Source organism: Pseudarthrobacter sp. TAF60_1 (assembly GCF_052113505.1).
Lineage (GTDB): Bacteria > Actinomycetota > Actinomycetes > Actinomycetales > Micrococcaceae > Arthrobacter.
This window is the reverse complement of sequence record NZ_JBFRDI010000006.1, coordinates 114078-229420: the sequence shown is the minus strand read 5'-3', so window position 1 is coordinate 229420 and position 115343 is coordinate 114078. Positions and strand designations below refer to the sequence as shown.

Here is a 115343-nt window from a genome sequence, read left to right as displayed (position 1 = left end):
GCGTCAACATGCAGGACTTCGACGCCTGCGAACGCTGCCAGCCCGGCATGGCCTCGAAGACCTATGCCAAGGGGGGCGTGCTGGTTCCGAGCGAGCACCACATCGCGTCATTCCACGACTGGGTTCAGGAAAGGGTGGGTGACGTTACCCCGTCGGGTGACGTGCGGATGGGCCTCACCGCCGATACCCCGCCTCTGGAGGAACGGGCTGAAACCCTTGAACGGTACGAGTCGTTGGCCAGGCGCGCCTCCTGAGGGTTCGCAAACGGCGGCAACTGCACAAATAAGCACCCGCGGACTTCTGTCCGGGGTGCTTTTTTGTGTTCTGGCGCCGCGTGAAGCTACCGCCGGGTGTAGCCCATTTTGGCACTGACCTGGAGGCCCGCGTCCTTGATTCCCTCGATGAGTCCCGGCTCCTCTTCGGGGTCAAAGCGGAAGACGGGGCCGGAGATGCTGATGGCGCCGATGACCGTTCCCAAGTGGTTGTACACCGGCACGGACATGGAGTTGATGCCGATCTCGAATTCCTCCAGCGTGACGCCGTAGCCGTTCCGGGCAATCTTGATCAGTTCATTCTCCAGTTTTGCCCGGTTGGTGATGGTCCGCGGAGTCCGGGCGGCAAGTCCCGTCTCCTTCAGGATCCGGTCCCGCTCATCCGCTGACAGCGCCGCCAGCAGGACCTTTCCGCTCGAGGTTGCGTGAAGCGGGGTCAGGCTCCCCACCCAGTCATAGGTTGCGAGCGTGGAAGGTCCCATTGCCTGGTCCACATTGACCGCGAAGTTGGAGCGCAGCACGGCGAGGTTTACCGTCTCTTTGAATTCGTCGGCCAGGCTTTCCAAAATGGGGCGGGCCTCCCGCACCAGGCTCAACCGGCCGGGGATGGAGCTGGCCAGCCGCAGGATACCGAAGCCGAGCTGGTACTTTCCGCGCTCAGTGTTCTGGTGGACCATCTCTCTGCTCACCAGTGAACCCAACAGCCGGGAGACCGTGGATTTGTGGATCCCCATCTCCTCGGCGATGTCGCTCACGCCGGCGTGACCGTCCCGTGCCAGGATTTCCAGGACCGCGAGGGCCCGGTCCACGGACTGGACGCCGCCGTGCTGGCCCGCCTCCGCATCGACGTCGGGTTCACGTTCATTGTTCGCAGCCATGATCCATACTCTCAAGTAGGTTGCCGGTGGTGAAATCCGGGCGCGGGTTCTAGAGCACCTTGCGGATGGTTTCCTCAAAGCTCGTCACATGGTGCAGGGCCAGCTCGCCGGCCTTATCGGCATCACCCTCTGCCACAGCCCTGAGCAAGTCCACATGCTCGGTGATGTGGCCGCTGACGGACGGCAACTTGTCCAGCACCAGGCACCAGATGCGGGTTGCCAGGTTGTCGTAGCGGATCAGGGTGTCTTCGAGGTGCGGATTCGCAGCCGCCTTGTAGATCAGCCGGTGCACTGTCAGGTCATACCGCATCAACTCGCGCGACTCCGCCGGGTCGGGCTCGAGCTCAGCGATGGTGTCAGCGACTTTCAGTAGTTCACGGCGCATGGCTGCATTGGCACGGGTGGCAGCACTGCGCGCAGCAAGCGGCTCCAGCAACTCGCGGACTTCTGAAACATCCGCCAGTTCCGTGAAGTCCACGCTGGTGGCAAAGGTGCCGCGGCGCGGATAAGAAATGACCAGATGATCCACCTCAAGCCGCTTGATCGCCTCGCGTACGGGAGTCCTCCCGAAACCGAGCTCCGCCGCCAACTGCCCGTCATTGATCGGCTCCCCCGGGCGGATCTCAAGCATGATCAGCTTGTCCCGAAGCTGCCGATACGCTGCCTCGGCCTGGGACAGTACCCCGTCCTCCGCTTGGGGCAGGGCAAGAATTGCATTCACGGCGCCGCTCCGTTCTTTGATACCCGCTGAACCCGAACTCGTCGCTTCACGCCGGTTTCGGTCCAGCTATTGACTCTTATGTGATCCCAATCATACCATTGACCTCACACTGATATATCAGTCATAACAACAGTGGTATTTCAAAAGGAGCATCCGTGGTTGAGCAGTTGAACGACCGACTTTCCATAGTCGATCCCGAGGTCCAGCAGGCCATCGCCAATGAACTGGGCCGTCAGCAGTCCACCCTGGAAATGATCGCGTCGGAGAACTTTGCCCCGTCCGCCGTCATGGAGGCGCAGGGCTCTGTGCTGACAAACAAATACGCCGAGGGCTACCCCGGCAAGCGCTACTACGGCGGCTGCGAGCACGTTGACGTGATCGAACAGCTGGCCATCGACCGTGTCAAGGCCCTCTTCGGCGCGGAATTCGCCAACGTCCAGCCGCACTCCGGCGCCCAGGCCAACGCTGCCGCCATGTTCGCCCTGCTGAACCCGGGCGACACCATCATGGGCCTGAGCCTGGCCCATGGCGGCCACCTCACCCACGGCATGAAGATCAACTTCTCCGGCAAGCTCTACAACGTGGTTCCTTACAACGTGCGCGAATCCGACCTCCGGATCGACATGGCCGAGGTCGAAGCACTGGCCCTGGAACACCGCCCGAAGCTCATCGTCGCCGGCTGGTCGGCGTACTCCCGCCAGCTGGACTTCGCCGAGTTCCGCCGCATCGCGGACCTGGTGGGCGCCTATCTCATGGTGGACATGGCGCACTTCGCCGGCCTGGTGGCCGCAGGGCTGCACCCCAACCCGGTGCCGTACGCCGACGTCGTCACCACCACCACCCACAAGACCCTGGGCGGCCCGCGCGGCGGAGTTATCCTCGCCAAGGAGCAGTACGCCAAGAAGATCAACAGCGCAGTTTTCCCCGGCCAGCAGGGCGGCCCCCTGGAGCACGTCATTGCAGCCAAGGCCGTGGCCTTCAAGCTCGCCGGCACCCCCGAATTCAAGGAACGCCAGGAACGCGTCCTGCAAGGCTCCAAGCTCCTGGCCGAACGGCTCCTCCGCGACGATGTTGCCGCGGCAGGAATCTCCGTGGTCAACGGCGGCACCGACGTGCACCTGGTCCTGGTGGACCTCCGCAACTCCGAACTGGACGGTCAGCAGGCCGAAGATGCCCTGCACCGCATCGGCATCACGGTCAACCGCAACGCCGTCCCCTTCGATCCCCGCCCGCCCATGGTCTCCTCCGGCCTCCGGATCGGCACCCCGGCCCTCGCCACCCGCGGCTTCGGCGCCGTGGAGTTCACCGAAGTTGCGGACATCATTGCGACGGCGTTGATCGCCGCCGCTGCCACCGGCGCCATTGGCGATGAGACCGTCGTCGAACTCCGCGCACGCGTCACCGCGCTGGCAGAGCAGTTCCCCCTTTACGCCCACCTCAATGACGGCACCGCCGTCTTCGAATCAGACCTGATTGGAGCAGCCCAGTGAGTGCAGACCTCCTCCCCGAGCACCCGGATTTCCTCTGGCGCAACCCGGAGCCCAAGTCCTCCTACGACGCCGTGATTGTGGGCGGTGGCGGCCACGGCCTGGCCACGGCGTACTTCCTGGCCAAGAACCACGGGATGACCAACATCGCCGTCCTGGAAAAGGGCTGGCTGGCCGGCGGCAACATGGCCCGCAACACCACCATCATCCGTTCCAACTACCTCTGGGACGAGAGCGCGGCCATCTACGAGCACGCCCTCAAGCTCTGGGAAATCCTGCCCGAGGAACTCGAATACGACTTCCTCTTCAGCCAGCGCGGCGTCATGAACCTCGCTCACACCCTCGGTGACGTCCGCGAGAGCATGCGCCGCGTCGGAGCCAACAAGCTCAACGGCGTGGACGCTGAGTGGCTGGACCCCAAGCAGGTCAAGGAACTCTGCCCCATCCTGAACATCAGCGACAACATCCGCTACCCCGTCATGGGCGCCACCTACCAGCCGCGCGCAGGCATCGCCAAGCACGACCATGTTGCGTGGGCCTTCGCCCGCAAGTGCGACGAGATGGGCGTGGACATCATCCAGAACTGTGAAGTCACCGGCTTCATCAAGGACGGAAACCGGGTCACCGGCGTCAAGACCAACCGCGGCACCATCAACACCGAAAAGGTTGGCCTCGCCGCCGCCGGCCACAGCTCGGTCCTGGCCGAAATGGCTGGCTTCGAGCTTCCCATCCAGTCCCACCCGCTCCAGGCACTGGTCTCCGAACTGCACGAACCGGTCCACCCCACGGTGGTCATGTCCAACCATGTGCACGTGTACGTCTCACAGGCCCACAAGGGCGAACTGGTGATGGGCGCCGGCGTGGACTCCTACAACGGCTACGGCCAGCGCGGTTCGTTCCACGTGATCGAGCACCAGATGGCAGCCGCCGTCGAGCTCTTCCCCATCTTTGCCAGGGCGCACGTGCTCCGGACCTGGGGCGGCATCGTGGACACCACCCTGGACGCCTCCCCCATCGTGGGTAACACCCCGGTGGAGAACATGTTCGTGAACTGCGGCTGGGGCACCGGTGGCTTTAAGGCCACCCCGGCCGCCGGCATGACGTTCGCCCATAACATCGCCACGGGCACGCCGCACCAGCTGAACAAGCCCTTCGCGCTCGAACGCTTCGAAACCGGCGCCCTGATCGACGAACACGGCGCAGCCGCCGTCGCCCACTAGCAGCCCTCCCCCAGAAAGAAGACGCACATGCTGCTCATCTCCTGCCCCAACTGCGGCTCGCGCGACGAGACCGAATTCCACTACGGTGGCCAGGCCCACGTGGCCTACCCGGAAAACCCGAACGAACTAACCGATAAGGAATGGGCCCATTTCCTGTTCTACCGGGAGAACACCAAAGGCATTTTCGCGGAGCGCTGGCTGCACAGCACCGGCTGCCGCCAGTGGTTCAACATGCTCCGCGACACCGTCACGTATGACATCCAGGCGGTTTACCCGATGGGCACGCCCCGGCCTGATGCCGGCGGGACGCTGACCGCGGAATCCGGCACTGCCAGCACCGCCGCTGACAGCACCACCACCGGAAGCGCAGCTCCCAGCACCTCCACCACCAGCATCACCAGCACCACCGCCCCGGAAGGAGCAACCAAGTGACTTCCCACAACGCCCGCCTCGCCTCCGGCGGACGCATTGACCGCACCATCTCCTGGCGCTTCACCGTGGACGGCGAGGAATTCACGGGCCACCTCGGCGACACCCTCGCCTCGGCCCTGATTGCCAACGGCCGCATCGCCGCAGGCAACTCGCTCTACGAGGACCGCGCCCGTGGAATCATGTCCGCCGGCGTGGAGGAATCCAACGCGATGGTCAAGATCTCCCCGCGCTTCCCCGGCGACGTTGCCGAGTCCATGCTCCCCGCCACCACCGTCACCCTGGTGGACGGCCTGAAGGCGGAACTCCTCAACGGCCTTGGCAAGCTGGACCCGGAAGAAGACCGGGCGGAATACGACAAGAAGTACGTCCACACCGACGTGCTGGTCATCGGCGGCGGCCCCGCCGGCCTCGCCGCGGCCCGCGAAGCCGTCCGAACCGGCGCCCGTGTCATCCTCATGGACGACCAGCCCGAGCTGGGCGGATCGCTCCTCTCGGGCTCCACTGCTCCCGAGCTGGCTGAAACCATCGAGGGCAAGCCGGCCCTGGAATGGGTGGCCGACGTCGAAGCCGAACTGGTTTCCGGCGCCGAGTCCACGGTCCTGAACCGCACCACGGCTTTCGGCGCCTACGACGCCAACTACGTCATCGCCGTCCAGAACCGCACCGACCACCTGTCCAGCCCGGCCGCCCCCGGCGTCTCACGCCAGCGGATTTGGCACGTGCGTGCTAATCAGGTGATCCTGGCTCCGGGCGCGCACGAGCGTCCGCTGGTCTTCGAGAACAACGACCGCCCGGGCATCATGCTCGCCTCCGCCGTCCGCAGCTACCTGAACCGCTACGCCGTGGCAGCCGGGCAGCGCGTGGTCATCAGCACCACCAACGACAGCGCCTACGCCCTGGCCGCGGACCTCCGCACCGCCGGGGTCAAGGTTGCCGCCGTTGTCGACGCCCGCCCGCAGCTCACCGCGGTGGCGAGCGCCGCAGTCGAGGCCGGCACCCGGGTGCTGATCGGAAGTGCAGTGGCAGACACCGCTTCGACAGCTGCCGACGGCCGCGTTGAAGGCGTCACCGTCCGCAGCATCAACGACGACGGCGAACTCACCTCCGGCGTCGAGCAAATCGCCTGCGATCTCCTGGCAGTTTCCGGCGGCTGGAGCCCGCTGGTGCACCTGCACTCCCAGCGCCAGGGCAAGCTGCGTTGGGACGACGAGCTGGCAGCTTTTGTGCCGAGCACCGTGGTCCCGAACCAGCAGACCATCGGCTCCGGCCGCGGCAGCTTCGAACTCGCGGACGTACTGGCCGAGGGCATTTCCGCCGGCGCTTCTGCCGCCATCGCGGCGGGCTTCGCTTCGGAAACCCAGCCGACCCCGCTCGGCGAGCCGAAGGCCTCCGCCCCGACGCGGCAGCTGTGGCTGGTCCCGGGCCAGGCAGGCACGCCGGATGACTGGCACCGCCACTACGTGGACTTCCAGCGCGACCAGTCCGTAGCAGACGTACTCCGCTCCACCGGAGCCGGCATGCGCTCGGTGGAACACATCAAGCGCTACACCTCCATCAGCACCGCCAACGACCAGGGCAAGACCTCCGGCGTCAACGCGATCGGCGTCATCGCCGCCGCCCTGCGCGCCGCGGGCGAAGCGTCCCGGGGCATCGGCGACATCGGAACCACCACCTACCGCGCACCGTTCACCCCTGTGGCGTTCGCTGCACTGGCTGGCCGACAGCGCGGCGAACTGTTCGATCCCGCCCGCAAGACCTCCATCCACCCGTGGCACGAGGCGAAGGGCGCCCTGTTCGAGGACGTCGGCCAGTGGAAGCGCCCCTGGTACTACCCCCAGGCCGGCGAAGACATGGATGCTGCCGTGCTGCGCGAGTGCGCCGCCGTCCGCGACTCCGTGGGCTTCATGGACGCCACCACCCTGGGCAAGATCGAAATCCGCGGCAAGGACGCCGGCGAGTTCCTCAACCGGATCTACACCAACGCGTTCAAGAAGCTGGCGCCGGGCTCTGCCCGCTACGGCGTCATGTGCATGGCGGACGGCATGATATTCGACGACGGCGTGACCCTGCGCCTGGACGATGACCGGTACTTCATGACCACCACCACCGGCGGCGCCGCAAAGGTGCTGGACTGGCTGGAAGAATGGCTCCAGACCGAATGGCCCGAACTCGACGTACGCTGCACCTCGGTGACCGAACAGTGGAGCACGATTGCCGTCGTCGGGCCTAAATCCCGCGCGGTGCTCGCCAAGCTGGCGCCGGAACTGGCCGCCGACGGCGGACTGGAAGCCGAAGCTTTCCCGTTCATGACCTTCCGCGAAACCACCCTCGCCTCCGGCGTGCGGGCCCGGATCTGCCGGATCTCGTTCTCCGGCGAGCTGGCCTACGAAATCAACGTGCCGTCCTGGTACGGGCTGAACACCTGGGAAGCCGTGGCCGCCGCCGGGGCCGAATTCAACATCACCCCCTACGGCACCGAAACCATGCACGTGCTCCGCGCCGAAAAGGGCTACCCGATCGTCGGGCAGGACACCGACGGCACCGTCACTCCGCAGGACGCGGGCATGGAATGGATCGTCTCCAAGGCTAAGGAATTCATCGGCAAGCGCTCCTACGCCCGGGCCGACGCCAGCCGTGAGGACCGGAAGCACCTGGTCAGCGTCCTGCCGGTGGACGGCTCCATCCGGCTGCCAGAAGGAACCCAGCTGGTGGAGCAGGGCATCAGCACCAGCCCCGCCTACGGCCCGGTCCCGATGCAGGGCTTCGTGACCTCGAGCTACCACAGCGCCGCCCTCGGCCGTTCGTTTGGCCTGGCACTGATCAAGAATGGCCGCAACCGCATCGGCGAGAGTCTGGTGGCCGTCGCCGGCGACCAGCTGGTCGATGTTGTTGTCGCAGAAACCGTACTGTTTGACCCCGAAGGGACCCGCAAAGATGGCTAATTCAGCAGCACTCGAAGGCATCAATGGACTCCGGGAAATCCGCCGCAGCCCCGCCTCCCACCTGGCGTCAGCACTGGAGGCAGGCTCCGTCCAGGGCAAGGTCGTCCTCGCCGAAGGCCCCTTCCAGACCATGGCCGGGGTCCGTGTGGATCCCAAGTCCGAAGTGGGGGCGCGGATCGCAGCCGTTACCGGCGGCCTGCCTGCACGGTGCGGCGAAGTGACCGGAACCGACGGCGTCAGCGTCCTGTGGCTGGGCCCATCGGAATTCCTGGTGGTGGCACCGGAGGAGGCCCACGATTCCCTGGGCGGCAGCCTCATCGGTTCCCTCACTGAAGCCCTCGGCGACGCCCCGGGCCAGGTAGTGGACCTGTCCGCCAACCGCACCACGTTCGAGCTGTCCGGCCCACGCGCCCGGGCCGTCCTGGAAAAGGGCTGCGCCCTTGACCTGCACCCGCGCAGCTTCACCCCGGGAACGGCACTGAACACCGAGGTTGGCAACATCCCGGTGGTCCTGCAGAAGACCGGGGAGGAAAGCTTCCGGCTGTTCCCGCGGGCCTCCTTCGCGGACTTCCTGGGCCGCTGGCTCCTCGATGCAATGCGCGAGTACGCCTCGCCCGAGGTTCCCTAAATGGCGCTCAGCGTCCTGGACCTGTTTTCTGTCGGCATCGGGCCCTCGTCGTCACACACGGTGGGCCCGATGCGGGCAGCAAAGCAGTTCGCCGACGGACTCAAGGGCGGCGGGCTCCTGAGCTCCACCACCCGGGTCCAGGCTGAACTGTTCGGTTCGCTCGGTGCCACCGGCCGGGGCCACGGCTCCGACAAAGCCGTGGTGCTGGGCCTGCAGGGCCTGGACCCGGAAACCGTGGACACTTTCACGGCCGACGACCAGGTGGCGGCCGCCGCGCTCAACGCCGAACTCCTGGTGGGCGGCGACCATCGGGTGGACTTCAACTGGGACGAGGACGTGGTCCTGCACCGCCGCAAGTCCCTGCCCGCGCACCCCAACGGCATGACCTTCAGGGCGCTGGACCACACCGGTGCCGTCCTCAACGAACGCAGTTTCTACTCGATCGGCGGCGGCTTTGTGGTGGACGGCGACGCCGCCGGCGAGGACCGGGTGGTGGCTGACGACACTCCCCTGCCATATCCGTTCACCTCCGCCGACGAACTCCTGGCCATCTGCAAGCGCGAAGGAATGTCCATCTCTGACGTCATGCTCGCCAACGAGCTCACGTGGCGCAGCGAAGCGGAACTCCGCGAGAAACTGCTGGCGCTCTGGGCGGTCATGCGCGAATGTGTGGACAACGGCTGCGCCGCGGAAGGGATCCTTCCCGGCGGCTTGAACGTCAAGCGGCGGGCGCCGTCGTTATTCCAGACCCTGACCGCGGACACGGGGGTCACCGATCCGCTGCGGGCGATGGAATGGGTGAACCTGTTCGCCCTCGCGGTCAACGAGGAGAACGCCGCGGGCGGGCGCATCGTCACCGCCCCCACCAACGGCGCGGCGGGAATTGTCCCCGCCGTCCTGCACTACTACGTCAAGTTTGTTCCCGGCGCCGACGACGACGGTGTGGTCCGGTTCCTCCTGGCGGCGGCCGCCGTCGGAATCCTGTTCAAGATCAACGCCTCCATCTCCGGTGCGGAGGTGGGCTGCCAGGGCGAGGTGGGGTCCGCCTGCTCGATGGCCGCCGCCGGGCTCTGCGAAGTGCTGGGCGGAACGCCCGAACAGGTGGAGAACGCCGCGGAGGTGGGGATCGAACACAACCTGGGCCTGACCTGCGATCCCGTGGGCGGGCTGGTGCAGATCCCCTGCATCGAACGCAACGCCATCGCCAGTGTGAAGGCGATCAACGCCGCGCGACTGTCCCTCCACGGGGACGGCAGCCACAAAGTTTCCCTCGACAAAGCCATCAAAACCATGCGCGAGACAGGAGCGGACATGAAAACCAAGTACAAGGAGACCTCCCGCGGGGGTCTCGCCGTCAACGTGATCGAGTGCTGAGCCATGACTGCCGTACAGACTGAAACCTCACTTCCCGGCCAGCCCGCGACCACGGTGGAGCACGTCCTCACCCTCGATTGCGCGGAAACCCCCGGCATCGTCCACGCCGTCTCCGGGTTCCTGCTGGAACACGGCTGCGACATCCTGGACAGCAAGCAGTTCGGCGAGCGCGCCGAGCGGCACTTCTTTATGCGCGTGCATTTCGAGTCCGACGGCGATGCCTCCACCGCGGACACGCTGCGGGCCGGTTTCGGTCCCGTGGCCGAGCGGTTCGGGATGCGCTGGCGCCTGGAGCCGCGCGGTGCCAAACGCCGCGTGCTGATCATGGTGTCCAAGTTCGGGCACTGCCTCAACGACCTGCTGTTCCGTGCACGCACCGGTGAACTGCCGGTGGAGATCGCGGCCGTGGTCTCCAACCACACTGACCACCAGGGCCTGGTGGAATGGCACGGCATCCCGTTCTTCCACGTGCCGGTCACCGCCGCCACCAAACCTCTCGCGGAGGCACGGCTGCTGGAACTGGTGGACGAATACAATGTGGAACTGGTGATCCTGGCCCGCTACATGCAGGTCCTCAGCGATGAGCTCACCCGGCGGCTGGACGGCCGGGCCATCAACATCCACCACTCGTTCCTGCCCAGCTTCAAGGGTGCCAAGCCGTACCATCAGGCCTACGCCCGTGGCGTTAAGACCGTGGGTGCCACCGCGCACTACGTCAACGCCGAGCTGGACGAGGGTCCGATCATCTCCCAGCAGACCGTGGAAGTGGACCACACCTACGGCCCGGAGGACCTGGTTGCGGCCGGCCGGGATACCGAATGCAAGGCCCTGTCCAACGCGGTGCGCTGGCACTGCGAGGGCCGGGTCATCCTGCAGGGGAACAGGACGGTAGTGCTGCGCTAGCCCAGGCCCTCCCCCACCACCCCATCCCCCACCCCCACCCCCACCCCCGGACGCTCTCTCACTTAATGTGCGTTTTCGGGCGATCCTCTCTCACTTAATGTGGGTTTTTGCGTGACGCTCTCTCACCATCGCGTGCGGGAGCGTCACGGCTTTAAGGGCGCGCTTGCGCCGCACGTTCTGGGCCTGTCAGTCACTGGCGAACCCGGACGCCTGGGGGTGGTCAAGCCAGCCGTTGCGGACTGCCCGTTTGATCTTCACGACTGCACGCTGAAAATCGTCAGCAAGATCCTCCTTGCCGAAAACAAGGACCGTCCAGCCGGCTGACTCGAAGGCCTTATCCCGCCTCCTGTCACTGAAGATCTGCGCATCACTGAGGTGATGTCCGCCGTCGTACTGAATGGCGATCCGGCGATGACGGTAGCCGAGATCGGCCGACGGCGACCGCGCGTCTCCGGCGCGCAACGGCACCTGGAGTTCGGGCTCGGGCAGCCCGGAGTCGACGATAGCCAACCGAAGCAGCGACTCGGGGGCAGAATCGGCACCCACCCGCATCAGATCCAACGCTTCACGGGCCCGGACGATGCCCTGCAGATTGGGGTGTCGGCCCGCCAGCACACGCAGACCGGCCAACGTGTCGTAGGGCTGCGTCCTTCCCTCGAAGTCCACCCGCGGGATGCGGATCAGTTCATCACCCATGGCCACCAGGTCTTTGAGCGGCAGGTTCCGGGCCAGGTCAAGCCAAGTCCGGGACCGTGTGCTCAGGCGGATGCCGTCGACAAGTTCGATCTCGTCGTCCAGCGTCAGGACGGTATGGCCAAACACGCCCTTCCGGCGGACCGATGGCAGCGAACGCGGTTTGCTCAAATGCAGCTCTGCGGAGTCGGCAAGCCAGGGAGGCAGCAGTTGGCACCGAAGCCGGGCAGCGGTGACGTGCGAGATCCAGGCTCCGGGCGACGCAGCGGACAGCGCCCTGGCCGCACCTTCCAGATCAAAGTCCCAGTCCGCAGGGCGGTAGAGGCCGCGTCCCACATTGACCATGTCCTTCCGCCGAAGCCGGTTCAGGGTGACCCCTGAGGCCACGGCGGAACCGAAGGTGAACGGAGCTGCCGCTAAAGGAGCGGGCAGAAAATCTTGCTTTCGCATGCTGGCATTGTGACCCGAAACGGCATAACGCTGCAGAAGTTATCCACAGGCAGCTGTTCGGCCTTCCGAGGTGCGAGAGGGTTGCCGGCCCAAAAACCCACATTAAGTGAGAGAGGATCGGCCGGAAACCCACATTAAGAACCCACATTAAGTGAGAGAGCGTCGCAGGGGGCGGGCGGCAGCAGGGCGGGGCGGCGGGTTAGAGCGCCGCGAGGCGGGTGGCCAGGTGCAGCGCTGCGAGCCGGCCCGTGCCACGGGGGTCGCCGCCGCTGAGCGAGAAGATGCGCTGCAGGCGCTGGTGCATCGACTGCCGCTCCAGGTGTAGCTCCCGCGCCGCCTGCGCAGTGTTGCAGCCTGAGTCAAGCCACACCCGCAGGGTTTCCACCAGGGCCGAATGCCGCTGCTGGTCGTGCTCAAGGAGGGCCCCGAGTTGCTGACGGACAAAATCCGCCCGCTGCACCTCAGCCAGGGAATGGGAGGCAAGCCGTTCCAGGGCGAAGGCCTCGGCGTCGAGCACTGTAGCGAAACCCCGTTGCCCGGCGGGGTGCAACCCGTCGCCCGCCCCCACGTCCAGCGTCAACCTTGCCTCTGTCAGCGACCACGGCGCGGCCGAGATCCCGGACGCCACCGGACCCACAGCACTGATGCTCCCCTCCGGCAGTTCGAGCGTACGCAGCCCGGCCAGAATCTCGTTCCTGTCCTCCTGGGTCTTGCCGGTCCGCAATACAGCGAGTGCCAAGAGCTGCTCATTGTCCGCGTAGCTTGCGCTGTGCCGTCCGGCCCGGTCCAGCAGCTGTTCCACTGCCGTGCGGAGCTGCCGGGAGCCCGGCGACCGGATCACAATGGCCACCAGCTGCGCAGCCGGGGGGATCCCGGCGGCCGGCGCGAGCTGTTGGAGCCGCCAGTTGGTGGTGCCGGAATCGACGGCCCGGATCAGCGCGGCGCCCGCCATCTCCTTCAGGCCGGGCGGCATGCGCTGCAGCAGGGCCAGGGCCAGAATGTCCACCGAGCGGTTCCCGGCAATCCTCGCCAGGTTCACATCTCCGCCCTCCAAGGTGTGGAGGCTCAGTCGCGCTGAAGGAATGCCCCGCACAGAAACGTCGATATGGGTGGTGCGTGCCCGGTCCTGCTCGCCGTCAGCAGCCGGCCCAGGACCGTCCGCCGACGCAAATTCAGCAGGCAGTGCGCTTGCCAGGGGAGCTCCCGCATTGGATGTCAGGACAACTTCCGCGCCGGTGGCGTCGGCGAGGACGGCCAGGATCCGGTCAAGGCTGCCGCCGTGGGCGAGTTCCACGGCCATGGCATGGCTTGCCCGGTCAGCCTGCTGCAGCTGGGCGGCTGACTCGCTCACCAGCAGGGAGTTGATGGCTTCCATCACGCCAACAAACGGCACCACTTTGCGGAGCTCTATCAGGGGAAGCCCGGCGGCTTCAGCTGCTCCCACCATGGAGGAGGGAATGGACGGCAGAGCGGTGCCCGTCTCGATGGCCAGCGCGGCCACTCCACGTTCCGCCAGTTCCCAGATGTAGCCGATACGCCGCTTATCCGTTGCCGCGACCAGGGCCTGGCCGCCGGTGAGCAGCAGCTCACCGCCGCCAAGTAACGGGGCGATGTCCAAGACCTCACTGGAATGGATCCAGCGGAGCTGTGTCTGGGCCGCGATGGCCGCCGCTGCGCGGATCACAGGGTCCGCGGGGGTGAGGGTGGAATGTTTCAAAACATCCGTTAATCGTATGGGCATGACACTCCGTCGCATGGAAGGCACATCTTCATGACACATTGTATGTGGTGGTTGTGGCCTGAGCCACATAATCTGGATCTATCCCTTTTACTCATGGAGGCTCCCCCCATGCACAACAATCTCTCGACTCCGCAGCAGGACTCGGCAATGATGCCGACCGAAGACTGCGAAGCCTGGCTCCAGCCCATCCCCGAATCGCAGCGCACGCACAAGGTCTCAGGCCAGTTCTGGATCTGGGCCGGCGCCAACCTTGCTCCCATCAACTGGGTGCTCGGTGCACTCGGCATTCAGTTGGGGCTGGGTTTCGCTGACACCGTGACCGTCCTGGTTTTGGGGAACCTGATCGGCATGCTGCTGTTCGGCCTCTTCGTCCTTCTGGGCCAGAAGACCGGCGCCACCGGCATGGTCCTGGCCCGCGCCGCCTTCGGCCGCCGCGGCAACTATCTCCCGGCAGCCATCCAGGCCCTCCTGGTGATCGGCTGGTGCGCGGTGAACACCTGGATCATCCTGGACCTGGTCATGGCCCTCTTCGGCACACTCGGCTGGGTTGATCCCGAAGCCCACAACTACGGGTGGAAGATCGGCATCGCCACGTTCATCATGGCGGTACAGGTGGCCATTGCATGGTTCGGCTACAAGGCCATCGCAGCTTTCGAAAAGTGGACCGTTCCGCCCACCATTCTCATCCTTGCCGTGATGTCCGCAGTGGCCTGGTTCGGTATGAAGATCGACTGGGGCTACGCGGGCCCGGCCGGCCACATCCTCGAAGGTTCTGACAGGATCGCGGCCATGAGTGCCGTGATGACCGCCATCGGCATCGGCTGGGGCATCACCTGGTTCACCTACGCGGCAGACTACTCCCGTTTTGTCAGCACCAAGGTCCCCAAGCGCAAGGTTTACCTGGCGTCGGTCCTGGGCCAGTTCATCCCCGTCGTGTGGCTCGGCGTCCTCGGTGCCAGCCTCGCCACCAACACGGGCGAAATTGATCCCGGAAAACTGATCGTCCAGAACTTCGGAGCCCTCGCACTGCCCGTACTGCTGATGGTGCTCCACGGCCCCATCGCCACGAACATCCTGAACATCTACACCTTCTCGGTGGCAACCCAGGCGCTGGATATCACCATCAGCCGCCGCAAACTGAACCTCTTTGTCGGCGTCTTCTCCCTCGCCGCCGTCGTCTTCTTCATCTTCCAGGAGGACTTCGCCGCAGTCCTCGACGCCTGGCTGATCGGGCTCGTAGCCTGGGTCGCCGCCTGGGGCGGGGTCATGCTGGTTCACTACTTCTGGCTCGACAAGCGCTGGCCGGGCAACCCGGAGAGGCTCTTCGACGCGGTGGGCACCAAGCGGCTCCCCGTGGTCAACTGGGCCGGCGTGGTATCCCTTCTGGTAGGCATCTTCGCAACGTGGCTGTTTATGTACGGACTCGTTCCCGCCATGCAGGGCCCCATCGCGGTGGCCCTGGGCGGCTGGGACCTCTCCTGGCTCGCAGGCGGCCTGGCCAGTGCCGGCTGCTACGCCCTCCTGGGTCCGGTTTACCACCGCAGGCACCTGGACTCAGCCCTGCCGGCCGAAACCGTAGCCCAGGCTACCGCCGACCTGAAGTTCGCCACCCAGCCGGCCGCACCGGCCGGGCACTAACGAACTAACCACACACAAAAGAAGCGCCCGACGGCGGCAGGAGACTGCCGCCGTCGGGCGCTTCTTTTGTGCACCGTCAAGACCGTCAGGCGGCGCCCGCGGCGAGCACGCGCTTGACGTCGCCCTCGTCCGGATAGGCGGCCTGGGTGCCCTTGCGGGTGGTGGCAAGCGCGGCTGCGATGGAGGCGAAGGCGGCGGCGTCAGCCAGTGACGCACCGGCCGCAAGGCGCGCGGCCACGGCACCCGTGAAGGCGTCGCCGGCGCCGGTGGTGTCCACCGCGTTGACCTTGACCGGTGCGATCTGGACAAGCTGCTGGCCGGCGTCGGCCAGCGAATCCAGCACCACGGAGCCTTTCGCCCCGAGCGTGACGAGGACCCGCTGGAGCCCGCGCCCGGCGAAGCGCAGCCGGACCGCGTCCCAGTCGCCGGCGTCACCGTCGCTGCCGGGAATCTCGGCGGAGCCCAGGAACTGCGACGCCTCGTGGGCGTTGACCAGCAGGACGTCCGTCAGGTCCGCCAGCTGCTGCGGGATGTCCGCATACGGCGAGAGATTGAGCACAACTGTTGCGCCGGCGTCGTGCCCTGCCTGCGCGGCGGCGAGCACTGTCTCCATGCTGACTTCGAGGCAGAGGCAGACGACGGCGGCACCCTTGATGACGTCCGCTGCCGCGGCGACGTCCTCGGGCGACAGGGTGCCGTTGGCCCCTGCCGAGATGATGATGTTGTTCTCGCCCACGGCATCCACGGCGATGACGGCAACGCCCGTCTCTGCCGGCGCGGTCCGGACATGCCCCACGTCGACTCCCGCGCCGGAGGCTGAGGAGAGCAGCATCTGCCCGTTGGAATCGTCGCCCACGGCACCGACAAGGCGGACGTCAGCACCTAGCCTGCTCGCGGCAACGGCCTGGTTGGCGCTCTTGCCGCCGGGATTGACGGCGAAACCGTTGCCGTGCACCGTCTCGCCCGGCAGGGGCAGCCGCTCGCAATAGATAGTGAGGTCAGCGTTCAGGGAGCCGACGACGACGATCCCTCCTTTGGACGCAGCCGTTGCGGCGGTCATTCGGTCACCTCAGCCTCGACGGGCTTGGGGATCAGGAGCGAGGCCGCGAAAGCCGCAACGGTGATGATCAGGCCGGTGAGCACCACCGTCAGGTAGGACGCCTTGGCATCGCCCATGGCGGACGTGGCAACGAGCACCGCGGGCAGCACCAGGAAGCTCAGGCCGGCGCCAAGGTTGAAGGCGCCCGCGTTCATGCCGGGCAGGAACCCGGGGTTTCCGGCGGGTGAGAGGACAACTCCGAGTCCGTTCAGCATGATGTTGACCGTACCGGCGTACATGATGCCCAGCAAGACCGTTCCGACGATCATCATGGGCAGGCTGCTGAGGCCGAAGAACGCGATGATGGCCAGGGCGGCGATGCTGCCCAGCATGCCGATGCGCAGGACCTTGGTGTAGCCGAGGAGGGGAGCGAGACGGCCGCTGATGGGACCGATGAGCCAGCCAAGCAGGGCGTACGGGGTGAGGATAATCAGGGACATTTCGGTGGGGCCGATGCCGAATCCGGGTGCAGCGGCCTGGACGTAAGCGGGGACGATCCCGTTGATGACGGCGAAGATGCCGGTCATGGTCAGGGTGGTGGTCAGCAACGGCGCCCAGGTGGAGCGCTGGCGCAGGTGGACGGTCTCCACCATCGGCTGCTTGGCGCGCTTTTCCACGGTCCAGAAGGCGTAGAACGCGGCAACGGCAACCACAACGAGTCCAATGGCCAGCATCAGCGTTCCGGACTCGAAGGCGCCGACCAGTTTGGCGCCTTCGTTGAGGGCCGTGAGGAGGGCGCCCACCGCCACCACAATGAAGAACACGCCAAGCCAGTCCATGGTGGTTCCGGCGGCGGGCTTGCTTTCGCCGGCGAGGAACACGATCAGTGCCGTGGCGACGATGGCCAGGACCACCATGAGCCAGAAGATGCTGCGGAAGCCGTAATGCTCGGCGAAGTAGCCGCCCACGAAGGAGTCCACTCCGGCCACGCCGCCGTTGACGGCGGTGATCAGGCCCATCAGGGTGCCGTACTTCTTGGGGCTGCTGACGGCGGAGCGAAGCATGATGAGGCAGAGCGGAACCGTGGGGCCGCTGACGCCCTGGATGATGCGGCCCACGAAGAGCCAGGTGACGTCCGGGGCCAGGGCGGCGATCACGGAGCCGACGGCCATGAGGACCATCATGCCCACCAGGATCTTCTTGCGGCCGATGATGTCGCTCAGGCGGGGAAGGAAGAGGGAGAAGAGCGCGGCCGCGGTGAAGAACCACGTCTGGGACAGCCCGATGGTGGCCTGGTCAGTGTTGAGCTCCTCGCCCATGGTGACCAGTGCGGGGCTGAGCATGGAAGCGTTGAGTTGGAAGGCGACGCAGGCGGCGAGCAGGGCCACCATGAGGGCGGTGACGTTGCCGGTCTTTGTGGTTGTGACAGAGGTGCTCATTACTTGGACCCCGCCGTTGCTTCGAGGGCTGCGGGAGCCCCGCCTGAGGGCTCGCCGATCCGCACGAGGGCGTCCGTGACAAGGTCCCAGAACTTCTTGTGGTCCAGGTCAACGGCCACGGAGGTGTTGCAGTCCTCGGGTGCGGGGGCCCGGAAGTCGGCCACGGTCATGCCGAGCGTCAGTTTGCCCTGCAGTTCGATGTCCACGGGAACCTTGCGGGTGCTGACGATGCTGGGATCGATCACGTAGGCCACGGCGCACGGATCGTGGACCGGCGGGTAGTCGAAGCCCTGGGCGTCCTTGTAGGTCTTGGTGAAGAACTCCATCAGTTCCAGCACGAACTTGGCCGGTCCGGTGCCCACAGCGGCGATGTTTTCCACCACCTCGGGGGTGGCCAGGGCCTGATGCGTGAGGTCCAGGCCCACCATCACCACGGGCCACTTCTCGTTGAACACAATGTGCGCGGCTTCGGGATCGATGATGATGTTGAATTCAGCCACGGCGCTCCAGTTGCCCACGTGGTAGCCGCCGCCCATCAGGACAACTTCCTTCACTCGTTCCACGATGCGCGGTTCCTTGCGGGCCGCAAGCGCGATGTTGGTGAGGCCGCCGGTGGGGACCAGGGTGACTGTGCCGGGTTCGTGCGCCATGACGGTGTCAATGATGAGGTCGACGGCGTGGCGCGGGTCCAGTTCGATGGCCGACTCGGGCTGGGCGGGGCCGTCCATGCCCGACTCGCCGTGGATGTCCGGGGCGTTTTCGATGGTGCGGACCAGGGGGCGCGCGCAGCCTGCGGCGAACGGAACACCGGTGATGCCGGCGATGGTCCCGACGGACAGGGCGTTTTTGGTGACCTTTGCGAGGGTCTGATTGCCCACCACCGTGGTGACGGCAAGCAACTCGATGTTCGGGTTCCCGTGTGCAAGCAGCAGTGCGACGGCGTCATCATGCCCGGGGTCGCAGTCGAGGATGATCTTCCTGGGGGCGGGTTTCGTCGGTTCGGATTCCACGTTTATTCTCCACGTCATTGGGGCCTGCACGAGCAGCGGGCGCGCGCACTTATCAGAGCGATCATGACACCAGCGCGGGCTTTACGTCAAACGCTTAACGTAGTCCCACATCAAGCGCTTGACCCTATGCGCTGCCTGGCCGCCTCGCCTGCGTGGCCGCGAAGTCGGGGACGCGGGGCGCGGGGGCAAACGAAAGCGGCGGCCGGTTCCATTACAGAACCGGCCGCCGCCGAAAGAGTCTGACCGAGGGTCAGGCGTTGGTTTTTCGTTTCAGCCAGCCCCAGACGGCCGTGGCGACGAAGAGCACCAGGCCGATAATGGCCAGCCACAGCAGCCCCTTCACCACGAAGCCGAGGATCGAGAGTACAAGCCAAATGATAAGTAGTGCGATTATTAGTCCCATACCCGGAATCCTATGCCACCGGGCCCCGGGTGTGGTGGTAGCCACCTGGTACGTGCGTTGACCGCGCTCCCCCGCCTACTACGATCAAAGGATGGAATCCGCGCAACAGCAGCAGCAGCAGCCCCTGCGTTCGCGAAGGATCACTGCAGCCATGGTCGCCGCCCGCGCGGGCGTTTCGACGGCGACCGTATCCCTGGTGGCGAACGGCAAGACTGCCGGCCGGGTGTCGGAGGAGAACATTCGCCGGGTACGGGAAGCGATCTCCGAGCTCGGCTATGTGGTGGACAGCGTGGGCAGTTCACTGGCCAAAGGCGTCAGCTCGATCGTTATCCTGGTCGCCCCGGACATCTCCAACCCGTTCTTCGCCAAGGTGATCGCCGGTGTGCGCGAGTCGCTTGGCGCCGATTACCAACTGCTGCTGTCCGTTACCGATGCCGGGGAGTTTCCGCAGGCGGACGACGTGCGGAAGCTGATGGCGCTGCGACCGGCAGGGTTGCTCGTGGATGCTCCGAACGCCGGCTTCCTTGAAGATCTTGCCGTCTCCGGGCCGCTTGTCCTGCTCGATGCCCCCGGGCTGGAGGCCTATGCGCCGTCGGTGAATCTGGACGTTGCCCACGGGGCCCGGGAACTGGCGGCGCACCTGGCAGCTGCAGGGCACCGAAAGGTTGCCTACGTGGACAGCGTCACCGGGACGGCGACGTTCGCCCTTCGCCGCGAAGCCTTCCTGGCCGAGGCCGCGCACCGCGGGATGACGGTGGACTCGGATCACATCATCGGCACCACCATCGACGTCGGCGCGGCAGCGGCTGCCTTCGCCGCGGCATGGCCGGAGTGGCAGCGCGCGGGCGTCACCGCCGTCGTCTGCGGTACCGACACGCACGCCTACGGCGTGCTGCAGGAAGCACGCGTGGCCGGCGTGCACATCCCGGGCCAGTTGGCCATCGCAGGCTTCGATGATTTGCCGTACTCCGCCACGAGCAATCCCAGCCTGACCAGCGTGCACCTGCCCGCTACCCCCCTGGGCCTGAAGGCCGGCGAGCAGCTGCGGAGCCTGATGGAAGGCCGCGAGCTGGAACAGCCGCAGCTCACGCTCGAAAGCTCCCTGGTGGTCCGCAACTCCACGTCACCCCCACCCCCGACGCCGCCCGCCGCCACCGCCTCCCGCACCTCCCCACCCCTAGGACGCTCTCTCACTTAATGTGGCTTTTGAGGCGACGCTCTCGCACTTTTTTGAAGAAAGTGAGAGAGCGTTGCCGTTTTTCCCGCATTAAGTGATAGAGCGTCCTGATGGGGGACGTGTCGGAGGGCCGCCGTAAGCTGGGTGCATGCCGAGTAACTGGGACAGCCTGGACGTCAGCCTCCGCGAATCCGTGCAGGAGAACGTGGAGATCTACGAGCGCGTCCGCCCTGCCCTGAAGCTGGTCACTCATGATGTCCTGGTTATCCTGCGTGACATGCTGAAGGACACCGAAGTCACGCCGCTGTTCGTCACCGGGCGCACCAAAACGGTGGAATCCTTCCGCGAAAAGATCTCCCGGATCGAGGAACCGCTGGAGCCGGGCGGGCCTCCGGTGCTGAAGTTCCCGGACCCGTTCCGGACGCTCAATGACATGGTGGGCGTCCGCGTCATCACCAAGCTTCCCGCCGAGAATGCGGTGGCGGCCAACATCATCAAGCGCCAGCGCCAGGTGTTTGACTGCCGCGGGGACCGGGAAAAGGACATCGGCTCCATCGAGTCCGGCACGTACGGCTACTCCAGCCGCCACCTCATCCTGCGCACCATCCAGAACGAGGCGGTCAAGGAGTACCAGCAGGTCTTCAACCCGGATGTCCCTCCCAATGGCAGCTACTTTTTCGAGTGCCAGATCCGCACGGTCTTCGCGCACGCCTGGAGCGAGATTGAGCACGACATCCGCTTCAAAGCCGAGGATCCGCGGGCCTGGACCCCGCATTTCGACCGCCAGTTCACCGCCACGGCGGCCATGCTGGAGACCGTGGAGAGCGCCTTCGCTGACCTGCACGAGCGGTACGAAGAGGTCCGCAGCTACTGGGACATGGATGGTGAGGGCGCCGCGCAGCTCACCCCCAACCGGATCCGCGATGTCTGGCGCACCCTGCTGCCGCACGTGGACCGCAAGGTGGATGACGACTGGGGCTGGGCGGCGGAACTGATGGCGGCCCACGGACTGAACCAGACCGTCCAGCTGGCCGGCCTGCTCAGCGCCCAGCGGATCACCGAGGTCCGCAAAGCCCTGGACCACCGCTACTCCCCCGGACCGGACCGCCTGCTGGATGATCTCCTGCTGTGGCAGTACGGCACCAAACACATTGACCTCACCGCGGAAGCGCACGACGCCGTCCCGCACCCGCGGCGGGACAGCCTCCTGCGGCGGCTGAAACAGATTGAGCGCTACCGCCACACGAAGGCGACGTAACCTTTTCGCGCTGTAAAGGCGACGGGTGCGGGGTCGCAGGATTATTGGCCACCACCGGCAGTCAACTACCCTTGACTGTTGGGGGCGGCTGTCATAAACGGGCCCCCGATGCTTCCGGTTCCCGCCCAGCGGCACGATCCGGCGCCCGTTTTGCCCCTCTCTGACAAGGATTCCGCCATTTCCACGGACGCATTCTTCGCCTCGCTCACCCGGGTCCGCAACGTCATCCTGCCGCCGGCCGTCCGGTCCTGGCTGAACACTTCCCGCGGACTGCTCACCGGCTTCGTCCTGGTGCATCTCGGTTTCCTGATCTTCGGTGCCCTGCTCTCCCTCCGCGGGGAGGCGTTCAGCGACACCTTTATTTACCGCGACTGGGCTGCGGCAGGTTTCAACGAGGCGAACCTCAGCGGCGGCCCCAGCCCGTGGGTGTACCCCATCCTCGCGCTGATACCCATGGCGATCGCAGGGCTGGCCGGCCCCGGGCCGTTCTTCTTCCTCTGGGTGCTGATGACAACGCTTCTTAACTTCTGGGGCCTGGCAAAGCTCACCGACCGCGGCCGCAACCAGGACGCCATCCCCGCCGGCTGGTGGTGGCTGATCTTCACGCTGCTGATGGGCTGGCTTGGCTTCGCCCGCGTGGACGGTCTCACCGCACCCATCGTGCTGGTTGCCCTGGCCTACGGGGTACGCAGGCCGTTCATCGCCTCGGTCATCCTGGCCGCCGCCACCTGGGTGAAGGTCTGGCCGGCCGCCGTGATGCTGGCCCTCTTCACGGTCGTGAAGAACCGGATGGTGGTGGTGCTGGCAGGCGTGGCGACTTCCGCGGTGGTTGTCGCCCTGGCGGCGGCGGTGGGCAGTGTGCCAAAGCTGCTGAACTTCCTGACCCAGCAGGGCGACAGGGGAATGCAGCTCGAGGCAACCTTCACCACCCCGTGGCTGTGGCTGTCCGTGCTGAACATTGGTGATTCCCGGATGTACATGAACACCGACATCAACTCGATGCAGGTGGACGGCCCCGGCACCGCCGTCATGTCCGTCCTGATGCAGCCGCTGCTGATCCTGGCGGCTCTGCTCGTGGCCGGCCTAACGTTTTGGGCGCTGCACAACGGCAAGATCAACGGCGGCCCCGACGGCGGTGTGGACCGCACCGAACTGCTGCTCGCCGGAGCCCTGACCCTCACCACGGCCTTCGTGGTCTTCAACAAGGTGGGCTCGCCCCAGTTCATGGTGTGGCTGGCCCCCGCCGTGGCAGTGGGCCTGGCGCACAGCTGGCGTGAATGGCGGGTGCCGGCGGCCATGCTGATCGCCATTGCCGTGGCCACGTTTTTCATCTACCCGCTGTTCTACGATGCGCTGAGCCACAACAACCCGCTTATGGCCGGCGTGCTGACCATCCGCAACGTCCTCCTGGTGGTCCTGTTCCTGTGGTCCGTCCGGCGCCTGTACTTGCTGGGCAAGAAGACTCCCGCGTCCGTCCCCGCGCTCAAGGAGTCCTGAGATTTCCACAAAGTTCTTCGACCGGCTCGTCAGCGTCCGCAGCAGGCTACTGCCCGCCCGCGTAGTGGACTGGTTCGCCCGCCCCTCCAGCGTCTGGTGGGGTTTTGCTGTCATCCACCTGTACTTCCTGGGCTGGATGGCGTCGTTCTTCCTGAGCGGCGACACCTTCAGCGACACCGAGCAGTACCGCCAGTGGGCCATGGACGGCTACAACCCGGACAGCCTGGACGGGAAGATCAGCCCCTGGGTGTACCCGGTGTTGGCGCAGATCCCGATCTTCCTCGCGAACATTGCCGGACCCAGCCTCTACCTGCTCTGCTGGTTCCTGATCATCACAGCCCTCAACGCCGTCGGCCTCGTGTACCTGACCCGCGGCCCGCGGAAGGTGCGCGGTATTGCCCCGTCCTGGTGGTGGCTGTTTTTCACCGTCTTTATGGGGTACCTCAGCTTCGCCCGGGTGGAGGGCATCACCGCCCCCATCGTGCTGATCGCCCTGCTCTATGCGGCCGAACGGCCTGTGGTGGCGGGCGTGCTGCTGAGCGTCGCCACCTGGATCAAGGTGTGGCCGGCGGCCGTCCTGGTGCCGATTGTCATTGCCAGCCGTAAGCGGATCCAGGTGCTGGCCTCCGGGGTCGCAGTCACCGCCGTGGTGGGCCTGGGCACGTACCTTTCCGGCGGCCTCCCGCACATCATGGACTTCCTCACGAACCAGGGCGAGCGGGGCATGCAGCTTGAAGCCACGTTCTCCACGCCGTGGGTGTGGCTGAGCGTGTTCCACATCGCGGGCTCCAAGATGGCTGACAACACGGCCATCAACTCCACGGAGGTCTACGGTCCGGGCGCGTCGGTGGCCGCGTTCCTGATGCAGCCGCTGCTCATTGTCGCCGCGGTGGTGGCGGCCATCCTGCTGGTCCGGGCCCTGAAGCGCGGCGCCGAGCGGGAGGAGTTGTTTATGGAGGGCGCCCTGATGATGGTCACGGCGTTCATCGTGTTCAATAAAGTGGGGTCGCCGCAGTTCATCATCTGGCTGGCGCCGGTGATCGTTGCGGGCCTGACCCACGACTGGGAACGCTGGAAGGTCCCGGCAGCCCTGCTAATGGGGATCGCCATGACCACGTTCGTGATCTACCCGCTGTTCTACACCCCGCTCATCCACGCGCACCCCGTTATGGCTGCCATCCTCACCACCCGCAACGTGCTCCTGGTGGTGCTGCTGTGGTGGTCGGTGAAGCGGACCGCGGAGCTCGGACGGAAGCCGGCGGCGGTGCCGCAGGCGGCCTAACGGGCCTGATCTAGCCCTATGGGGAGCCTTGCGGGGAGCCCTGCGGCCGGTGCACAGCAATCAGCCCGGCAGCCATTTTCCGGGCCCGGCGGGCAGCCAGCTTGTCGCCCTCAGCGGCGGCGATTATGGAGCCCTTCATGAGGATGTGCCAGGAGAGGGCGAACGCCTCGGAGTCCGCCAGGCCGGCTTCATCGGCCAGGATCCGGACCTGCTGGCGGATCCTGGCCAGGTACTCGATGCTCGCCTTGCCCAGCGGATGGGCCGCCCCCATTTCCAGCAGCACTTTAACGAATGAGCATGCTTCGAAATCATCGTCCTGGAACCACTCGTCGTAAACGTCGAAGATGGCCAGCAACTGGTCTTCGGGGTTCTCTGCCCTGCGTCTGGCTTCCGGGACGACGGATCCCATCATCCACAGCTCGTCGCGCCGCTTCAAAAAGGCCAGCACCAGATGGTTCTTCGACGGGAAGTGCCGGTAGAACGTTGCCTTGGCGACGCCGGACGCGCGGATCAGCTCGTCGACCCCGACATCCCGGATCCCCCGGCGGGAAAACAGGCCGTAGGCCGCAACCACGATGCGGGTATGGACATCATCAGGAGCTTCAAGGTCGTCGGCGAGTGTCCTCATGCCAGCGAAGTCTACCTTCGCCCGACGAAATTACTCCTTCATAAAGAAGCGGATAGCGGGGGCCGCGGCCACTCGGGCGGGGCCCGAACCCAGCCTCAGCGCCTGGCCGCCCGCTGTTCCTGCACCCAGCCCCACGCCCGCCGCGCCCAGTCCAGCGGCTTGCCCTCGATCAGCAGCTTCCGGGTGTGGATGTCCAGGACCAGCAGGTAGAACGTGAACAGCAGCGCCGTCACGAATGCCAGCGAGGACGCGTTGATCGGCAGTTCCACGAAGGACCAGACCGAGAGCTGGTCCTGCGCACCGAACACCACAAAGAACGTCACACCCACGTAGAGGCATCGGATCTGCCAGTCATTCCGGATGCCGGTGACGGCCAGGAACGGCAGGAACCAGAGGATGTACCATGGCTGGATGATGGGCGAAAGCATCACGACGGCGGTGAACGCCAGGGCGAGGCGGCGCACCGCCCGCGAATAGTCACCGCGGAACATCAGCAGCAGGACCAGGCCGATGGCCGCCCATTTCATCCCGGTCCGCAGCAGGTCCGCGAACGTGCCGCCCGGCAGCCCCAGCACGTTGCCGAGGAACTCAACCTGCTGCCCCAGGAACCCCGACGGCGAATAGCCGGTGTACCCCGGCGTCGGATCCATGATCGCCCAAACCCAGCCCAGGCCAAGGTTGTACGGAATTCCGCTGAGCGCCAGCACACCAAAGCTGATTCCCGCCGTCGCGCCCCAAATCAGGAACTTGCGGGTCCACGATGCGGCAGGCCCGGCCCACATGACCCCGATGAACGGGAGCAGCAGGACGGTGATCGGCTTGATCCCGATGGACGCCGTGACCAGAAGTATGCCTGTGAGGTAATGCTTCGTCGCGGCGAAATAAACACCGGCGACGGCGAGGCCCACCATGAGTGCGTCGTTGTGGGCGCTGGCCACGAAGCTGATGAGGAACAGCGGGTTGGCCACGGCGATCCAGAGCGCGCGGGCGCCGTTGATGCCGTGCAGTTCGGCGAGTTTGGGCACGTAGATGATGCAAAGGACCACCCCGACGCCGGCCAGCAGCCGGAACAGAAACACGGAAATGTCAGGCTGGGCCCCGGTCAGGCCCACCACACCGCGGGCGAGCCACAGGAAGTAAGGCCCGTAAGGCGTCCTGTTCTCGGCCCAGGCGGGGTCTGCACCAAGGGAAAACCAGTTACTGAGGGTGGAGATGCCCACCTGGTAAGGGTTTTGGCCTTCCATGACCAGCCGGCCCTGGCCGGTGTAGGCGTAGACGTCGCGGGAGAAGATGGGGACGGCGATCAGAAGCGGGGCGGACCATGCGGAGATGGCGATCACCACCGACCGCAGGGAATGCTCGCCCCAGTCGCCCAGCCGCTGGCCGAGCCGCAGCCAGGAGCGCATCAGCAGCATGGCCCCCACCGTGAGGAGGACGGTGGACAGCGTGACGCCCCAGCCCTCGGTCCGAAGGGCGATGACCACGGGCTGGCGGATCATGGGTGAACCGTTGGCAATCCAGCCGGTGCCGATGGAACCCACGAACATCATCAGGGCACCGAGGAACCCCTGCCAGATGGCGATGTACGCCCGGCGCTTGGACGGCGGCGTGGCGGCGGGCGCGGCGGACTTCGGAAGCACCGTCCCGGCCGGGGTCTTTTTCGACGGGCCCGGGAAAGTCTCCGAAGTGCTGAGGTGCGAACCGCCTGCCGTCATGTCCTATGTGGTCCCCTACTTACGTTACGGCGCTGGCCGGACCAGCTATAGGCCGGTCTACAACCACGCCATTTTAGCAGTTGGGACGCGGCGTACCCCAGACTGGTAGGGGCGGACGCGCACCCTCCTATCGCGACGAAGCGGCGCGCGCCCCATCATTCCCCGAAGGCAGAAGCAGCCAAAGCGCGCTTCACCAGCACGATTGGACCCGCAATGGCTGTACGAAGCGTCCCGGACGCCAGGACCAGCACGCCCCAGCAGCTTCGGTCGGTCCGCGCCACATTACGTTCGCCGCGGCGGCTCAAGACCGAGGCACTCGCCGGACTGGTGGTGGCGCTGGCCCTGATTCCGGAGGCCATCGCGTTCTCCGTCATCGCGGGCGTGGACCCGCGGATCGGCCTGTTCGCGTCCTTCACGATGGCTGTCACCATCTCGTTTGTGGGCGGCCGGCCGGCCATGATCTCCGCTGCCACCGGCGCCGTTGCGCTGGTGATCGCACCGCTGATGCGCAGCTATGGGCTGGACCACCTCATTGCCGCCGTGATCCTCGCGGGCGTCTTCCAGATCCTGCTGGCGGTCCTGGGGGTAACCCGGCTGATGCGCTTCATCCCGCGTTCGGTGATGGTGGGTTTCGTGAACGCGCTGGCCCTCCTGGTGTTCATGGCCCAGCTCCCCGAGCTGATCGGCGTCCCGTGGATGGTGTATCCGCTCGTGGCGGTGGGCTTGGTCATTGTGGTGGGGCTGCCCAGAATCACGACGGCGGTGCCCTCGCCTTTGGTGGCCATCGTGGTGCTCACCCTGTTCGCCGTCCTCGCCGGCGTGGATGTTCCCACAGTCCATGACAAGGGCGAACTGCCGGAGAGCCTGCCGTCCCTGTTCATCCCCAACGTTCCCCTGACGTGGGAGACGTTCCAGGTGATTGCGCCGTTCTCGCTCTCGATGGCCCTGGTGGGGCTGCTGGAATCGCTGATGACCGCCAAGCTGGTGGACGACATCACGGACACTCGCTCCAACAAGACCCGCGAGTCCTGGGGCCAGGGCGTGGCGAACATCGTCACCGGCTTCTTCGGCGGCATGGGCGGCTGCGCGGTGATCGGCCAGACCATGATCAATGTCAAGGGCTCGGCCGCGCGAAGCCGGGTGTCCACGTTCCTCGCCGGCGTCTTCCTGCTGGTCCTCATGGTGACGCTCGGCGACGTTGTGGGCATGATCCCCATGGCCGCGCTGGTGGCCGTGATGATCTTCGTTTCTGCCATCACCTTCGACTGGCACTCCATCGCACCGCGGACCCTGCGCCGGATGCCCAAGTCGGAGACCGCCGTCATGGTGATCACCGTCGCGGTGGTTTCCGCGACGCACAACCTGGCCATCGGGGTCGGCGCCGGCGTCCTGGCCGCCATGGCCCTCTTCGCCCGGCGGGTGGCGCATTTCGCCACGGTGGAGCGGACCGTCGTCGAACTTAACGGCGAAAACGTGGCCACCTACACCGTGGACGGCGAGCTGTTCTTCGCCTCCTCGAACGACCTCTACACCCAGTTTGAGTACGCCCTGGACGCCGGACCGGACATCTCCCGGGTGATCGTGGACCTGCACGCCTCGCACCTCTGGGATGCGTCCACCATCGCGGTGCTGGACGCTGTCACGGAGAAGTACCGCCGGCATGGCCGCGATGTGGAGCTGATCGGCCTGAACGAGGCGAGCGTCCACATGCGCGAACGGCTGGCGGGGAAGCTGAACTGAACGGGCTCAGCACACCACCACCGAGGCTCAGGCACGCACCTGCAGGTAGTTTTCCACGAGGTAATCGGCGATTGCCATGCTGGACGTGGCCGCCGGCGAAGGCGCGTTGCGAAGCAGCGTCACCGGCCCCACCTGCTCCACCGCGAAGTCATCCAGCAGCGCACCGTCCCGGCCCCACGCCTGCGCGCGCACGCCGGAGGACGTTTTGGCCGTCAGGTCGGACATTTCCAGCTCGGGGATGAAGCGCCGGGCCTTGCGGAAGTAGATGGCCTTGACCAGCGAAGCGCTGATCTCGTCCACACCCATCCGCCAGTGCTTCTTCGCCAACGCGCCTGCACCGGGCCACCGCAATGATTCCCAGGTGTCCTTCGCCGAGACCGACAACCAGCCGTAGCCCTCGCGCGCCAGTGCGGGAACAGCGTTCGGCCCCACGTGGACGTCGTCGTAGACCCCGCGGGTGAAGTGCACCCCGAGGAAGGGGAAACGCGGGTCCGGGACAGGGTAGATCATCCCGTTCACCAGACTGTTCCGCTTCGGGTTCAACGACCAGTACTCGCCCCGGAAGGGCAGGATCTTCGGTGCCGGATCGGCGCCCAGCAGGCGCGCCACGACGTCGGACTGCAAACCGGCGCAGGCGATGAGCCGATCGAAAACGTGCTCGGACATGGCCGTCCGGACGCGCACTTTGCCGCCGTCCACCGCAATCCCCACTACCTCCTGCCCGAGCAGGATGGTGCCGCCCGCCGTCCGAACGTCCTGCGCCATCGCTTCGGTGATCGCCGCAAAATCGACGACGGCGGTGTGCGGCGAGTGGACCGCCGCTACGCCTGCCGCATGTGGTTCGATTTCCCGCAGCCGGGCGGCATTGTCGATGCGGTTGAGGTCCGGCACGCCGTTCGCCCTGGCGCGCTTCTCGATGTCAGCCAGCGCCGGCAGCTCGGAGTCATCCACGGCCACCACCAGTTTGCCCACTTCCCGGTAGGGCAGGTTCTTCTCCTGGCAATAATCCCTGAGTGCAGCACGTCCGGAAACGCACAGCCGGGCCTTCAGTGATCCCGCCGCGTAGTACAGGCCGGCGTGCACAACGCCCGAATTGTGGCCGGTCTGATGTGCGGCCAGCCGGTGCTCCTTCTCGAAGAGCGTTACCTCGCCCAGCCCGCGTTGCAGGAGGGACCGTGCCACGGCGATGCCCACAATGCCCCCACCGATGATTCCAATGCGTTCATCCACGTCAACGTGTCCTTATCCTCGCGGCCTGACCCGAGTATAGGAGCTTGGCCGGCTTAGCGGCGCCGGTCGCTGTGGACTGTACGGTTCCGGCCCAGGGACTTGGCCATATAGAGGGCTTCATCCGCTGCGGCGATGAGGTCTTCCACATCGGAGGTCCCGGCGTCGTACAGTGCAACGCCGTAGCTGACGGTGGGCATCTCAAGTCCGTCGGAGGTGGGGACCTGGGCGAGCCGGCGGCTGACTTCCTCCGCGATGTGCTCGGCGCGGACGGCTGACCCGCCCGGAATCAGGAGCACGAATTCTTCGCCGCCGTACCTGCCCACAAGGTCTGTGGACCGCACGGTGTCCTGGCACGCCCCGGCGAAAGCCTGCAGGGCGAGGTCGCCTGCAGCATGGCCGTGCGTGTCATTGACTTCCTTGAAGTGGTCCAGATCCGCGAGGATCAGGGCACCTGTCCCCTGCGTGACGGCGTGGTCCTTCAACAGCCCTGCCGCCCGATCGAGGAAGGCTTTGCGGTTGAGCAGCCCGGTGAGGTCATCGCGGGTTGCCACCATACGCAGGGCACGTGTCTGCTGTTCGGTGCTGAGCGAAGACATGCTGAACGACACCACAACCAACAGCACCATGGTCAGCATGGTGGTGATCGCGGACCCAAAGACCGATTCGAAGATTGATCCTCCCGGCCTATCGGTGAGAAACGCCACGAGACGCCCCGCATAGAAGACGGTAACCAACCCCACTGATGCTGTCATGGGGACGCGGACACGGGTGTAACCGGGCGACGTCGGCCGCATCTCCCTTGTGGCCAAGCCAAACATCAGCGCCATCGAAGCGAGGAATACGGAACCGCCTGCCCAGGTATTCGTGGCCGGGCTGTCAGCAACTGAGGCGGCCAGGGTCGCGGCGGGCGCGGCAGCCAGCACCCATGGCCGGGGAAACGCGCCCCGCAGTGAACAGGCACTGGTCCAGACGCTCACCGCGCCCGACACCAAGAGAACATTTCCCAGAGGATTCGCCCACTGTTGATGGGGCGTCCCATCGAGCAGGAATGCAAGGGCTCCACCAAGGAAAAAGGCCAAGGCCACGCACCACCAGCCGGAGTACGGTGCGCGGGTAGGGCGGTACGCGAAGAAGTAGAACAGCAACTCCAACATCACGGCCATCACGCCGAAGGCGATCCTGAGTGTTGTCGTATCAAGAACCATTTCCGAAGCTCCCCCAACGTCCGCTGTGATGCAACCCTCAGTATCGCACCGCCCTCGGACAATTCTGCCCGCCCAGACACCGGACGCCCGCCGGTGACGAGCACCACTGGAAACAGTATTTACAGAAATAGTTTTCGCAGATATAGTTGTATCTTGAAGCGTTGCGGAGGATCTTCCGCTCAGTGATCCATTAGAGGAGTAATTCATGACTAAGATCGCCATCGTCACCGGCAGCACCCGTCCCGGCCGCAACAACACCGGTGTGGCCGAGTGGGTTCTCGCGCAGGCCCAGCAGCGCACCGACGCTGAGTTCGAGCTTGTCGACATTGCCGACTACAACCTTCCCCTGCTGGATGAGGCCTACCCCGCCGCGTACCAGAACTACCAGAACGCCCACACCATCGCCTGGGCCGCCAAGATCGCCGAGTTCGACGGCTATGTCTTCGTCACCCCCGAGTACAACCACTCCGTGGCCCCGGCCCTGGCCAACGCCCTGTCCTACCTGAACGCCGAGTTCGCGAACAAGGCAGCCGGCATCGTCTCCTACGGCTCCGCCTTCGGCGTCCGCGCCGTTGAGCACCTGCGTGGCATCCTGTCCGAGCTGCAGGTTGCCCACGTCCAGAAGACCGGCATGTTCTCCCTCTTCACCGACTTCGAGAACTTCTCCGTCTTCAAGCCCACTGAGCTGCAGGCCGAGTCCCTCGCGCCGGTCCTGGACCAGCTCATCCCGTGGACCAAGGCCCTCGAAGCCGTCCGCGCCGAAGCATCTGTCAGCGCGTAACCCACGCACACCCGAGCGCCGGTGCTTCCGGCGGGCCAAGCGCCCGCCGAAAGCACCGGCTTTCGTTGTTAACGGGAGGCTCTACCGGCCGTCCTGACGTTAAAGACTTACGAGGAAGACATGTACGTGGAGCGTAGTATGGCCGTGGAAAGGGACTCCATGCCGGCCACCCAGAACCACACTCCCACCACCGGGGATCTTGATGTGATCTCGCAATGGGGGCTGGTCATCGAGGGCTTCCAAAACACCAACAAGAAGGTCCACGCGGAAGTCTCTTCTGCCTTCTCCCTGGAACCGGCAGAAGCTGATACACTCCTGCGGCTGGTGCGCACGCCCGGTGCGCGGATGCCGATGGCCAAGCTCGCCAGGGAAGTGGCGTTCAGCAACGGCGGGTTCACCAAGATCGCCGACAGGCTGGCAAAACGGTCCCTGGTCCAGCGGAGCCCCTGCGCCGAAGACCGCCGGGTGGTCTACCTCGAACTCAGCACCCAAGGTACGGAAACCGCCAACGCACTGGCCTGCTTCGTCGCGGGGCTGGTCCATGCCAACTTTGTCGAAGTCCTTGGCAAAGAACGGGCGCAGATCGTCGCCGAGGCCATGGCCGAACTGCGGGACGCCCACCCGGCACTTTGACGGGTGCCGCCGTCGTACTTGGATGCGGTACGCCAAACAACGCGGGGTCACTTAATGCCGTCCACAAGCCTGCGGAAGGGCAATACGTGACCCCGCGTTGCGGGTTTATGGAGATGGGCTGGCCTGGAGGCCGCTGACTACTGCGTCACCCGTTCTGCAGGAGTCTTCGCAGGCTCCTTTGCCGGGGTGGGGGCTTCCGCGGCCGGCGATTTGCCGGTTCCGAAGCTGAACCATTTAGCTTTGCCGCCGGAGCCTCCGCCGCGATTCTTGTTGAAGATGTCGAAGCCGACGGCGAGCAGGAGCACCAGGCCCTTGATGAGCTGCTGGTAGTCGGTGCCCAAGCCCAGGATGGACATGCCGTTGTTGAGGACACCCATGATGAGGCCGCCGATCATTGCGCCCGCCACGGTGCCGATGCCTCCGGTGACCGCGGCGCCCCCGATGAAGGCCGCGGCGATGGAGTCCAGCTCGAAGCCCGTGCCGCCTGCGGGCTGCGCCGAGTTCAGGCGCGCGGTGAAGACCAGGCCGGCGAGCGCCGCGAGGACACCCATGTTGACGAAGAGCCGGAAGGTCACGGCCTTGGTCTTGATGCCGGACAGTTCAGCTGCGTGCAGGTTGCCGCCGATGGCGTAGGTGTGCCGGCCGAAGATGCTGTTGTTCATCAGCGCCGAGTAGACGATCACCAGGACGGCGAGCACGATCAGGACAATAGGCGTTCCCCGGTAGCTGGCCAGCAGAAAAGTGATGATCAGCATCAGGACCGCGATGAAAGTTGTCTTGGTGGCAAACCAGGCCATGGGCTCGTTTTCGAGGTCAAACTTGCGCCGGATGCGGCGTTCCTTGAGGGCCTGGAAAAGGATGGCAGCGGTTCCGCCGACGCCGAGGATGACCGTCAGCCACTCCAGGGCAGAGGCGCCGCCGGAAATATCCGGGAGGAAACCGCCGCCGAGCGCGCGCAGCTCGTTGGGGAACGGGGTGATCTGCTGGTTCTTGAGGGTGATCAGGGTCAGGCCGCGGAAGATCAGCATGCCGGCCAGCGTCACGATGAACGCGGGGATGCCAATGTAGGCGATCCAGTACCCCTGCCACGCGCCAACCAGCGCACCGACAAGGAGGCAGGCCGGGATGGCGATCCACCAGGCCCAGCCCCAGTGCACGATCATCACGCCCGATACCGCGCCGATGAAACCGGCAACGGAACCGACCGAGAGGTCAATGTGGCCCGCGATAATCACCATGACCATGCCGATGGCCAGGATCAAGATGTAGCTGTTCTGGACCACCAGGTTGGTGACGTTCTGCGGCTCAAGAAGGATGCCGTCGGTCAGGACCTGGAAGAGTATGACGATCAGGATCAGGGCGACGAAGATGCCGACCTGGCGGAGTCGGCTTGCCAGGAAGCCGAGGGATTCTCGTAGGGCAGACATGGTTCGTTATTCCTTTTCTTGGGTCATGTAGTGCATCAGGGTTTCCTGCGAGGCCTCACTGATGGGAACCTCACCGGTCACGTGCCCTGCAGAGAGCGTGTAAATCCGGTCGCAGATACCCAGGAGTTCCGGCAATTCGGAGGAGATCACGATGACGGCTTTCCCCTCGGCTGCGAGCTGGGCGATGATCGTGTAGATCTCGAACTTGGCGCCGACGTCGATGCCCCGGGTTGGCTCGTCCAGGATCAGCACGTCGGGGTCCGAGAACATCCACTTGCTCAGGACCACTTTCTGCTGGTTGCCACCGGAGAGCTTCCCCGTGATGGCGGCGACAGAAGGCGCCTTGATGTTCATGCTCTTCCGGTAGCGGTTGGCCACCGTGGTTTCCTTGTTGCTGTCCACCCAGCCGCGTTTGGCGATCTTGCCCAGGGCGGCCATGGAGATGTTGCGCTGGATATCTTCGATCAGGTTCAAGCCGTAGTGCTTGCGGTCCTCCGTGGCGTAGGCAATGCCGTGGCGGATGGCGTCCGGAACCGTGGAAGTGTTGATCTCTTCCCCGTACTTGAATACCTTGCCCGAGATGGCGCGTCCGTAGGTCTGGCCGAACACGCTCATGGCGAGTTCGGTCCGGCCGGCCCCCATCAGCCCGGCCAGGCCCACCACTTCGCCCTTCCGGACGTTGAGGCTGGCGTTGTTGACCACCATGCGGGAGTGGTCCTGCGGGTGCTGGACGGTCCAGTCCTCGATGCGCAGGACTTCCTCGCCGATGGCGGGGGTGCGGACTGGGTACAGGCTTTCGAGGTCGCGGCCCACCATTCCGCGGATAATGCGCTCCTGGGTGATCTGGCCTTCGTCGAGGCGCAGGGTCTCGATGGATTTTCCATCCCGGATGATGGTGACGGCATCCGCCACCTTGCGGATTTCGTTGAGCTTGTGGCTAATGATGATGCTGGTGACGCCCTGGCCTTTCAAGTGCAGGATGAGGTCCAGCAGGTGGTCGGAGTCCTCATCGTTCAGGGCCGCCGTCGGCTCGTCCAGAATGAGGAGTTTCACCTGCTTCGACAACGCCTTGGCAATCTCCACGAGCTGCTGCTTGCCAACACTGATGTGCTGGATCGGGGTCACCGGGTTTTCGCTGAGCCCTACCCGGGCGAGCAGCTTTGCTGCCTCGAGGTTGGTCTTGCGCCAGTCCACCCAGCCGCGGGAGGCAAGCTCGTTGCCGAGGAAGATGTTCTCGGCAATCGACAGGTAAGGGCTCAGCGCCAGTTCCTGGTGGATGATGACGATCCCGCGCTTTTCGCTGTCGCTGATGGTGGAGAACTCACAGGGTTCGTTCTCGAACAGAATGTCCCCGTCGAAGGTGTTATGCGCATAGACACCGGACAGCACTTTCATCAGGGTGGACTTGCCGGCCCCGTTTTCGCCGCAGATGGCGTGGACTTCGCCCCGGTTGACGTCCAAAGTTACATCTTGGAGGGCTTTGACGCCGGGGAAGGTCTTGGTGATTCCCCGCATTTGGAGGATGGGTACGTTCATTGGTCATTCCCGCTGACTGGTTGGAGCTGGGCACCTGCGGATGCAGGGCCCCGGGAAGGGTGCGGACAAACCAACGGCGTGCCCGCACCCTTCGCGGTTGCCTACTTGACGTCGGCTTCGGTGTAGTAGCCCGAGTCGATGAGCTCCTTCTTGTAGTTGTCCTTGGTGATGATGACGGACTGCAGCAGGAAGGCCGGAACAACTTTCACCTTGTTGTTGTACGTTTTGGTGTCGTTCGTTTCAGGCTCCTGGCCCTTGAGGACGGCATCGACCATTTTGACGGCCTGCTCGCCGAGCTTGCGGGTGTCCTTGAAGATGGTGGAGTACTGCTCGCCGGCGATGATGGATTTCACGGAGCCCTTCTCGGCATCCTGCCCGGTGACAACCGGCAGGGTGCCCTTGGAGTAACCGCCGGTGCTGGTCAGCGCCGAGATGATGCCGATGGAAAGGCCGTCATACGGCGACAGGACGCCGTTGAGCTTGGTGCCGGAGCTGTACGCGGCGGTGAGGATGTCCTCCATCCGCTTCTGGGCCACGGGGGCCTGCCAGCGCAGGATTGCTGCCTGTTCGAACTTGGTCTGGCCGCTGGGGACCTTGAGGGTGCCGGCATCCATGAACGGCTTGAGGGTGTCCATCGCTCCGGTCCAGAAGAAGTTGGCGTTGTTGTCGTCCGGACTGCCGGCGAACAGCTCAACGTTGAACGGACCCTTGCCGGTGACGGCCTTGCCGCTGCCGTCCACGAGGCCGAGGCCGGTCAGCAGCGATGTCGCCTGCTGGACGCCCACGGTGTAGTTGTCGAAGGTGGTGTAGTAGTCCACGTTGGGTGTGCCGTTGATGAGGCGGTCGTAGGCGATGACCTTAACGTTCTGCTCCTTGGCCTTGGCCAGGACGTCGGTCAGCGTGGTGCCGTCAATGGCGGCGATGATCAGGGCCTTGGCGCCCTTGGTCAGCATGTTTTCAATCTGGGAGACCTGCGTGGGAATGTCATCATTAGCGAACTGCAGGTCAGTCTTGTAGCCGAGGCCCTTCAGGGACTTCTCAACATTGCCGCCATCGGCAATCCACCGTTCTGATGTCTGGGTGGGCATGGAGATTCCCACCAGGGAATCACTGGGGTTGGCGGTGGTGCCTGCGCCGCCGCCGCTTGCGCCTCCCCGGGCACCGCAGCCCGTGGCGCCCACAATAAGCGCCAGGGCGAGGGCCAAAACGGCCCAGAGTTTCTTGATCTTCACAGCTGTCCTCTCGTTGGGCAGAACCTTTTTCTGCCAGCGATGCTCGTCGGCCATCCCAGGGACAGGCCGCTTGGTTCTAGTCGAGGCGGGGTCTTCAGCGAGCCCGCCCACTTCGTTGTCCTAGCTCCCGAAACTCCGTTATCATTGGAATGAGAACGCTAACAACAGGACCAGCGTAGGGTCTGCGGGATGAGTCGTCAAGAGAAATTGGCAAGATCCGGCAACGCTGTCGAAACAGAGCAAGCAGTATTCTTGGGAAAACAAATGTTGTAAATTCAAGCGTCGTTGTCTGGCCATAAGCGACGGTTGTTGCCCTGCCCCTGCAACCCCGGAAAAGTAGGCAGCACATGTCAGGTCAGTCGCACACGAGGGCACCCGTCATGAAGGACGTGGCGAAGCTCGCCGGCGTCTCCCACCAGACCGTGTCGCGGGTCCTCAACGGTCATCCCAATGTGAGCGCGAAAGCCCGCGAGCGCGTCGAGGCAGCGATTTCGGAGCTCGGCTACCGCCGTAATTCCATCGCGCGGACGCTTGTCACCAGACGTTCGCAGACCATCGGCGTGCTGGCCTCTGACCTCTCCCAGTACGGCCCTGCCCGCACCCTCCTGGGGCTGGAGCAGGCGGCCCGCGCCGCCGGCTATTTTGTCAGCATCGCCACGCTGCGGGAGATCACCGTCGACTCCGTCTCGGATGCTCTGGAGCACTTCCGTGACCAGGGTGTGGACGGCATCATCGTCATCGTGCCGCATCCCGGCATCCTCGAGGCGCTGGATGCCCTCCAGCCCGGCGTCCCGGTGGTGGCGGCCACGTCGGACTCCCGGCGGCACAGCCCGGGTGCCGCGGTCAACCAGCGCATGGGTGCGCGGATGGCAGTGCAGCACCTGATTGACCTGGGGCACACCAGGATCGGCCATGTTTCGGGTCCGATGGAGTGGTTCGACGCGGCCGAGCGCGTGGAGGGCTGGCGCGAGGCACTGGCCGACGCCGGCTTGGCCCCCGGTCTGCTCCTGCATGGTGACTGGAGCGCGGACAGCGGGTATCTGGCCGGCAGCTCGCTGGGGCCCACGCCCGAGGTCACAGCCATGTTTGTGGCCAATGACCAGATGGCCCTCGGGCTGCTGCGGGCGCTCCACGAGCAGCAACTGGTCATCCCCCGGGACGTCAGCGTGGTGGGCTATGACGACCAGCCCGAAGCCGGCCACTTTTACCCGCCGCTGACTACCGTCAGGCAGGACTTTGAGGAACTGGGCCGCCAGTGCATCAGCGCCCTGCTGACCTCCCTGGAGGAGGGCGTGGAGGGCGGCAAGCGCCTCGTCGAGCCGCAGCTGGTGCTGCGCGCGACGACGGCGCCGCCGGCTTCCGCTGCAGGATAAGCCTCAGAGGGCGAAGATAGTCCAGGCGGCCAGGTGTGAGCCGCCCGGCTCCAGGCTGACAAGGCTTTGCCCGCTGTTGAAAGCGTCCGGCGGGCAGGTCATGGGTTCCACAGCCAGGCCCAGCCGGCTGGGTGCCGGAGGCTGTTTGTCAGCGGTGTGGATCTGCAGCCATTCGCACGCCGTGTCCCATTCCATGCCGACGCCGGTTCCGCCCGGGTCGCGGACCAGGAGCCGAGCCCGGCCGCTATCACCGAAGTTGAGCCCGGTGAAGGCGTGGTCGATCTCCGTGGCGCCGATGACCTTTGCCGTCCGGAAATCGAAGGCGTGCCCGGTCACCGTCCGCACGGACACAGGCAACAGCCGGTCCGGTGTCACCTCCAGGAACTCATCCGCCGGCACTTCCAGGGTCCACTCGTTCAACGGAGCCGGCCCGGCGACCAGGTAGGGGTGCGGGCAGACGCCGTATGGGGCCGTGCTGCCGCCGATGTTGGTGGCGGTGACGGCTGACTGCAGGCCGTCCCCGTCCACGCGGTAGCTGGCGACGAGGCGTAGGACAAACGGATAGCCGGGCGCCGGACCCACGGTGCACGCCATGGTTACGGAGGCGGGCGTGCTCTCTTCGAGGGACCAGTCCAGCGGGAACGCCAATCCGTGCAGCGCACAGTCCCGTTCGACTTCATTGATGGACAGCACATGGTCTATGCCCTCAAAGGCATACTTTCCATCGGCGATGCGGTTAGGCCAGGGCGCTGCAATGATGCCCCGATAATCGGGGATCGGCCCGCCCTCCGGGAACGGGACCACGAGGTCCCGTCCCCCGAACTGCAGCATTCGGAGAGCCGCGGCCCGTGCCGTGATGACGGCTGTGTACTCCCCCCACCGGATGCGGTATTCGGTCACAACCCGCCGGCCAGCTTGTAGTACGCCGCGTTCCAGTTCAGTTCCTTTTTGAACTGCCTGATGGTGGTGCCGTCGTCGATGGCCAGGAGTTCGGTCTGGGCAATCTCGGCGAAGTCCTCGAAGACGTCCATTCCCACCTGGGTGGAGAGGACCGTGTGGTGTGCGGCTCCAGCTGTCAGCCAGGCCGCGGCGGACGTGGCGAAGTCGGGCTTGGGCTGCCACAGGGCGCGCGCGACGGGCAGGTTGGGCAGGGGTTCGTCGAGGTCCACGACGTCCACGGCGTTGGCCACGAGCCGGAAGCGGTCGCGCATGTCGGAGAGTGCGACGACGACTCCCGGGCCGGCGTCGGTATCGAACACCATGCGCACGGGGTCTTCTTTGCCGCCGATTCCCAACGGGTGGATCTCCACGCGCGGTTTCTTTGCGGTCAGGGACGGGCAGACTTCCAGCATGTGTGCGCCGAGGATCTTCTCGGCGCCGGGGGCGAGGTGGTAGGTGTAGTCCTCCATGAGCGAGGCGCCGCCGGGCAGCCCTGCGCCCATCACCTTGGCGGCGCGGACCAGGATGGCGGTTTTCCAGTCGCCTTCGGCGCCGAAGCCGTAGCCGTCGGCCATCAGCCGCTGCACCGCCATACCGGGGAGCTGGCGCAGGGCGCCAAGGTCCTCGAAGGAGGTGGTGAACGCGGCTGAGCCGTTGGCCTCAAGGAAGCTGCGCAAACCCAGTTCGATCCGGGCGCTGTAGCGCAGGGAGTCGTGCCGGGCGCCGCCGGCGCGGAGCTCCGGAACCACCTCGTAAAGCCGCTCGTACTCGGCCACGAGGGTGTCGACGTCGGACTCTGCGGCGCCGTGCACGGCGTCGGCGAGCTCGTTCACGGACCAGGTGTTAACCGAGACGCCGAAGCGGAGCTCGGCTTCGGTCTTGTCGCCTTCGGTGACGGCTACGTTGCGCATGTTGTCCCCGAAACGGGTCAGCTTCAGGGTCCGCACGGCAGCCCAGCCGGCCGAGGCGCGCTGCCACACGCCCACCTGGCGGGCCACATCGGGGTTGGAGACGTGCCCCACCACGGTCTTGCGCGGAATGCCGAGGCGGGACTGGATGTACCCGAATTCGCGGTCGCCGTGGGCGGCCTGGTTCAGGTTCATGAAGTCGAAGTCGATGTCCGCCCAAGGCAGGTCCACGTTCGCCTGCGTGTGCAGGTGCAGGAGGGGCTTGCGGAGCAGGTCCAGGCCCTGGATCCACATCTTGGCGGGCGAGAACGTGTGCATCCACGCGGTGACACCGATGACGGAATCATCCGAGTTGGCTTCGAGGGCGGTGCGGCGGATGGCGTCCGAATCGGTCAGGACCGGCTTCCAGACCACCTTCACCGGCACGTCCGAAGACTCGTTGAGCGCGGCGGCGATCTCCTGCGACTGCGCAGCGACCTGCTTCAGGACGTCCTCACCGTAGAGGTGCTGGCTGCCGGTGAGGAACCAGACCGTGTACTGCTCAAGCGACGTAATGTTGGCGGAGGTGTTGGTGGCATTGCTCATAGGGTTCTCCTGAGAAAAGGGGTGGGCTGCGGCGTCACTGGCCGTAGACGTTCTGGTAGCGGGCGTAGAGGGATTCGATGCTGGCCTGGTCGATGGGCAGGGGTTCGCCCAGCTGGCGGGAGATATGCACGGTGCGGGCCACTTCCTCGCACATCACGGCAGCCTTCACGGCGGCCCGGGCGTCCTTGCCGATGGTGAAGGGGCCATGGTTCTGCATCAGCACTGCGGGCGAGTGGGAGTTCTTCAGGGTTTCCACGATGCCCTGGCCGATGGAGTCGTCACCGATCAGCGCGAACGGTCCCACCGGGATGGGCCCGCCGAACTCGTCGCTCATCATGGTCAGCACGCACGGGATGTCCTCGCCGCGCGCCGCCCACGCAGTGGCGTAGGTGGAATGGGTATGCACCACACCGCCCACCTCCGGGATATGCCGGTAGACGTATGCATGCGCTGCGGTGTCGGACGACGGCGACAGGTCCGGGTTGCCCCAGTCCAGCGTGCCGCCGCTGCCGATGTTCATGCCCCTCACCGGGATTCCGTATAGGTCCGTGACCACCATCTGGTCTGGTGTCAGGTCCTCATAGGCAACGCCCGATGGTTTGATGACCATCAGCTCGTGGCCCGGCACCCGGGCGGAGACGTTGCCGGCGGTCCACACCACCAGTTCGTACCGCGTGAGTTCGGCATGCAGGCCACAGACCTCGCGGCGGAGGGCGGCGATGGTTTCCAGCAGCCCGCTCATGCCCGTTCCCCCGCCAGGACAGCCGACCCGCCGGGACGGATTCCGGCGCCGGCACTGTTGCCGGCATGGCGTTCCGCCTGGACGCGGCGTTGGATGGCTTTGAGCCGGTGCATCACGCTGTTGGTGCCGCGGCCGAAGTAGTCGTGCAGGGTGCGGTATTCCTGGAAGAGTTCCTCATAGGCGGCAACATTTTCCGGGATCGGCGTGTAGACGGCGCCGGGTTCCGAGCCCATGGCGGCGGCAGCGGCGCGGATGTCCGGGTATGTGCCGGCAGCCACCGCGGCATGGATGGCCGAACCGAGCGCCGGCCCCTGGGTGGAGCCGATGGTGGACAGCGGCAACCCTGTGATGTCCGCATAGATCTGCATCAGCAGTTTGTTTTTCAGCAGGCCGCCGGCCACGATGAACTCCTTCACCGGCACCCCGGAATCTCTGAAGGCGTCCACGATGGTGCGGGTGCCAAAGGCCGTGGCCTCGAGCAATGCCCGGTACGTATCCTCGGGCTTGGTGGCGAGGGTCTGGCCCACCACCACACCGGACAGTTCGTGGTCCACCAACACGGAGCGGTTGCCGGAGTGCCAGTCAAGGGCGATCAGTCCATGCTCCCCGATGCCCTGCCGGGAGGCGAGTTCGGTGAGGTACTCGTGGATGCCCAGCCCGGCCGCGGCGGCGGCCTGGTGGTACTCGGGCGGGACGCCGTTGTTGGTGAACCAGCCGAAAATGTCCCCCACCCCGGACTGGCCTGCCTCGTAACCCCACAGTCCTTCCACGATGCCGCCGTCCACCACTCCGCACATCCCGGGCACTTCATGCAGGGCGTCGCCGTTCATGACGTGGCAGGTGGACGTTCCCATGATGGCCACCAGCTGGCCCGGTTCCACGGCCCGCGCCGCGGGTGCGGACACGTGCGCGTCCACGTTGCCCACCGCCACGGCGATCCCCTCCGGCAGCCCGGTCCACGCGGCGGCTTCGGCAGTGAGGTAGCCTGCCGCGTCACCCAGCCGGCCGATGGCGTGCTCAAGCTTGGAACTGACGAAATCAGCAAAGGCCGGGTTCAGGGCGGCCAGGAAGTCCTCGGACGGGTAGCGGCCGTCCTGGTAAATGCCCTTGTAGCCGGCGGTGCAGGCGTTGCGGACATAGTTACCGCAGAGCTGCCAAACGATCCAATCGGCCGCCTCCACCCAGTGGTCCATTTCCGCGTAGGCTTCCGGGTCCTCCTCCAGAAGCTGCAGGCCCTTGGCGAACTCCCACTCGGAGGAGATGAGGCCGCCATAACGCGGCAGCCAGGCTTCCCCACGCTCCTCGGCGAGCTGATTTATCCGGTCAGCCTGCGGCTGCGCGGCATGGTGGCGCCACAACTTCACATAGGCGTGCGGCCGGTTCGCGAACCCCGCCACCTCGTTCAGCGGGGTGCCGTCAGCCTTCACGGGCACCATGGTGCACGCCGTAAAGTCAGTAGCAATCCCGACGACGGCGGCCGGGTCTATCCCCGCGTCCGCGATCGCGGCCGGCACAGCGTGCCGCAGGACATCGCGGTAATCGTTGGGCACCTGAAGCGCCCACTCCCCGGGAAGCCGGGCCGGGTTCCCGGAAACGCCCGCCGCATCCGCCGGAAGGGCGCCGGTCACAACGGCATGCGGATAGTCGAAAACCCCGCTGCCCACTTCCTTGCCGTCCCTGACCCGGACCACCACGGCCCGCCCCGAAAGGGTGCCGTAATCAACGCCAATGACAAACTGATCGCTCCGCGACGAGTGGTCTAACATGCCTGTCTCCTCATTGGGCCAAGCGCCCTTAGAATCTTTCCCCCTCAAAGTGTGAACGCTAACAGTTCTGCCGTCAACCTCTATTTTGAGGGTTGGCGACTATGTTTCGGTCCCTGGGCGGGACTACTGGCCGGGCGTGCGGATGATCCGGCGCTGCGCTGCCAGGGCGATGGCGGACGTGCGATTGTCCACGCCGAGCTTGCCGTAGATGTGCACCAGGTGGGTCTTGACGGTGGCCTCGGAAATGAAGAGCTGCCGGGCGATGGCGCGATTGGTCAGGCCGGTGGCCAGCAGTTCCAGCAACTGCACCTCGCGCGGCGTCAGGGCGGTTTCCGGACTGCTGATCCGCGCCATCAGCAACGCCGCAACCTTCGGCGCCAACGCCGTTTCCCCGGCCGCCGCGGACAGGACCGCCTGGCGGATCTGCTCCGGCGGCGCGTCCTTGAGCATGTAGCCGCTGGCGCCTGCCTCCACCGCGGCCAGGATGTCAGCCTCGGTGTCGTAGGTGGTGAGGATCAGGACCGGCGGCGGGGAATCCAGTTTCCGGATCGCAGCCGTGGCAGTGACGCCGTCCATTCCGGCGCCCATCTGCAGGTCCATCAGCACCACATCCACGCGTTCCCCCAGCGTTCGGAGCCGGGCGAGTTCCCGCAGCGCGGCGTCCCCGTCGGCAGCCTCGGCAGCCACAGTGAAGTCCTTAAATTCGGTGAGCATGGCTCGCAGACCGGCACGGACCACGGGGTGGTCGTCCACCAACAGAATGTGTAAGGTTCCCATCAGCGCGGCTCCCCCGCCGGGCCGGGAACCCCGGTGAGCGGCAGCCGGACTGCGACGACGGTCCCCTCCCCCGGTGCCGATTCAACCTCCAGCGAACCGTCCAGTTCCGCCACCCGGCCCGCCAGCGAGCGCAGCCCGAAACCGCTCCCGTCCGCGCGGCCAGCCACGCCGGGACCCGACACTTCGGGCGTAAAGCCCGTGCCGTCGTCGTACACGTCCAGAGTGACCTCGTCCCCGAGGAATGCCAGGGTCACGACGGCGGTACGCGCCTTCGCATGCTGCCGGACGTTCGCGAGGCTTGCCTGAGCGGCGCGGAGCAGTGTGACGCTGCAGTGCGCCGGCAGTTCGGCGGCGTCCCCCACCAGCTCGAACCGGCAGCGGAGCGTCTCGCCGCGGGCGGCGGCCAGCGCTTCGGTTTCGCCGCAGAGCCTTTTGAGGGTTTCGGGCAGCGACGACTCTTGGAGCCGGGGCGCCGTGAGGCCCCGGACAAAACTGCGGGCCTCGGACAGGTTTTCCGACGCCGTCTGCTGGACCAGCGCGAACCGTTCAGCGGCGGTGGCAAGATCGCCGCCGGCCAGCGACTTCTCCGCAGCACGGGCCACCAGGACAATGCTGGACAGGCCCTGGGCCAGGGTGTCGTGGATTTCGCGGGCCAGGCGTTCGCGCTCGGCGGCGACTCCGGCCTCGCGCTGGGTCCTCGCCAGCTCGGCCCGGGTGCGCCTTAACTCATCGGCGGCCAGCCGCTGCGCCTGCCCTTCGAGGTAAAGCGCACGATAGGCGAGCCCGGTGACAACGGCGAACCCCGCACCCAGGACCGGTCCCAGCACCATCGGCAAGCTGGGCGACGGCAGTCCGCTGGCCGCCCACTGTGAAGCCACCACGGCCGCCGTCATGACGGCAATCGTGACGAGCGCGATGCGGCGGGGCAGCACGTGCAGGTGCAAGAAGAACAGCGGAAAGGCGACCCAGGAGAACTCGGCACTCCCGGCGAGGAGGACGCCCCACAGCCCCGTGACCAGGCCCAGCCACAGGAGGGCGAAGGGGTGCGGATTGAACTCGGATTTGCCGGCGTCGTAGCGCTTCTCCAGCAGGGTGCCGGCCAGGTAGGTCCCGGCCAGGGCGACGGCGAGCGCGGACCAAACGTAGCGCCGCGCACCTGCGGGAGTTCCGACGTCGGCCGGTCCATCCGCGAGATGCAGCCGCAGGATGGCGACGAGCAGCAGCACGGCAAACCCGACATGCAGCGTCACCCGCAGGAACCGCAGGACGGCGGCCCCGGACGGGGTGGGCTGTGGGTCCGCGGCAGGCATTCCCTCAGCTTAGGCGCCCTAGTCCGCTGGCGGATCAATCAAAAGGTTGACCGGCGGCTCAACCCTTTGTCCCCTCGGGATCAACCACGTGCCCGATGTGGGCTGCGGCGGTGCGCGGGAAAGTGGATTGAGAAGGAAATCCACCCCCACCGAAGGAAGTACAACGTGTTTCTCGCAATTCGTGACATCCGCTTCGCCAAAGGCCGGTTCGCCCTGATGGGCGGCGTGGTGGCCCTGGTGACACTGCTGCTGGTGCTGCTCTCCGGGCTCACCGCAGGCCTGGGCGATCAGTCCACCTCCGCGATCGGGAAGCTGGGGTCCGGGGCGGCCGGCGGCGGGTCCCGGCCGGTGGACAGCATCGTGTTCGGCGCCCCGGGGAGCAATGAGCCGACGGCGTCCTTCACCGAGAGCGAGGTGACCGCCGCGCAGGTGGACAGCTGGCAGCACGCCCCCGGCGTGGCCCGGGCCGAGGCCCTGGGCATCAGCCAGTCCCGGCTCCAGGCCGGCGACGGCGGCACCACCAATGTGGCGGTGTTCGGCGTGGCGGTGGACGGTCAGTTGGCGCCCTCCCCGGTCCGGCCGGGGACGCTGGTGATCGGCTCCACCGTTGCGGCGGACCTGTCCCTCGACGTCGGCGATACCGCCACGGTGGGCGGCACCGGCCTGACTGTCACCGCCGTGGTGGATGACCAGTGGTATTCGCACACCGGAGTGGTGTGGACGGCGCTGCCAAGCTGGGCTGAGGTGGCGCATCTTTCACCGGGCACCGGCGCTGGCGGCTCTGCGGTCGGCGCCGCGGCGAATCCGCCGGTTGCAACCGTCGTTGCGGTCACCTATCAGGACGGAACTGCGGTGGACGAGTCGGCTGCCAACGCGCTGGCGGGGACGGTGAGCGCCAACCGGACGGGTTCGTTCCAGGCGCTCGGTTCGTTCAAGAGCGAGAACGGCTCGCTGATGCTGATGCAGGCCTTCCTGTACGGAATCTCGGCGCTGGTGATTGTGGCGTTCCTGACTGTGTGGACCGTCCAGCGTACCCGGGACATCGCGGTCCTTAAGGCGATGGGCGCATCCGGCGGTTACGTTCTCCGCGACGCCATCACCCAGGCCGCAATTGTGCTCCTGGCCGGAGCAGGCTTGGGCGGGTCGGTCGGTGTCCTGGGTGGGTTCGCGGCAGCGCAGGCCGCACCGTTCCTCGTCACTCCTGCCACCACGCTGCTGCCCGTGCTGGGCATCATTGCCCTCGGCCTCGCCGGCGCCGCGCTGGCGGTCCGACGGGTCACCACGGTGGACCCGCTGATCGCCCTAGGCGGCAACTGAAACCCCTCTCCTCCCGAAAGGTTCTTCGTTATGTCTGTTTCGTCTTTGTCTGTTACATCTGTCTCCGGTTCGGCTGGGGGCGCCGCGCTCCCCCTAACCCTGGACAACGTCACGCTCGAGTACCCGGACGGGGGTGGAACCATCAAGGCCCTCGACGGCGTCAGCCTGGGTGTGGCGGCCGGGCAGATGGTCTCGCTGGTGGGGCCGTCCGGCTCGGGCAAGTCCAGCCTCCTGGCGGTGGCCGCCACCCTGGTCCGCCCCACCAGCGGGCAGGTGGTGATCGACGGGATCACCACCGCGGGCCTGAAGGATACAGAGCTGACCGCGCTGCGCCGGGAGAAGGTGGGGATCATCTTCCAGCAGCCCAACCTCCTGGCCTCACTCACCGCCGTCGAGCAGTTGATGATCGGCCACCATTTGCGCGGCAAGCCGCTGAAGGCTGCGCGGTCCCGCGCGCTCGAACTGCTTGGTCTCGTGGGGCTGGGACCGTCAGCGGACAAGCGGCCGCACCAGCTTTCGGGCGGCCAGCGGCAGCGGGTAAACATCGCGCGGGCCTTGATGGGCGACCCGAAGGTGCTGCTGGTGGATGAGCCGACGGCGGCGCTGGACCATGAGCGCAGCGCGTCGATCATCGGGCTGCTGCGGCGGGTCACGGATGAGTTCAGGGTGGCAACCGTGATGGTCACGCACGACACCGAGTTCGTTCCGCTGACGGACGCGGTGGCGGTAATGCGCGACGGCGGTTTGTCCGCCCCGGTGTTGCCCGGCGCCTTACTTAGCACCGTGGTCGCGGAGTAGGGTGCCGACATGGACATCATCCTGGTACCCGGTTTCTGGTTGGACGCGTCATCGTGGGAGGAGGTGACGCCGGCACTGGAGGCGGCGGGGCACACGACCCATCCCCTGACGCTGCCCGGCCTTGAATCCGTCGATGCACGGCGGGGCGGCATCACCCTGAAGGACCACATCGCCGCCGTCGTGAACGTTGTGGACGGCCTCGACGGCAAGGTGGTCCTGGTGGGGCATTCCGGAGGCGGCGCGGTCATCCACGGCGTGGCGGACGCGAGGCCTGACCGCGTGGCCCGGAACATCTACGTGGACAGCGGACCGCTCGGTGAGGGCGGCGTCATCAACAATGAATTGCCGGCCGAAGGAGACGATGTGCCGCTGCCGCCGTGGGACGGCTTCGAGGAGGCTGACCTGGTGGACCTCACGGACGAACTGCGACGGAAATTCCGGGCGCGGGCTATCCCCGAACCCAAGGGCGTGGCCTACGGCAAGCAGCGCCTGCACGACGTCCGCCGCTACGGCGTCCCGGCTACGGTGATCACATGCCAGTTCCCGTCGTCGCTCCTCACCGAATGGATCGACGCCGGCCACCCCTTCACCGCCGAACTGGCCCGGATCAGCGACGTCGACTACGTGGACCTGCCCACCGGCCACTGGCCCCAGTTCACCAAACCCGCCGAGCTGGGCCAGGCGATCCTGAAGGCGGCGGAACGGACGGCGTGAGGTCAGGGCTCCGGCACGGCTGGCCTACCGAAACTCCGCCGCCGTCGCGCCCCAGACAGGGCCGCCTGAAAATCTCTTAGTGGATGAGGGGCACAGCGAGCCCCGCGAGCAGGATGCTGATGCCCTGATCCAGTTCGGCCGCGCCGTCGTAGTCCGCGAGCACCGGGCCCAGGGCGCGGAGGCGGGGAAAATCCTTCGCCGGCAGACGGTGCAGGCCAAGACGGAGGAGCGCTTCGTTTTCGTCGGGATCCACAATGTATTCCTGCAGTTCATTGAGGATGTGGCCGTACAGGAAGCCGTAGTAGGCCCGGTAGACGTGCAGCGCGTCGGCCGGCGCAAACCCGGCGTCAATCAGCAACGACAGAATCTGTTCGAGCGGGCGCAGCGTCCCCAGCGGGCGCAGCCCCAGCGGTGTCGAGAGCGGGCGCGTCACGAGCAAGGGCACAACGTTCGGATGCCGCAGCGCCAGGAGGCGAAGGTCGTGGGCGATCTGCCGGAGTTGCGCCTGCCAATCAGGGCGGTCCGGGAAAATGGACAGCTCCTGGAGGACCAGTTCCGTCACTCCGTCCAGCAGGGCCGCGCGGTTCGAGGCGTAGCGGTAGAGGCTCATCGGGTCACGGCCAAGTTCCTGACCCAGCCGGCGCATGGTGAGCGCGTCGAGGCCCTCTGCGTCCACCAGCTCGAGTGCAGTGGACAGCACCAGCTCGCGGCTCAGTTTCGGCTTCTCTCCACCGGCTTTATCTCCGCCACTTGAGGGGCGGGTCGGGGTCTTTGGGGACGGCACGGGTTCCATTCTGATCCGATCACAAGGTGGCTGGTTCCCAGCTTGAGAAGAAGCTTGCTCTCCTCGTAGTCTACGCGTAAAGTCTACGTCGTAGACATGTTCCTGAACTGTCTTTAGATTGACTTCGGTGCCGGCAACCGGCTGCGCACTGCACTTCGGAAGACCGTGACTGCGCACAATGCACAGACCGCCCGTACCGCAGGGTTCCATAGAACCGGGTGATGACCTCTTCAATGCCCTGTGCACGTATTGAGGATCCGCTGCTGTAGCCACATGGCGGCGCACAACGCACCGCGCCGAAAAGGGCCACCCCATGGCAAATACGCAGTTCGACCAGTTCCTTGAAGAAGCCACCATCGCCGCTGACGACCAGTCCGACACGACACTCGGCCGGGACGGCCTTTACGGCCTGTACACGAGCTGGTGCTTTCTGCATCAGTCAGTGCCGCAGCCCGAAGACGCTTTTTGGGCCGCGATGAGGAAGAAGCACATCAAACCCGAGCGCAAGGGGCTCCGCATGAAGGGCCCGGCTGCGGCCGACTACATCCTTGCCAGCTACCCGGGCCTGGTCTGATCCGTTGACCACTATCTCGAGCACCTACGTCCCGCGGGACGCGCACCAGCCACGGGGAAAGCAGCCTTGGTGCGCGGTCTGCGACACGGACCTTCACCTGGTTGTCGACTCCATCGCGGTCATGGACCGCCGGCGCGAAACCCTCGCCGTTGCTTTTAACTGCTCCAATTGCGGCGACTCCCGGGTTCTGTCCACCACCGCAGGATTTGTCGCGGCCGTGCTGGCCCGGTCGAGCCCGAACGATGACGTAGTGCTTGTGGGCGCCAAGTACGTCCACTGCGGGGAACCCATGTCCCCCACGGATCCGGACCAAAGAAATTCCCGCACGCCGGTCTCAACACAACCTCGGGCCGAGGACTTCCTGGGGGCCTATCTTCGAACCCGGGTACTGCGGTGCCGCTGCGGCTTCCAAATGGAACTGCCGCACTAGCTCGGCGGTGTGCTCCCCCACGGATACGCGTCCCCTAATACAGCAAAAGGGCGTGGCCGGTGTCATCCGCCGGCCACGCCCTTTTAGCTACGTTGCGTCAGTTGGCTGCCGCGCCTGCGCCAACCTTGGCGTCGGCTGCGCCGCCGGCGAGCCGGAGCCAGGTGTCCACCACGGTGTCGGGGTTCAGGGAGACGGAGTCGATGCCTTCCCCTACCAGCCACTCGGCGAAGTCGGCGTGGTCGCTGGGGCCCTGGCCGCAGATGCCCACGTACTTGCCGCGCTCCTTGCACGCCTTGATGGCCATGCTCAGGAGCTTCTTGACGGCAGGATCGCGTTCGTCGAATCCGGCCGCAACAGTGGCCGAGTCTCGGTCCAGGCCCAAGGACAGCTGGGTCATGTCGTTGGAGCCAATCGAGAATCCGTCGAAGTACTCCAGGAAGTCGTCGGCGAGCAGTGCGTTGGACGGGATCTCGCACATCATGATCACTTCGAGGCCGTTTTCGCCGCGCTTGAGGCCGTTCTCGGCCAGCAGGTCGATGACGCCGCGGGCCTCGTCCAGGGTCCGCACGAACGGGATCATCAGCTTGACGTTGGTCAGGCCCATCTCGTTGCGGACGAAGGACAGGGCCTCGCACTCGAGGTCGAAGCAGTCCCGGAAGGACGGGTCCAGGTACCGTGAGGCGCCGCGGAAGCCGAGCATCGGGTTCTCTTCGTGCGGCTCGTAGGCGGGTCCGCCGATCAGGTTGGCGTACTCGTTGGACTTGAAGTCGGACATGCGCACAATGACAGGGTTCGGCGCAAAGGCGGCGGCGATGGTGGCCACGCCTTCGGCCAGGCGCTTGATGTAGTAATCGCGCGGGCTGCTGTACGCGGCGATGCGTTCGCGGATTTCCGCGGCCACGTCCGCCGGCTGGTCGTCCAGGTTCAGCAGGGCCTTGGGGTGGATGCCGATCTGGCGGTTGATGATGAATTCCAGCCGCGCCAGGCCCACGCCGTGGTTGGGCAGCTGCGCGAAGGTGAATGCCTGCTCCGGGGTGCCAACGTTCATCATGACCTTGACCGGGGCCTCGGGAAGCTGGGTGACCTCGGTTTCCTCGACGGTGAAGTCCAAGAGACCTTCGTAGATCAGGCCGGCTTCACCGTCGGCGCAGGTGACAGTCACCTCGAGGCCATCGGAGAGCACGTGGGTGGCGTCCCCGGTGCCCACGACGGCGGGAATCCCCAGTTCGCGGGCGATGATGGCCGCGTGGCACGTGCGGCCGCCGCGGTTGGTGACGATCGCGGAGGCGCGCTTCATGATCGGTTCCCAGTCAGGATCGGTCATGTCGGCAACTAGGACGTCGCCGGTCTTGAACGCGGCCATCTGGTCGATCGAGGTCAGGATGCGGACGCTGCCGGCGCCGATGCGCTGGCCGATCGCGCGGCCTTCGGCGAGCACGCGGCTGGTCCCGTTGAGGCGGAAACGGCTCAGGCTGCCCGCGGCACGGCGGGACTGCACGGTCTCCGGGCGGGCCTGCAGAATGTACAGGCCGCCGTCGATCCCGTCCTTGCCCCACTCAATGTCCATGGGACGTCCGTAGTGGTTTTCGATGGCGCCGGCATGCCGGGCGAGCTGCTCGACGTCGTCGTCCGTGAGGCTGAAGCGGTTCCGCAGCGAAGCCTCAACCGACACGAAGTCGATGGTGCGGCCGATCTCCTGGCTGTTCGTGTAGGTCATCTGGAGGGCCTTTTCGCCCAGTCCCCGTTTGAGGATGGCGGGACGGCCGGCCTGCAGGGCGGGCTTGTACACGTAGAACTCGTCGGGATTCACGGCGCCCTGGACCACGGCCTCGCCGAGCCCGTAGGAGGACGTGACGAAGACGGCGTCCTGGAACCCGGATTCGGTGTCCATGGTGAACATGACGCCGGAAGCCCCGACGTCGGAGCGCACCATGCGCTGGACGCCCGCCGAGAGCGCAACGTCAGCGTGCTCGAACTTGTGGTGCACGCGGTAGGCGATGGCGCGGTCGTTGTAGAGGGACGCGAAGACGTCCTTGATGGCGAGCAGGATGTTCTCGATGCCGCGCACGTTCAGGAAGGTTTCCTGCTGCCCGGCGAAGGAGGCGTCCGGGAGGTCTTCCGCGGTGGCGCTGGAACGGACGGCCCAGGAAAGATCCTCGGAGCCGCCGTGCTTGTCCACCAGCTGCTGGTAGGAGTCGCGGATCTGCTTCTCGAAGTCCGGCAGGAAAGGCGTCTCGCGCATGAGCGTCCGGATTTCCTGGCCGGCCGCGGCAAGGGCGGTCACGTCGTCGGTATCCAGGCCGAGCATGCGGTCCGCGATCCGCTGGTCCAGGCCGGATTCTGCCAGGAAGCTGCGGTAGGCGTCGGCGGTGGTGGCGAAACCGTCCGGGACCTGCACGCCGGCAGACGTGAGGTTCTGCACCATCTCGCCGAGGGAGGCGTTTTTTCCGCCTACCCGGTCCAGGTCTTTGAGGCCGAGTTCTGAGAACCACAGGATGTCTGTAGTCATGGGTGCTGCTCCTTTGCAGATGATGGCATGCGGTAGTGCCGCCCCGTTCGCGGGCTGTGGCCGTTCGGTGGGCGCGAATCCTGTCTACAGTGACAGGTCCGGGGACCTGTTACCAACATGATGTTTGCCACACCGGGTTTGTGAAAATTTTCCCTAGTGCTTGAGATTCATGCGCTGCAGGATGGTGGCGGCCATTTCCTCCACGGACACCGACGCCGAGTTCAGGTACGGAATCCGGTGTGAGACGTACAGTTGCTCGGCACTGCGCAGCTCGAAGCCGCACTGCCGCAGCGACGCATAGGACGAGCCGCGGCGCCGTTCGGTACGGATCTGGCTTAGCCGCAGCGGGTTGGAGGAGAGCCCGAAACACTTCTCAACAAAAGGCCGGAGCGGCTTCGGCAGCCCCTCACGCTGGAAGTCCTCGTCCACCAACGGGAAGTTCGCTGCGAAGATGCCGTGCTGCAGCGCCAGGTACATGGTGGTGGGCGTCTTGCCGCAGCGGGACGGGGCCACCAGGATGACCTGCGCCTTCTCCAGCGCCCGCAGGCTCTGCCCGTCGTCGTGTTCCATGGCGTATTCGACGGCGGCCATCCGCGACTGGTACCGCTCCGCATTGCCCAGGCCGTGTGCCCTCCCGGGTTCGGCGCTGGCCGGGGAGCCGAGGGCCTGCTCCAGCTGTCCCACATGCGTTCCGATGAGGTCCACCACGATTCCCTGGCACGTGGCCAAGGTCTGCCGGATCTCGCTGCTGACGGCGGTGGAAAAGACGATCGGCCGCGGGCCAGTGCCGATCAGCCCGTCGATAGTGCCCACCACGCTCTTGGCCTGCTCCACCGTGGTGATGAACGGGACGGTGATGCGGTCAAAGTTGTTCGCCGGAAACTGCGTCAACAGGGTGTTGCCGAGCGTTTCGGCGGTGATGCCGGTGCTGTCCGAAAGGAAGTAGACAGGCCGAAGAGCGTCATTGGTCATGGGCATTCATTTCGTTTAGCGGCGGTGACAAACGGAAGTAGCAACGGGGCAGGCCCGGCGCCAGTCCAGCCTATCGGGAGATCCGGGCGACGAAACCGACCGCAGTCTAGGAGGACTGACTTTCCCGGCCCGCGGCAGCCCGGTAACGCTCGAGCACGCCCGGGGCCGGGACGGCCGGAACCACACTCGCCGCGGCGGCCTTCCAGAGAGGAAAGGCGCCCAGCAAAACACCCGCGGCCTGCCGGGCCGCACCGTTTGCCACGTACTCCCCCGGCTCCGGCACCTCAACCCGAAGGCCGAAGATTGAGGCGGCTACCTCCTGCACGGCGGCCGACCGCGCACCTCCGCCCACAAGGATGATGCGTCTGGCGTCAACGCCCAGGTCGGTCAGGGCTTTGAGTCCGTCCGCGAGGGAGCAGACAACACCTTCGACGGCGGCCCGGGCCAGATTCTCCGCCGTTAGATTTTGTAGGGTCATCCCGTGCAGGGAGCCTGTCGCGTCCGGGAGGTTGGGGGTCCGCTCACCTTCGAAGTAGGGCACAAAGGTCAGGCCGCCGGCGCCGGGCGGGGCAGAAAGCGCCAGCTCAGAGAGCCGGGGCAGGCTGACGGAAAGCAGCGCCGCAGTCGCATCCAGGACACGGGAGGCGTTCAGTGTGCATGCCAGCGGCAGGTAATGCCCCGTGGCGTCGGCGAAACCCGCAACAAGGCCGGAAGAATCCTCCGTGGGGTTCTTGGCCACCGGGAACACGGTGCCGGATGTTCCGATCGACACAACGACGTCGCCCACGCCTGCCGCCACACCGAGTGCCGCGGCGGCGTTGTCCCCCGCCCCGGGACCGATCAAGGCTCCGGCGGGCGTGCTGAAGTCGCTTGCCAGCGTGCCGAGGACCTGAGGCAGCGCGGGAATGTGCCCAATGGTGGCCTCGAGGACGTCCTCGAGGTAGGCGCCGGTGCGCGGAGACCAGTAGCCCGTGCCCGAGGCATCGGAGCGGTCTGTCCGCAGCGCCGCCAAACCCTCGCCACCGCTGCCGGGCCCGAATCCGGCCAGCCGCCAGCTCAGCCAGTCATGCGGCAGGCAGACCGCGGCAGTGCGGGCCGCATTCTCCGGCTCGTTCTCGGCCAGCCAGCGCAGCTTCGTGGCCGTAATGGACGCCACGGGAACCGTACCGGTGGCCTCAGCCCAATGCTTCCTGCCGGCATCCTCGCTGCCGTCGCCGGCTTCCGTGATGAGGGCCGCCGCTGACGCTGCAGACCGCGTGTCGTTCCACAACAGGGCTGGACGGACCACCGCGCCGGACGCGTCCAGGCAGACCATTCCGTGCTGCTGACCGCCTACCGAGATGGCGGAAACATCGTCCAGACCACCCGCCGCCCTGACGGCCTCCAGCAGTGCATCCCACCACGCATCGGGATGCACCTCGGTACCCTCCGGATGGCGGGCGGAACCATGGCGCAGCAGGGCGCCGGTCTCAGCGTCTCGGATGACCACTTTGCAGGACTGGGTGGAGCTGTCGACTCCCGCGACCAAGGGCATGGGGCTGCTTTCCGGTGTTAGCGTGCGCCGAGCAGGTGCTCGATGGCAAGCTGATTGAGGCGGACGAACGCGAAGGAGCGCTCGGCCGCAGCATCGGCGTCGAACGTTTCGAACGCATCGGCATCGGCCAAGACGTCCGTGGCGGTCTCGCCGGCAGCAAGCGTGGATTCGCCGAGCTCGAACACGCCGGAGGTTTTCAGGGCCTCCTGGACGTCAGGGTCGGCGCGGAAGGCCAGGGCGCGTTCCTTGAGCAGCAGGTACATGGACATGTTCGCCTTGGCGGATTCCCAGACGCCGTCGTAGCCATCCGTACGTGAGGGCTTGTAGTCGAAGTGGCGCGGGCCGTCGTACGTGGGGCCGCCGTTGGGGAAGCCGTTTTCGAGCAGATCGACCGTGAAGAAGGCGCTGGTGAGGTCTCCGTGGCCGAACACCAGGTCCTGGTCGTACTTGATGCCGCGCTGGCCGTTCAGGTCAATATGGAACAACTTGCCGGCCCACAGAGCCTGGGCGATGCCGTGGGTGAAGTTCAGGCCGGCCATCTGCTCGTGGCCGGTCTCAGGGTTGAGGCCCACGATATCGCCGTGTTCTAGCTGGGCAATGAACGCCAGCCCGTGTCCAACGGTGGGCAGGAAGATGTCGCCGCGGGGTTCGTTCGGCTTGGGCTCCAGGGCGATGCGAAGGTTGTAGCCCTTGTCCTTGATGTAGGCGGCTGCGGTGTCCACACCTTCCTTCATGCGGTCCAGCGCGGCTGACAGGTCTTTTGAGCCGTCGTATTCGCTGCCTTCGCGCCCGCCCCACATCACGAACGTTTCGGCGCCGAATTCGGCCGCGGAGTCGATGTTGCGCAGGACCTTAGCAAGGGCGAAGCGCCGGATGGAGCGGTCGTTGGAGGTGAAGCCCCCGTCCTTGAAGACCGGGTGGCTGAAGAGGTTGGTGGTGACCATCGGCACCTTCAAACCAGTCTCGGCCAGGGCGGCCTTGAAGTTCTTGAGGATAAGCTCCCGCTCAGAGGCCGACGCATCGAAGGGGACGAGGTCGTTGTCGTGGAAAGTGATTCCGTAGGCGCCCATCTCGCTGAGCCTGTGGACTGCCTCCACCGGGTCCAGCGGCGCGCGGGTGGCGACGCCGAAGGGGTCCGCCCCGGTCCAGCCGACAGTCCAGAGGCCAAACGTGAAGCGGTCTTGGGGGGTGGGGGAAACAACCATGATGAGTACCTCGTTGTAGTCGGACCTGCGAAAGGATAAATTAGTATTGGTTCTGAACTATATGTCTTGTGATGAACTGGGGTCAACAGATTTCCGGAAATCCCCGGCTGAAACTTGGAAAGGCTCAAGAATGCGCGGAACTGCTGACGGTGGCCCCGGCCGCGTTCAGGATGTCCGGCGGCAGAACCTGGCCGTGGTGCTGGAGTCGATCCAGCGCAGGGCACGCACCACGCGGGCGGAGATCGCCGCCGGCACCGGGCTTACGAAGGCCTCGGTCTCGAGCCTGGTCACCACGCTCCTGGACACCGGCCTCATCGAGGAAACAGGCATAGCCCGCGACGGTGAGCGCGGCCGCCCCGGCAGCGGGCTGGTACTCAACCGTCAGCGGGCAGCCCTTGGCGCCGAAGTCAACGTGGACTATCTGGCCGTTGGCATCATCGACGTTCTCGGTGAACTACGCGTCCACCGAACCATGGAGCGTCACTCGGGCGGGGTCGACGAGATCTTCGACGACCTCCGGGAGCTGGCCCGGAAAGTAAAGAGCGATGCGGACGCGGCGGGCATCCACCTGCTGGGCGGAGGGCTCGCAGTTCCGGGACTGGTTGATCCGACGCGCAAGATCGTCCTTACCGCACCCAACCTCGGGTGGCAGGACGCCGCACTGGAGCGGCACCTGGAGACGCTTCTCCCCGACTCGCCTTTCGGCGTCGTGCTTTCCAACGAGGCCAACAGCGCCGCGCTGGCCGAACTCTGGTACGGCCGCGGAGCCACCCTCGGCGACTACCTTTATGTGTCCGGCGAAGTCGGCGTGGGTGGCGGCCTCATCATCGAGTCCAAGCTCTTCGCCGGGCCGCGCGGGCATGCCGGCGAGATAGGGCACGTGGTGGTCCAGCCCGACGGACTGCTGTGCGGTTGCGGGGGCCGCGGCTGCCTGGAGACTATTGCAGGCCAGGGCTCGGTTTTCTCGGCGGCGGGAATCCGGGGCGCCTCCACCGCGGACCGCATGGCAGCACTCATGCAGGCACTGGCCGCCGGCGCACCGGAGGCAGTGCTGGCCACGGAAAGGGCCGGTCACTCCTTGGGCATCGCCCTGGTGTCCGCAGCCCGCATGGTCAACGTGTCAGCCGTCATCCTGGGCGGACACTTCGCCGGCCTGCAGGAGTGGATCAGGCCAAGCCTGTTGCAGAGCCTGGAGACCCACGCCCCGGGTCTGGTGCCCGCGGACAGCGTGGTGTTCTCCGAACTCGGGCAGACGGCGGCGCTTCGCGGAGCGGCCGGAAGCAGGCTCCGCGAAGCTTTTACCAGTCCCGCTCAGCTGCTGACCTGAGACCCGCCCCGCGGTCCGGCATCCGCCCGCCTACGCCTTCCGGTGGATCGACTTGTAGCTCAGGTAGGCGTTCAGGCCCTCGATCCCGTACTCGGTTCCCAGGCCGGAATCGTGCCGGCCGCCGAATGGTGCCGCGTGGTTTGAGGCGAAGAAGTTCAAGCCAACCGAACCCGTGTCCATCCGGTCCGCCACGGCGAGCGCGGCCTCCTCGTCGGCGCCAAACACCAGACCGCCCAGGCCGAATTCGGTGTTGTTAGCCAGGGCCACCGCTTCATCAACGGTTTCGTACTTCAGGATGCTGATCACCGGCCCGAAGATCTCCTCGCGGGAGATCCGCATGTCCGGGGTCACGTCCGCAAAGACAGTCGGCTCGACAAAATAGCCGTTCTCCAGTCCGCCGGACAAGGATGCTGCCCGTCCGCCGGTGGTTGCCCGGGCACCTTCGGCCAGCCCCGAGTCCACGTACTCCAGCACGGTCCGGTACTGCGACTCCGTGGCACAGGGGCCGAACACCGTGTCCGGCTCCAGCGGATCGCCCTGTTTCCCGGCGGCGATCGTGGCCGTGACCATGTCCACTACCTCGTCATACCGGCTGGCGGGCGCCAGGATCCGGGTGGAGATGTAGCAGGTCTGCCCGGTGTTGCGCATGGAGGACTTGATGAGGACCTCGGACATGGCATCCAGGTCGGCGTCGGGCAGCACAATGGCGCTGGACTTTCCACCCAGCTCCAGCGTGACCGGGCGCAGCAGCTCACCGCAGGCCGCGGCAATTTTCCGGCCCACCGGCGTCGAACCCGTAAACGCCACCTTGGCGACGCCGGGATGCTTCACCAGCACATCCCCCAGCCGGCCGGAACCCGTCACCAGATTCACGACGCCGGCGGGGACACCTGCCGCCGCGACGGCGTCGATGATCACCCGGATGGACAGCGGGGTGGGCGACGCCGGCTTGATCACCACGGTGCAGCCGGCCAGCAGTGCGGGCGCGAGCTTGATGATCACCAGGTTGATGGGGAAGTTCCATGGCGCGATGAGCGCGCAGACTCCGAGGGGTTCACGCCGCACCACGGACTCGCCGCCGCCGCGCGGGAACGGCCGGACGTCCTCCCGCTCGAGATACTCGGCAAGGGTGGCAAAGTAACGGAAAATTCCCGCGGCGTTGGCCGCGGCACCGGCGGATTCGGCCACCGGCGAGCCGTTTTCACGCGAATTCGTCAGGGACAATTCCTCGGCGCGCTTCTCCACTTCATCGGCAATCCGGAGCAGGTAGGCAGCGCGCTCGGACGGGGTCAGCCGGGGCCACTCCCCCTGAAACGCGCGCTGGGCGGAGCCGACGGCGGCGTCCACGTCTTCCGGAGTTCCGTCCGGTACCGAGCCCCAGACTTCGCCCGTGGCGGGGTCCGTCACCGGGTTACGGCCGGTGCCTTTTGAGGGCTGCCAGGCGCCGTCGACAAAGATCGTATCCACATGTGTGTGCGGCAGCGAGAGATCCTGCCTGGAGACCAGGGCATCGTGCGTGGCGGAGGTCATCGGATCACCGCCGTCTTGAGCAGGGCGTTGGACCGGTCAAGGTCTGCGGTGGCCATCTCCACCGCGGCCTGGGTGATGAGTTCGGGCACGATCTCGGTGGCCAGCCGGTCGGTGTACGTGGCCGGGTCCATGGCGAACCACGAGGACGCCAGTGCGATCCCGGCCCGGTCGAAACGCCACAGCCTGTCGGCGTCGCGCATCAGGGCATCCTCCAGCGAGCGGGCCACCAAGCGGGTGTCATGCCCGTCGATGATTTCACAGGCCCGCTCCACAAAATCAGGCGAGTACCCCAGGCCGGGGAGCACCCGGCGCGCCACGTGGCAGCCCTGCAACTCATGCTCATAGCGGATGGCAGCCTTGCGCCAGTCCCCGGCGAAGCCTTCGGAAATGATCCGGGATTCGTCAACGTGGGCCCAGCCGGTGTCGTGCAGCAGCGTGGTCACGCGCACCAGTTCGGCGTCGGCGTCCGGGTAGGCACGGCAAAGGCGTTCGGCGTAGGCCAGCGAGATCGGCAGATGGATGTCGTTCCCGCGAGTCCGGGTTTCGTGGACAACGGCCTTCCACAGCCCGTCCAGCTCCTCAAGCGCGGCGGGGGTGCTGCAGATGGCGGTAGTGTCTACCGGACCGGCGGCAGGAACGGGCCGGACGCTGTACTCCGCGGCGAAGGCCTCGGCCTGCAGGTCCGGTTCAGCCGACAGTTCGGCTTCCCCGGGGCCAGCTGAGGCGACCGGAGTCTTGGGGGTGCTCATAATGCTCCTTCGGGTGGGCCAACGTACTTTTTAAGTGCAGTTAGCTGTCCGTGGTGATGGTCTTGAGTTGAGTGGCGTGATCCGCCGCGGCGTCAGCCGGGATGTTCCGGCCCTTCGCCAGCGCGTTTTTCACGGCCATGAAGTCCAGCGGTGCGTTGACGCAGTCGGCGGCGATGATGCGGCCCTGCCGGTAGTAGAGGACGCTGAATTTCCCGCGCTCCTCGTCGCGCCGGATCACAGTCTGGTCGTAGCCGTTGCAGAGGCCAGCGATCTGCAGCTTGAGGTCGGCCTGGTTGGACCAGAACCACGGGATGCCGGCGTATTCCTCCCGCCTGCCCGTGAGCGAGTAGGCGGCCACCTTGGCGTGCTCTATGGCGTTGTTGACGCTTTCCAGCCTGATCCGCTCCCCCGGCTCCGAGCCGGGGACCGGGTTGGGCATGTTGGCGACGTCCCCCACGGCCACGGTGGTGCCGTCCGAGGCCAGCGCGAAGCGGTCCACCACCACGCCGTTGTCCACGGCCAGGCCAAGCTGTTCGGCCAGTTGGGTATTGGGGATGACGCCGATGCCGATCAGCACGATCTGCGCCGGGAGCACCGTGCCGTCCTGGAGTTCGACGGCGGCGACTTCCGTCTGTTCCTTGCCTGCGGCGGTGTTCGGCGTGAAGCGAGCCGCACTCGTGTTGAGCCGGATGTCCAATCCGCGGGAGCGGTGCGCCTGCAGGAAATACTCGGCAGTTTCCTCCCCCACAGCCCGGCCCACCAGCCGCGGCCCAAACTCGAGGACGGTAACGTTCTTGCCCATCTTCTGGAGGCTTGACGCAGCCTCGAGGCCGATGAACCCGCCGCCGATCACCACCACATCCGTGGCGTCGCCTACGCGGGCCTTCAGCGCCAAGGCATCGTCGGCGTTGCGCAGGTACAGCACGCCGTCGAGGTCCCCGCCGTCGATATCCAGCTTGCGGGCGCGGGCACCCACGGTGAGGGCCAGGCGCTTGAAGGGGAATTCCCGGCCCGAGGACGCATGCGCCACTCCGGAACCGTCCGCTTCCTTGTCGATCTTGACGATGTATTCGCCCTTGACGAGCTCCACGTTGTGCTCGGCCCAGTAGTCGTTGGACCGGAAGATCAGGGATTCGCTCTCCACGGTTCCCTGCAGGAACTCTTTGGACAGCGCGGGCCGTTGGTAGGGCCGGTGGTCCTCGTCGCCGAGCAGCGTGATGTGCTCGTCGAACCCCAGGGCCCGCAAGGAAACAGCGAGCTGCACCCCTGACTGGCTCGCGCCGATGATCAGCAGCCCGGTCCGGGTGGGGACCGTGGTGGTGCCGGCGGTCTGCTCCGCTGCCTGCGTGCCCACGGCTACACCTGGGTTTCCGGGGTGGTGACGAACAGTTCCAGCTCATCGGTCAGGCGCAGCTGGCAGGAGAGCCGGGAGTTGTCCTCGCGGTCCACTGCGGTGCCGTAGAGCATCTCGTCCTCCATGTCCTCCATGGGCGGAAGCTGCGAAACGCAGTCCTCGCGGACGAAGACGTGGCAGGTGGCGCAGGACAGTGAGCCGCCGCACTCGGCCACGATCCCGGGGACGCCGTTGCGCACCGCGGTTTCCATGACCGAGTCGCCCACGTTGCCCTGGACGTCGCGGACAGCGCCTTCGGCGTCGGTGAAGTGAACCGTTGGCATTGGTCCTCCTTGGGGTTGAAGTTGGTTGTCGGGTGGCTAAGCGGGCCGGTCAGATGAACTGCCGGCCGCCGTCCACCACCATGGTCTGGCCGGTGTAGTACGAACTGTCCGGTCCGGCGAGGAAGAGTGCGGCACCCACGATGTCCTCGGGCTGGCTGGCCCGCTTGATCGCACCGCGGTCCACGCCGTAGTTCTCGGCGTTTTCCATCAGCCCGTAGCTGGCTTCGGTGAGGGTGAAGCCGGGGGCGATCGCATTGACCGTGATCCCCCGGCGGCCCAGTTCCTTGGCCATGACCCGGGTCATGGCCACCACGCCGCCCTTGGAGGCGACGTAGTGCAGCCACTGTTCCGAGCCGCTGAAGATCGTGGCGCTGGAGAGGTTGATGACGCGCCCGCCCTCGGGCAGGTAGGGACTCGCGGCGCGGGTCATCAGCCAGGGGCCTTTGAGGTTCACGTTCATCACCAGGTCCCATTCGGCCGGATCGATGTCCTCGAACGGGGTGCGGGTCACCGTGGCGTACACCGCGGCGTTGTTAATGACGACGTCGATGCTTCCGTTTCCGAAGTCGGCGCAGCTTTTCGCGAGGTCCTCGGTGGAGTCCACGCTGGTGACGTCCGCTGCGAATGCGGCAGCATCGGCACCGATTTCACGGACGAGCTTGGCGGTCTGCTCGGCACCCTCGAGGTTGATGTCGGCCACCGCCACGCGGTAGCCGCGGCGGGCGAAGCCGAGCGCGAACGCCCGGCCCAGCCCGCCGGCGGCACCGGTGATCAGAACGGTGCGGTTCGACTGTACGTCCATGCCTCCAGCTGCATATTCCGCACCAGACATATTCATTTCAGACATGGCTGTGGCTGTGGGCGCCGGGACCGGTTACCACCAGGTCCTCCTCGGCGTCGAGGATCTGGACGGTGCCTTTGGTTCCGTCGACGCGCAGCCGCTGGCCGGTCTTAATGGTGGTGGACGCGGAACCCGTGCCGGTCACAGCGGGCAGTCCGTACTCCCGGCACACGATGGCGGCGTGGCTCATCATGCCGCCGATGTCCGTAACGGTGGCTTTGATCTTCCCGAAGATCGGGCCCCAGGAGGGTGCGGTGACGGTGGCCACCAGGATCTCGCCCTGCTGGACCTCGGAAAGCTGGTCGGCATCGGTGACCACCCGGGCCAGGCCTTCCACCACGCCGGGGGACGCGGCCATGCCGCGCAGACCGCCACCTTCCACTGCTTCGCCGGCGCCTAGCCACTGCTGGACCTGCTCGGTGGTGATGCCCCAGAGCATCCGGGTGAAGGGTTCGGTGATGATTTCCGGCGGGGTGTTCAGAGCGGGGGCGGGGCGGGCGGTCTTGAGTGCGTCCACGATGCCGCGGCGCCGTTCGATTTCCTCGGGCCAGTAGTCGGGGCCGATGGGCTTGGCACCGACACCCCAGCCCGTGACCAGGTCGAAGAGTGCGTCGCGGACCTCGTTGCGGCCCAGGTAGAGCAGGTCGTCCGGTTCGGTCCAGAAGCCTTCGGCGTGCATCATGCGGGACAGCTCGCGGATCTTGCGCCAGAAGACGCCCATGGTCCAGTGCTCGATGTAGAAGTTGTGGTTCTCCACGTACGGGTAGGCGGTGGCGGCGAGGCCGCGCTTGGCGTCGAAGAGCGCCTGGTTGTCGCCTTCGAGGAGGTCGCGGTATTCCTCGATGATGCGGTCGCGTTCGGCGATGAGGGCTTCGACGGGGCGCATGATTTCCTGGCCCTCGTCCACGCGGCGGATGTAGTCCGCGATGTAGCCCAGCGGGATTTCCTGGTGCTCGTTCCAGTACTTGTCGTGGCCGTAGAAGCCGTTGCCCACGGTGAAGTTGAACCACGGGTCCTTGGCGCCCTCGTACTGGGCGATCCACCGGTCCCCGCCGGGAGCCGCGGCGATGGCACCCAGGGTGGCATCGACGTCGTCCGTGTTGCCGAAGTGGGCCTGCAGCCCAAGTTCCACCGCAAGCTTTGCCAGGCCCTTGAGCTCATCGTCCGGACGGAACAGTTCCATGTCCACGCCCTGCACCATGGTGGCGATGGACTGGTCCGGAACGTTGGGGAAGACCTGCTTGCAGAAGTTGAAGAAGTCTAGGTACGCGATATAGCCCAGATTCAGGAACTCGAAGTGGTACTGCCAGTTCTGGTAGGCGAGCTGGATGAGCCGGTCGTAGCTTTCCAGCAGCTTTTCGGAACCGTCCTTGCCCTTGCCGGAGGTGATGTCCTCCATGGGGACCATGTCCGGGAGCTTGGGGAAGGAAATGGTTTCCATCTCGTCGATGGTGCCCTTGACCTTGACGTGCCACTCCTTGAGGAGACGGTCCCAGTTCTGGAAGTAGTAGCCCACGCGCTCCTCGAACAGCGGCACCCGGGCAGCGATCTGGTCTTCCGGCACCGGGATGGGTGACATGTAGAGGTAGCCCAGGTGGACGCGGAACTCGATGCCGTTGGCGTTGGGGATCATCAGGTGCCGGGCGTTGTACTGGCCCAGGCACTTGACCGCGAATTCGCCGCCGATGGTCTCGAAGGGCTTGTACACGGTGGGCCAGTGCTGGCTGTCGCAGAACCAGAACTTGGCGTCTTCCTGCTCCTTCAGCTTGTCCTGGAACACGAGGTAGTAGGGGTAGATCTTTTCCCAGCCCTCGGCGCCGGCGGGGACCGCGAGCTCGGAGGGTTTGGGGAAGGACTTCAGGGACATGGCGGTCCTTTCAGGGGTGGCTCGGCAGTGAGCCTTGGTGGGGCCTTGCTGGTTTGTTGCGTTTAGGCGGACGGTTTGAGGGTGCCGGAGCTGAATCCGCTGAAGAAGCCACCGGAGACAACCGGCTGCGGCGCAGTCTGGGGTGCCGGCTTGGAGGAGTGCACGGTCTCGGGGCGGGACTGTAGGAGGAGGAGGTTTTCGCCGTCCGGAAGGTCCGCGTCGAGTGCCCATTCGATGTCCTGCGGGCACTTGTAGTGCTTCTCGGCGCGCTTTGCCATCTGCGCGACGGCGGTGAGTTCCGCCTCGGTGAGGCTGCGGCGGCCGCGGCGTTCGTCGTCGACCTCGCGTTCCACGAGGCGCTTGGCACCCGCGTCCGGAACGAGTTCAGCGTGCTTGTCACCGAGGTGCTCATTGACGACGGCGAGCGTCACCTTATCCAGCACGATGTTGTCCGGGGTGACCTGGCCGGAAACCACCATTTCACCCACTCCGTAGGAGGAATCGATGGTGATTTTGGAGCGGTCCCCGTTGGTGGGGTCCATGGTGATGGCGACGCCGGAAACCCGGGAATTGACCATCTTCTGGACCACGACGGCCATGGACAGGCCCTCGTTGGGAATGTTGTTTTTGAGCCGGTAGATGATGGCCCGGGAGGTGAACAGCGAGGCCCAGCATTGGCGGATGTGCTCGGTGACTGCCTTGACGCCGTCGAGCCACAGGTAGGTGTCCTGCTGGCCGGCGAAGGAGGCGTCCGGCAGGTCCTCTGCGGTGGCGCTGGACCGGACGGCGACCGGGACGGGTGCGTCGAAGCGCTTCATCAGGGATTCGTAGGCGTTGATGGTGAGCTCACGCATTGCCTGCGGGACGGGCCGGGAGCAGATGTCCTCGCGGATGGTGGCGGATACGTTGTCCACCTGGGCCATGTCGTCGGGATCGAGGTTTGCAAGGAGGCGGTGGGTCTCCTCGGTGATTCCGGCTTCGTCCATAAACGCATCGAACTGCGCGGTGGTGACCACAAAGCCTGGCGGGACGGGCATGCCGGCGGAGGTCATGGTGACCAGGGATGCACCCTTGCCGCCGAGGTTTTCAAGCTTCGGCTCGATGCCGCCGTCGAAGAACTGGATGTATTTGTTGCTTTGCATGATGTTTAGGCCTTCCAGCTGACAGGAACGGTCTCGGGGACCCGGAAGGAGAGGTTTTCGCGGAAGGCGATGCCCTCCGGATTCTCGAGCTGCAGGTCAGGTGCCAGCCGGGCTACTTCCTCGAGGGCGATTTTGGCCTGGAGCTTGGCGAGCATGTTGCCCAGGCAGTAGTGGATGCCGAACCCGAAGGAGAGGTGCTCGCGGGCGTTGGGACGGGTGATGTCGAAGTCCTCGCCGGCTTCGAACTTGCTTTGGTCCCGGTTGGCTGAGCCCATCAGGAGCAGCAGCTGCGAGCCTTCTTCGATGGCGACGCCGCCCACCTCGGTGTCCTTCAGGGCCTTCCTGCGCCAGCCGACGATCGAGCCGGCGTAGCGGAGGACCTCGTCGATGGCGGCGGGGATCTTCTTGGGATCCTCCACCAGCTGCTGCCACTGCTCGGGGCGGGCCAGCAGTTCGCGCAGTGCGTTGGAGATCAGGGTGGTGGTGGTTTCGTGGCCGGCGAAGAGCAGGCTGTAGAGGACGGACGCTATCTCGTGGTCCGAGATTTCGGCGCCCTCCTGCTGCGCTTTGACGAGGTCGCCGGTGAGGTTGTCGCCGCCCTGTTCGTGGGCCACCCGGACCAGCCGCAGGCATTCCTGCCAGTACTCCACCAGGTTGTGGGCGTGCGGGATCTGTTCCTCGTCGGTCAGGTCGCCCCAGGTCATGGCGGCGCGGGAATCTGACCAGCGCTTGAAGGTGTCCACCTGGGAGACGTCTGCACCGATGAGGGTCAGGATGGTGATGGTGGGGACGTCGTATGCGAGGTCTTTGACGAGGTCGCCGCGGCGTTCGGGGCGGGCGAGCATTTTCTCGATGAGTTTGACGACATTTTCCCTGATGAAGGGTTCGAGCGCCTTGTAGCGGCGGGGCGTAAAGGCCTTCTGCACCACGGCGCGGATGCGGGTGTGCTCCGGCGGCCGGCGGGCGGAAAGGCCGGAATAGGCGGTGAAGCCGCCGTCCTCCATGATCTTCTTGGCCGCGGCCCCGCGTTCCCGGACGGGTGCCTGGGCGTTTTCGCTGGAGAAGGTTTCCCAGTCCTCGAAGACTGCCTTGATGTCGTCGTAGCGGGAGACAACGTACAGGCCCACGCGCTCGTCGAACATGACGGGCTGCTCGGCCCGCAGCTCAGCGTAGGCGGTGAAGGGATCCTTCATTTGGAACGGCTCGTAGCCGTGGTGTCCGGCGGGGGCTTCGGCGCCGTACCCGAAGGGACAGCGTCCAGCCGTTTCTGTCGACGATGACATCTTGACTCCTGGTGACTTGGTTCCGCCCGGCACCGTCAGGGTGGCGGGGGTTCTTAGTGACCAGTGTGGTCCACATCACCGGCGCGTGGATAGCTCCAGCTTCCACTGGGTGGAAGTGAACTGCAGCCGGCGGCGAAGGGGCGGCCTAGGGGTTTGCGCCGTGGCGGACGAGGGCCTGCTGTACTTCCCGAAACGAGCCATCCGGGTTAAAGCCGAGCATGACGTGGGTCTTACGGAGCCAGCGTCCGAAGATGAAGCTCGCGACGCAATACAGCACAAAGAAAACAGCAAAGACCAGAATTCCGGCGTCCGTTCCGGAGCGGTAATCGGCATAGCGGGGATGGTCGAACGGGATGTCTCCTTGGATCAAAGGCAAGACTCGCCCGGCTAAGTACAGTGCAGTGATCGCCAGCGGTCCGCCGAGCAGGTAGCCGATGCAAGCATTTCCGCGCTTACGGATCTTGGCGTAGCGCGCGAATTGCCGCTGCCACTGTTCCAGGTCTGCTACGAGCAGGACCGCTGTCTTGTTATCCATGTGTCTCCCCAGAATTGGCGCGTGCTGAGAAAAGCATAGGCGGGGCCGCACGCCGTGCTCGCCGGGCGTGACCGATCAGCGGCCCGGCGTGACGTTTTTTGAATTTATGTAGCCTACTTAGTGTTTCGCCATATCCAGTAGCCCAATTCTGAAATATGGTGATAAGCACCACGCGATACCGAGTGGCACTTAGACCCGGGTCAACCCCTTGGCTAAGCGAAACGAAGGAGAATCTCATGTTGCTTTGGATAGCCATCATCATCGCCGTTCTCTGGCTTCTGGGCTTTATTGGCAATATCGGCGGCGGCCTTATCCACATACTTTTGGTTATCGCCGTGGTTGTCCTGATCTTCCACTTCATTCAAGGCAGGTCCCGCGCCTGACCACGACGCAGCATCCCGCTCCTGCCGTCGCCGAAAAACCACGGGAAGCCCCCAACCAGGCCCCAACAGAACCTCCCACCCCGCCCAGGTTTCCCCGTAGCGTAGTTCCATGGATAACCGAGCAGAGGTACGGCAGTTCCTGTCCTCCCGCCGAGCGCGCATCACCCCGGAACAGGCGGGCCTGGAACCCTACGGCGGGCGGCGCCGCGTTCCAGGCCTGCGGCGGGAAGAGGTGGCGCGGCTCGCTGGGGTAAGCGTGGAGTATTACACGCGCCTGGAGCGTGGGAACCTTGCGGGTGTCTCGGACAGCGTCCTCGATGCGATCGCCCGGGCGCTGGAACTGGACCGCGCGGAGCACGATCACCTCTACGACCTGGCCCGCGCGGCCATCACGTCAGGGCGCAAGCGCAGTCCCGCGAACACCACAGGATCAGGCGTGCGCCCGGTGCTGCAGCACCTGCTGGATGCCATCACCGGCGCGCCGGCGTTCATCGGGAACAACCGGCTGGACATCGTCGCGGCCAACACGCTCGGCTATGCGCTGTACTCGGACATGTACCGCGGGCCGGCGCGGCCGGCGAATCATTCACGGTTCATTTTCCTCGACCCGCGTTCGCACAACTTCTATACCGACTGGAACAGCGCGGCCAGCGCCAACGTGGCCATCCTCCGCCGCGAAGCAGGCCGCAATCCGCACGACAAGGGCATCGCCGAGCTCGTCGGCGAACTCTCCATGCGCAGCGACGACTTCCGCACCCGCTGGGCGGCACACAACGTCCGGCGCCACTACTCCGGCACCAAGCTGTTCCAGCACCCGGTGGTGGGGCTCCTCGAACTGGACTACCAGGTCCTGGAACTGGACGAGGACCCCGGCCACACCCTGACGGTCTATCCCGCCGTGCCGGGCAGCCCGTCAGAGGAAGCCCTCAAGCTCCTCGCCTCCTGGGCTGCAACGGAAAACGTGGCGCAGGCCGCCCAACCAAACGTTCGGGCCCGCTAAGGCCCAAAGTGCACCGGCACGATTCCCAGGGAGGCCCTGCCAGTACCCCTCAAGGCAGGGTCTCCCTCAGAACTGCAGGATGCGCTTTGATGGAATAGTGCCCGTGCGGTGCCACCCACCCACGGCCAAGAACTTCAGCAGCTTCCATCCACGCTGTCTGCCCCTCTCAATAGGAGAAATATTGCTTATCGCTAATGCCTACGCCGCCCCGTCCGCTGACGGAGATCTCGTCCCCACCACCATCGAACGCCGCGACGTCGGCCCGCACGATGTACTGATCGAGATCAAGTTCGCCGGCATCTGCCACTCGGACATCCACACAGTCCGCGGCGACTGGGGACCCGTGCAGTACCCGCTGGTTCCGGGCCACGAGATCGCCGGCATCGTCACCGAGGTCGGCTCTGACGTCACCAAGCACTCCGTCGGCGACCGCGTCGGCGTCGGCTGTATGGTCAACTCCTGCGGCGAATGCGTCAACTGCCAGAAGGGCGAGGAGCAGTACTGCCTCAAGGGCAACACCGGCACTTACGGCGCGGTGGACCGCGACGGCACCATCACCCAGGGCGGTTACTCCACCCACGTCGTCGTCACGGAAGACTTCGTGGTCACCATCCCCGAAGGCATTGAGCTCGACGCCGCCGCTCCCCTTTTGTGCGCAGGCATCACCACGTACTCTCCCTTGCGGCACTGGGGTGCAGGTCCCGGGAAGAAGGTCGCCGTCGTCGGCCTCGGCGGACTCGGCCACATGGCCGTCAAGCTCGCCCACGCCATGGGCGCGGAGGTCACCGTGCTTTCGCAGTCGCTCAAAAAGCAGGAGGACGGGCTCAAACTTGGCGCGGACCACTACTACGCCACCAGCGACGAGACCACCTTCACGGACCTGGCCGGCAGCTTCGACCTGATCATCAACACCGTCAGCGCCTCGATCGACATCAGCTCGTACCTGCAGCTGCTGACCCTCGACGGCGCCCTGGTCAACGTTGGCGCACCGGCTGAGCCGCTCCCCGTGAACGCGTTCGCACTCATCGGTGGCCGCCGCTCCTTCGCCGGTTCCATGATTGGCGGCATCCGCGAGACCCAGGAGATGCTCGACTTCTGCGCCGAGCATCACCTCGGCGCCGAGATCGAGGTCATCCCGGCAAGCAAGATCAACGAGGCCTACGAACGCGTCCTGGCCTCGGACGTCCGCTACCGCTTTGTGATCGACACCGCCACGCTCTAAAACGGCGCGGCCCGTGTGGGCTACGCGGCCGTGATCCGCACCGGCAGGGACTCGAACCCGCGGAGCACGTTGTGCAGGATCGGCACCGGCGCGCCGTCCGGCTCGATGGTGGCAACCCGCTGGAGCAGCTGCTGCAGCACGATTTCCATTTCGAGCCGGGCGATGGGCTGTCCCACGCACTGGTGCAGGCCCATGCCGAACGCGACGTGGCCCGACGCATTGCGATTGAGATCGAAGTCATCGGCGTTCTCGCCCCACTTGCGCGGGTCACGGTTCGCGGCCCCGAGGAACACCAGAACCTTGGCGCCCGCGGGCAGGCGCACACCGCTCAGGACAGTGTCCACGGCGACGGTCCGGTGGAACTTCTGGAACGGCGATTCCAGGCGCAGCGCCTCGTCAACGGCAAATTTCGCCATCTTCGGATTCTCGCGCAGCTTGGCCCAGGCCTCCGGGTAGCGTGCCAGCACCGAGAGCGTGTTGCCGATGCCGAATATGGTGGTGTCCACCCCGGCGGACAGCAGGGCGCGGACCAGCAGCGTGGCCTGCTGCCCGGTGATCAGGCCGTCTTCCACGCGCTTCCAGATCTGGGCGCCGAAGCCGACGTCGTCCAGGTTTTCGCGCTGGCAGTTCCGCATCACGGCGGCAGCGTGCTCATCGCCTTGGGCGAAAGCCTGCTTGAAGATGTAATTTTCCGGGCCGAAGGCGTTGAACACCATGTTGCCGTAGGGCAGTAGATGTTCACGGCCGACGTCGGGAATCCCCACCGCGTCCGGGAAGACACGCAAGGGGTACTTTTCGGCGAGGTCCGTGATGGCGTCGAAGGTCTTTCGGCGCGCCAGCTGCTCGGTCAATTCCACAGCGGGTGGCGTGAATGGCTCCCGAAGGGCGCGGACTGCACTGGGGTTGATGACGCCGGTCAGCGCCCGGCGCATCACGGTGTGGATGGGCGGATCCGATTCGAGGATGCTGGGCGGGCGCCAGCCCGAGTCCTTGCGGATGTCCCGTGGGCCCAGCCCACCGGAGGAAATGTAGGTCTCGAAGTCGGTCAGGACCTCATAGACCTCCTGGTAGCCGGCCACCGCGTAGCTGCCGGTGCTCTCCAGATAGGAGACGGCGCCGGCATCACGGAGCCGCCCCAGGAAGGGGTAGGGATCCAGGAGGTTAGCTGTGTCGAAGGGGTCCTCGCCCAACACGTTGGCTTCATGGGTGGTGACGGTCATGGGAAACACTCCTGGTGAGGAAAGCTCGGGTGGATAGATGGCAGGCTAGAGATCCAGGACAAGGCGCGGGCAACCGGCAGCGGCGCGTGAGACGCAAACCAGCATGACCTCGCCGGCTTCACGGTCCTCTTCCGACAGCACAGCGTCGCGGTGCTCCGGCTCACCCGAAATGATCTGCGTTTCGCAGGTGCCGCACAGTCCCCCGCGGCAGGAGGACAGGACGCGGACGCCCACCTCCTCCACGGCTTCGAGGATGGTCTTGTCGTTGGGCACGGTCACGGTAGTCCCGGTCCGGGCCAGCTCCACCTCGAACGGGGCGTTGGCCGCGGCGGCACCCAGCGTGGAGGCCACAAAACGTTCCGTGTGCAGGGCACCCGGGGGCCAGCCCATGCAGCGTTCTTCGATGGCGCCGAGCAGGCCGCAGGGGCCGCACGCGTAGACCAGCATGTGTGCCCGGGGCATGCCCAGGATCTGGTCAAGATCCAGCCGGCCTACCTCATCCTCGGCGATGATCCGGACCCGGTCCGGGCCGTACCGATCCTCCAACTGCTGGGCGAAGGCCATGGTGTTCCGGCTTCGGCCACCGTAAATCAGGGTCCATTCCTTGCCGGCGGCCTCGGCCGCCTCAAGCATCGGAATGATCGGCGTGATGCCGATGCCGCCGGCGATGAACAGGTAGCGCCGCGATTCACGCATGGGGAAGTTGTTCCGGGGTTCGGAGATGGTCAGCGGTGTGCCGGCCAGCAGCGCGTGCACTGCTTTTGATCCGCCACGGGAATCCGGCACGTGCAGCACACCGATGCGCAGGTGGTCCAGCTCATCCGGCGAGGAACACAGGGAGTACTGGCGCACCAGGCCGTCGCCCACATGGACATCGATGTGTGCGCCGGGCTGCCAGGGCTGGAACGGCTGACCGTCGGCCCGCCTCAGCACCAGGGAGACCACCTGGTCCGCCGCGACGTCCACCTGGTCGACGACGGCGTCGATGGTGGCTCCTGCAGATGCACTCATGGGGTTCTTCACTTCCTTTGGAACGGCGTGCCTGCCAAGCAGGCTTCGGCCGGAGATCCGGCCGCTTTAAGGGCTTACTTGAGGTTAGGTGTTCCACGCCACAGGCGGTGCGCTGCTTTCCATCCAACGGAAAGACTGACTCATCACCGGTGCGAGGGGCCAGACCTACTGTGGCAGATGCTCCACACCCAGCCGTCGGGCGATTCCCCGCGCGGCGATGTTAAGCACCGGGACCACGCTGCCCACCGGTGCGGGACGGCCGCGGGTGACGATGCCCAGCGCCGCCACGACCTGCTTATTCGGCAGAAACACCGGGACGGCCAGGCCGTAGTTGTCAGGCCCGGCCTCCTCTTCCGTGGTGGCGTAGCCATTGGCCCGCACCCGTTCGATCTCGGCGGCCAGCAGTCCAGGGTGGGTGATGGTCCGGGGCGTGTGCGGCTCCAGCCGCTGGACAGCGGAGGAAAACAGGTCCTTGGCCCCATAGGCGAGCATGATTTTGCCCGCAGCACTTGCGTGCAGGGGCAGGCGTGCGCCCACGCGCCGGAACGGCTGGCCCGCGCCGGTCCCGGACATCCGCTCCACCAGCAGGACCTCTTCGCCGTCCAGAATGAACAGATTGACCACGTTGTGGGTGACAAAAAGGACGTCCTGCATAAACGGAGCAGCCACCTCCGCGATGTTCTGCTGCGCCGGCGCCAGCAGGCCCAGCCGCCAGATCCGCTGGCCCACGCGGTATTCGGCGTTCACCTTTTCCAGGCCGCCCCACGCCACCAACTCACCGGCCAGGCGGTGGGCAGTGGCCACCGGCAGTCCTGCACGCCGGGCCATGGAGCTGAGGCTTTGGACCGAGTGCTCGGTATCGAAGGTGCCCAACAGCGCCAGGGCGCGTGAGGTGACACTGGCCGCCTGGTGGGGGGCAGCACCGCTGTCGCCTCCCGGACGCTTGGGGACGGCTGTCGTACCCGGGCGCCGGGTGGTCCGGCCTGCCGGGGCAGCGTTTGCCATGGGTCACCCTTCTGAGTGCTGGAGAGCGCTGCACGTAACGCAGCGCTGCGTCCTGCCATTTTAGGCCCGACGCCGGTGCCCCCTGGCGCGAAAGGCGAGGCACCGGCGTCGGACATTAATGCATCCGCCGTTGGACGGCGCCGTTCAGCCGGCCACTGCGGCGAGCCCGGAGCCGCGGTAGGCTCCCAGGCCGCCGTCCACGCGGATATCCGAACCGTTCACCCAGCCCGATTCGGGGCGGAGCAGGAAGTCGATGACGGGGGCGATGTCGTCCGGGTCGCCGAAGCGGCCCAGCAGGGCGCCTGCGCCCTCCACCTTGTCGCGGCCGTGGTCTTTCTTGAAGTCCTCGAGGATGGGTGTGGCCACGGGTCCCGGGCTGACACTGTTGACGCGGATGCGCCGCGGCAGCAGCTCGGCGGCCAGGTGCTCGGTGAGGACCCGGACGCACTGCTTGGAGAAGAGGTAGGACTCGCCGGTGATCTCCTCGTCGCTGGCTACGGCCTCCAGCGCGGCAGCTTCATCATCGGCGAGCGCGAAAGCGGAGCACTTCGCCTTGACCTCCCGCCAGTTCACGGCAACGCTGGAGGCGAGGTTCACTACGGCGGCGCCCTCGACGAACAGAGGGGCAAGCGCCCGGACCAGCCCGCGGACGCCGAAGACGTTGACGGCCAGCACGGTCCGCCACGGGGCGGTGCCGGGGACCCCGGCAATGTTCGCCAGTCCCGCGATGCCATTCGGTGCCGCGGCCGCCACTGCTGTTGCAGCAGCATCGATGCCGTGCCGGCTGGAAAGGTCTGCCTGGACGAAGGTGCCGCTGAAATCCGCTGGCGGGTTACGGTCAATGCCGATCAGCGGCACCCCGCGGCTGGCGAGGATTTGGGCCGTCCTGGCCCCGATACCGGAGGAAACACCGGTGAGTACGATGGGCAGTTGCTCGTGGGACATGCAGACTCCTCGTTAGTGCGTGACGTGCTTCACTCCATAGTGGCAACCGGACACAACTCCTCCGCCTGCGCTTTCCGTTGGATGGAAAGGCCGGCCACGGATGTGACCGGTGCCATGACACTGGGATAAGAAATCCCTCCCGGCCGAAAGGACAAACCATGACGGCAGCCCAGTACGAGGTCCATGACCCGGCCACTCTCGAGCTCATTGGACACGCCCCGGAAAACACGGCAGAGGACGTTGAGCGCGCTGTTGCGGCCGCCCGCACCGCCTCACTTGGCTGGGCCGCGGACCGGGAAGCGCGCCGCACCGCCCTCCGCGCAGGCGCCTCGCTGATCCGTCGCGATCTTGATGCGCTGGCCACGCTGCTCTCCCGGGAACAGGGCAAGCCCAAGGCCGAGGCCGCAGGTGAGTTCTCCGTGGCCGCCAGCCTTTTCGAATACTATGCGGACCTCGACTGGGACGAAGCCCAGCAACTCACCCCGCGGGCCGACCGCAGCCTCGAGGTCCAGTACCGGCCTGTGGGAATCGTCGGCACCATCACCCCGTGGAATTTTCCCATCTCACTGCTGTGCGTGAAACTCGCCCCTGCCCTGGTGTCCGGCTGCACGGTGATCGCCAAACCCTCACCGTCCACGCCCCTGTCCACCATTGCGCTGGTGAATCTCCTCAACGAGGTCCTCCCGGCGGGCGTGCTGCAGGCCCGCACCAGTTCGCGGCGGACCGTAAATGTTGCCCTGAGCACCTCACCCGGAATCCGCAAGATCTCCTTTACGGGTTCCACGGAGGTGGGCATCTCCATCGCCCAGCAGGCTGCCTCAACCGTCAAGCGCGTCACCATGGAACTGGGCGGTAACGATCCTGCCATCGTCCTGGACGACGCGGACATCGCTGTCACGGCCCGCGGCATCGTAGGCAGCGCCTTCCGCAACGCCGGCCAGGTCTGCATGGCGGTCAAACGCGTGTACGTCCCGCGCAGCCGCAGCGCGGAACTGGCTGAGGCCATAGCCGCCGAGGCGGCCCGCCATGTGCTGGGCCACGGCATCGCCGACGGCACCACCATGGGCCCGATGCACAACGAGTCCCAGCTCAAACTGGTCCACGGCCTGGTCGATTCCGCCGTTGGCGAAGGCGCCCGCATCCTTACCGGCGGCAACCCCGGCTGCGACCTGCCCGGCTACTTCCTCTCCCCCACCGTGGTGATCGACGCCGAGCCGGGCATGGACCTGGTGGAACAGGAACAGTTCGGGGCGGCCCTGCCCATCGTGGCGTACGACAGCCTGGAGGACACCATCGCCGGACTGAACGCCGGGGAGTTCGGGCTGGGCGCATCCGTCTGGAGCCCGGACCAGGAGCGGGCCTACGCCACCGCATCACGCATCGAGGCCGGAACGGTCTGGGTCAACCAGCACACCCAGGTGGAACCTGACGCCCCGTTTGGCGGCTGGAAAGCGTCCGGCGTCGGCCGTGAGCGCGGCCGCTGGGGGCTGGAGGAATACCTGGAAACCCGCGTCATCAATGCCCGTCCCCACTCCTGACCCCGCAAATTTTGCAAAGGACTTTCCCGTGAGCGTCGAACTGATCACTCTTGGCACCGCCGCCGGCCCGGCCATCCGCGGACCGGAAAACGGCATCTCCAGCGCACTGGTGGTGGGCGATGCCTTCTACATGGTGGACTTCGGCCTCGGCTGCTCCCGCGCCGCCCACGAGGCCGGACTAAGGGGCAAGGATTTTGTGGCGGGTTTTGTCACCCACCTGCACTCGGACCACGTAGTGGAACTTCCCGGCTTCCTCCTGTGGAACTGGGGGAACCCGGTTGAGGGCTTCACCCGCCCCGTCTCCATCGTCGGCCCGGGCAAGGATGCCACCCGCGCCGGGGGCAGCGGGCTCTCGGGCACAGCTGAGCTAGTGTCCCACTCGCTGAAAGCCTTCTCCTACGACATCGACATCCGCGTCCATGATGAGGCGCGCCCGGACTTGGCGGCATTGGTCCGCACTGTGGACCTGGCCACGCCCGCACATAAGTCGCCGGAGGCGGCCAGGCCCTTTGACGTCTACGAGGATGACCGGGTCAAGGTCACCGGCATCCTGGTGGAGCACCCGCCCGTGCGGCCTGCCTTGGCGTTCCGCTTCGAGACCGACGCCGGCTCCGTGGTGTTTTCCGGCGACACGGCCGAATGCGACGCGATGGTTGTGCTCGCTCAAGGAGCGGACGTCCTGGTACATGAAGCCGTCAACCTGGACTTCTACGCAGGCAGGGGTTTCGCACCGGAATTCCTGAACCACCAGCGGATCGCCCACACCCCGCCGGAGGGAGCCGGCCGGGTTGCCGCCGCCGCCGGCGTTGGCCGCCTGGTCCTCTCCCACCTTGCCGGCCGGGCAGAGCCGCAGTGGTGGCGCGGCCGTGCCTCCTCAACCTTCGATGGCCCGGTAGACGTAGCCGTCAGCGGCCAGCGCTTCCGCATCGACAGCCCCGTCCTGGCCTCCGCCTAAGACGAAACTGGGAACCGCCCCTCACCTGCAGCAAGGATCAGTTTTGGCACTGCCGTCGGACACCACAACAATCGATGACACAAAGACGACGACGGACGGGGCCTGGCTTGCCGTCCTCGCGGCGGGCATCGCGGCGGCCATGCACATCTGGAAACTTCCGGCCGCCCTGGCCGGCGTCCAGGCGGATCTTGGCACCTCCCTGGTACAGGCAGGGCTGCTGCTCGGGATCATCCAGCTGGCCAGCGTGGCAGGAGGCCTGGCCACGGCCGTGGGCGGTGAAATGGCCGGCCTACGCCGGCTCCTCATCTCCGGACTCGTACTGCTCAGCGCTGCCTCCGCCCTCGGCGCGGTCGCACCCAGCACCGAATGGCTGATGGCCGCGCGCACGCTGGAGGGCGTTGGTTTCTTGCTGGCCGTCGTCGTCGCACCTGGCCTCATCCGCAAAGTGGCCCCGCCCCAGCGGTTGAACGTTGCCCTGGCAAGCTGGGCCACGTTCCAGGGAACGGCCACGCTGATTGCCTTGTCCGCGGGTGCCTTGTTCCTGCAGGTCGCCGGCTGGCGCGAATGGTGGCTGGTGATGGCTGTCCTGACGCTGCTCCCGGTGCCGCTGCTGCTCCGCCGGGTGCCCAAGGACGTGGCCCCCGCCGAGGCCGGGCTCAGCTCGGCACTCCGCAGGGTGGGCCGGACCATCGCCACGCGCAGGCCCTGGATCATCGGGATGGTGTTCGCCTGCTACACGGCGCAGTGGATGGCGGTCCTGGGGTTCCTGCCGTCAATTTACAGGTCAGCCGGGCTCGACGGTCCGTGGCCGGGCATCCTCAGTGCCATGGTAGGAGGGGTGAACGCAATCGGGGCCCTCAGCGCCGGACCATTGATCCAGCGCGGCCTGTCTGAGCGAAAGATCATTTTTTGGACCTTCCTGTCGATGTCCGCCGCGTCCGTGGCCACGTTCGCCGTCGGCTGGGAAAGCGTCGGAAGCGGAATCCTTTTTCAGTTTGCCCTCATCGCGGTGTTTTCCGCTGTCGGCGGCCTGATCCCTGCCGCCGTGACCAGTTACTCGGTGCGCATCGCACCCGCGGACGGTTCTGTTACCGCCGTGCTGGGCCTCACGCAGCAGATCTTTAATGTGGGAAACTTCCTGGGGCCGATGTTGTTCGCCTTTCTCGCCACCGCCACCGGCGGCTGGGGCACCACCTGGTGGCTGACATGTGGATTGAGCACTGCGGGGATGGCCCTGCTGGCCTTCCTGGGACGGCCTGACGGCGGGAGCATTGGGAGTGTGCGACGCTCCCAAAAGTGGCTTTCCGCCCAACGGAAAGTTCAAATGTAAGGCCGGTCACACGGGCCTAGAGTCGAGGAAACGCCGGCGAAACCGGCAAATACTCCCCTTCAACGATTGGGCAAACCGTGTCTGAAACTCCCCACATGACGCCGGGCTCCGCGACCTCCCGCGATCCCCGGACCTGGTCCCGGGCCAAGCGCAACCGCTACGGCTGGTTCATGACGTTCAGCCTGCTTTTCCTGATGATGCTCAGCTGGGCGGACAAAGCGGTCCTGGGCATCGCGGCCGTCCCCCTGATGAAACAGCTGGGCATCACGCCCGAACAGTTTGGTCTGGTGGGCAGTGCCATGTTCCTGACCTTCGGCGTGGCCCAGATCGTTGCTGCCCCCATCGCCAACAAGATATCCAGCAAGTGGATCCTGCTGGTCCTGTGCCTGCTGTGGTCCGTGGCGCAGGTTCCCATCCTGCTGTTCGCCTCGCTGCCCGCACTCTGGGCAAGCCGCCTGCTGCTCGGTGCCGGCGAGGGCCCGCTGGCACCGGTCCTGATGCACGGCATTTACAAGTGGTTCCCCGCAAAGAAGGGCGCCACCCCTGCCGCGCTGGCGTCTTCCGGCGTGACCTTGGGCATTGTGGCTTTCGCTCCGGTTTTGGCCTGGGTAATCGGTCAATTCGGCTGGCAGACGGCGTTCGCAGTGCTGGCCACTGTGGGACTGGTCTGGTCCATCTTCTGGTTCATAGTGGGCAAAGAAGGCCCTTACACGAGCCGGAAGGCCGAACAGGAACTTGACGGCATCGCCCCGGAAGAGACACCTGTAGTGGCCGAAGCCAAGGTCAGCTACTGGCGCACCATCCTGTCCCCCAGCTGGATCTTCGCCGTCCTGGCGTCCTTCTTCGGCTACTGGACCTTCACTCTGGCTATGTCCTGGGGCCCGGCATACTTCCAGAACGTCCTCGGCTTCAGCGGTCAACAGGCCGGCACCATGATCGCCCTTCCCGCAGCCTGGGGCACTATCGCCACTGTGGGCCTGAGCGCCCTGACCCAGCGACTGCACCTGAAGGGCGTTCCCACCAGAAAAGCCCGCGGCTGGGTACTCGGTGCCGCCGGAACCTTCGCCGGCGCCTGCCTTGTAGGGGCAACGATGACAACCTCCCCCATCCTGTCCATCGCCCTTATGGTCTTCGGCTTCGGCACGGCACCTGCACTCTTCGCCATCACCTACCTGGTGGTGGCAGAACTGACCACCATCGGCCAGCGAGGCGCCAACCTCTCCATCGCCAACGCTGTCCTCACCACAGGCGGCGTGTTCGCACCGGCAGTGTCCGGATTCCTGATCGGCGGAGCAGCCACCCCCGCAGACGGCTACCGTGCGGCGTTCGCCCTGGCCGGAGGGCTCATGTTGACGTTCGGCATCCTGGCCCTCGTGTTCGTCAACCAGCAGCGCGACCGCCGTCGGCTCGGCCTGGACGTAGCCGCCGGCTTCTCGCTCGAGGCACCCACACCCGTTGCTACCGGCTCAGCCATCGAAGCGGTGCCTGCGTCGATAGAGGCAGGCACCAAGGCCTAAGGCCCTACGGTCCAGAAGGCAGCGAGCGGAGGCGGCAAACTGCGGCCTCCGCTCTGGCGTGGGCTGCAAAAACACACGAACGACTTGGAAGGAACCATTCGTGCAGGATCTCAAATCCCACAGCGGCGGTGGACGAACCGGCTTCTCCGACCGCCTCCTGCGTGGTGGCATCGAGCCGGACCCGCGGTTTACCTTGGCCAACGAACGCACGTTCCTGGCCTGGATCCGCACCTCGTTGGCACTGCTTGCTGGTGGTGTTGCCGTGGAAGCCTTCATGGACGATTTTTTCGCCCCCGAACTGCGCAAGACGGTTGCCGTCCTGCTGCTGGTTCTCGCTCTCCTCATCGGGGGCGGCTCCTACTTCCGCTGGCTGAATATAGAACGCTCCATGCGCCGCAAAGCACCACTTCCGGTGCCATGGATTGCCCCGGTGCTAGCAATCGGCGGCGCCCTCGTCGCAGCCACCATGGTGGTATTCGTGCTGGTCCGCCCTGTCTGACCGTGCCTGCACAACAAGAGAGGCTAAGCCACGGCGACCCCGGACTCCAGCCGGAACGCACAGACCTGGCGTGGGGACGCACTACCCTGTCCCTGGCAGTCGCAGCCGCCGTCTTCCTTCGCTGGATGCCGCACCATGGCTGGTTCGTGGCCACGCTCGTAGCGGCCTCCGCCGTGACGGCCCTGGCTGTCAACTTCACTCGCAGGCGGAGATTTCACCGCGCCATCAACGGCATCAAGCATGAAGCAATGAGGCCCGACGTCGCTTCGATCGCCGCCGTAGCGGCCAGCGTCATCGTCCTTGCCGGTTTGGGAATCTTCACCGTCTTGTTCATCCCTGTTGAGCAATGAGCCGAACCGGAAGAGCCGCGCATGGCTTCATGCCGCCATTCCGGGCACCGCACCCACTGTCAGGCCCGCGCCCCGCGGTGCACGCCGATCAGCGTCTCCAGCGGGATCCGCGCCGTGGCCCGTTCGATCTGGGCCGAGATCCCCTTGAGGACAGGAAGGTGCCGGGTCATGGTGGAGGCGTGCGACGTCGGCAGCACCAGGCCGAGGCCGGCGCCGATCCGGCCCGTGTGGAACACCGGGACGGCGATGGAACAGGAGCCCAGCCGCACCTCCTCCAAGGTGGTGGCGTAGCCCTGCGCCCGGATCTGGGTCAGCTCCTCGGCGAACTTCCGGGGGTCGATGTGGGTGTGCGCGGTGGGCCGTTCGAGGTCGCGGTTCAGGTAGGCATCGCGGACCCAGTCGTCCTCGAACGCCAGGATGACCTTCCCGACTGCGGTCGCGTGCATCGGGAGGCGGCCGCCTACGCGGGAAGCCCGGGGCACACGTTTCGAGCCGTACACCCGGTCAATGTAGAGGACTTCGTGCCCGGCCCGGATCGCCAGGTGCGCGGTCTCACCGGTTAAGGAGAACAGGTCCTGCACGTAGGGCTGGGCCGCGTCCCGCAGTTGGCGTCCGGTGTTCTGGGCGAGCTCCCACAGCCGGATGCCCAGCTGGTAGCGCCCGTTTGGCTCGCGCGAGAGAAAGCCCCAGTCCGTCAGCTCGTTGACCAGCCGGTGCGTTGTACTGAGCGGCAACCCGGATTTCTCGGCAATGTCAGTCAAGCTCAGGGCGCCGCGGGAGGTCTCAAAAGCCTCCAGGATGGCTAGCACCTTGGACGTCACGGTGCGTCCGGGCTCACGGCTGCCGCCGGCCATGGTGACCTCCTCGTTTCCGGACGCGCCTGTCAGTGTCCGGATTCGAGTCTAGATGGGTGTGGAACTGTCGTCCCCGTTGCTGTCCCCGCCGGCGGTGAGCAGCCGTTGGCGCTGCGGCCACTCCGTGACCGATTCCAGGGCGGACAGCGCCCGCGCCATAGCCTTCGCCTCGTCCGTGAACAGGTAGCCGTGCACACGTTGGCTGCACAGCCGGAGCGCCTGCCCACGGTCCAGGCCGAACCAGTCCATCACCGTGTCGATGCCGTGCGGGCTGAGCCGCCAGGTTTTGTCGGCGTCCTTGACGATGGAGTCCTCGATGGACAGCGCGTCGCGGCGGGAATCGTGGCCGTCGATGATCTCCAGAATCGCCGGGATCTTTGTGTCGTCATAGCCGCACTTTCTGAGAATTTCGGCGGCCAGCCGCGCGCCCTCTTTCTCATGCAGCAGCACGAGGTCCGGCCGGCCGCCTCCGGGCGCGATCGCCTGCAGGACTTCCGACGGCGGCACCTGGGACCAGCCGATATCGTGCAGCATGATCGCAGGAAGTACGACGGCGGCGTCCGCTTCCGGGTGTGCGTCCAGTAGTGCGCTGGCCAGCCCGAAGGCGTAAAGAGTGTGGGCGTCATTGTTGCGCACGTGAAGCAAAGGGGCTGCGAGTTCCCACAGGGCAGCGAGATCGGGAGCCAGTGCAATCACTCCGTCCGGCTCCGCCTCGATGGCCGCCGAGACATCCTGCCCAAAGTGGTTGGCCGCTGCCTGCAACTTCGTCATGCTGCAACCTTGTTCCGTGGCGGGGTGTGGTGGCAACTAAAAGCTCCCACTCAGCGGAATCCGTCTGCCTGCAACGCGCCAGCTGCAAAAAATCATTCCGAAAACCTCCACGCGCGCCAATGCCTGAGATAGCGTAGCCACTATGGCGCCAGGGCACTCTGGGCGCCATCGCAATCCGAAGCTGTGTAGCCCACGGATAGTCGACTGTAAGGTTCGTTCGAGCAAAGGATGATGATGGCCGTTTCAATTGAGCTAGGCAAGAAACTCGACAAGGACTACGAGGGCAAGAGCCTGAAGGAAATTCTTGCCGCCCCGCCGTCCGCGCTGGCCGGCCTGACAGAGAAGCACGACGAAATTCTCGCGGGAATGGGCATCAAGAACGTCCGCGACCTCGGCAGCAACAAATACTTTGCCTTGGCAGGCGTCCTCGTGGCCCTGTCCAACCACACCGACTAAGGCTTTCAAAGAATCACCAGGAGTCCGGCCGGAACATGCTTTCCGGCCGGACTTTCCTGTTCGCGGAACCGCCTCCCGCGCCACTTAACCGATCAGCGCCAGCACGGCCCCCGCACCCACGACACCGCCGGCTTGAACCTGTATCCCGCCAAGCTTCCCGCCGCGGTGCGCGGCCACCTGGGTTTCCATCTTCATCGCTTCAAGAACGACGACGGGATCCCCCGCCGCCACCTCGGCCCCCGGTTCGACCAGCCACTTCACCACGGTGCCGGCCATGTCCGCGCGCAGCTCGCCTGGATCGGCGGCACCTGCCGGAGCGCCGCCGTCGTGCTCCCCCGCAAAGGAAACCCCCGCCGGAACGCCAGCACCGGACCGCGCCCAGCCATCCAACAGGGAAGCAGGAAGCCCGACGGCGAGGCGCCGGCCATCGACATCAACGGTGATGGTCCGCCGGGCACCGTCCGGAACGGACGTGCCGAACTCCGGATCCGCGGCGATGGAATCGGCGAAGTCCGTCTCGATCCAACGGGTGTGAATGCCCAGCGCAGTTTCGGAGGTGAAGTCCGGCGCCTGGACCACGGCACGGTGGAAAGGCAGGACGGTGGCCACACCGGTGATCTCCATTTCGGCAAGGGCTCGGCGGGCCCGGCGGAGCGCCTGCTGCCGGTTGGCGCCGGTGACGATCAGCTTGGCCAGCAGCGAATCGAACTGGGGCGCCACAATGGACCCGGAACGGACCCCGGAGTCCAGCCGGACGCCAGGACCGGTCGGTCCGCTGAACGTGGCGATGGTCCCGGGCGAGGGCAGGAAGCCGCGGCCCACGTCCTCAGCATTGAGCCGGAATTCGAACGAATGGCCCCGCGGCTCGGGATCCGCGGTGAAATGCAGCGGCTCGCCTGCGGCGATTCGGAGCTGCTCCTGGACCAGGTCCACGCCGGTGGTCTCCTCCGTGATGGGGTGCTCCACCTGCAGGCGCGTGTTCACCTCGAGGAACGCGACGGTGCCATCGGCGGCCACCAGGAATTCGACTGTCCCGGCGCCCGCATATGAGGCTTCGCGGCATACTGCCTTGGCGGCGTCGTAAATTTGGCGGGTCTGAGCCTCCGTCAGGAAGGGTGCAGGCGCCTCTTCCACGAGCTTCTGGTGCCGGCGCTGCAGCGAGCAGTCGCGCGTTCCCACCACCACCACGTTGCCGTGCTGGTCGGCCAGGACCTGCGCCTCAACGTGCCGGGGCCGGTCCAGGTACCGCTCCACAAAGCATTCGCCGCGGCCGAAGGCCACCACGGCTTCGCGGACTGCCGAGTCGAAGGACTCCTCGATCTGGTCCATCTCCCGGACCACCTTCAGCCCGCGCCCGCCGCCGCCGAAGGCCGCCTTGATGGCGATGGGCAGGCCATGTTCCTCGGCAAACGCGCGCGCTTCGGCGGCAGAAGCCACCGGGCCGTCGCTTCCTGCCACCAGGGGGGCGCCGGCGCGGACGGCGATCTCACGGGCCGTGATCTTGTTGCCCAGCTGCCGGATCGCCTCCGGGCTGGGCCCGATCCAGGTCAGGCCGGCATCCAGGACCGCCTGGGCGAACCCGGCGTTCTCGGACAGGAAGCCGTAGCCGGGGTGCACGGCATCCGCCCCGGATTCCGCCGCCACCCGCAGCAGGTTGGGGATGTTGAGGTAGGTTTCCGACGGCGCATTGCCGCCCAGGCTGTATGCCTCGGTGGCGGCGCCAACGTGCATGGCGTCGGCATCCACGTCGGCGTAGACGGCCACAGATTCGAGCCCGGCGTCCTCGCAGGCGCGGGCGATGCGGACGGCGATTTCTCCGCGGTTGGCGATCAGGACCTTGCGCATCAATGGCTCACTTTGTGTTCGGTAGCGTCGGGTGAATCGGGGGAAGTGTTGGCGGGCAGCCCGTAGCCGGGAGCCCAGCGGAACCGGATGGAGCCGCCGATGGGAATCTGCGCGGCGAGGTCCAATTGGTGGTCCACCACCACGCCGATCACGGGATAGCCTCCGGTGATCGGATGGTCTGCCTGGAACAGCACGGGCTGGCCTTCCGGCGGAATCTGGAGCGCGCCGGCAACGGTTCCCTCACTGGCCAGCTCCCCGTCCCGGCTCCGGCTCAGCGGCTCGCCGTTCAGGCGCATGCCCACGCGGTTCGAGCGCGGCGTCACCAGCCAGTCCTGGCCGCACAGGGATTCAAGCGCGGCGGCGTCGAACCAGTCACTGCGCGGCCCGGGAACGATGTCCAGAACGGTGACGCCTGCATCCGGGAACTCGGGCTGCAGCTCGGGACTGCCCACCACGTTGGAGGAAGTGGCTACGCCTGCGCCCAGCAGCTGCCCGGCGGCCAGCGGGGCCGGTCCGATCCCGGACATGGTGTCCGTGGACCGGCTGCCCAGCACGGCCTCGGCTTCCGCTCCCCCACGGATGGCGAGGTAGCTGCGGAAGCCTCGCTCGGGCGCCCCGACCGTCAGGATCTCGCCGTCCAGCAGGGCGAACGGGGTGGCCATGGGCACCTCGCGCACCTCGTTCTCGGTATCGCCTTCCTCCGTGTCTACTTCCTCGGGAAGGTCCGACGGCGTTACAACGGTCAGTGCCGATGGCGCTCCGGTTACTGCCAGCACCTGGTCGCCCACGGCCTGCACGCGCAGCCCGCCGGCAACGGTTTCGACGACGGCGGCATTGGGTTGGTTGCCCACGATCCGGTTCGCGCGGCGCACGGAGGATTGGTCCAGGGCCCCGGCGGCGGACACCCCAAGGCCGGAGTGGCCGGGGCGGCCCAGGTCCTGGATCAGGCTCTGCAGTCCCGGGGCGAGAATCCGCAGGCCGGACTGAACGCCAGCGCCTGCGCTTTCAACCGGGAAAGCGGTCTCCGCAATCTCCACGAGTTCCCGCACTGCCCGGAACTGCACGCGGTCGCCGGGCGCGGCCAAGGCGGGCTGCTCCCGGCTGAGGTCCCACATGTGGGCGGCGGTGCGGCCGATCAGCTGCCAGCCGCCCGGGGATTTCCGCGGATACACGGCCGAATAGTTGCCGGCCAGCGCCACCGATCCGGCGGGGACGGCGGTCCGCGGTGAGCTCCGGCGCGGGACTTCGAGCGCCTGGTTCTCCCCCACCATGTAGCCGAAACCCGGCGCGAAGCCGCCGAAGGCAACGGTCCAGACCTGACCTGTGTGGGCGGCCACCACTCCCTCTGCCCCCAGGCCGGTGAGGCGCCCTACTTCGGCGAGGTCTTCGCCGTCGTACACGGTATCAATGGTGACCAGCTTCCCCTCCGCATGCGACTGGACGGTCAGGTCCAGCTCCAGCACAAGCGAAGCAATCCGGCGCGCGGCAGCGGGCGAGTCCGCCTTGACCATCACCGTTTCGGCGGCGGCCAAGACGTCCACCTGGCCGGGCAGCGGCTGCTCCAGCAGGAGGGCCTGCAGTGCGAGCACATCGTGGAGCCCGGAGAGTTCGGCGAGCACCGCCGTCGTACCTACCTGCCGGACGGCGAGCACGCGGGCTGCCGTGGCGGGATTACTGACTGTTTCCATGGGGATTAGGCCGCGCCGCTCAGGCGTGGCTGCCCTGGGCGTCGTTGTGGAGCAGGCGGAGGTCCGCTTCCGGCTGCGGGTCGCGGCCCAGGCGCATGCCCACGATGGTGATGATCGCGGTCAGTGCGATGTACCCGGCGATCAGGTACCAGCCGCCGTTCGCCGCGCCGTAGAGCGCGGTGAAGATCAGCGGGGCCACGGCACCGCCGATCACGCCGGCCAGGGTGTAGGCCAGCGAACTGCCCGCGTAGCGGAGGCGGGCCGGGAACTGTTCGGTGATGAAGGCCGCCTGCGGACCGTACATAAAGGCGTGCAGGGCCAGGCCGATCACCACGCCGATGGTCAGCATCAGCACGGATTTGCCCGCGATCATCAGGAAGAACAGCGGAATGTAGAGGGCGGTGGCCGCGGCGGCAATGCCGTAGACCCAGCGGCGGTTGAAGCGGTCCGTGAGGGCGCCGGCGGCGGGGATCAGGAAGAGCTGGAACGCGGAGCCGACGAGGATGGCGGCCAGCACGTTGCCGGTGGTCATGCCCAGTTCCTTGGTGGCGTAGACGGCAACGAACACGGTGAACAACGCGTAAAGGACGTCCGGGCAGAGGCGGGAGAGGGCGGCGGCGATCAGGGCCTTGGGTTCGGTGGTGAAGACTTCCTTGATGGGCGCTTTGGGACGCTCGCCGTGGGCCTGGATGGCCTTGAATACCGGGGTTTCTTCCAGCCTGAGGCGGATCAGCAGGCCAAAGCCCACCAGGATGGCCGAGGCGAGGAAGGCCACGCGCCAACCCCAGGACAGGAAAGCTTCGTTGCTGAGCGAGGCTGCCAGGATGGCCAGCACGCCGTTGGCCATCAGGTTGCCGGCGGGCGGGCCGATCTGGGCTGCGGAGGACCAGAAGCCGCGCTTGTTGGGGTCGCCGAATTCGCTGGACAGCAGCACGGCACCGCCCCATTCGCCGCCGACGCCGATGCCCTGGGCGAGGCGCAGCAGCACCAGGATGACGGGGGCCGCGACTCCGATCACGGAGTAGTCGGGCAGCGCACCGATGAGGACGGTGGCGAGGCCGATTAGCACCAGGGTGAACACCAGGACGTACTTGCGGCCCACCTTGTCGCCCAGGCGGCCGAAGATCACGCCGCCGATCGGACGGGCCAGGTAGCCCACCGCGAAGGCCGAGAAGGACAGGAGGAGGCCCACAAACTCGTCGTTCGAGGGGAAGAAGATCTTGGGGAAGACGAGGGCCGAGGCCACCGAGTAGATGGCGAAGTCGTAGTACTCGAGCGAGGTGCCGGTGAGGCTGGCGACGTACGCCTTGAGGGCGCCGCGCGGCGGCTTCCTTGCCGCCGTCTTGGCTGCCTTGTTTGTGCTGGTCATGAGTTCCTCCGGGGTGAGGGTGGTGCGGGGTGAGGGTGGTGCGGGGGCCGGGTGCGGGGTGAGGGTGGTGCGGGGGCCGGAACGGGCTAGACGAACGCGCCGATGCTGACACCGGCGTCGCCGAGAGCGGACTTCACTGCGGTGGCCATTGCCACGGCCCCGGGTGAGTCACCATGCACGCAGATGCTTTCTGCGCGGATTTTCAGGATGGAACCGTCGATTGTCCTGACGGAACCCTCGGTTGCCATCCTTAATACATGCTCCGCCACTTCGGCGGGGTCGTGAAGTACTGCGCCCGGATGTGAGCGGGAGACGAGCGTTCCGTCCGGGTTGTAGGCGCGGTCCGCGAAGGCTTCGGACACTGCCCGCAGTCCGGCCTGTTCTGCAAGCCGCAGGACTTCGGAGCCGGGCAGGCCCATGATCGGCAGGCTGGAGTCAACCGCTTTCACGGCGTCGACCACGGCCTGTGCCTGGGCGGTGTGCGTGACAATCGCGTTGTAGAGGCCGCCGTGCGGCTTCACGTACTGGACCTTCGTTCCTTCGGAAGCGGCCAAGGCCTGCAGCGCCCCGATCTGGTAGATGACGTCATCGGCCAGTTCGGTGGGGCTGACGTCCAGGAAGCGGCGGCCGAAGCCGGCGAGGTCGCGGTAGCCGACGTGCGCGCCGATGACGACGCCGGCAGCGGCCGCCTCGCGGCAGGTCCGGCGGATGACGCTGGGATCACCGGCATGGAATCCGCAGGCCACGTTGGCGCTCGAAACCGAGCGGAACATCGCCGCGTCATCGCCCAGGGTCCAGCGGCCGAAGGACTCGCCGACGTCGCTGTTCAGGTCGATAGTTGTCATTTGTGATCCCCGTCTCATTGAGTGGTTCTACTAGAATGCACTAAATCTACGGATTGTTCAACAATCCTTCGATTCAATGATGTGACGATCATGTAAATTCTCAGGTATGGCCACTACAGAACCCACCGTCCGCTCTTCCTCCGCGGCGCCGGGCCGCCTCCGGGTATCCGTTCCTTCAGTGGCGGAGCGGGTGGCGGATGAGCTCCGCCTGCAGTTAGCCGAGGGGGCCCTGCTTCCCGGCGCCAGGCTCACTGAATCCACTATTGCGGAGGAACTCGGGGTTTCCCGAAACACGGTGCGCGAGGCCTTTGCCGAACTCGCCAGTGAACGGCTGGTGGTCCGGCACCCCAACCGCGGCGTCTTTGTGGCGAGCCTGGGGGCGGGCGACATCCACGACGTATATACAGTGCGCCGCGCCATCGAGGTCAGCGCCCTGCGCGGTGGCGGGAACCCGGAGGATGTGGCCGCCGTGCGCGCCGCCGTCGAGGAAGGCAAGCGGGCCGCGGCCGCCGGTGACGAGGAAGCGCTCGGTACGGCCAACCAGCACTTCCATGGTGCCGTGGTTGCCTTGGCGGGAAGCCGCCGGCTGAACAGCATGATGGGGCAGGTCCTGGCCGAAATGCGGCTCTTTTTCCATAAGGCCACGGTGGACGGGCAGTTCTATCACCACTATTTACGGGACAATGAGGCGATCTGTGAGGCGCTGGAAGCCGGCGAACTGGACCGTGCGGCGGACCTCCTGCTGGCCTACCTGGACCGCTCAGAGGACAACCTGGCGGACGTGCACGGGGAGGGCGGTTTGGAGTGAGCCGATAGGCTGGACCGATGAAACGCCGCCTCGCCGTCCTCTCCGCCGTCCCCCTGCTTCTCCTTATTTCCGGCTGTGGTTCGGTGCAGGAAGCGGCCGAAAACGCCGCGAATGACGCCGCTTCCAAGGTGGCCACAGCTGCCACGGACGAGGTCCGCAAGCAGGTCTGCGCAGTCGTTGAAGATGGCCTGGTGAGCGCTTCGGACAGGGCCGTGTTGGGCGGGCTGGTCTCGGCCGCTGACGCTGCTGGGGTGCCGGCGGAAATTACGACGCCGCTGGGCCAGGTCGCGGAAGCGGGCGACCAGGTGCCGGCTGACTCGGTCACGGCGCTGACGGAGGCTTGCGCGGCTTAGGACTCCCGCGCCGTGGCGTTCTGCAACGACCGGGCTACTTGACGAAACGTCCGTTATCGGCTCTTCAGCACGAGCGGGGGAGGAGTCCCAAAAGGGGGTTTCCGCCCTACTCGTCGTCGTTGGCCGGTCCAGCCCAAATCGCACTGGCCCGCCAGGCAGCAGCACCCCGTTCCTCCACCGCCCGAATTATCGAGTATCCATAATCCTTGTGAAAGACTGGGATTATGGCGGGGTCAGCAGCTTTTGAGAACGAGAGCCTTTCGGAAAAGGTCAAGCGTACGATTGTGGACCGCGTCGTTGATGGTACATATCCTCCCGGTATGCGTCTCGTGGAGCTCCAGCTCGCAAAAGAGTTCGGCGTCAGCCAGGCCCCGGTTCGTGAAGCCCTGCGGGAACTGTCGTCAACGCGGCTGGTCGAAAGCATCCCCCGCCGCGGCACGTTCGTCCGGTCCGCTTCTCAGGATGACCTCGCGGAGGTCTACTTTGTGCGTCTCGCCTTGGAAGGAACTGCCGCCGCCGCCGCGTATCCGGCACTGCACGCCGACCCCTCGCCATTGCGCGATGCGTTGGCCGGTATGCGTGCGGCCGCCGCGAGGGGCGATGCCCATGGCATTGCCAAATACAGTACGGGCTTCCACCGGGCTGTTGTGGTCGCGACCGGGAACCGGCTGATGCTGGAGATCTGGGATTCCCTTCATGTCGAGGCCCGCACCATGGCCACCGTCGTGCGCGGCCACGTCGACCTGCACGCGGCGGCCGAAGCCCACGTCCCAATCTTGGATGCTTTCGAGGGCGGCACACCGGACCTCTGCACCAAGCTCGTCATCGAACATCAGCACGAGTACTCCATCCTCCCCCAGGAATAGCTGCTTCCTCCTCCCTGGGAGGGTCCGCGCTCCTTCCAAAAGACATTATCGATAATCGCTTGTGATGCCAGTCACGGGGATGTAGAGTCGTTCTCACCAATTATCGATAATCGATTCGAAGGGGAATCACTTTGAAACTCGTAACCTTCCTCCACAGCGGCACCCAGCAGACCGGTGTTCTGAACGAGGACGCCTCAGCAGTCATTGCCGTGCCGGGCGGCCAGGACCTGCTCTCACTCATTGACAACTGGGACGGCGCCGCTGCCCAGCTCGCCGCCTCGACCGGAGAAGCAATTGCCGTGGCCGACGTTGAGCTGCTGGCTCCCATCCCGCTCCCCCGCCGGAACATCTTCTGCGTGGGCCGCAACTACGTCGAACACGCCAAGGAATTCGCCAGCTCCGGCTACGATGCCACCGCAAGCGCCACAGCCCAGCCGGACTACCCGGTGGTGTTCACCAAGGCCCCCTCCACCGTCATCGGCACCGGCGCGGACGTCGACCCGCACACCGGCGTCACCTCTGAACTGGACTACGAAGCCGAGCTGGGTGTCATCATCGGCAAGGGCGGTCGGGGCATCAGCAAGGCCGACGCTCTGGATCACGTCTGGGGCTACACGATCATCAACGACGTCACCGCCCGCGACCTCCAGAAGGACCACAAGCAGTGGTTCCTGGGCAAGAGCCTGGACACCCACTGCCCGATGGGTCCGTGGGCGGTCACGCGCGACGAGGTCGGTGACGGACCCCTGGACCTGCTGTGCACCGTCAACGGTGAAACGCGCCAGAAGGCGACCACCGCGGACCTGATCTTCGACATCCCCACGATCATCGAAACGATCAGCGCCGGCATCACCCTCCAGCCCGGCGACATCATCGCGACCGGCACCCCGGTCGGTGTCGGGATCGGCTTCACCCCGCCACGGTTCCTGACCAGCGGAGACGTCGTCGAGATCAGCATCAGCAAGCTCGGCACCCTGCGGAACCGGATCGGAGAAGGACGATGAGCACCGCGACCATCCCTGCAGGACTGACCGCCGTCGGAACGAAACACCTGTTCGTCGAAATCACAGGCACCGGCGATGATGTTGTCCTGGTCCACGGCCTGGGCGGCACCACCAGCTTCTACGAGCCCCTCGTCGCCTCACTGGCCGAACGGTTCCGCGTCACCCGCTACGACTTTGCCGGGCACGGACGCTCGCCTCGGAACGGGGAACTGAGCCTGGATTCCCTGACCGCTGAACTGGCCCTGGTCATCGAATCCCAGACCGCCTCGGGCCGCGCCCACCTCGTCGCCCACTCGATGGGGACCCTCATCGTCCAGCAGTTGGCGTCAACCCGCCCTGACTTGGTCCGGGAAGTGGTCCTGCTCGGCCCGGTCCGCGAACAGGCCCTGGCGGCTAAGGACGCCACCCGGGCCCGGGCGGCCCTCGTCCGCGAAAAGGGTATGGCGGCGGTGGCTGACACGGTCGCCAACGCCGCGACCGCAGAGAAGGCAGCGATCGGGAACCCGCTGGTGCGACCCTTCGTCCGCGAACTGCTGCTGGGCCAGGACCCGGAAGCCTACGCGCAGGCCTGCGAAGCCCTCGCGGCCGCGACCAACCCGGACCTGTCCAGGGTCCAGTCCAAAGTCCTGCTGCTCACCGGCAGCGAAGACAAAGTCAGCACCCCGGCCGCCAACGAGGCCATCGCCGGCGAGCTGGGCCAGGCTGAACTTCTGGTCGCCCCGGGCACTGGCCACTGGACCGTTCCCGAGGCGCCGGATTTCGTCACCGCCGCCGTCCTGGATTTCCTCACGGGCTCCCCGCTCAAGCCGGACACGAAGAAGACGTGCGCCTGCACCAGCCCCAGCCCGGGCTGCCAGTCGCGCCGCCAGCAGACCATCACCATGCAGATCCGCAAAGCCCCCTAACAACCCGCACCACTGTCTCCATCTCAAGATAAGGACAACGAAGTCATGTCGAAAACCCTCTTCACCAACGTCAACATCCTCGACAGCACCGGCGCCCAGCCCTTCCTCGGCGAAGTGCTCGTCGTCGATGAGCGCATCACCGACGTCCGTCCCGGCACCGGGAACCTGCCCCGCGAGGGCGCCCGGGTCATCGACGGCCGCGGCCAGACCCTGATGTCGGGCCTGTGCGACGCGCACACGCACTTCACCTGGAACGACGGGGACCTCAACAGCCTGGAAACCATGAACGTTGAGGAACACCTGCTGCACACCGTCGAGTCCGCCAAGTACTACATCGACTACGGCTACACCATGTGCTTCGGTGCGGCCAGCGCCAAAAAGCGCCTCGACGTCGTGGTCCGCGACGCCATCAACGCCGGCCGGATCCCAGGCCCCCGCTACCTGGCCAACGGGCAGGAAATCGCCACCACCGCTGGGGACCTCGTACCCGGCATCACCCAGATCGCCGACGGCGTCGAGGAAATGCGCAAAGTGGTCCGTGAAACCATCGGGCTCGGCGTGGACCAGATCAAACTCAGCATCTCCGGCGAGGAAATCACCGGCTCCAAGGCAGCCACCGACACCTACATCACCGAAGAAGAACTCCAGGTCGCCGTCGACGAGGCACACCGCCGGCACGTGCGCGTCTGCACCCACGCCCGCAGCCGTGACTCCGTCCTGATCTCCCTGAAAACCGGCGTCGATATGATCTACCACGCCTCCTACATCGATGACGAGGGCATGGACCTCCTCGAGGCCGCCAAGGACCGCGTCTTCGTTGCCCCGGCCATCAACTGGCTGGTCGCCACCCTCGAGGACGCCGAAGCCTTCGGCTACTCCCACGAGGCCGCCGAACAGGCCGGCTACGCCCGTGAACTCGAGATCGCCGTCAAGGCAATGCAGGAGATGCGCCGCCGCGGCATCCGCGTGCTGCCCGGCGGAGACTACGGCTTCGCCTGGACACCCCGCGGCACCTACGCCCGGGACCTGGACCACTTCGTGAAGCTCTTCGGCTACACCGAAATGGAAGCCATCATCGCCGCCACCGCCCTCGGCGGGGAACTGTTCCAAAAGCCCAACGAACTCGGCAAGGTCCTGCCCGGCTTCTACGCCGACATGATCCTCGTCGACGGCAACCCCCTCGAAGACATCACCATCCTGCAGGACCTGAACAAGATCACCGCAGTGATGAAAAACGGCGAATTCCACCGCGAACCGGCCGACAACACCCCGGCCACCCCCGAAACCGCCGACCCCGCCGACCTCGCCCTGACCCACCTCTAACAAGCACCCACGTTGTATGGCCCCGGCTTTCCGGCCGGGGCCACACAACAAAATTCATCCCGTCCGTGTAGGGCGAATATCCCGCATTCTGCACGCAGAGAAGCGGGCACCATCCCTTAGCTTTCCTTTTCAAAAAGACAATGACGCCATTTTGACCCTAAGGAACCACCCATGAAGCCCCTCGTCATCATCGGAATCACCGCCGGAATCCTCGCCGGCCTCTGGACCCAATTCAGCACACCCCTGGGCCTGATCACCTGGGTCGGATTCCTCTCCTGGGCATGCTTCTTCGCCGCCGGCGGAAAACGCGCCGGACTCCTCAAGACCATCCCCGGCAACCTCTCAGGAGTCCTATGGGGCGCCGTCATCCTCTGGGCATCGGCGAACCTACCCATCCCCGGCGCGCTCGGGATCTCGGTCGCCATCGCAGCCTTCGCCATGTGCGTCCAGGCCCGCTGGAGCGTCCTCAGCTTCATTCCGGGAGCGTTTGCCGGATGCGCCGCCTACTTCGGCACCACCTTCGACGCCGCCGGTACCTGCCTTGCCCTGATCGCCGGCGCCTGCCTCGGCTGGCTCTCCGAATACACCGCAGGGCTCCTGACCACCCCCAGTAAGAAGAACCAGACGCCCGCACCTGTCGCGGACACCCAACCCGTCGGCTAACACAACAGCAAAGGCCGCCCCACCGGCCAACCCCTCCCAGGTGCCACCGGCCCGATCCCCGGCTGCCGGTGGCACCTGGCACCGACCCTGCCCGCCACCACCTAAAGGAACCGTGATGAACGCACTAACAGCTCATGCAACCACCGGGTCCTTCCCGATCGAGCACAGAACCTTCACCCCCCAGCCAGTACAGGCCATCCGGGTCGATGACTGGTTCCGCCTCCCCACAGCAACCGTGGAAATCCGCCGAAACGGCACCTACGTCAGAACCGCACGCGTCGAAGAAGCCACCCCGGACTCCCGGATGCTGTGGCTCTCACCCGAAGGCGTCGACTCACGCATCCTCATCGACAAACTCGACGGATACGAAGTGTGGATCGACCGCGAACAGCACTACTACTACATCCAGCAACACCGGTAACCGAAGGAGGCAGCCATGACTACCGTTACCGAACGGCCCGGCACCATCGACCCCACCCACGTGCGGGACGTCATGTCCATGGTGCCCACCAGCGTCACCGTCGTCGCCGGCCAGCCTGAACTCACCGGGGAACGCGCCGCCATGATCGTCGGATCATTCGTCTTCATCTCCCTGGACCCGTGCCTGGTCGGCTTCTTCGTCGGCCACGAGTCCTCCAGCTGGCCACAGCTCAATAAAGCCACCGTGCTCGGCATCAGTACACTGGGCTCCGGCCAGGGCGCCTTTTGCCGCAAGCTGGGTAAAAAGGAAGCCGACCGCTTCGCCGACCGATTCTGGACCCACGGAGCATACGGTGCCCCACTGGTCACAGGCGCCGTCGCAGCCATGGAATGCCAAATCGAGAACGTTACCCCCATCGGGGACCACGCCTTCGTCCTCGCCCGAGTCCTGGGCCTCAGCACCGGCAGCCTTACAGACCCCCTCGTCTTCCAAAACCACGGATTCTCCGGCCTCCTCCCCCACTGAGAAACGGCACGTGCGCCTACTAAGAAGCGGCAAGGAGCGAATATCAGGTTGGAGTGACACCCAACCTGGCATAGGACGGCTTGGTTTGGTGCCCAGAAAATAAGGGACTTAGATCTGGGTCCACTTAGAACTCGGTCGCGCCCCCGCCCACACCCGGGGACAATCCCTACGGGATATCCACCGCTACTGCTGCAATGGGAGCTAGCGCAATGGCTCCCGACTTCCAGCCGTGGATAACCCGAATTGACCCCAATTGTGGACGGAACAGAGTCACCCCGGCGCAGTTTGTCCGAACCTCGTCAGGTTGACGGAATCGCCATTATCGGCTCGTGAAAACGGCAGGGGGAGGGAGCCCCGGAAGGGGCTACCGGTGTACGAGTCGTCTTGCTCTACCACGGGTCATGGCTGCCCAGTCTGCTTCCTTCATGTCCCGGTTATGGAACCGGGAAGCGCCGTCGTTCTTTCACACCAACCCAGTACTGGTTTCAAAAACCGCTGGGCCCGAGGATAGCGTGTTGTTCTTCGGCCACGACTTTCCGTCGAGAGGTATCGAGGCATGCAGCTGGCGAAGCCTCGCTGGGTTCGAAAAAGCTTCCTTAGGGGATGGCATACGGTCCAGTAGCGCTAGCTGGAGGCAATTCAGGGGTGAAAAGATACAGAATATTCCTTGTGGTTAGTCCTTAACCATTTCCAAGAGCCGAATCCGGGCCGCACTGACTTTACCCCCCGGCAGAACCTGAAGCCGCTCGTCCCCGTTGAGGAAGCGACCCTCCTGCCAGCCCTCCTTCGTCAGCCTCAATTCACGGACCGAGTCGACTTCGAGCTCCGATCCTTCCTTGTGAAAGTCAAGCAATGCACCTTGGCCCACGACAACGTATTCCAAGTGGTCTGTCGCGATGATGAGACCGAACGCGCGCGCATCGCCGGGCGTCTGCCCATGCCCCGCGGCAAGTGTTTCACCTGGCAGTTCCGGGTCTGGCGGCAGAACCACTCCGACGTCGAGGAGCATCGCGCTGTACAGCTTGGCAGCGTTTCGGACGGTAACGGAAGTGCTGCCCAGGGTCGAAGTGACCATGTTCTCGTCCGGTTCCAGTGCGAAGCCAAAAATCCGGCCATTACGCTGGGCGTCGACGATGTCGTTGGTGAGGGCAATCATGGCTTTGCAGGCTTCACCGTATTGGTTGCCTTCCCGGCCGTCCTCCAACCCGAAGACGTGATAGCCGAACCCGTTGAAGCGGCCTACAGCCAGGAAGGCATCACCAGCGCGGAACTTGGCTTCCGGTATAAAGAGGGGGTTGTCCGCCGAAGCGTACTGTGCCATCACCTCGGCAGAATTGGAAACATATATATCCGGTGCCAGGAAGTCAAGGGCAGGCGCCGCGGCCCGCCAGACGGGCAGCATTTTGGCTGTCGGTCCCCCGCTCGGGTACATGCCTGGCGCATCCTGCCCCGTCTGCGGGCCGAGCCATGCGTTGGCGAAAGCGGGGAGGGCCAGGATCTTCTTGCCGGCTGTGGCCAACCTGCCCACGTAGGATGCAAAAGCCCAGGCCATGAAGACCTCGTCAGCGACCGTGTTTCCGTCACCGAAGTGCTCAGCCCAGCTCCTTTCCTCATCGAGGGCCGACATTAGGACTCCGGACACTCCGGGGTCAAAGGAGGCAGGATCGTTTGCCAGTGCCTTGCGAAGCTCCTGCGGGATGGGGGACTTCCACGCAGCCTCGGCAAGGGGGTTGCGATCCCTTCCGACCCCGAGCAGACCGACCTCGTTTTCGATCTGAACTAGGATCACAGTGTGCTCCCGGTCGGTTGAGGCAAGGTGGTTCATGAAGGCGCTGTATGCCGCTTTGTCTGCCTCGAGGAGATCATCGGAAAAGACAGATAGCGTGGGCCGAGGCATTGACCCTGCATACGAAAACGGTGTTGCCATCGGCTTGGGTCCCCGATCGGCGCGGGGGAAGCGTTCCGGGTCGCTCCGGACCCACGTCGGCGCGTACGTAGAGGACGCATTTTTAAAGGCACCGAACCAGATCAGCACCAGCCGCATGCCTGCCGTGCGGGCGTCTTCCAGGAGCTCATCAAGAATGGAGAAGTCAAAGCTTCCTTCAACAGGCTCTACTTGGTCCCAGGACACCGTGGCAATCACGGTGTTGGCGCCTGATCGGGAGACTTTGTCCCATACGCCAGCCATGTACTGCCGGTCGGATGAGCTTGAGTTGTGCAGTTCACCGCCGAGGCAAAGATAGGGCATGCCGTCGACTATGAGCCGGGTATGGCCATCCTGATGGTCAAGCCGGGGAATGTCGTTCATGTGGAGCTCGCTTTTCTCGATGTTCTGGCGAGATGTGGGCTGGTAGGTGGCCAGGAGTTCGGTCCGCCAGACGTCTGTGTGCTGTTTTCAAGACCGCCTCCATCTCGACGCAGTCAGCCGGGAGAGGACGGGGTTCTTCTTGTAGGTCGCCCCGATTCGCCCTTGGGGCTCCGGAGAGCAAACGTCAGACTCTGGCATCTGCTAGTGCGCGCACACGTTCTGCCATTATCCAGGAGCGCGTCCGGGGGCCTGTGTTCACCTGCGAGAGAACGTCAGGCATCTAGAGAGCGGTATTGAAAATTGCGGAAGCGCGCGTGACCTGTGCCAGCCACGTACAGGGCTGGTCGAAGGCTGAGGAGCTCGTCGGCTGTGTTCGTGTTGAATCCGGTCACGTCGTAACGGAGGCCGTGTCTGGTCCATGTGGTTCCGTCGGTGCTGTAGTACTGGGTCACGATGTGTTCGTCGTTCACGATACGGAGATGCAGGACATTCGTGGAGGGTGCGGGTTCCTGCCAATAGGGAACTGGCCGGCCTGCCCGGTAGCTTGTCATGCGGTCCCCGTCGTGGCCCATCCCGCAGAACAGGCGGTCGCTGTAGTAGAGCAGTAAGCCGGCCTGCGCGCCGCCTAGTAGTTCCATCTCGACGCTGATTTCATAGCGCCGGTCGCCGACGATGCAGGTCAGGGGTGAGCTGTCCGATGGGCTGGTTCCGCGGGCCTGGAGAACGAGCCCATCGTCCAGCGAGGCACGGAGATACTCGTCCTTTGATGGGGCGTGGAAGGACCACTGGATACCGAAGCGCTCCTCCGTGAAGTCGTCGGATAGAGGGATTCCGTGGGACCGCTCCCCTGATGGTTCAGTAGGCGCAGGCAAGGGCCTTGAGAGGTCGCTTCCGGCTGCCCGGGGCCAGTCGTCGTCCCATTCGATGGGCTCCAGGAGCGTCTGCCGGCCCAGGGTCGTGAAGCCGTTTTCGTATCCGTGGTAGATGCTCCACCACTGCCCGTTTGGTCCTTCAAACAAGGTGGCGTGGCCCTTGCTCCACCATGGCTCGCTGGCGTCCCAGGTGCGGATGATCGGGTTGGCCGGGCAATCCTCCCACGGTCCGTTGACTGATCGTGAGCGGGCGACGGTGACCATGTGCCCTGTTGGAGGACCCGCAGTGCCGCCGACTGCCGTCGTGAGGTAGAACCAATCTGCTCGGCGGGTGAGTTTGGGTCCCTCGAGGGCATAGGCTTCCGTAACCCAGTCATCGGGGTAACGCCAGCCGTCGTACACATGCTCCACTGGACCGTCCGTGGCGAGACCGTCGGTGCTCAGCCTTACACGGCTGACGCCACTGAGGAATAGGTAGCGGTGCCCGTCCTCGCCCACGACATGTCCGGGATCAATATGCCCGGATATCCCAAGGTTGATTGGTTCACTCCATGGGCCCTGCATGTTTTCGGCATGGATGACGTAGATCTGCGGTGGTGCTGATGGATCCGGGGAAACGGCTGTTGGAATGATCGGGACGTAGATAAAGTACCGGCCGTCGACTTTGCACATGTCAACTGCAAAGACGTTTCCGATGGGTTCCGGCAGGGCGGGGCCCAGCGGTTTCCAGTTGAGCAGGTCCTGCGAGTGCCAGATGATGAGGCCGGGTGTCGATTCGAAGGAGGAGAACGTGAGGTAGTAGTCGTTTCCGTCTCGCAGAATTGCCGGGTCTGGGTGGTCTCCGGCGAAGACAGGGTTGATAAATGTCCTGTTGCCAAGATCGGCTTTGCGCTGGCCCTCAATCCCCCTTGCCGACCTGACGGTGCTCGGGGCGTCTAATCCGGTGCTCATAGGGTGGCCTTTCCTTTTGCCAAATATTTTCGTGAAAAGTGCAGTCTCGTCTCGTCCAAGGTCGGTTGCGACAGGTTCTGCCGCCGACACTATTTCTCTGGCGGGCAAGACTCTTCCGTTGGGCAGCGTCCGCTGGTACACGGAAGGCCACATTAACAGCCGTTTTCTGATCTGAGCCTCCGCGCCATGAGTGCGAGAGCTTCGTCCACAGGCTCGAAATCTTTGGACAGGTTCAGGAAGCCATGCAGGACTCCCTGGACCATGACCTGCTCAGTATCGACGCCAGCGGCGGCAAGCGAGGCGCTGAACGCCTCACCGGACGCCCGTAAGTCGTCGTATTCTGCATTGAGTACCAGTGTTGGCCCCAGCCCTGTTAGGTCGGCACCCCCGGGCATGGCATACGGGGAATCTTGCGGGCGCGTTTCACCCAAATAGTTCTCCCGCGTGGAGCGGTGAAATTCCGGAGGTATTTTCAGGCAAGGCGGCAACTCCGCGCGTGCAGCCTGGAGCGATTTCGACGGGGCGGGGAGGTCAAAGTGCACGTTTGGATATACCAGTATTAGGTGCTCGGGCAGCCAGTCATCTTCGTCCCGGAGGCGCAATGCCGCGGATGCGGCCAGGTGGCCGCCGGCGCTGGCGCCTCCCAGAGAGACGGAACGAATGCCAAGATACTCCAGATTGTTTCGGACCCAGTGAACAGCCGCGACCACATCGTCCAAGGGGATGGGGTAGGTGATCCCGTCAACGGCGAGCCTGTAGTCCACGCTCACCACCACTGCACCTGCACGGGCGGCTAATTCCCTGGCCGTCCAGTCAGCTTCGTTCATGTCGAGGTCGCCGAACTTGAAAGCGCCCCCGTGGACCCACACAAACCCTGTGCGACGCGCCGATGGCTCATCGTCAGGCCAGTAGATCCGGACCGGGACCGGGCCATGCGGCCCCGGAATGCTTACCTCATCAGTAGCCACCTGGGGCGGCCGCGTGGCATCAGGATATGCATCGAACGCCTGCAAACGGGCGAGCAATTCGGGGTCTTCCAAGGCCTCCCTTATGGAGGGGATCCCGTCCAGCAGCGGGAGACGGGAGGCGATCTCCGGGTGAAAAGGCACTCAATTTCCTTTCGTCAGCGGGCTTGGGGCCGCAGAATTTCGTATGTCCCGCAGCGGCACTGGTTCCGCCCGAACCTGATCACGGCAGTTGCGCCTTGAATGGCAACGCCGGAATGCCGGCTTCATTGCAAAGGTCGACCTGATAGTAGCTAGTCCATGCAAAGCTCAGTTCTGACCCGGGAGGTACGGGGGCGGTGAGTAGCAGCCGGTTGGAGGATACTGCCACTTCGTGGACCGGTATGTTTTCCCCCTGAGGTGATCGAATCTCCAATGGGAGGGGATTCCCGCCCCAAGTGAGTTCTTCTACGCTATGGAACGTGATTTCTACGCCGGTGTCGGTTCGTTTGGCACTGTCGAGGGCGGGGGCGTCAGCAGCGACTGTTTGTCCGTAGACATGGCGCTGTGCGAGCAAGGCGAGGCGGGTCCCTACCGGTTTCTTATTTTTGGGGTGGATGTCACGTTCGGCACCGACGTCGGACGTGCTGGCCATCCAGACCTGATCGACTGATTCCGCGACTTTTGCTTGCTGCTCACGGATCACAGGCACGTGGTTGGCATCCCCATAGGGCGAGCCGCCGAAGGGTGCGAGCTGGGTTATCAGAAAGGGAAGGTCCGGTGTTTCCCACGCCTCCCGCCAGCTGTCGATCATGCTCGCCAGGACGGCCGAGTAAAGGTCGGGGTGGGTTTTGTCGGACTCACCTTGATACCAGATCACCCCTTGAACGGGGTAGCGGGAGATCCGGCTCACCATCGTCGCGAACAGCCCGCCTGGCCGGTTGGGATGCAGCTTACCCATCGTGGGCATCTGGTTGGCAATGAAGACGGGAATCAGTTCCCGCTCTTCTTCTTCGCTCATCCCATCGCGCATAACGCGGTACAACACGGCGTCGGCGAAGGGGTCGGTCCTGTCGCTCATCTTGTGGACCCGGAAAAGCTCGGCCTCCTGGTCCGGATCAAACTGCCTGAGGCCGCGTTCATAGTCCTCTATCCAGGCTGATCCGGGGCCCTCCGCAAGTTTCTCCGGATCTGTCCACGTGCAGGCGGGTGTACCACCCCAATTGCAGCCCACAATGCCAACGGGTACCTGGAGTGAGTTCTGCAGTTGTTCTGCGAAGTAGTAGCCCACGGCAGAAAAGTAGCGAAGGTCCTCCGGTGTGCAGGTCCGCCACTTACCGTAAAGTTTGTAGTCGTGCTCGTTTTCCTGCCCCGCATAGGAGAGTTTGGGAACGTCGAAGAATCGGATGTCCGGGTTCATTGGGCCCGAAAACACCTGTTCGCGGTCCGCGTCGAACTCAAGATTGAATTCCATGTTCGACTGTCCTCCTCCGACCCATACCTCGCCGATCGCAACGTCATGGATTTCGAGGCTCTCCATGCCGTCGGACAGGGTAAGGGTCAGGCCTCGGGCTGCCTCTTGGCCGTCCAGCCGGAGCACCCAATTACCGTCCCGGTCCGTCCTGGTGCTGCCGGAGGTGAGATCGCCAAGGGTAGCGACTACGTTGGCACCGGGCTGGCCGGTCCCCCAGATGAGGAGCGGACGACGGCGTTGCAATACCATGTGGTCTTGAAAAATTTGTGCTGCATGCATAGGGCTACGTTTGACTTTCTGGGGATCGGAATCCCTGAGGGCCGCCGTCTCCGTAGGAGGGCGGGGTGGAACTTATTCGAACATGTCGGCCATCTGTCTTCTCCACGCACTGTCGAAGCTGGACCCCGTCCTGTCGTAACCAAAGAACGTCACCGTCGGTGGTCGTGGCGTCAACAGTTCCCCGGGCGAAGAGCTTGTCCCTGTCGTAAATGTCGACGACCAAGCCCTCAAGCCGGGTCCAGTCGTCAGCCGGTTGCCAGGGGGTGTTTCCATCCATCAGATTGGGCGTCACGGGGATTTCACGTGCGTCAGCTCTTGATGCCACCGGCGTATCCCTGCATCAGCTTTTTCTGCGCAAAGGCGTAGAAGGCCAGCACGGGTGCCATGGCGATCAGCACCACTGCGAAGCTGAGGTTCCACTGCGAGACGAGGCTGCCCACGAAGTTATAGACGACCACCGGCAAGGTCATGTAGGGGGAACCGTTGAGGAAGATGACGGCGGTGAAAAAGTCATTCCAGACAAGGAGCCCGGACAGTATGGCAACCGTGCCGGTGGCAGGGCCCATGAGAGGGAAAATTACCCGCGTGAAGATCTGGAAGCGGCTGGCGCCGTCCAGCGTGGCAGCTTCCTCGTAGTCTCTTGGCAGCCGGCGGAAGAACCCGGAGTAAAGGAATACGGAAAAAGGCATGGTCATTGCTGTGTAAATGACGATCATTCCCCAGGGGCTGCCGATGAGTCCCAGGCTGCGTGCTCCGATATAGAGCGGAAGGATCCCGAGCTGGGTTGGCAGGACGATCGCAATAAGGAAGATTCTGAAGATCCTGTCGGAGAGCTTCCGGGTGCTGCGGGCGAAGACGTATGCTGCGGCAGAAGAGAGCGCGATGAGCAGGAGTACGGTGCCGGTGGTAATAACCAGGCTGCTGAACAAACCCTGGTACACATTGCCGGACTGGCTGCCGGTGGGTGAGAGGAGCTGGATGAAATTGTCGAGTGTCGGGGCCGGGGGGAAGGAAAAAGCCGACGTGGTAACGACTTGGTCAGTCGTTTTCAGAGCGGTGCTGATCAAAATCCAGAAGGGAAGCAGGAGAATAATGGCAGCACAAATGACGAGGACTTCTCTGAGGAGCGACCATTTAGTATAGCGATGCATTTTAGTCTTCCCTAACTGCACGGTCACGCGCGACGAATTGCTGGATGAGGGCGAGAATCAGGATAAAGACCGTCAGGACGAGTGCGGCGGCTGCGCCTAAGCCGAATCCTCCGTAGATAAATGTCTGTGAATACACCTGGGTCGCCAGTGTCTGGGTCGCATCCCCTGGCCCACCGCCGGTCAAGGTCAAGACCTCGTCGAAAACGGTGAGCCCTTGGATGAGGGTCAGTACCGTCGCGATGGTTACCGATGGCTGGATGGTGGGAAGTGTGATGTTTCTGAATGTTTGCCATATTCCAGCTCCGTCCAGGGCTGCGGCTTCTTCCAATTCCACCGGTACCGTGGCGAGACCGGCCAGATAGATCACCATGACAAATCCGATGCTCCGCCACACCATGACGGCCAAAATACACCACAGCGCCAGGGCGGGGTTGGCCAGCCAGTCCTGCTTCAGACTTCCCAACCCCATGAAGGTCAGAAATTGGTTGAGCGGTCCGTCGTAAGCGAAGATAAATTTCCAGATGAACGAGACAGCGACTGAACTCAGGACCACGGGCATAAAAATCAGGGCGCGCAGAAAGTAGCGGCACTTCAGCGTGCGGTTCAGCGCCAAGGCGAACGATAACCCGAGGAGGTTGGTGAAGACCACAAAACCGGCGGCCAACAACAACGTGTTGCGGACGGAGCCCAGGAGTGCCTGGTCGCGGAACACGTGGATGAAGTTATCGAACCCAACAAAGTTGAAATCGCCCAGTCCGGTCCAGTCGGTAAAGGCGTAGAACGCTCCCACCGCCGTCGTCAGGTAGGTGACGACGAGCGTCAGGGCGACGGCTGGAAGTGCCCACCACCAGCGGCCGAAACCGACCCCGGCCGTACCCGTCCGCTTGGCTGCGATGGGCTCGTCAGCGTTGGTTTCAGGGGGTTTTAGTGTTCCGTTGGTAATAGTCACTGTCTTATCTTCCTTGTTCTTGCGCGAGGTGAGAGGTGCCGGCCAAATGATCTTGGCCGGCACCTGTCCGTTAGTTGCCCCAGGCTGCGTCCATGTCCTTCAACACGTCGTCCGGCGATTTCTGTCCGGTAATCATGGCCGTGATGCCCTTCCCGAGGCTGGCGTAAACCTTTGCGGAAGGCCACTCGTTGTACCCGAGCGGGCGGACGGTGTCTTGCTTATAGAAGTCGGCAATTGGCGCGTAACCTGATGGCAGCTGGTAGTCGCCGAGGTTGACGGGAATCGCGCCCAGACCCTTCGCCAAGGCTTCAGCGCCTTCTTTTGCCGTCAGGGACTTGAGGAACTTTTTCACGAGGTTCGGGCTCTTGGTCTTGGCGTTACCCGCCAGGGCAAGCTCGGACGTGGTGCCCAGGTACGTCTGTGATGCACCCGGGGCCGGCATGGGAAGGATCACAGGACTTACGGCACCCTTTGTGGCGTTGGCGATAGCCGTGGTGGCCGCGCCGGGTGCGAAGAATCCGAGCGCCTTGCCCTGGCCCATCCCGCTGTTCAAGGCATCGAAACCGGCCCCGGCGGCACCATCCTGGAAGCATCCGGCATCAAACATCTGCTTGACGCCTCCGACAGCTTGCTGCCAACCTTTGTCCCCCGCGAACGTCGTCTTTCCCGCGATACGGTCAGCATTCCATTCGGGGTTGGGACCGTAGACCGTTGATGAGGCGAGTGCCATGGTGAGGAGTCCAGGGTTTCCGGGGACGGTGCCCGCCAGTGCCGTGAGAGTCACGCCCTTATCGCGGGCGACAGTGCACTGTTTCAGGAAATCCTCGAAGGAGGACGTCGCATCCAGCTTCGCGCCGATTTCTTGTGCCTTGGCTTGATTGAAGATCAGGCCGGCCGGCATGTTGGCAACGGGAACTGCATACACTTTGTCGTTGTATTTGAAGAGCTTCTCAATGCTTTTTGGAAGCGTTGTGCTGAACTCGGGGTCGTTGAGTTCCAGAAGGAGGTTTGCTTTCGCGAAGCCGGTCATGGATCCGGTTTGGCCTTGTCCCGAGAATATGCTCAGGACATCAGCAGCGGTTCCGCCCTGCAGCTGGGTCGTGATTGTCTGCGGCGCGGTTTCCGTGGGCAGCTTGACCAGTTCAATTTTGGTTCCCGGGTTGGCTTTCTCGAAGGTCGCAGCAGCGTCCTGGTAGAAGGTGTCCGTGGGGTTGATCTGGGAAAAGGCAAATTTGATTGTCTGGGGTTCGTTCTCCGGGGAAGCTGTTTGGCTCGAACTTCCACAGCCGGACAAGACAATGGTTGCTGCGACGGCCGTCGCTCCGACTGCGAGCCATCCCCGCGGGGAGTTGGACACGTATGACATGGGTAACCTTTCAAGACATCATTGTCGAGGGTCGACCTCGCGGTAACGCAAGCCCTCTGTGGTTCAGCAGCTCGTTTCGATGGAGCCGCTTTTCTAGTAAATCCAAGTAGACCCAAGATCGCCGGGCCCGTCCACGCGACTTTGCTTATGGTCCTCATTGACGGAAATGATGGGACGGCTCGGCCAGAACCCATGGTGAGGCCGTCCTCGATCAGAAGGCCGGGAGCCGGAGCCCCACGGGCCTTATCGTCAGCGTTCGCGGGACTACGACGGCGCCCTTTGCTGCCTACGTCGAAGCGGACAACATCCCGTTGAGCGGAATTCGCTCCCTCGACAGGCCTTGACACGGCTGATCGGAGGGACCGATGGCGCGGGCTGAACAGCCGGGGCTCAATGGTGCTGCCGGCGACTAGGTCGTTGTTTCAGGAACGCCTGGGTACCACAGACGTTGGGTCCAGTATGGGAACGGGGTGGCCCGGAGGGTAGTTCCTCGGCTCGGCTCGGTGTCCAGCCGCCCCGCTGCCGGGGCCTTCCTCCCGCTGCCACCGCCCAAGGGGGAGGTGTTACCCGAGGGGGTTGAGCCGCGATGCTATCCGGTTCAAGGCCTCATCAACCGGTGCCAGTGCTCTTGGCAGATTCAAGAACCCGTGGAAAACTCCCCGGATCATGACCTGTTCGACATCAACACCGGCGGCCGCGAGGGAGGCGCTGAAAGCCTCACCGGAGGCCCGCAGATCGTCGTATTCTGCATTCAGCACAAGTGTTGGACCAAGGCGGTCCAACGCTGCTGCGCCTGGGGTTGCATAGCCTGGCGGGTTTGACCTGACAGCCCCCAGATAGTGGTCCCAGGCTGATTCGAACATCTGCCCTGAGGGGCGCATGGCTGGAACGATCTCCCTCAGTGCACGGGTAAGTGACGCGGAAGGGGCAGGGAGATCCGGATGCATGAAGGGATAGGCCAGAACCAGATTCTCCGGAGTCCAGCCATCCTCGTCTTGGAGACGCAAGGTTGCGCCGGTGGCCAGGTTGGCACCCGCACTCGCGCCGCCGATTGAAACAGCATCAATGCCCAGATCCGCAGCATTTGCCCTGACCCAGCGCACGGCTGCTGTCACGTCGTCCAGGGGAACCGGGTAACTGATGCCGTTCCCTGCCAGGCGATAGTCGACGCTGATAATTACAGCGGATGCACGGTGGGCCAACTCGCGGGCGGTCCAGTCCGCTTCATGCATGTCCAAATCACCAAACATGAATGCACCGCCGTGCATCCAGACAAATGCGCGCCGCTTCTGCCCCGGTTCGCGCTGGGGTGAGTAAATGCGTACCGGAACACTGCCGTGGGGTCCGGGAAGCAGCACGTCCCTGGTCGGAAGCATGGGGGGCAGGGACGCATCAGGGTAGGCCCCGAACTCCTCCAGTTTGGCCCGCATTTCGGGGTTTGAGATGGCGTCGTCCAGGGATGGTATTCCGGCTAGAAGCGGGAGCCTGGATTCAATGTCGGGGTGAAGCGGCATGGATGTTCCTCAGTTGTGTCGTGGCATGTGGGGTAAGGGCAACCATTTGTCATTGGGTTAGCCGCAGGACGTGGTGGGCTGTGTCGTCCAGTCCACCGCCGATGTAAATATCGAATTCGCCGGCCTCCACGAGGTATGAGCCTTCGTTGTCCCAGAATCCCAGGTCTTCCCAGCCCAGGGAGAACTCGAGGGTCTTGGTCTGGCCCGGGTCGAGGCTGGTGCGGGTGAACGCCCGCAGCCGCCGTACCGGCTGGGCCAGCGATGCAGTTCGGTCATGGATGAAGAGGAGTGTGACTTCGTCTCCGGTTCGGTTGCCGGTGTTGGTCAGCTGGATTTTCAGCGATACCTTCGTCCCGCTGTGCAGAGCCTCCAGGGGTAGCTCTTCCGTGGCCAGCTGGGGCTGGCCGTAGCTGAAGGTTGTGTAGCTCAGGCCGTGGCCAAAGGAAAACTGCGGCCCGAGCGGAAGGTCTTTGTACTTCGACGTGAAGACATCGCCCAAGTTGTCCGGCCCCATGAGCCCCACATCAATGTCGCCCTCATCGAGGGTCGCCGAAATGCTTGCGGGGCGCCCGGTATTTTCGTGGTCGTAGTAAATGGGGATCTGACTCGATGACCGCGGGAAGGTCATGGGAAGGCGGCCACCCGGGTTTGCTGCTCCGGTGAGAGTCCTGGCTACGGCAGCGGGCCCTTCCAGACCGAGATGCCAGGCTTCCAGGACAGAGGGTGCCAGGTCGATCCAGGCGCTGGTGACCAGGGGTCGGCCGTTGAACAGTATGACAGCGAAGGGCTTGCCGGTGCCGGCGATCGCGGCGATGAGTGCTTCCTGTCCTCCAGGGAGCCTTAGGTCGCTGCGGGAGCTTGCCTCCCCCGTCAGGGCGCTGGGTTCACCGGCGGCAACGATCACGACATCGTGCTCGGCTGCTGCTGCAACTGCCGCGTCGAGTAGGGCCGGATCCGATTGGAAGAAGGGACTGCCCTCCATCACCGTTACCGACCAGTCGGGGCACTCAGCGCGGATAGCCTCTGCAAGGGTTCCGGCAGGCTCGGCGAATGACTGCACCCATGCTCCCAGATGGTCCGAGCTCGCCGCATAGGGACCCACGAGGAGGACGCGTTTCGGTGCCGGATCCAGGGGAAGCAGCGCATCCTCGTTTTTGAGCAGCACGATGCTTTTTTCGGCAGCGTGGCGGGCGGCTGCCCTGCTTTGACCGGACGGTGCGAGAATTTCCGACGCCTCGTCACGATATGGATTGCTGAACAAGCCAAGTGAGTGCTTAAGGCGTAGGACCCTGCGCACAGCATCGTCGACTCGTTGAAGGGGGACCTCGGCCGGACTGAGTGGGGTGTTGCCATCAGTGTCGACAACGTTGCCGCCCATTTCGACGTCGAGTCCGGCGCGGAAGGATTGGCCGAGACCGTCGGCAATATCAGTTGCCACCCCGTGGGCCATGAGGTTTTGGACGCCATCGGCATCCCCGACCACCACACCTTCAAAGCCCCATTCTTCTTTCAGGATCTTCGTCAGCAGGTCTTCGTTTACGTGTGCCGGCCTCCCGGAAACTGTGTTGAAGGCCGCCATAACACTCGCCGCGCCCGCATCTACTGCGGCCCGGAAGGGTTCCAGATATATGTTTCGGAGCCGCTGGACGGACACATCCACGGTGTTGTAATCCCGCCCACCCTCAGCCTGGCCGTAGGCTACAAAATGTTTGGCACAGGCAAGAATGGAATTGTCGTCGGCAAGTGAGTCCCCTTGATAGCCGCGGATCTTTGCGGCCCCGAAGACGCTGTTCAGCCGGGTATCCTCCCCAAATCCTTCCACAACGCGGCCCCACCGGGGGTCGCGAGAGACGTCGATCATCGGTGAGAAGGTCCAGTTGACGCCGCCGGAGGCGGCTTCCGCTGCCGAAATCCGGGCGTCCGTCTCGGCTATACCGGGTTCAAAGCTCGCAGCCTGGGCCAGCGGCACCGGGAAGGTGGTGCGTTGGCCGTGGATCACGTCCAATCCGATGAGCAGCGGAATACCATGCGGGGTCTCCTCCACGGCCGCGCGTTGGAGTTCGTTGGCGGCGGCGGCGCTCCGGGGCCAAAAAACACCTCCGATGCCCGCGCGCACCAGTTCCTTGGCCTCTTCAAGCCGCGGGCGGTAGCCGATCTGGAGCTGGGCGAGCTTCTGCTCCCAAGTCATGGATGCGAGCAGTCTTTCGACGACTGCTTCGCGGGATTCGACGTCGTCGTCCCGTTCCGCTGTCTTTGAACCCGTAGCCATTCATTCCTCCTGCGTTGTTTCCTACACAAAAATTCGTGCTGCCGGTAGGGCTTGCCAGGGTGGACAAGTGCAGCACAGCAGCTTGACACCATGGCTGGTCTCCCCTGCCGGTTCCTTAAAGAAAGGAGGGCGAGTTGCCACGCGTTACCAGATATCCGGCGCCAGTGACGGCCGGCGCAAATCCAACCTACCGGCAGCAGCAAGACACTGGCAGTGCCTGCATGATCAGCAAAGTGAATGCACCTCATCCGGACTTCGAATAGATGCTGGCTATGAGCCGGCGCACGGGTGGCAGCCGCCTGTATTCCCTGCGGTCTGCGGTCACCACAGGCCGGCCCTGGATTGCGGGCCCGGTCTTCCCCTGCTGCTGGGAAGGCGCAGTCTCCCTGTGCCCAAAAGCGCCTTGCAGCCATCGTCCGAGGGCCCGTAGCTGGAAATTCCAGCCGGTTACTTTGTCGGGTCCGCCTCGGACAGCCGCTGCTCGGGCATAAAGACGGACAACAAAACGCCGACTCCGAAGATGCAGGCCAGGAGGGCGAAGACGGGAAGGAATGCGTTTGCGTAAATGACTGACACACCAGCCTGCAGTTCTGCCGGCAGGGCGGCGACTGTTACAGGATCAGTGATGGCTGTAACCGGGAGGTTGAGCTGGTTGGCCGAAGCGCCCTGGGCCAGTTGCGTGGCGAAAAGGCCGCCGAAAACAGCGGTGCCCACTGTCACCCCGAGTTCGCGCAGGTAGCCCAAGGATGCAGTCACTCCGCCCACCATCGACTGCGGCATGGCGTTTTGGGCAGCGACCACTGTCAGTTGCATAAAGCTGCCGACGGCCAGACCCAAAACTGCCAGCAGGACTCCTACGACCGCCAAAGGGGTGTCCGGATGCAGCAAACGGAGGCAGACGGCCACAGCGGCCGCCAGGGCCGAACCGGCGAGCGGGAATACCTTGTACCGGCCTGTGCGGGTAACGAGCAACCCGCTGAGGTTGCTCGATGCCATTAGGCCCAGCACCAAGGGAAGCAGGATGAGCCCTGCCGCCGAGGCCGACGTCGAGTAGACCATCTGGACGTAGCTGGGCAGGTATGCCACCACGCTGAAGAGTCCGGCACCGACGACGAGGCCCAAGCCTGCAGCATTTGCTACCGGCCAGCGCCGAAACATTCCCATCGGTATCAGTGGGTGTCTGGAACGCACTTCCACCAGCACAAAGAAAACAGCCGACACGGCTGTGACGGCTCCCAAAACGAGGAGCAGCACTGTCTGCGTGCCCGTTTCGGTTGATAGGGAAACAAGTGCCACCAACGAACATGTGAAGATGACCATCAGCACGGCGCCGGGCCAGTCGATGCCACCGCTGCCGCGGACCGTACGCAGGCGTCGCAGCGAGAACGCCATGGCCAGCGCCAGCAGGCCAACGGGAAGGTTGATCCAAAACACCCAACGCCAGCCCACGGTGTCGGTGATCGCACCGCCCACCAAAGGACTGACGACGGTGGCGATGCCAAAGACCGAACCGAGAGGTCCCAGGTACTTCGGTCTTTGCCTCGGCGGTACCAGGTCGGCGATGATGGCGGCGGGCAGCACGGCAAGCCCTGCCCCGCCAAGACCCTGGACAGCGCGGAAGATGGAGAGCTGGACCACGTCCTGGGCGAAACCGCACAGGATGGAGGCGCCCAGAAACACCACCAGCGCGACGATCATCATGGGTGCCCGGCCGAACCGGTCACCCAGCCGGCCGTAGACCGGCATGCCGATGGTCATGGCCAGGGTGTAGGCGGTGATGATCCATGCCATGTGGCTGGCCCCGTCGAGCTCCCCCACCACCGCGGGAAGTGCCGTGGCAACGATCGTGTGGTCCAGGGCGCCCAGCAGCACAATGATCAGCAACGCAGCATATGTTCGGCCGATGCGGACGGCCGGGGAGCCGGCGACGTTCTGTCCAGATCCCTTGGGAGCATCCTGGACGTGGGGAATATCAGTTTGGAACAAGTTTGAACGGCGCACCGCGACCTCGCTTAGGCAGAGCCGGAAGACCGGCTCGACACCGGCCAGGTGCGCGTCCGGGGGAACGTCCACCCCGCACGACGGGCCCTTTAAAGCCCCAGTGTCCCCATGACGCTACCACTGCGGAAACGCCCGGGGTCAACGTAAGGGGCATCGTAAATACCGATGAGCCGCATACCGCAGAACTATTTCCATCGAGCTCCGAAAACACCGTTTACTGGACAAAACTCAACGAAGAAGAGAGCTCCCGATGGCACAGATCATCCCTGCTTCCACTGATCAATCGCAGGAAACAAGTCCTGACAATGCGGCATGGTTCCGGTACGTCCTGGGCCAGTACCCCACAGGCGTCACGCTCATCACCGCAACCCCCGATGGTGGTGATGACCCGGTAGGAATGGTGGTGGGAACCTTTAGTTCGGTGTCCCTGGACCCCCCGCTGGTGTCCTTTATGCCCGATGTGCGTTCCACCAGTTGGCCCAAGATCCGCGCGGCCGGATCATTCTGCGCCAACATTCTGACTGCCGGTCAGCAGGATGTCTGCAGGGCGTTCTCCCGAAAGGCCGCAGACCGCTTTACCGCCAACAGTTGGGCAGACACCCCTTCGGGCAGCCCTCGACTGGACGGAGCCGCCGCCTGGGTGGACTGCGAGATTGTGGATGTAATCCGCGCCGGCGATCATGACATTGTGATCGGCCGGGTCAACGCCTTGGGCGTCGGCTCATCGAAGGAACTTCCACTGCTGTTTCTCCGCGGAGGCTACGGCTCCTTCAGCATTCCGTCGATTTTTTCCCCGGCCACCGCGCTCACCCGGCACGTAAAAGCTGCCGACGCCGCGCGTCCCGAGATCGAATCCCTCGCTCAGGAGCTCAGGCTCGAGGTCCTCGTCAGCGGCGTAGTGGATGATTCCGTGGTAGTGCTGACCGCGGCAGGTGTTGACAGCTCTCCGGGCGGTTCACCGTCCCGGGTCGGCGTGTCCTTTGGCCTCGCCGCCCCCCTGGCTCCCCTTCATGTTGCCTGGGCCGGAGAAGCCGCAGAAGCGCGCTGGATCGCCAACGCACGGGAAGTGGTCGGAGATATTGATCCGGATCTTGCCCACGCTGAACTTGCCAACGTCCGGCGGGCAGGTTACGCGGTTTCCGTGGACGTCGGGGCTGCCGCTGAGTTTGAACGGATGGTGCAGGTCCCCAGTGATACGGCCGCACCGGACCTCAGCGGAGTTCTTCCCAGGCTGCTTGCGCACATGGCCGCATCAGGCCCTCCTTCCATCGATGACCCGTCAGAAGTCACTTCGCTCCACGCGCCCGTCTTTGACCCGGAAGGACGTGTGGCAGTAACCCTGACTCTCAACGGCTTCTCGGGTTCCGAGACTGCACTATACATAGCTGATTGCCGGGACCGCCTGTTGACGGCCGCTCGCGCGATCACCAAGGAAATAGGAGGTCACTCCCCCACCTAGCCAGAGAACGCGGGCAAGCAGCATGTTGACCCCGACTGTGATCTGGCCCATAATTAGGATCAGTATTCTAATTCGTGTTCGGGTCGATGGCGCCTTCGGGAGTCTGCATCCGACGACTCTGGAGGCGACTCATGGTCAACTTGTTGACAGCCGATCTCAATTTGCTGGTGGCATTGGACGCCCTGCTTGCCGAGCGCAACGTGACAAGGGCAGGAGCCCGGATCGGGATCAGTCAGCCCGCCATGAGTTCTTCCCTGCAGCGGCTCCGCCGACAGTTCGACGACGATTTATTGACGCGGGTAGGTTCGGTTTACGAGCTGACTCCGCTGGGACAGGTCCTCAAAGATGACGTGGCGGATATCCTGCGCCTGGTGGAACGCACCTTCGACGCGCAGGCAGTTTTTGATCCGGCTTCCTCCACGAGGAGCTTCCGCGTGGTCACTTCCGACTACTGCCTGACGGTGCTCTCACAGACGATGATGTCCATGCTGCAGGAGGAAGCTCCCTCGGTGCAGGTTCACTTCGATGCGGTTACCCCGCCGGCGGTGGAGCGCATCAAGGACACGCTTCAGGCCTCGGATCTCATGCTCATCCCCAAGGGGCATTTCTCCGGCTTTCCGCACACCGAGCTGTTCACGGACAACTGGGTATGCGTCAGCGGAGCTGACTCGCCACAGCGGGATCTGACGATCGAAGAATTGAGGGCCGCACGCTGGGTACGGCTTTTCGGAGCCGAATCGGATTCAACGCTGGCGGACCGCAAGGTCAATGACCTTCAGCTCGGCGAACGGACAGACGTCATTGTCGACACGTTCGTCATGCTCCCCTTCGCCGTTGCCGGGACGGACAGGCTGGCCCTTGTACAGGAACGCCTGGCCCGCAAATTCGCCGATGTCGCAGGGGTCCGCATCATGCAGCTGCCGATCAACCTACCCACCCTCGTGGAGTGTGCCTGGTGGCACCCGTCCAAGTCCGCGGATCCGGGTCACCAGTGGTTCCGCCGCCTCGTCGCCAAGGCGGCAGCCCAGCTCGAACCAGATATTCAACGAACCCTTCTTCACGCCAATTGAACCGGAAATCCGCCGCTGCCATAACCGGACGTGGCCGAATCCGATTTCCGCACCAACCTATCCCAGGAGTTTTCATGCATTTTTCCCTGTTCCTCACTTCCCGTTCCCGCGGCCCGGAAGAAGACCGCCCGGTTATGGAGGCCATGGTCGAGCACGCCACAGATGCCGAGCAAAAAGGCTTCGACGCCGTCTTCCTCCCCGACCACCACTTCACCGGCTATGCACCACCGGCCAGTGATCCGTTCGTGTTCGCCGCATACCTTGCCGGCAGGCTGGAGCGGATGCACTTCGGTTTCTCGGTCCAGACCCTCGCCCTGCACCATCCGGTGCGGTTTGCAGAGCGGCTGGCCCTGCTGGACCAGCTGACTGACGGCAAACTCCTCGTGGGCGTGGGCAGCGGCACCACCCCGGAAGAGATGATTGGCTTCGGCGTCAAATACCAGGACAGTTCCCGCCTCGCCAACGAAAACCTCGAAATCGCTGAAAGGCTGTGGGCGAAAAAGCCGGGCGACGAGCCGGTCATCTTCGACAACGGCCACTACAGCGGCGCAGTGGTCTCACGGATCGTCCCGACGCCCTACACCAGGCCTGAACCACGGGTCATGTCGGTCGCCGCGCGACCCACCAGCGTGGAGCGGGCGGCCAAGAAGGCCCAGCCGGCTTTCATCCTCGGCTTCACCCCGCCAGTGATTGACAGCGGAAACGCTTATGAGCAGGTGAAAAAGAATTTCGCCACCTACCGCACCGCCCTGGAGGCCGCCGACCATTCAGACGAAACAGTTGCGGCAGCCCTGGAATGGACCACACACTCCTACCAGCACGTTCACATCGCCGAAACAGACGAGCAGGCAGCCGCCGAAATGGACATCATTTTGGAGCAGTACCAGGAAACCGTCGAACATGAGTACGCGGCTAACAAGGCTGCCGAAGCCATCAGTGGTGTGGATCTTCGCCCTACACCGGACGCGCGGACAGAGGGCTATAAAGGGACGTGGTGCCTTTACGGCAGCCCCGAAACAGTCGCAGCTGAACTGCAGAAATACGCGGACCTCGGCATCGGGAATGTGCTCATGGCCTTCATGGGCGGTCCACTGACTGAAGAGCGCCGCCGCTTCACGCGGCAATCCATGCAGTTGTTTTCTGAACGGGTCCTCCCCCTGATGGCAGCCGCGGGTGAAACCGCAGAAGCCGAAAAGGCGGCAGTACTGTGACGAAGGGCCCGGTAGCGGACGCTTCCACGGCCGGAGTTGAAGTCGGCAGTACCGAGTTTTCCGGGGCGGAGCTGACTGGAGGGCTCAATGGCTGGAGCACCACGGCGAGCCCGGACCTCGGGGTTGCGGAGATGGTTCTGCTCGACGGTCCCCTGGGAATCGTCAGCAAAGCCATGGACGAGCGGGACACCTCCCTTATGATGCCTTCCGGCACCGCACTCGGGGCCACCTGGAACCTCGACCTGGTAAGCGAGATTGGTGAGCTGATCGGACAACAGGGGCTGGAACGGGGCGTATCGGCGATCTTGGGACCGAACCTGAACCTGCCCCGCTCACCACTTACCGGGCGCGGCTTCGAGATGTTTTCTGAAGACCCCTACCTGACAGGTGTACTCGGTGCAGCCTGGGTTACCGGGCTGCAATCTCAGGGCGTTGGTTCCTGCACGAAGCACGTCGTTGCGAATGATACGGAGACGGAACGGCGGCGGATGAACTCCAAAGTCGACCCCGTGTCGCTGCGCGAAACCTACCTGCGCCCCTTCGAAGCCGCTGTCCGCCGGGCGAATCCATGGATGCTGATGATGGCATACAACCGGGTGAACGGAACGCACTGTTCCCAGCACGGAGAACTGATCGGCATCCTCAAGGACGAATGGAAGTACGACGGGGTCGTCGTGTCGGACTGGTACGGCGTGGACAGTACCGTAGCTGCCGCCCGCGCCGGGCTGGATCTGGAAATGCCGGGACCTGCAACGTTCCTCGGCACCCGTTTCGCTGATGCTGTTGCCGAAGGTACTGTCCCCGAATCACGGCTGCACGATGCGGTGAAACGCGTTACCCGTCTTGCCGAACGGACGGGACGGCGCACCGGTTGGCATGCCCCTGTCCCTGCCCGCCTCCGCACCCCAAGCGAGCAGCGGGACCTGCTGGCACGGGCCGCGGCTGAATCCTTCGTGCTCCTGGAGAACAGGGACGAGGTGCTTCCCCTGAACCCTTCAACGCTACGGACACTGGCCGTCGTGGGCCCGAATGCAACCAAACCCTGCTTCCAAGGC

At 65.0% G+C, this 115343-nt stretch carries 101 protein-coding genes (2 of these 101 cut by a window edge); 46 read left to right on the top strand and 55 right to left on the bottom strand.

Annotated elements, in window-relative coordinates; translation table 11 throughout:
• Positions 1–254: the final stretch of an aromatic ring-hydroxylating oxygenase subunit alpha gene (locus AB4Y73_RS09490; RefSeq protein WP_441871174.1), read on the top strand. It extends 976 nt beyond the left edge of the window; only the last 254 of its 1230 coding nucleotides appear in the window; its start codon lies beyond the left edge, outside the window; its stop codon occupies positions 252–254.
• Between the two features lie 86 nt (positions 255–340).
• On the opposite strand, the gene AB4Y73_RS09485 is transcribed toward AB4Y73_RS09490, so the two are convergent.
• Positions 341–1150: an IclR family transcriptional regulator gene (locus AB4Y73_RS09485; RefSeq protein WP_441871173.1), complete on the bottom strand. Its 810-nt coding sequence runs from the start codon at positions 1148–1150 to the stop codon at positions 341–343.
• Between the two features lie 49 nt (positions 1151–1199).
• The gene (locus tag AB4Y73_RS09480) at positions 1200–1871 is read right to left on the bottom strand and encodes a GntR family transcriptional regulator (RefSeq protein WP_441871172.1); all 672 of its coding nucleotides are present in this window, start codon (positions 1869–1871) and stop codon (positions 1200–1202) included.
• 155 nt (positions 1872–2026) lie between these two features.
• Here AB4Y73_RS09480 and glyA point away from each other — a divergent pair, with 155 nt between their 5' ends.
• From glyA to purU, 7 genes are read left to right on the top strand one after another with little or no spacing between them, the layout of a single operon-like run.
• Complete coding sequence (gene glyA / locus AB4Y73_RS09475; protein ID WP_441871171.1) at positions 2027–3361, top strand: serine hydroxymethyltransferase; 1335 nt, start codon at positions 2027–2029, stop codon at positions 3359–3361.
• The gene (locus AB4Y73_RS09470; protein ID WP_164203244.1) at positions 3358–4578 is read left to right on the top strand and encodes a sarcosine oxidase subunit beta family protein; all 1221 of its coding nucleotides are present in this window, start codon (positions 3358–3360) and stop codon (positions 4576–4578) included. The genes glyA and AB4Y73_RS09470 overlap by 4 nt, the downstream gene beginning before the upstream one ends.
• A gap of 27 nt (positions 4579–4605) precedes the next feature.
• The gene (locus AB4Y73_RS09465; protein WP_441871170.1) at positions 4606–5010 is read left to right on the top strand and encodes a sarcosine oxidase subunit delta; all 405 of its coding nucleotides are present in this window, start codon (positions 4606–4608) and stop codon (positions 5008–5010) included.
• Positions 5007–7952 (top strand): sarcosine oxidase subunit alpha family protein, encoded by a 2946-nt coding sequence (locus AB4Y73_RS09460; protein WP_441871169.1) that lies wholly within the window; start codon positions 5007–5009, stop codon positions 7950–7952. The genes AB4Y73_RS09465 and AB4Y73_RS09460 overlap by 4 nt, the downstream gene beginning before the upstream one ends.
• Positions 7945–8580, top strand: coding sequence for a sarcosine oxidase subunit gamma (locus AB4Y73_RS09455; protein WP_441871168.1), 636 nt, complete (start codon positions 7945–7947; stop codon positions 8578–8580). The genes AB4Y73_RS09460 and AB4Y73_RS09455 overlap by 8 nt, the downstream gene beginning before the upstream one ends.
• Complete coding sequence (locus AB4Y73_RS09450) at positions 8581–9954, top strand: L-serine ammonia-lyase (RefSeq protein ID WP_441871167.1); 1374 nt, start codon at positions 8581–8583, stop codon at positions 9952–9954. It begins immediately after the preceding gene.
• 3 nt (positions 9955–9957) lie between these two features.
• Positions 9958–10857: a formyltetrahydrofolate deformylase gene (gene purU, locus AB4Y73_RS09445; RefSeq protein WP_441871166.1), complete on the top strand. Its 900-nt coding sequence runs from the start codon at positions 9958–9960 to the stop codon at positions 10855–10857.
• Between the two features lie 186 nt (positions 10858–11043).
• Here the strand turns inward: purU and AB4Y73_RS09440 are convergent, their stop codons facing one another.
• Together AB4Y73_RS09440 and AB4Y73_RS09435 are read right to left on the bottom strand one after the other, a co-directional pair.
• Positions 11044–12000, bottom strand: a complete 957-nt coding sequence (locus tag AB4Y73_RS09440) for a DUF559 domain-containing protein (protein WP_441871165.1) — start codon at positions 11998–12000, stop codon at positions 11044–11046.
• Between the two features lie 199 nt (positions 12001–12199).
• On the bottom strand, positions 12200–13741 hold the full coding sequence (locus AB4Y73_RS09435) for a PucR family transcriptional regulator ligand-binding domain-containing protein (RefSeq protein ID WP_441871164.1): 1542 nt from the start codon (positions 13739–13741) through the stop codon (positions 12200–12202).
• A 108-nt stretch (positions 13742–13849) separates the two neighbouring features.
• Here AB4Y73_RS09435 and AB4Y73_RS09430 point away from each other — a divergent pair, with 108 nt between their 5' ends.
• The gene (locus AB4Y73_RS09430; protein WP_441871163.1) at positions 13850–15379 is read left to right on the top strand and encodes a purine-cytosine permease family protein; all 1530 of its coding nucleotides are present in this window, start codon (positions 13850–13852) and stop codon (positions 15377–15379) included.
• Between the two features lie 85 nt (positions 15380–15464).
• Here the strand turns inward: AB4Y73_RS09430 and AB4Y73_RS09425 are convergent, their stop codons facing one another.
• From AB4Y73_RS09425 to AB4Y73_RS09410, 4 genes are all read right to left on the bottom strand, one after another.
• Positions 15465–16439 (bottom strand): ribokinase, encoded by a 975-nt coding sequence (locus AB4Y73_RS09425; protein WP_441871162.1) that lies wholly within the window; start codon positions 16437–16439, stop codon positions 15465–15467.
• Positions 16436–17857 carry a uridine transporter UriT gene (uriT, locus tag AB4Y73_RS09420; RefSeq protein WP_441871161.1) on the bottom strand — a complete coding sequence of 474 codons (1422 nt, stop codon included), beginning with the start codon at positions 17855–17857 and terminating at the stop codon, positions 16436–16438. Before uriT ends, AB4Y73_RS09425 begins: the two co-directional genes overlap by 4 nt.
• A complete protein-coding gene (gene uriH, locus AB4Y73_RS09415; protein ID WP_441871160.1) occupies positions 17857–18885 on the bottom strand; it encodes a uridine-preferring nucleoside hydrolase UriH in 1029 nt (342 codons plus the stop codon). Before uriH ends, uriT begins: the two co-directional genes overlap by 1 nt.
• Positions 18886–19117: 232 nt before the next feature.
• Complete coding sequence (locus AB4Y73_RS09410) at positions 19118–19270, bottom strand: LPXTG cell wall anchor domain-containing protein (RefSeq protein ID WP_441871159.1); 153 nt, start codon at positions 19268–19270, stop codon at positions 19118–19120.
• A gap of 91 nt (positions 19271–19361) precedes the next feature.
• Between AB4Y73_RS09410 and AB4Y73_RS09405 the strand changes: the two genes are divergently transcribed.
• The 4 genes from AB4Y73_RS09405 to AB4Y73_RS09390 all read left to right on the top strand — a co-directional run bounded on the left by AB4Y73_RS09405 (position 19362) and on the right by AB4Y73_RS09390 (position 24484).
• A complete protein-coding gene (locus AB4Y73_RS09405) occupies positions 19362–20468 on the top strand; it encodes a LacI family DNA-binding transcriptional regulator (protein WP_441871158.1) in 1107 nt (368 codons plus the stop codon).
• Positions 20469–20595: 127 nt separating this feature from the next.
• On the top strand, positions 20596–21705 hold the full coding sequence (locus AB4Y73_RS09400; RefSeq protein ID WP_441871157.1) for a GTP pyrophosphokinase: 1110 nt from the start codon (positions 20596–20598) through the stop codon (positions 21703–21705).
• Between the two features lie 177 nt (positions 21706–21882).
• A complete protein-coding gene (locus AB4Y73_RS09395) occupies positions 21883–23202 on the top strand; it encodes a glycosyltransferase family 87 protein (RefSeq protein ID WP_441871191.1) in 1320 nt (439 codons plus the stop codon).
• Between the two features lie 64 nt (positions 23203–23266).
• On the top strand, positions 23267–24484 hold the full coding sequence (locus AB4Y73_RS09390; protein WP_441871156.1) for a glycosyltransferase 87 family protein: 1218 nt from the start codon (positions 23267–23269) through the stop codon (positions 24482–24484).
• Positions 24485–24500: 16 nt separating this feature from the next.
• Here the strand turns inward: AB4Y73_RS09390 and AB4Y73_RS09385 are convergent, their stop codons facing one another.
• The gene (locus AB4Y73_RS09385; RefSeq protein ID WP_441871155.1) at positions 24501–25112 is read right to left on the bottom strand and encodes a TetR/AcrR family transcriptional regulator; all 612 of its coding nucleotides are present in this window, start codon (positions 25110–25112) and stop codon (positions 24501–24503) included.
• 95 nt (positions 25113–25207) lie between these two features.
• Positions 25208–26827 (bottom strand): polyprenol phosphomannose-dependent alpha 1,6 mannosyltransferase MptB, encoded by a 1620-nt coding sequence (gene mptB, locus AB4Y73_RS09380; protein ID WP_441871154.1) that lies wholly within the window; start codon positions 26825–26827, stop codon positions 25208–25210.
• A gap of 213 nt (positions 26828–27040) precedes the next feature.
• Between mptB and AB4Y73_RS09375 the strand changes: the two genes are divergently transcribed.
• Positions 27041–28567 (top strand): SulP family inorganic anion transporter, encoded by a 1527-nt coding sequence (locus AB4Y73_RS09375; RefSeq protein ID WP_441871153.1) that lies wholly within the window; start codon positions 27041–27043, stop codon positions 28565–28567.
• A 27-nt stretch (positions 28568–28594) separates the two neighbouring features.
• On the opposite strand, the gene lhgO is transcribed toward AB4Y73_RS09375, so the two are convergent.
• Together lhgO and AB4Y73_RS09365 are read right to left on the bottom strand one after the other, a co-directional pair.
• Positions 28595–29797, bottom strand: a complete 1203-nt coding sequence (gene lhgO, locus AB4Y73_RS09370) for an L-2-hydroxyglutarate oxidase (RefSeq protein ID WP_441871152.1) — start codon at positions 29795–29797, stop codon at positions 28595–28597.
• Positions 29798–29850: 53 nt separating this feature from the next.
• Positions 29851–31002: a diguanylate cyclase gene (locus AB4Y73_RS09365; RefSeq protein WP_441871151.1), complete on the bottom strand. Its 1152-nt coding sequence runs from the start codon at positions 31000–31002 to the stop codon at positions 29851–29853.
• Between the two features lie 205 nt (positions 31003–31207).
• On the opposite strand from AB4Y73_RS09365, the gene AB4Y73_RS09360 reads away from it, so the two are divergent.
• Both AB4Y73_RS09360 and AB4Y73_RS09355 read left to right on the top strand, forming a co-directional pair.
• On the top strand, positions 31208–31783 hold the full coding sequence (locus AB4Y73_RS09360; RefSeq protein WP_441871150.1) for an NADPH-dependent FMN reductase: 576 nt from the start codon (positions 31208–31210) through the stop codon (positions 31781–31783).
• Between the two features lie 159 nt (positions 31784–31942).
• The gene (locus AB4Y73_RS09355; RefSeq protein ID WP_441871149.1) at positions 31943–32416 is read left to right on the top strand and encodes a MarR family winged helix-turn-helix transcriptional regulator; all 474 of its coding nucleotides are present in this window, start codon (positions 31943–31945) and stop codon (positions 32414–32416) included.
• A 137-nt stretch (positions 32417–32553) separates the two neighbouring features.
• Here AB4Y73_RS09355 and mmsB read toward each other — a convergent pair whose 3' ends face one another.
• The 3 genes from mmsB to chvE all read right to left on the bottom strand — a co-directional run bounded on the left by mmsB (position 32554) and on the right by chvE (position 36611).
• On the bottom strand, positions 32554–33843 hold the full coding sequence (mmsB, locus tag AB4Y73_RS09350) for a multiple monosaccharide ABC transporter permease (protein ID WP_441871148.1): 1290 nt from the start codon (positions 33841–33843) through the stop codon (positions 32554–32556).
• A 6-nt stretch (positions 33844–33849) separates the two neighbouring features.
• Entirely contained in the window at positions 33850–35379 is a 1530-nt protein-coding gene (gene mmsA / locus AB4Y73_RS09345; protein WP_441871147.1) for a multiple monosaccharide ABC transporter ATP-binding protein, read from the bottom strand.
• Positions 35380–35480: 101 nt separating this feature from the next.
• Positions 35481–36611: a multiple monosaccharide ABC transporter substrate-binding protein gene (chvE, locus tag AB4Y73_RS09340; protein ID WP_441871146.1), complete on the bottom strand. Its 1131-nt coding sequence runs from the start codon at positions 36609–36611 to the stop codon at positions 35481–35483.
• A 347-nt stretch (positions 36612–36958) separates the two neighbouring features.
• On the opposite strand from chvE, the gene AB4Y73_RS09335 reads away from it, so the two are divergent.
• Positions 36959–37984, top strand: a complete 1026-nt coding sequence (locus AB4Y73_RS09335; protein ID WP_441871145.1) for a LacI family DNA-binding transcriptional regulator — start codon at positions 36959–36961, stop codon at positions 37982–37984.
• Between the two features lie 3 nt (positions 37985–37987).
• Here AB4Y73_RS09335 and AB4Y73_RS09330 read toward each other — a convergent pair whose 3' ends face one another.
• The 6 genes from AB4Y73_RS09330 to AB4Y73_RS09305 form a co-directional block, all read right to left on the bottom strand.
• Positions 37988–38884, bottom strand: coding sequence for an aldose 1-epimerase family protein (locus AB4Y73_RS09330; RefSeq protein ID WP_441871144.1), 897 nt, complete (start codon positions 38882–38884; stop codon positions 37988–37990).
• Positions 38881–40416: an L-arabinose isomerase gene (gene araA, locus AB4Y73_RS09325; RefSeq protein WP_441871143.1), complete on the bottom strand. Its 1536-nt coding sequence runs from the start codon at positions 40414–40416 to the stop codon at positions 38881–38883. The genes AB4Y73_RS09330 and araA overlap by 4 nt, the downstream gene beginning before the upstream one ends.
• Positions 40417–40450: 34 nt before the next feature.
• Positions 40451–41158, bottom strand: coding sequence for an L-ribulose-5-phosphate 4-epimerase (locus AB4Y73_RS09320; protein WP_441871142.1), 708 nt, complete (start codon positions 41156–41158; stop codon positions 40451–40453).
• The gene (araB, locus tag AB4Y73_RS09315; protein ID WP_441871141.1) at positions 41155–42924 is read right to left on the bottom strand and encodes a ribulokinase; all 1770 of its coding nucleotides are present in this window, start codon (positions 42922–42924) and stop codon (positions 41155–41157) included. Before araB ends, AB4Y73_RS09320 begins: the two co-directional genes overlap by 4 nt.
• A 123-nt stretch (positions 42925–43047) precedes the next feature.
• Positions 43048–43701, bottom strand: a complete 654-nt coding sequence (locus tag AB4Y73_RS09310; RefSeq protein ID WP_441871140.1) for a response regulator — start codon at positions 43699–43701, stop codon at positions 43048–43050.
• Positions 43701–45011, bottom strand: coding sequence for a sensor histidine kinase (locus AB4Y73_RS09305; RefSeq protein WP_441871139.1), 1311 nt, complete (start codon positions 45009–45011; stop codon positions 43701–43703). Before AB4Y73_RS09305 ends, AB4Y73_RS09310 begins: the two co-directional genes overlap by 1 nt.
• A 165-nt stretch (positions 45012–45176) precedes the next feature.
• Here AB4Y73_RS09305 and AB4Y73_RS09300 point away from each other — a divergent pair, with 165 nt between their 5' ends.
• The 3 genes from AB4Y73_RS09300 to AB4Y73_RS09290 are packed head-to-tail and all read left to right on the top strand — an operon-like array spanning position 45177 to position 47840.
• Positions 45177–46328 carry an ABC transporter permease gene (locus AB4Y73_RS09300; protein WP_441871138.1) on the top strand — a complete coding sequence of 384 codons (1152 nt, stop codon included), beginning with the start codon at positions 45177–45179 and terminating at the stop codon, positions 46326–46328.
• 30 nt (positions 46329–46358) lie between these two features.
• Positions 46359–47126 (top strand): ABC transporter ATP-binding protein, encoded by a 768-nt coding sequence (locus AB4Y73_RS09295; protein WP_441871137.1) that lies wholly within the window; start codon positions 46359–46361, stop codon positions 47124–47126.
• A gap of 9 nt (positions 47127–47135) precedes the next feature.
• A complete protein-coding gene (locus tag AB4Y73_RS09290; RefSeq protein ID WP_441871136.1) occupies positions 47136–47840 on the top strand; it encodes an alpha/beta fold hydrolase in 705 nt (234 codons plus the stop codon).
• Between the two features lie 76 nt (positions 47841–47916).
• Here AB4Y73_RS09290 and AB4Y73_RS09285 read toward each other — a convergent pair whose 3' ends face one another.
• On the bottom strand, positions 47917–48633 hold the full coding sequence (locus tag AB4Y73_RS09285; RefSeq protein WP_441871135.1) for a TetR/AcrR family transcriptional regulator C-terminal domain-containing protein: 717 nt from the start codon (positions 48631–48633) through the stop codon (positions 47917–47919).
• 304 nt (positions 48634–48937) lie between these two features.
• On the opposite strand from AB4Y73_RS09285, the gene AB4Y73_RS09280 reads away from it, so the two are divergent.
• Together AB4Y73_RS09280 and AB4Y73_RS09275 are read left to right on the top strand one after the other, a co-directional pair.
• Positions 48938–49198, top strand: coding sequence for a hypothetical protein (locus tag AB4Y73_RS09280; RefSeq protein WP_441871134.1), 261 nt, complete (start codon positions 48938–48940; stop codon positions 49196–49198).
• Between the two features lie 4 nt (positions 49199–49202).
• The gene (locus AB4Y73_RS09275) at positions 49203–49628 is read left to right on the top strand and encodes a hypothetical protein (RefSeq protein ID WP_441871133.1); all 426 of its coding nucleotides are present in this window, start codon (positions 49203–49205) and stop codon (positions 49626–49628) included.
• A 97-nt stretch (positions 49629–49725) separates the two neighbouring features.
• Here the strand turns inward: AB4Y73_RS09275 and ppsA are convergent, their stop codons facing one another.
• The 4 genes from ppsA to xylA all read right to left on the bottom strand — a co-directional run bounded on the left by ppsA (position 49726) and on the right by xylA (position 55848).
• Positions 49726–52137, bottom strand: a complete 2412-nt coding sequence (gene ppsA / locus AB4Y73_RS09270; RefSeq protein ID WP_441871132.1) for a phosphoenolpyruvate synthase — start codon at positions 52135–52137, stop codon at positions 49726–49728.
• A gap of 153 nt (positions 52138–52290) precedes the next feature.
• Positions 52291–53109, bottom strand: a complete 819-nt coding sequence (locus AB4Y73_RS09265; RefSeq protein ID WP_441871131.1) for a pyruvate, water dikinase regulatory protein — start codon at positions 53107–53109, stop codon at positions 52291–52293.
• A 106-nt stretch (positions 53110–53215) separates the two neighbouring features.
• Positions 53216–54643, bottom strand: a complete 1428-nt coding sequence (locus tag AB4Y73_RS09260; RefSeq protein ID WP_441871130.1) for a xylulokinase — start codon at positions 54641–54643, stop codon at positions 53216–53218.
• Positions 54644–54660: 17 nt separating this feature from the next.
• Entirely contained in the window at positions 54661–55848 is a 1188-nt protein-coding gene (xylA, locus tag AB4Y73_RS09255) for a xylose isomerase (protein ID WP_441871129.1), read from the bottom strand.
• Between the two features lie 130 nt (positions 55849–55978).
• Between xylA and AB4Y73_RS09250 the strand changes: the two genes are divergently transcribed.
• The gene (locus tag AB4Y73_RS09250) at positions 55979–57175 is read left to right on the top strand and encodes an ROK family transcriptional regulator (protein WP_441871128.1); all 1197 of its coding nucleotides are present in this window, start codon (positions 55979–55981) and stop codon (positions 57173–57175) included.
• Between the two features lie 30 nt (positions 57176–57205).
• Here AB4Y73_RS09250 and AB4Y73_RS09245 read toward each other — a convergent pair whose 3' ends face one another.
• The 9 genes from AB4Y73_RS09245 to AB4Y73_RS09205 all read right to left on the bottom strand — a co-directional run bounded on the left by AB4Y73_RS09245 (position 57206) and on the right by AB4Y73_RS09205 (position 66799).
• On the bottom strand, positions 57206–58705 hold the full coding sequence (locus AB4Y73_RS09245; protein ID WP_441871127.1) for an aldehyde dehydrogenase family protein: 1500 nt from the start codon (positions 58703–58705) through the stop codon (positions 57206–57208).
• A complete protein-coding gene (locus AB4Y73_RS09240; protein WP_441871126.1) occupies positions 58702–59454 on the bottom strand; it encodes an HD domain-containing protein in 753 nt (250 codons plus the stop codon). The genes AB4Y73_RS09245 and AB4Y73_RS09240 overlap by 4 nt, the downstream gene beginning before the upstream one ends.
• Before the next feature lie 40 nt (positions 59455–59494).
• Complete coding sequence (locus tag AB4Y73_RS09235; RefSeq protein ID WP_441871125.1) at positions 59495–60808, bottom strand: NAD(P)/FAD-dependent oxidoreductase; 1314 nt, start codon at positions 60806–60808, stop codon at positions 59495–59497.
• A gap of 2 nt (positions 60809–60810) precedes the next feature.
• Entirely contained in the window at positions 60811–61131 is a 321-nt protein-coding gene (locus tag AB4Y73_RS09230) for a 2Fe-2S iron-sulfur cluster-binding protein (RefSeq protein ID WP_441871124.1), read from the bottom strand.
• Positions 61132–61180: 49 nt separating this feature from the next.
• Positions 61181–61933: an SDR family NAD(P)-dependent oxidoreductase gene (locus tag AB4Y73_RS09225; RefSeq protein ID WP_441871123.1), complete on the bottom strand. Its 753-nt coding sequence runs from the start codon at positions 61931–61933 to the stop codon at positions 61181–61183.
• Between the two features lie 37 nt (positions 61934–61970).
• On the bottom strand, positions 61971–63839 hold the full coding sequence (locus AB4Y73_RS09220) for a PEP-utilizing enzyme (RefSeq protein ID WP_441871122.1): 1869 nt from the start codon (positions 63837–63839) through the stop codon (positions 61971–61973).
• Positions 63840–63901: 62 nt separating this feature from the next.
• Positions 63902–64981 (bottom strand): PEP/pyruvate-binding domain-containing protein, encoded by a 1080-nt coding sequence (locus AB4Y73_RS09215; protein ID WP_441871121.1) that lies wholly within the window; start codon positions 64979–64981, stop codon positions 63902–63904.
• A 5-nt stretch (positions 64982–64986) separates the two neighbouring features.
• On the bottom strand, positions 64987–66264 hold the full coding sequence (locus tag AB4Y73_RS09210) for a cytochrome P450 (protein WP_441871120.1): 1278 nt from the start codon (positions 66262–66264) through the stop codon (positions 64987–64989).
• A gap of 145 nt (positions 66265–66409) precedes the next feature.
• Positions 66410–66799, bottom strand: coding sequence for a hypothetical protein (locus AB4Y73_RS09205; RefSeq protein WP_441871119.1), 390 nt, complete (start codon positions 66797–66799; stop codon positions 66410–66412).
• A 236-nt stretch (positions 66800–67035) separates the two neighbouring features.
• On the opposite strand from AB4Y73_RS09205, the gene AB4Y73_RS09200 reads away from it, so the two are divergent.
• The 3 genes from AB4Y73_RS09200 (at position 67036) to AB4Y73_RS09190 (ending at position 69404) form a co-directional block, all read left to right on the top strand.
• Positions 67036–67182 carry a lmo0937 family membrane protein gene (locus AB4Y73_RS09200; protein WP_441871118.1) on the top strand — a complete coding sequence of 49 codons (147 nt, stop codon included), beginning with the start codon at positions 67036–67038 and terminating at the stop codon, positions 67180–67182.
• Positions 67183–67291: 109 nt separating this feature from the next.
• On the top strand, positions 67292–68182 hold the full coding sequence (locus tag AB4Y73_RS09195; RefSeq protein ID WP_441871117.1) for a helix-turn-helix transcriptional regulator: 891 nt from the start codon (positions 67292–67294) through the stop codon (positions 68180–68182).
• 181 nt (positions 68183–68363) lie between these two features.
• Positions 68364–69404: an NAD(P)-dependent alcohol dehydrogenase gene (locus AB4Y73_RS09190; RefSeq protein ID WP_441871116.1), complete on the top strand. Its 1041-nt coding sequence runs from the start codon at positions 68364–68366 to the stop codon at positions 69402–69404.
• Positions 69405–69424: 20 nt separating this feature from the next.
• On the opposite strand, the gene AB4Y73_RS09185 is transcribed toward AB4Y73_RS09190, so the two are convergent.
• From AB4Y73_RS09185 to AB4Y73_RS09170, 4 genes are all read right to left on the bottom strand, one after another.
• Positions 69425–70624: a cytochrome P450 gene (locus AB4Y73_RS09185; RefSeq protein WP_441871115.1), complete on the bottom strand. Its 1200-nt coding sequence runs from the start codon at positions 70622–70624 to the stop codon at positions 69425–69427.
• 45 nt (positions 70625–70669) lie between these two features.
• Entirely contained in the window at positions 70670–71635 is a 966-nt protein-coding gene (locus AB4Y73_RS09180; protein ID WP_441871114.1) for a PDR/VanB family oxidoreductase, read from the bottom strand.
• Between the two features lie 165 nt (positions 71636–71800).
• Entirely contained in the window at positions 71801–72640 is an 840-nt protein-coding gene (locus AB4Y73_RS09175) for an IclR family transcriptional regulator (RefSeq protein ID WP_441871113.1), read from the bottom strand.
• A 144-nt stretch (positions 72641–72784) separates the two neighbouring features.
• Entirely contained in the window at positions 72785–73585 is an 801-nt protein-coding gene (locus tag AB4Y73_RS09170) for an SDR family oxidoreductase (protein ID WP_441871112.1), read from the bottom strand.
• Between the two features lie 158 nt (positions 73586–73743).
• Here AB4Y73_RS09170 and AB4Y73_RS09165 point away from each other — a divergent pair, with 158 nt between their 5' ends.
• From AB4Y73_RS09165 to AB4Y73_RS09140, 6 genes are all read left to right on the top strand, one after another.
• Complete coding sequence (locus tag AB4Y73_RS09165) at positions 73744–75123, top strand: aldehyde dehydrogenase family protein (protein WP_441871111.1); 1380 nt, start codon at positions 73744–73746, stop codon at positions 75121–75123.
• A gap of 28 nt (positions 75124–75151) precedes the next feature.
• Positions 75152–76078, top strand: coding sequence for an MBL fold metallo-hydrolase (locus AB4Y73_RS09160; protein ID WP_441871110.1), 927 nt, complete (start codon positions 75152–75154; stop codon positions 76076–76078).
• 43 nt (positions 76079–76121) lie between these two features.
• Entirely contained in the window at positions 76122–77408 is a 1287-nt protein-coding gene (locus AB4Y73_RS09155; RefSeq protein WP_441871109.1) for an MFS transporter, read from the top strand.
• A gap of 95 nt (positions 77409–77503) precedes the next feature.
• Positions 77504–78925, top strand: a complete 1422-nt coding sequence (locus tag AB4Y73_RS09150) for an MFS transporter (protein WP_441871108.1) — start codon at positions 77504–77506, stop codon at positions 78923–78925.
• 100 nt (positions 78926–79025) lie between these two features.
• Positions 79026–79424, top strand: coding sequence for a YidH family protein (locus AB4Y73_RS09145; RefSeq protein ID WP_441871107.1), 399 nt, complete (start codon positions 79026–79028; stop codon positions 79422–79424).
• 2 nt (positions 79425–79426) lie between these two features.
• On the top strand, positions 79427–79774 hold the full coding sequence (locus AB4Y73_RS09140; RefSeq protein ID WP_441871106.1) for a DUF202 domain-containing protein: 348 nt from the start codon (positions 79427–79429) through the stop codon (positions 79772–79774).
• Positions 79775–79833: 59 nt separating this feature from the next.
• Here AB4Y73_RS09140 and AB4Y73_RS09135 read toward each other — a convergent pair whose 3' ends face one another.
• Together AB4Y73_RS09135 and AB4Y73_RS09130 are read right to left on the bottom strand one after the other, a co-directional pair.
• On the bottom strand, positions 79834–80628 hold the full coding sequence (locus AB4Y73_RS09135) for an IclR family transcriptional regulator (protein WP_441871105.1): 795 nt from the start codon (positions 80626–80628) through the stop codon (positions 79834–79836).
• A 48-nt stretch (positions 80629–80676) separates the two neighbouring features.
• On the bottom strand, positions 80677–81399 hold the full coding sequence (locus tag AB4Y73_RS09130; protein WP_441871104.1) for an HD domain-containing protein: 723 nt from the start codon (positions 81397–81399) through the stop codon (positions 80677–80679).
• Between the two features lie 234 nt (positions 81400–81633).
• On the opposite strand from AB4Y73_RS09130, the gene AB4Y73_RS09125 reads away from it, so the two are divergent.
• On the top strand, positions 81634–81855 hold the full coding sequence (locus AB4Y73_RS09125) for a hypothetical protein (protein ID WP_441871103.1): 222 nt from the start codon (positions 81634–81636) through the stop codon (positions 81853–81855).
• 84 nt (positions 81856–81939) lie between these two features.
• On the opposite strand, the gene AB4Y73_RS09120 is transcribed toward AB4Y73_RS09125, so the two are convergent.
• The 4 genes from AB4Y73_RS09120 to AB4Y73_RS09105 form a co-directional block, all read right to left on the bottom strand.
• Positions 81940–83700 (bottom strand): ATP-binding protein, encoded by a 1761-nt coding sequence (locus AB4Y73_RS09120; RefSeq protein WP_441871190.1) that lies wholly within the window; start codon positions 83698–83700, stop codon positions 81940–81942.
• Complete coding sequence (locus AB4Y73_RS09115; RefSeq protein WP_441871102.1) at positions 83700–85388, bottom strand: carboxyltransferase domain-containing protein; 1689 nt, start codon at positions 85386–85388, stop codon at positions 83700–83702. Before AB4Y73_RS09115 ends, AB4Y73_RS09120 begins: the two co-directional genes overlap by 1 nt.
• A gap of 19 nt (positions 85389–85407) precedes the next feature.
• Positions 85408–86757, bottom strand: coding sequence for an MFS transporter (locus AB4Y73_RS09110; protein ID WP_441871101.1), 1350 nt, complete (start codon positions 86755–86757; stop codon positions 85408–85410).
• 86 nt (positions 86758–86843) lie between these two features.
• On the bottom strand, positions 86844–87602 hold the full coding sequence (locus AB4Y73_RS09105; protein WP_441871100.1) for a LamB/YcsF family protein: 759 nt from the start codon (positions 87600–87602) through the stop codon (positions 86844–86846).
• 106 nt (positions 87603–87708) lie between these two features.
• Here AB4Y73_RS09105 and AB4Y73_RS09100 point away from each other — a divergent pair, with 106 nt between their 5' ends.
• The 9 genes from AB4Y73_RS09100 to AB4Y73_RS09060 all read left to right on the top strand — a co-directional run bounded on the left by AB4Y73_RS09100 (position 87709) and on the right by AB4Y73_RS09060 (position 94470).
• On the top strand, positions 87709–88410 hold the full coding sequence (locus AB4Y73_RS09100; RefSeq protein ID WP_441871099.1) for a GntR family transcriptional regulator: 702 nt from the start codon (positions 87709–87711) through the stop codon (positions 88408–88410).
• 17 nt (positions 88411–88427) lie between these two features.
• The gene (locus AB4Y73_RS09095) at positions 88428–88763 is read left to right on the top strand and encodes a hypothetical protein (RefSeq protein WP_441871098.1); all 336 of its coding nucleotides are present in this window, start codon (positions 88428–88430) and stop codon (positions 88761–88763) included.
• Between the two features lie 224 nt (positions 88764–88987).
• Entirely contained in the window at positions 88988–89629 is a 642-nt protein-coding gene (locus tag AB4Y73_RS09090) for a GntR family transcriptional regulator (protein ID WP_441871097.1), read from the top strand.
• A gap of 131 nt (positions 89630–89760) precedes the next feature.
• Positions 89761–90633 carry a fumarylacetoacetate hydrolase family protein gene (locus tag AB4Y73_RS09085; protein ID WP_441871096.1) on the top strand — a complete coding sequence of 291 codons (873 nt, stop codon included), beginning with the start codon at positions 89761–89763 and terminating at the stop codon, positions 90631–90633.
• On the top strand, positions 90630–91538 hold the full coding sequence (locus AB4Y73_RS09080) for an alpha/beta fold hydrolase (protein ID WP_441871095.1): 909 nt from the start codon (positions 90630–90632) through the stop codon (positions 91536–91538). The genes AB4Y73_RS09085 and AB4Y73_RS09080 overlap by 4 nt, the downstream gene beginning before the upstream one ends.
• A 45-nt stretch (positions 91539–91583) precedes the next feature.
• Positions 91584–92861 (top strand): amidohydrolase family protein, encoded by a 1278-nt coding sequence (locus AB4Y73_RS09075; protein WP_441871094.1) that lies wholly within the window; start codon positions 91584–91586, stop codon positions 92859–92861.
• 171 nt (positions 92862–93032) lie between these two features.
• A complete protein-coding gene (locus AB4Y73_RS09070) occupies positions 93033–93524 on the top strand; it encodes a DUF1097 domain-containing protein (RefSeq protein ID WP_441871093.1) in 492 nt (163 codons plus the stop codon).
• A gap of 115 nt (positions 93525–93639) precedes the next feature.
• Positions 93640–93945, top strand: coding sequence for a hypothetical protein (locus AB4Y73_RS09065; RefSeq protein WP_441871092.1), 306 nt, complete (start codon positions 93640–93642; stop codon positions 93943–93945).
• 15 nt (positions 93946–93960) lie between these two features.
• Complete coding sequence (locus AB4Y73_RS09060; protein WP_441871091.1) at positions 93961–94470, top strand: flavin reductase family protein; 510 nt, start codon at positions 93961–93963, stop codon at positions 94468–94470.
• A 673-nt stretch (positions 94471–95143) separates the two neighbouring features.
• Here the strand turns inward: AB4Y73_RS09060 and AB4Y73_RS09055 are convergent.
• The 10 genes from AB4Y73_RS09055 to AB4Y73_RS09010 form a co-directional block, all read right to left on the bottom strand.
• Positions 95144–96778, bottom strand: coding sequence for a DUF5597 domain-containing protein (locus AB4Y73_RS09055; protein ID WP_441871090.1), 1635 nt, complete (start codon positions 96776–96778; stop codon positions 95144–95146).
• A 272-nt stretch (positions 96779–97050) separates the two neighbouring features.
• The gene (locus AB4Y73_RS09050) at positions 97051–98601 is read right to left on the bottom strand and encodes a family 43 glycosylhydrolase (protein WP_441871089.1); all 1551 of its coding nucleotides are present in this window, start codon (positions 98599–98601) and stop codon (positions 97051–97053) included.
• A 152-nt stretch (positions 98602–98753) separates the two neighbouring features.
• Entirely contained in the window at positions 98754–99710 is a 957-nt protein-coding gene (locus AB4Y73_RS09045; RefSeq protein WP_441871088.1) for an alpha/beta hydrolase, read from the bottom strand.
• Positions 99711–99789: 79 nt separating this feature from the next.
• Positions 99790–101268, bottom strand: a complete 1479-nt coding sequence (locus tag AB4Y73_RS09040; protein WP_441871087.1) for a sialate O-acetylesterase — start codon at positions 101266–101268, stop codon at positions 99790–99792.
• 338 nt (positions 101269–101606) lie between these two features.
• Positions 101607–102476 carry a carbohydrate ABC transporter permease gene (locus AB4Y73_RS09035; protein ID WP_441871086.1) on the bottom strand — a complete coding sequence of 290 codons (870 nt, stop codon included), beginning with the start codon at positions 102474–102476 and terminating at the stop codon, positions 101607–101609.
• Entirely contained in the window at positions 102451–103398 is a 948-nt protein-coding gene (locus AB4Y73_RS09030; protein ID WP_441871085.1) for a carbohydrate ABC transporter permease, read from the bottom strand. The genes AB4Y73_RS09035 and AB4Y73_RS09030 overlap by 26 nt, the downstream gene beginning before the upstream one ends.
• Positions 103399–103468: 70 nt before the next feature.
• Positions 103469–104764: an ABC transporter substrate-binding protein gene (locus AB4Y73_RS09025; protein ID WP_441871084.1), complete on the bottom strand. Its 1296-nt coding sequence runs from the start codon at positions 104762–104764 to the stop codon at positions 103469–103471.
• 563 nt (positions 104765–105327) lie between these two features.
• Positions 105328–106278: an alpha/beta hydrolase gene (locus AB4Y73_RS09020; protein ID WP_441871083.1), complete on the bottom strand. Its 951-nt coding sequence runs from the start codon at positions 106276–106278 to the stop codon at positions 105328–105330.
• A 49-nt stretch (positions 106279–106327) separates the two neighbouring features.
• Positions 106328–108547 (bottom strand): glycoside hydrolase family 3 N-terminal domain-containing protein, encoded by a 2220-nt coding sequence (locus AB4Y73_RS09015; protein ID WP_441871082.1) that lies wholly within the window; start codon positions 108545–108547, stop codon positions 106328–106330.
• A gap of 447 nt (positions 108548–108994) precedes the next feature.
• On the bottom strand, positions 108995–110533 hold the full coding sequence (locus tag AB4Y73_RS09010) for an MDR family MFS transporter (RefSeq protein ID WP_441871081.1): 1539 nt from the start codon (positions 110531–110533) through the stop codon (positions 108995–108997).
• 265 nt (positions 110534–110798) lie between these two features.
• On the opposite strand from AB4Y73_RS09010, the gene AB4Y73_RS09005 reads away from it, so the two are divergent.
• The 4 genes from AB4Y73_RS09005 to AB4Y73_RS08990 form a co-directional block, all read left to right on the top strand.
• The gene (locus tag AB4Y73_RS09005) at positions 110799–112007 is read left to right on the top strand and encodes a flavin reductase (protein ID WP_441871080.1); all 1209 of its coding nucleotides are present in this window, start codon (positions 110799–110801) and stop codon (positions 112005–112007) included.
• 131 nt (positions 112008–112138) lie between these two features.
• On the top strand, positions 112139–113077 hold the full coding sequence (locus AB4Y73_RS09000) for a LysR family transcriptional regulator (RefSeq protein WP_441871079.1): 939 nt from the start codon (positions 112139–112141) through the stop codon (positions 113075–113077).
• 74 nt (positions 113078–113151) lie between these two features.
• Positions 113152–114288, top strand: a complete 1137-nt coding sequence (locus tag AB4Y73_RS08995; protein ID WP_441871078.1) for an LLM class flavin-dependent oxidoreductase — start codon at positions 113152–113154, stop codon at positions 114286–114288.
• Positions 114285–115343 carry the beginning of a beta-glucosidase gene (locus AB4Y73_RS08990; protein WP_441871077.1) on the top strand. Its footprint extends 1413 nt past the window's final position, so the window shows 1059 of its 2472 coding nt (coding positions 1–1059); the start codon lies at positions 114285–114287; its stop codon lies off the right edge, out of view. Before AB4Y73_RS08995 ends, AB4Y73_RS08990 begins: the two co-directional genes overlap by 4 nt.

Excerpts from the sequence above, each read along its gene's own strand:
- AB4Y73_RS09180 (WP_441871114.1), bottom strand. The coding sequence starts at position 71,635 with ATGAGTGCATCTGCAGGAGCCACCATCGACGCCGTCGTCGACCAGGTG.
- AB4Y73_RS09230 (WP_441871124.1), bottom strand. The coding sequence starts at position 61,131 with ATGCCAACGGTTCACTTCACCGACGCCGAAGGCGCTGTCCGCGACGTC.
- AB4Y73_RS09210 (WP_441871120.1), bottom strand. The coding sequence starts at position 66,264 with ATGTCATCGTCGACAGAAACGGCTGGACGCTGTCCCTTCGGGTACGGC.
- uriH (WP_441871160.1), bottom strand. The coding sequence starts at position 18,885 with ATGACGTGGAGAATAAACGTGGAATCCGAACCGACGAAACCCGCCCCC.
- AB4Y73_RS09310 (WP_441871140.1), bottom strand. The coding sequence starts at position 43,701 with ATGGGAACCTTACACATTCTGTTGGTGGACGACCACCCCGTGGTCCGT.
- AB4Y73_RS09000 (WP_441871079.1), top strand. The coding sequence starts at position 112,139 with ATGGTCAACTTGTTGACAGCCGATCTCAATTTGCTGGTGGCATTGGAC.
- AB4Y73_RS09280 (WP_441871134.1), top strand. The coding sequence starts at position 48,938 with ATGGCAAATACGCAGTTCGACCAGTTCCTTGAAGAAGCCACCATCGCC.
- AB4Y73_RS09165 (WP_441871111.1), top strand. The coding sequence starts at position 73,744 with ATGACGGCAGCCCAGTACGAGGTCCATGACCCGGCCACTCTCGAGCTC.
- AB4Y73_RS09115 (WP_441871102.1), bottom strand. The coding sequence starts at position 85,388 with ATGGAAACAGTCAGTAATCCCGCCACGGCAGCCCGCGTGCTCGCCGTC.
- AB4Y73_RS09175 (WP_441871113.1), bottom strand. The coding sequence starts at position 72,640 with ATGGCAAACGCTGCCCCGGCAGGCCGGACCACCCGGCGCCCGGGTACG.
- AB4Y73_RS09295 (WP_441871137.1), top strand. The coding sequence starts at position 46,359 with ATGTCTGTTTCGTCTTTGTCTGTTACATCTGTCTCCGGTTCGGCTGGG.
- AB4Y73_RS09220 (WP_441871122.1), bottom strand. The coding sequence starts at position 63,839 with ATGTCCCTGAAGTCCTTCCCCAAACCCTCCGAGCTCGCGGTCCCCGCC.
- AB4Y73_RS09050 (WP_441871089.1), bottom strand. The coding sequence starts at position 98,601 with ATGAGCACCGGATTAGACGCCCCGAGCACCGTCAGGTCGGCAAGGGGG.
- AB4Y73_RS09225 (WP_441871123.1), bottom strand. The coding sequence starts at position 61,933 with ATGGACGTACAGTCGAACCGCACCGTTCTGATCACCGGTGCCGCCGGC.
- AB4Y73_RS09430 (WP_441871163.1), top strand. The coding sequence starts at position 13,850 with ATGCACAACAATCTCTCGACTCCGCAGCAGGACTCGGCAATGATGCCG.
- AB4Y73_RS09400 (WP_441871157.1), top strand. The coding sequence starts at position 20,596 with ATGCCGAGTAACTGGGACAGCCTGGACGTCAGCCTCCGCGAATCCGTG.
- AB4Y73_RS09215 (WP_441871121.1), bottom strand. The coding sequence starts at position 64,981 with ATGCAAAGCAACAAATACATCCAGTTCTTCGACGGCGGCATCGAGCCG.
- AB4Y73_RS09425 (WP_441871162.1), bottom strand. The coding sequence starts at position 16,439 with ATGACCGCCGCAACGGCTGCGTCCAAAGGAGGGATCGTCGTCGTCGGC.
- AB4Y73_RS09485 (WP_441871173.1), bottom strand. The coding sequence starts at position 1,150 with ATGGCTGCGAACAATGAACGTGAACCCGACGTCGATGCGGAGGCGGGC.
- AB4Y73_RS09285 (WP_441871135.1), bottom strand. The coding sequence starts at position 48,633 with ATGGAACCCGTGCCGTCCCCAAAGACCCCGACCCGCCCCTCAAGTGGC.
- AB4Y73_RS09435 (WP_441871164.1), bottom strand. The coding sequence starts at position 13,741 with ATGCCCATACGATTAACGGATGTTTTGAAACATTCCACCCTCACCCCC.
- AB4Y73_RS09440 (WP_441871165.1), bottom strand. The coding sequence starts at position 12,000 with ATGCGAAAGCAAGATTTTCTGCCCGCTCCTTTAGCGGCAGCTCCGTTC.
- AB4Y73_RS09450 (WP_441871167.1), top strand. The coding sequence starts at position 8,581 with ATGGCGCTCAGCGTCCTGGACCTGTTTTCTGTCGGCATCGGGCCCTCG.
- mmsB (WP_441871148.1), bottom strand. The coding sequence starts at position 33,843 with ATGTCTGCCCTACGAGAATCCCTCGGCTTCCTGGCAAGCCGACTCCGC.
- AB4Y73_RS09130 (WP_441871104.1), bottom strand. The coding sequence starts at position 81,399 with ATGACGAAGTTGCAGGCAGCGGCCAACCACTTTGGGCAGGATGTCTCG.
- mmsA (WP_441871147.1), bottom strand. The coding sequence starts at position 35,379 with ATGAACGTACCCATCCTCCAAATGCGGGGAATCACCAAGACCTTCCCC.
- AB4Y73_RS09135 (WP_441871105.1), bottom strand. The coding sequence starts at position 80,628 with ATGGCCGGCGGCAGCCGTGAGCCCGGACGCACCGTGACGTCCAAGGTG.
- araA (WP_441871143.1), bottom strand. The coding sequence starts at position 40,416 with ATGAGCAATGCCACCAACACCTCCGCCAACATTACGTCGCTTGAGCAG.
- AB4Y73_RS09065 (WP_441871092.1), top strand. The coding sequence starts at position 93,640 with ATGAACGCACTAACAGCTCATGCAACCACCGGGTCCTTCCCGATCGAG.
- AB4Y73_RS09100 (WP_441871099.1), top strand. The coding sequence starts at position 87,709 with ATGGCCACTACAGAACCCACCGTCCGCTCTTCCTCCGCGGCGCCGGGC.
- AB4Y73_RS09465 (WP_441871170.1), top strand. The coding sequence starts at position 4,606 with ATGCTGCTCATCTCCTGCCCCAACTGCGGCTCGCGCGACGAGACCGAA.
- AB4Y73_RS09385 (WP_441871155.1), bottom strand. The coding sequence starts at position 25,112 with ATGAGGACACTCGCCGACGACCTTGAAGCTCCTGATGATGTCCATACC.
- AB4Y73_RS09335 (WP_441871145.1), top strand. The coding sequence starts at position 36,959 with ATGTCAGGTCAGTCGCACACGAGGGCACCCGTCATGAAGGACGTGGCG.
- xylA (WP_441871129.1), bottom strand. The coding sequence starts at position 55,848 with ATGGTTGTTTCCCCCACCCCCCAAGACCGCTTCACGTTTGGCCTCTGG.
- AB4Y73_RS09015 (WP_441871082.1), bottom strand. The coding sequence starts at position 108,547 with ATGGCTACGGGTTCAAAGACAGCGGAACGGGACGACGACGTCGAATCC.
- AB4Y73_RS09410 (WP_441871159.1), bottom strand. The coding sequence starts at position 19,270 with ATGGGACTAATAATCGCACTACTTATCATTTGGCTTGTACTCTCGATC.
- AB4Y73_RS09195 (WP_441871117.1), top strand. The coding sequence starts at position 67,292 with ATGGATAACCGAGCAGAGGTACGGCAGTTCCTGTCCTCCCGCCGAGCG.
- AB4Y73_RS09040 (WP_441871087.1), bottom strand. The coding sequence starts at position 101,268 with ATGGTATTGCAACGCCGTCGTCCGCTCCTCATCTGGGGGACCGGCCAG.
- AB4Y73_RS09125 (WP_441871103.1), top strand. The coding sequence starts at position 81,634 with ATGGCCGTTTCAATTGAGCTAGGCAAGAAACTCGACAAGGACTACGAG.
- AB4Y73_RS09305 (WP_441871139.1), bottom strand. The coding sequence starts at position 45,011 with ATGCCTGCCGCGGACCCACAGCCCACCCCGTCCGGGGCCGCCGTCCTG.
- AB4Y73_RS09055 (WP_441871090.1), bottom strand. The coding sequence starts at position 96,778 with ATGAACGACATTCCCCGGCTTGACCATCAGGATGGCCATACCCGGCTC.
- AB4Y73_RS09185 (WP_441871115.1), bottom strand. The coding sequence starts at position 70,624 with ATGACCGTCACCACCCATGAAGCCAACGTGTTGGGCGAGGACCCCTTC.
- AB4Y73_RS09080 (WP_441871095.1), top strand. The coding sequence starts at position 90,630 with ATGAGCACCGCGACCATCCCTGCAGGACTGACCGCCGTCGGAACGAAA.
- AB4Y73_RS09060 (WP_441871091.1), top strand. The coding sequence starts at position 93,961 with ATGACTACCGTTACCGAACGGCCCGGCACCATCGACCCCACCCACGTG.
- AB4Y73_RS09320 (WP_441871142.1), bottom strand. The coding sequence starts at position 41,158 with ATGAGCGGGCTGCTGGAAACCATCGCCGCCCTCCGCCGCGAGGTCTGT.
- AB4Y73_RS08995 (WP_441871078.1), top strand. The coding sequence starts at position 113,152 with ATGCATTTTTCCCTGTTCCTCACTTCCCGTTCCCGCGGCCCGGAAGAA.
- AB4Y73_RS09025 (WP_441871084.1), bottom strand. The coding sequence starts at position 104,764 with ATGTCATACGTGTCCAACTCCCCGCGGGGATGGCTCGCAGTCGGAGCG.
- AB4Y73_RS09095 (WP_441871098.1), top strand. The coding sequence starts at position 88,428 with ATGAAACGCCGCCTCGCCGTCCTCTCCGCCGTCCCCCTGCTTCTCCTT.
- AB4Y73_RS09365 (WP_441871151.1), bottom strand. The coding sequence starts at position 31,002 with ATGGTTCTTGATACGACAACACTCAGGATCGCCTTCGGCGTGATGGCC.
- AB4Y73_RS09090 (WP_441871097.1), top strand. The coding sequence starts at position 88,988 with ATGGCGGGGTCAGCAGCTTTTGAGAACGAGAGCCTTTCGGAAAAGGTC.
- mptB (WP_441871154.1), bottom strand. The coding sequence starts at position 26,827 with ATGACGGCAGGCGGTTCGCACCTCAGCACTTCGGAGACTTTCCCGGGC.
- AB4Y73_RS09205 (WP_441871119.1), bottom strand. The coding sequence starts at position 66,799 with ATGGATAACAAGACAGCGGTCCTGCTCGTAGCAGACCTGGAACAGTGG.
- AB4Y73_RS09105 (WP_441871100.1), bottom strand. The coding sequence starts at position 87,602 with ATGACAACTATCGACCTGAACAGCGACGTCGGCGAGTCCTTCGGCCGC.
- AB4Y73_RS09290 (WP_441871136.1), top strand. The coding sequence starts at position 47,136 with ATGGACATCATCCTGGTACCCGGTTTCTGGTTGGACGCGTCATCGTGG.
- purU (WP_441871166.1), top strand. The coding sequence starts at position 9,958 with ATGACTGCCGTACAGACTGAAACCTCACTTCCCGGCCAGCCCGCGACC.
- AB4Y73_RS09020 (WP_441871083.1), bottom strand. The coding sequence starts at position 106,278 with ATGCCGCTTCACCCCGACATTGAATCCAGGCTCCCGCTTCTAGCCGGA.
- AB4Y73_RS09405 (WP_441871158.1), top strand. The coding sequence starts at position 19,362 with ATGGAATCCGCGCAACAGCAGCAGCAGCAGCCCCTGCGTTCGCGAAGG.
- uriT (WP_441871161.1), bottom strand. The coding sequence starts at position 17,857 with ATGAGCACCTCTGTCACAACCACAAAGACCGGCAACGTCACCGCCCTC.
- AB4Y73_RS09250 (WP_441871128.1), top strand. The coding sequence starts at position 55,979 with ATGCGCGGAACTGCTGACGGTGGCCCCGGCCGCGTTCAGGATGTCCGG.
- AB4Y73_RS09005 (WP_441871080.1), top strand. The coding sequence starts at position 110,799 with ATGGCACAGATCATCCCTGCTTCCACTGATCAATCGCAGGAAACAAGT.
- AB4Y73_RS09200 (WP_441871118.1), top strand. The coding sequence starts at position 67,036 with ATGTTGCTTTGGATAGCCATCATCATCGCCGTTCTCTGGCTTCTGGGC.
- AB4Y73_RS09265 (WP_441871131.1), bottom strand. The coding sequence starts at position 53,109 with ATGACCAATGACGCTCTTCGGCCTGTCTACTTCCTTTCGGACAGCACC.
- AB4Y73_RS09375 (WP_441871153.1), top strand. The coding sequence starts at position 27,041 with ATGGCTGTACGAAGCGTCCCGGACGCCAGGACCAGCACGCCCCAGCAG.
- ppsA (WP_441871132.1), bottom strand. The coding sequence starts at position 52,137 with ATGACTACAGACATCCTGTGGTTCTCAGAACTCGGCCTCAAAGACCTG.
- AB4Y73_RS09120 (WP_441871190.1), bottom strand. The coding sequence starts at position 83,700 with ATGCGCAAGGTCCTGATCGCCAACCGCGGAGAAATCGCCGTCCGCATC.
- AB4Y73_RS09070 (WP_441871093.1), top strand. The coding sequence starts at position 93,033 with ATGAAGCCCCTCGTCATCATCGGAATCACCGCCGGAATCCTCGCCGGC.
- AB4Y73_RS09245 (WP_441871127.1), bottom strand. The coding sequence starts at position 58,705 with ATGACCTCCGCCACGCACGATGCCCTGGTCTCCAGGCAGGATCTCTCG.
- araB (WP_441871141.1), bottom strand. The coding sequence starts at position 42,924 with ATGTTAGACCACTCGTCGCGGAGCGATCAGTTTGTCATTGGCGTTGAT.
- AB4Y73_RS09075 (WP_441871094.1), top strand. The coding sequence starts at position 91,584 with ATGTCGAAAACCCTCTTCACCAACGTCAACATCCTCGACAGCACCGGC.
- AB4Y73_RS09360 (WP_441871150.1), top strand. The coding sequence starts at position 31,208 with ATGACTAAGATCGCCATCGTCACCGGCAGCACCCGTCCCGGCCGCAAC.
- AB4Y73_RS09240 (WP_441871126.1), bottom strand. The coding sequence starts at position 59,454 with ATGAGCACCCCCAAGACTCCGGTCGCCTCAGCTGGCCCCGGGGAAGCC.
- AB4Y73_RS09150 (WP_441871108.1), top strand. The coding sequence starts at position 77,504 with ATGACGCCGGGCTCCGCGACCTCCCGCGATCCCCGGACCTGGTCCCGG.
- AB4Y73_RS09455 (WP_441871168.1), top strand. The coding sequence starts at position 7,945 with ATGGCTAATTCAGCAGCACTCGAAGGCATCAATGGACTCCGGGAAATC.
- AB4Y73_RS09260 (WP_441871130.1), bottom strand. The coding sequence starts at position 54,643 with ATGCCCTTGGTCGCGGGAGTCGACAGCTCCACCCAGTCCTGCAAAGTG.
- AB4Y73_RS09355 (WP_441871149.1), top strand. The coding sequence starts at position 31,943 with ATGCCGGCCACCCAGAACCACACTCCCACCACCGGGGATCTTGATGTG.
- AB4Y73_RS09170 (WP_441871112.1), bottom strand. The coding sequence starts at position 73,585 with ATGTCCCACGAGCAACTGCCCATCGTACTCACCGGTGTTTCCTCCGGT.
- AB4Y73_RS09110 (WP_441871101.1), bottom strand. The coding sequence starts at position 86,757 with ATGACCAGCACAAACAAGGCAGCCAAGACGGCGGCAAGGAAGCCGCCG.